Genomic DNA, 113,307 nt, shown 5'->3' with positions numbered 1-113,307 from the left:
CTAGATCATGTGTTTGGCTACACCGTTTTCAATGACGGGTCCGTCCGTGATTATCAGCGCAAGACCCACCAATGGACCCCCGGCAAAAACTTCGATCAGACCGGTGCGATCGGCCCTTATGTTGTGACGGCCGATGATCTGCCCGAAGGGGCTGCGGGCCTCAAAATCGAAAGCCGTGTCGGAACCGAGATTTTGCAAAGCTCGAACACCGGCAATATGATTTGGAGCGTGGCGCAGGCGATTGCGATCGTGTCCGAATTCACCACGCTGCAAGCCGGTGACATGATCGCGATGGGCACACCTCCGGGTGTTGGTCACGCGAAAAAGCCAAATCCGCGTTGGTTGGTGCCGGGCGAAGTCGTCGAAGTCGAGATCGAGCAGATCGGCATTTGCGCAAGCCCGATTGCGGATGAGGTCACTGCATGACGCAAGCGCAAGATCCACGCGCGGCAGCACAGGCAGAGGTGCGCGCGTTGCGCGCCCTCAAGCCGCGTCTCGATGATGCGTCGATTGACGTCATCTTGCGCAAAGCCAGATCGCATTACGCTTGGACGGATCGCCCCGTGAGCGATGATCTGCTGCGCGAAATCTACGAGATCACCATCTCGGGGCCAACCAGCATGAACACCTGCCCCGCGCGGATCGTGTTCGTGCGCAGCCTTGAGGCGAAGCAGCGGCTGGCTAAGTCGTTGAAGGATAAGAATGTCGATAAGATGATGTCGGCGCCGGTCACGGCAATCATTGCCTATGATCCGGCATTTTGGACCAAGCTTCCGTTCTTGTTCCCGCATGAGGATCGTCGCCCCTTGTTTGAGGGCAAGGCCGAGCATTGCGAAAGCACTGCGATGCGAAACTCTAGCCTGCAAGGCGCCTATTTTATGATTGCGGTGCGATCGCTGGGCTTGGACGTGGGCGCGATGTCAGGATTTTCGAACGAGATTGTCGATGCGGAGTTCTTCGCGGGAACAGGCCTGAAATCGAATTTCCTTTGTAATTTCGGCTACGCAGACGAGGCCGCCTTGTTTGGCAAGCTACCTCGTTTCGCCTTCGAGGAGGTTTGCTCGATCATCTGAAATCGTTCCGATCTTGTTCGAGGAGGGGCAAATCGGGGCGCAACGCGCGGGACAGGTTTCACACCCGCATAACAGGAGGGAGGATGTTATGAATCCGATTTACCGGATGACGGCTGCGTCATTGGCAATTGGCCTAGGGGTCGGTTTGCCGCTGCACGCGCAAGAGGTGATCACCGCCAATGTAATCGACGGGTATCCAGCGCGATCGATGTGGGTGCAGGAATTCACCGATTTCTTCATTCCCGAGGTCGACAAGCGCCTTGCGGAAACGGGCAATTACAAAATGGATTGGCGCGAAAGCTACGGCGGCACGGTTGTGAAACCGGGCGGTGTGCTCGAAGGGATCGAGCTTGGCTTGGGTGACATCGGGATCGTCACGACGATTTTCCATTCCTCGAAACTGCCGAGTCAAGCGATCGCGGCGGTGACGCCGTTTGTGTCGGGGGATGCGCGGATCGTGTCGCAGGCGGTCGACGATATCGCGCAGGAGTTTCCATCGGTGAAGGCCGAATTCGAGGCGCAAAACCAAGTTTACCTCACGACGGGCGTGGTTTTGGATACCTACCAGCTTTTCTCGAAAAACCAGATCTCGCAGCTCTCGCAACTTGAAGGCGCCAAGATTGCGGGTGCGGGCATGAACCTGCGCTATGTCGAAGGGATTCCCGGCGCGGCGGGCGTTCGCGGCGGTCTGACCGATTTCTACAACATGGTTCAAACCGGCCTTGTTGAGCATGCGATGCTTTGGCCAGAAGCTGCGGCGACGTTCAAAATGGCGGAAGTGGCGCCGTTTATGCTCGACGCTGATCTGGGCGCGGTGAATACCAAGGCCGTGACGGCAAACAAGGATTATTGGGCGAAATTGCCCGATGAGGTGAAAACCGCAATCAGCGAAGTCGCCGTGGCCTACCGCGATCACCTTGCTGAAATCGCGATGGATCGCGCCGCCGAAAGTCTTGAGGCTTACCGCACAGCAGGCGGCACGATCACCGAGATGGATACCGCACAACGCACCGCATGGGCCGCGTCGATGCCCGATATTGCTGCGGAATGGGCGAAGGGTCTCGATGATGCGGGCGCGCCCGGTTCGGAGATGCTGAAATCCTATCTCGGTAAGCTGGAGGCCGCAGGCGCAACCCCCTTGCGTGACTGGGCCGCAGGGGCGGGGAATTGAGCGCAAACCACCCCGCAACGCAATCATCGGGCCCCGCACGGGCCCGATGGTTACACGGCGCCTTGACCGTCGCGGTCAAACGCGTTGCGGTATTGGCAAATGTGACGGGAACATTGATGGTTCTCGCCCTCGTGTTGATCGTCAACTACGACATGCTCGCGCGGAGCCTGTTCAACAAACCCTTGAATGGCGCCATCGAGCTTGTGCAATTCACGATGGTTCTGATCGTGTTCTTACAACTCCCCGATGTGATCCGCGCGGGCCGCTTGACGCGGTCGGATGGGTTTCTTGGCCTGTTGGAAACGATCAGCCCGCTTGCCGGCGATATCTTGCGCCGGTTGATCGATCTTTTGTCTTTGGCGGTGATGGTTCTGATTGCGAAGGCCTCTTATCCGGCCTTTGTCGAGATGTGGCATAGCCAGGATTACTTCGGAATTCCGGGGGTGTTCACCGCGCCTTGGTGGCCGATCAAACTCACGGTTCTGGCCAGCGCGATGCTGTGCTCGGCGATCTTCGGCCTTTGGGTGATCGCCCCGCGCCTGCGCAACCAGTTTGAAAGGATTGAACACGCATGACCCCGCTTGAACTTGGTGGCGTGACGGTCGGTGCGATCGTCATTCTGATTTATCTGGGCGTCTATATTCCAATCGCGCTGACGGCGGTGTCCTTCGTCGCGATTTGGCTGATGCGCGACAATTTCGACCTCGCGCTCAACCTGCTGAAAATCGCCGTCTCTGAGAGCGCGATGGAATACACCTTCGCCACCGTGCCTTTGTTCAGCTTCATGGGGCTCGTCGTCTCGAAGGCGGGGCTGGGAACGGATATCTACGCGGTGATGAGCAACGCGTTTCGCAACGTGCGCGGCGGGATCGGTATGGCAACCGTCGGCGCGAATGCGGGCTTCGCCGCCGTGACCGGCAGTTCAATCGCCTCTGCCTCGGTCTTTGCCAAAGTCGCCGTGCCGGAGATGATGAAATATGATTACAACCCGCGCTTTGCCGTGGGGGTTGTGGCAGGATCGTCCGTTTTGGGCATGATCATCCCGCCCTCTGCGATGCTGATCATCTATTCCTTCGTCGCGGAACAATCGGTGGGGGAGATGTTTATCGCGGGCGTTGTGCCGGGGCTGTTGCTCGCGGTGGCCTATATCGTCGCGATTTTCCTGATGGGGCGGTTCACGCCGAAATTCGTCGGTGGACGCCCGGCTGAGGATTACGTCGCCATGCCTTGGGCCGAGGTCGCCTCGCGCACGCTCCCGATGGTTTTGCTGATCGCGACAGTGATCGGCGGGATTTACCTTGGCTGGATGACTCCTGTGGAGGCGGGCGCGGCGGGATCGCTCCTCGGGCTGGTGATTGCGGTTGTGCGGCGCTCCATCTCGTGGCGCGGCCTTTGGGAAACCTTGATCGAGACGGGGCATATCACGGCCGCGATTTTGTTCTTGATCACCGCCGCCTCGATTTATAGCCGGATGCTGGGTCTCGCGGGGCTACCCAATGAGTTGGAAAAGCTCCTGACGGCGAGCGATTTTGGCTTCGTGCAGATCATGGTCTTCTACGTGATCTTGATGCTGTTCTTGGGCACGATCCTCGACACATCCTCAATCATCTTGATCGTTGTGCCGTTGTTCCTGCCGTTGATCGAACCGATGGGGCTATCGCTTGTCTGGTTCGGGATTGTCACGGTGATCGGCGCGGAGATCGGGCTGCTGACACCGCCGCTCGGGATCTCGTGCTTCGTTATCAAAGCCACGCTGGATGATCCGCGGATCACGCTCAAGGATGTGTTCCTCGGCGCGCTTCCCTTCGCGGGGGTGATGCTGATCGTGCTGGTCGCGATCATTGCCTTCCCCTCCTTGACCCTTGCCCTGATCAACTAGGTCACACTTAGCTAGGAAACCTTATGAGAGATGTAACCCCTGACACTATCAGCGATGTCTTCGCGAGCTATTTTTCCGACGAAACTGATCCCCGCTTCAAAGAGGTCATGGCGGCGCTCTCGCGTCACATGCATGCGTTTGTGCGTGAAGTGGGGCTGACGCATGACGAATGGCGTAAGGGTCTCGAGGCGATGGAATGGGCGGGCCGGATTACCACGCCGGAGCGCAACGAGTTCGTGCTTTTGTCGGATGTGATGGGCCTGTCGTCGCTGGTCGATATGATCAATTCGCGCGAGGGCGCCACGAGTTCCAGCGTGCTCGGCCCGTTCCATGTATCGGACGCGCCGCCGATGGCCTTGCGGGCAGATCTGAAGGGCGACTTTGAAGGCGAGGTCGTTTTGGTTCAAGGACATGTCCGTGATCTGGAGGGCAATGCGATTGCGCATGCCCAGCTCGACATCTGGCAGACCGCGCCAAACGGCCTGTATTCCAGTCAGGACCCCGATCAGGATATCATGTCGTTCCACGGTTTGATGACGGCGGATGAGAACGGGTATTACGCGTTCACCACCGTTCGCCCCGTGAGCTATACCGTCCCGACCGACGGGCCGGTGGGCGATATCTTGAACGCGGCAGGGCGGCATCCTTGGCGTCCGTCGCACCTGCATTTCATCATCAAGGCTGATGGGTACCGCGATCTGGTGACGGAAGTCTTCCCCGATGACGATCCCTATCTGGATCAAGATACCGTCTTTGGTGTGCGCCGCGATCTGGTAATGCGCTACAGCCCCCAGCCCGCCGGCACTTTCCCCGATGGGTTTGCCCTGTCAGGGACGGTCGATGGACCGTGGGCCAAGGTTGATTTCGATTTCAAACTGGCAACGAAGTAAACCGCGACACAGACGATGATGGGCTCCCGAAGGCATCTTCGGGGGCTTAAACAGTGAGCTACCCCCTAAAATTAGGACACTGACGTAAGCTGCGATTTGTTGTCTGTTGATCTTCAACACGAAGGAGATCGACGATGTCGAAACGGAAGCAACATCATCCAGAATTCAAAGCCAAGGTAGCGTTGGAAGCGCTGAAGGGCGAAGAGACGGTCAGCGAGCTGGCCAGTCGGTTCGGCGTGCATCCCACGATGATCCATCAATGGAAACGTGCTCTGCTTGAAGGTGCGTCTGGCGTATTTGAGCGTGGCGGCCGGAAGGCACCGGAAGTCGATGAAGAGCAGGTCAAAGACCTGCACGCCAAGATTGGGGAGTTGGCCGTCGCCAACGATTTTTTGGCAAGAAAGCTCAAACCCTGGACCGACAAATGAGGTGCAAGATGGTTGAGCCCAATCTGCCTGGGCTGTCTGTTGGGAAGCAATGCGCGTTGCTGTCGATCTCTCGATCCTCGTTCTATTATGAGCCGAAAGGCGAAAGTGAAATGAACCTCGACCTGATGCGGCTGATTGATAAGCAGTTCCTGGAAACCCCGTTTTACGGCGTGCGCCAGATGACTTGGCACCTGCGAAATGAGGATCACGTCGTAAACGAGAAACGGATCAGACGCATTATGCGGCTGATGGGCCTCATGCCCATCTATCAGAAGCCGAACACCAGCAAGGCGGCAAAGGGGCACAAGATTTATCCTTACCTGCTGCGTGGGTTGCGGGTAAATCGGCCCAACCAAGTCTGGTGCGCCGACATTACCTATCTGCCAATGCGGCGCGGATTCTTGTATCTTGTGGCAATCATGGACTGGCACACACGCAAGGTGCTGGCTTGGCGCATCTCAAACACGCTGGAGGCAGAGTTTTGCGTCGATGCGTTGAACGAAGCGATCCACAAGTTCGGCCCGCCTGAGATTATGAATACCGACCAAGGCTCACAGTTCACATCGTTTGCATGGACAGACCGACTGAGCCGCTCAAATGTCCGCATTTCAATGGATGGCAAGGGCCGCTTCCTTGACAACATCTTCGTCGAACGACTGTGGCGGTCCCTGAAGTATGAATGCGTCTACCCGCATGCTTGGGAAACCGGATCGGAGGCGAAAGCAGGCATCAGAAAATGGATCGAGTTCTACAATCACAAGCGACCGCATTCCTCGCTTGGCGGCAGGCCACCTGCCGTGGTCTATTGGCAGAGAATTAAAACAACCAACCCCGATCAGCAGGTGCAAAGAGTAGCTTAATTTACGCCAGATCCTGTCCAACAAATGGGGAGTAGCTCAGTCCGCCTAGCTCCCCTCTGAGCTTAAAGCTCGCCGCTCCTTGATAGCAAATTCTAGCAAAGTAGTCCTCGCCTAACTGGCTAAACTTGCCTTCACAGCTTTCACACAGAAGTTCTTGTTTGAGTTGTTTCGAGGTTCTGACCGCTGTACCTCGCGTGTGATCAAAGAGGATCAGAGCACTTTCAAATGGTTCATCAGCCTTTCCACAAGCTTTATACATGCTTTGTGGCATGATGTGGCTGTTTTTTAGATCCCGCTCTCGCGAACAAAGCGCGCAATTTTTTGGCATGAAAAACTTCATGAACATTTGATTGGCTTTGCGGGAGCTCAACTCCTCAGATTCCAATACGGACATTAGCTGCGGCGCAGAAATTTGGTCAATAAGGACTCAAACCTGCCACTCGCCGCGCTTGCGCTGTGTCGTGCAAAGGGTAGGGGCTCAATCGGGCCCCTTTTTATGCGATACCTCGGGCGGTGGGCGTGCGGGTTATTCCGATGGCACCAGACCGGTATCTTGCAAGAAAGTGCCGGTTTGTTGGTAATGATCCAAAAGGCGCTTGGATGCGAGGTCGGTATCGCGCGCAATTGTGGCGTCCAGAATGCCTTGGTGTTCGCGGCTGACATCGCGGCGCTTGTAGTTTAGCGACCGCCCCGCAAGATAACGATACCGCACGTTGAGATCGTAAAGCTGGCTGCAATAGCGTTGCAAAATGGGCGAGTCGCATTTGCCCAGCAACGTCATGTGGAATGTCTTGTGAAGATCCTCGAACAGCGCGCCGTCGCTCGGATTGGCGCGGGTCAGGCGATGATGCACCAGCACGAGCTTCTCCTCCCAATCCTGATCCGCATTCGCGATACTCTGGCGCAAGGCCATATCTTCGAGCGCACAGCGCAGCGTCAAAATCTCGGTGAAATTCGCCTGCGAGACCGGCGCCGAACGGAAACCCCGTTGGTCGATCCGTTCCACCAATTGATCGGATGTCAGCAAGCTCAATGCTTCGCGAATGGGCGAGGCGCCCGTTTGCAAAATATCTTTGAGGCTTTCGATCTTCAGCTTCTCACCCGGAGGCAATTCGGCGGTCACGATCATCCGACGGATGGCATTATAGGCCATCTGCGTCGCAGAGGTGATTTGCGACGAGAGGTCGAGCCGTGCAGATGTTGAAACGCGATCGGTCATACTCTCTCCTTAACGTCCGGCGGGGGGAAATCAATGGCCCTTGATGCTCCACCCCGCCGACCCTTCCAAAGAAGGGATAGGTTATGCATCCCCGCGCGCGGGAATACCGGTGCGCTTGTCGCCGACCGCATCGCGCGTGGTGACACCGTCGTTGAGAACGAACATGATGATGCAGCTTTCCGTCCCGCGGTTTTGCCATGCGTGATTGGTGCCGCGTTGGATCACGATATCGCCGGTTTTCAGATGCACATCATCGGCCTCGTCATCCATCAGCATCCAGATCTCGCCCTTCACGACCATCGCGTAATCCACGCTATCGGTGCGGTGCATGAACGGGTGGCGCGCGCCCTCGACAATATTCGCCCCGGCCCCCATCTCCGCAAACGCGGCAGGGCCGTCGAGCTTGGCCATCACTTCGGGATCTTCCGGCTCGAACTCGACACAGCGAAACACCGAGCCGCCCTTCGGGGGATGGAGCGTGAACTGCCCTGTGCAAGTTTCTGTCGCGCCGTCATATTCGGCGGGGGTGCCATCCGACAGCCAGAAATTGGTCAGCCGCACGCCCGGCCGGTTTGGCCGTTCCAGATATTGCGTCGCGGTTTGATCGCTCTCGATGATTGCTTTGCCGGTGGCATCGTGGCCTGTGACCACACGTCGGAATTCTTTTGCCATGGGATGTCCTTTTATCAAACTTCAGAGGGCCGCAGATGCGCGCCGTTTTTCGGAAAGTGCCCAAAGGGCGACGAGTGCCACACAGCCCAAGATTGCGCTGGTGATATCTTGGAACAACAAGAGCACGCCCGCGATGGCCGCAATCCCGCGTTCAAGGGGGGAGATTGGCGCACGGATGGCGCCGACAACGGCGATCGAAATGGCCACCACGCCGAGGAAGCCGGTGATGACCGCCTCGATATTCTCGAACATCGTGCCGTGCAAAAGAAGCCCCGGCCCGAAGCAAAACGCGAAGGGCAACAGGAAGCTGGGCGCGGCATAGGCGGCGGCGGTCCATCCGCTTTTGGAGATATCGGCCTTGGCTATACCCCCCGCCACATACGCGGCCAATGCGACCGGCGGCGTGATTGTCGACATGCAGCCAAAGTAGAACACGAAGAAATGCGCAGTCAGCATCGGCACGCCCATTTTCACCAGCGCCGGCGCAACCACCGTCGCGAGGATCAGATAGGCCGCCGTTGTGGGAAGCCCCATGCCAAGAATGATCGAGACAAACATCGTCAGGATCAGCGCGATCAACAGGCTGCCGCCCGACCCCATATCGATGAGCACAGCGATTTTGGAGCCAAGCCCCGTCATGCCGAGAACGCCCGCGATGATCCCCGCTGCCGCACAGGCCGCCGAAATTGTCACAACGCCATTCGCCCCGTCGACGACCGCCCCGCCGATTTGGCGCAGCAGATCCGTATCAATATGGCGCCGCCATAGCGGGACGCAGATAATCAATGCCGCCATCGACCACATCGACGCCTTGAACGGGGAATAGCCCACCAGCATCATCCCGATCAGCAATCCGAACGCGACAATAAACGGGCCACCGTCCCAAAGCACCCGCCTTGTGGAGCGCATATCCGTGCTTGGCGCGGAGCTGGGTTCGATTTTGCTGCGCACGGCGCGCAGATGCACGACGACGAAAGCGGTTGCGAAGAACAAAAGCGCAGGAATGAGGCCCGTCGCCATGATCTCGGTATAGTTTACCCCCACGACCTCGGCCATGATGAAGGCGGCCGCGCCCATCACTGGCGGCATGATCTGCCCGCCGGTGGAGGCCACAGCCTCAATCGCCGCGGCTTGGTGCGGTTTGTAGCCCTCGCGTTTCATCAAAGGGATCGTCAGCGTGCCCGTCACCGCGACATTGCCCGCAGCCGAGCCGGACACCATGCCGATCAACGCCGAAAACAGCACCGCCGATTTCGCACTCGCCGCGCGCATCCCGCGCGTCAGCCGGAAGGAGATCTCGAAGAAGAACTCCCCCGCGCCGAGTCGCGATAAAAGCGCGCCGAAAATCGTAAATACGATAATATAGGTCGCCGCGACGCCGATCGGGATGCCGTAAATCCCTTGCGTGTCGGTTGTCAGGAAGGTCACGACACGCTGGAAGCTATAGCCGCGCGAATTCAGGATGCCCGGCAGATAGGGGCTGATGAACGGATAGATGAAAAACACCATCGTAATCGCCGCCAAGATCGCGCCAACTCCGCGCCGCGCCGCCTCAAAAACCAAGGCGACGATGACGATGCCGGCGTAGTAATCTTGCGTGATCGTCATCCCGCCGCTGAACGCGATGGTTTTCCACCGTGACAGCAACCAGATACTGGCCAGTGTTCCTGCGATGATCAGCGCCACATCAAACGCCCGTGCGAGGCGGTTGTTTGCGAGCGTGGCCGAAATCGGCGTGCGCGCGAATAACAACGCCAGCGCCAGCATAATATGGGTCAGACGCATCTCCATCGTCGAGATCGACAGGATGCCCGAGACGACGAGCAGGTGATACGCGCCGAAGGCAAAGGCAACGCCAGTCAGAAGCGTCGCGAGAGACGGGAATTTGAGGGGTGTGGTCATGGGATACATTTCGCTTGTGGCGCGCTTGGCACGCATGGACGAGACGGTAGATGGAAGCGCGACAGGCCAAGCGGGGCCCGTCGCGCGTTGGCTCTTGTGTTACTGTGCGAAGTAGCTTGCCGCGCCCTCATGCAGATCAATCGCCAGACTGCCCGAACGCGATTTATCAATCTGCGCCGCATTGGCATTTTCCGCGATGAATTCGTCGAGATGGTCGTAGACCGAGGTCGCGATCTTGTTGACCACGGCCGCATCCATATCACCGCGCACGACGAGCATATTGGTCACACCAATCAAGGTCGCGCCGGTCTCTGTGCCGTAAACATCGGCCTCGATGTCGAAGGTCGAATAGGCGGGATTATCCTTGAGGATCAATGCGAGCTTATCGTCTTCGAATTCGACCATCCGCAAATCGCCCGAGGCCGCAGCCTGCATCACCGCCGCCGCCGGATACCCCGACAACGCCAGAGCGGCATCGACCGTGCCATCGGCAAGTTGGCTGAACCCGTCGCCATAGCTCAGGAAGCTCGGGGTGATATCGTCCAACGTCATGTCATATTCGGGCATGATATTGTTCAAGAACCCCAATGTGCCACCGCCAGCAGGACCAACCGCAACACGCTTGCCGCGCAGGTCACCAAAGGTTTGAATATCCGATCCCGCCATCACGACCATATGCAGCACGCTGGGGTGCAACGGGCCGAGGGCCTTGAGATCCATCGCATTGCCTTCATAGGCACCACGCCCCGCAACAGCATCGGCGGCGATATCGGCGCTGGTGATGCCGATGTCGATCTCACCATCCGCAACAAGGCGCGGATTCTGGATCGAGCCTTGCGTCACCACGGGCACCATCGTGAACGCGCCTTCGGCATAGGTGTTCACAAGGTTCGACATGCTTTGCCCCATCGGGAAAAACGCGCCGCCAAGGCTCGCAGTCCCCACGCGCAACTCTTGTGCGGCAGCCGGAATGGACAGAGCCGCGATCATGGCCGCGATCGCACCTGTTTTCGTCAAAATGTTCATTTGTATATCCTCCCTGCCGTCACGTTATCACCGATATTTTTTTGATCAAACTAAAAATATCGTTTTTTTAACAGAGAGGGAGAAAGCATCGATCGTTGCGCCGCCCCTGCATGAGGCCGATCCGTATCGGATCGCCTATGTCAGGCCTGCCTTGAGATACTCCAGAAACTTCGATTGCAGCGCGATGTGATAGGACCCGCGCGTTTGCAGCGCCGCGATCCGAACGGGCGGGAAGATGTCGGAGACATCGCGCCCCACCAAAGGGGCGTCGCGCTGCGCATCGAACGTCGGCGTGGCAACCACCGCAACCCCCAAGCCAAGTTCCGCATAGGCTTTCATCACATCCGGATTGCTCGTGGTCAGCGCCGCATTCGTCGCGATGCCGTATTTATCAAATGTGTCTTGCAACGAAATCGTCGGCGTCTCGAACGCAATAATCGGCTCGGTTGCGATGGTTTCTAACGTCAGGTCACGGCCATCAAACAGCGGGCAATCAGGCAGACCGATGAGAGACCGCGGCCATTGCGTCAAAGGCGTCATCGTGAAATCGGCCGTCGGCAGCTTGCCGATGGGCACAATGGCCAAATCACACATCCCGTGGCGCAGGGATTCGACCGCCTTATCCGTTTCCTCGACTTGAATGTGGAGCTGCACCTGTCGATGCATCTGGCGAAACTTTTTCACTGTCGGGGCAAGGAGATAGCGCGCCAAAGTCGGCGTGGTGACGAGCGACAGGCTCTCGCGTTCGAAGGCGCCGGCCTCTTGGCCGATTTTCTCGATGCTGTTGTGATCGCTGATAATCCGCTCGGCATGCTGCATGATCTTCTCGCCCTCCTGTGTGAGGCCGGTCAGGCGCTTTCCAGATCGCGTAAAGACCTTCGCCGCGAAAATATCCTCAAACGATTTCAAATGCTTGCTGACTACCGATTGGGATGTATTCAAGCGCCGCGCCGCTTTGGAGACATGAAAACCACATCGTGCAACTTCGACGATGGCCTGGATTTGCACGATGGAATAGCGCATCAAAAGTCCTTTTCGGAATATAGTATGCCTATCATATGTTTGTTTCGTCATGTTTCATTTGCAAGTGTTTTCCACACAGACCGTTTTCCCCAACCTGAAGAAAGGCCGCAGTATGGGCACCGACCAAAGCCTCTGGGCCACGAATAACCCGACCGGACGCACTGGCCTGATTGGCATCGACAAGCTGGGCGATGCGATCCGTTTCTTTGATCCCGAGACCCTCGCCGAACAAAAATCCATCCCGCATAAAAACCACCACGAGGTCGCGATTTCGCCCGACCACCGCTTCGCCTATGCCTCCGAATTCGGCAAGTTCGCGGCGGGAAAGTTCATCGAATCCGGCACGCATATCTCCGTGCTCGATCTCGCGAGCCAGTCGATTATCCACCGGATCGACACCGGCGCGTTTAAAGGGCCCCATGCGATGCGCTTCGACCAAGCGGGGCAGCTTTGGGTGATCTTTGAGGAAACGGGCGAGCTCGGCGTGATTGATTGCGAGACGCGGGCGCTGACCGAGACCTTCGAGATCGGCGCGCAAGACGGACGCCCGCCCTTCATCGAAATTCTGCCCGATGGCAGCAAGCTTTACGTTTCATGCAAGCTCGGCGATCTGATCGTATTCGATCTGGTGAAACGCGAGGTTTGCGCGCGTATTAAAGTGCCAAAGGGCACTGAAGGCATCGCGATCAGCCCGTCGGGGGATAGGTTGATCGCGGCCGAAAATACACGGCAAGACCTTTTGGTGATCGATACCGCGACGGATCAGATCATCGAGACCGTACCACTCAAAGGTGCGGTGTTGAGCAACCCCAAGACGAGTCGCCTGATACGCCTGCGCTATTCGCCCGATGGAAAATATCTGGTGAGCACAAATTATGCATCTGGCGTAATGCATATTCACGACGGGCAAAACATCGGCGATCACAGCATGATCGCGATTGCGAAAGGGCCGCAAGGCATTGCGTTCACACAAGACGGACGCCATGCCTTAATCGCGAACCATGATTGTGGTTTGCTGACACGCATTGATCTGGCGTCGGGGAGGGCGCTGGAATGTGTTGTGGCAGGAAAGGGAATTGAGGCGCTAACGTTTTACTGACCGCATTGGCGCATGCGCCACTATCAAGACATTCCATGGGGAGGAGAGACCATGACATTTTGCAAAGGGATCAGCCGCGCGCTGATCGCATCGGGGGCGGTCCTATCTGCCGCGATGGCGGCTTTGCCCGCACAGGCACAAGACTATCCGCAAAAGGCGATCACGATCATCGCGCCCACGGGGCCGGGGAGCTTGGTTGATATCCTTGCGCGGCTCGTGGGTGACGGCCTCACCGAACAGTGGGGCCAGCAGGTTATCGTGAAGAATGTCGGCGGGGCGGGGGGCGCGATTGGCGTCGATCAAGTCGCGGATGCCGATGCGGATGGCTATACACTGGGTTTTGTGCCGGCGAATTTAACGGTTCTGCCCTATCTCTACGATATCGATTACGACGTTGCGCAGGATCTTGCGCCGATCATCCGTGTCGCAGGCGCGTCGATGGTGCATTACGTCAGCAAGGAGACCGGCCTGACGACCGAAGCCGAGTTCATTGACTACGCCCGTGCCAATCCGGGTGCGTTGACCTTCGCAACGGCGGGCGAGGCGAGTTCGGCCAATCTCGCGGCGCAGCTATTCCAGACCAAAACCGGCGTCGAGATGACGGCGATCCCGTATGAAAAATTAAATCTGGGCGTGTTGGACGTTGTCGCGGGGCGTGTGTCGACGGTGTTCGTATCTGCGGGGCAGGGCATGCAATTCGTCAAGGACGATCAGCTTGTTGCTTTGGGCGTCACGGGCCTTACGCCAAATCCCGGCGCGCCTGAGTTGCAGCCGATTGCCGATCTGGGGGTCGACGGGTTTGAGTTTAACTCGTGGTTCGGGTTGATCGCGCCAAAGGACACCCCGCGCGAGATTATCGATCTGTTGCACGACGAGGTTTTGCGGCAATCGCAAACGCCCGCTTTCCAAGACGCGTTGGCCAAAGCCGGATTGGAGCCGATCATCGGTTCGCCGGAGGATTTCGCGGCGGTGATTGCGGCGGAACTCCGCGATTGGTCGACGATTTTAGCACGGTGATCTGAGGAGCGTCGGGCAGGTGTCGGGGCGAGCAGCCATGCCACCGGCCCGACGCCCGACCGTGTCGCACGGATATCGAACTTTACGGGAGGCAGGTGTATGAAACACCTCAACGATAAGGACGTAGCCTCGGGGCTGATGTTCACGATCATCGGGCTTGCGGGGCTCGTTCTGGCGGTGGGGTTTGATATCGGCACTGCTGCCCGTCCCGGCCCCGGCTTCTTTCCGGTCTTGCTCGCGGGATTGCTTGTCGTGATCGGCCTTGCGGTCTTGGCGAAGGGGGTGCGCAGCCCTGTCGAGCATTACGCGCGGATCATTTGGCGCCCGTTTTTTGCCATCACGGCCGCCGTCGCGAGTTTCGCACTGTTGATTGAGGGCTTTGGCCTGATCCCTGCGGTTCTCATCGCGGCCCTCATCGCGAGCTTCGCGAAGGCGGGATTCGGGCTGCGAGAGCGCCTTTTGACTGCCGCCGCCCTCGCGATTTTCAGCGCAATCTTGTTCATCGGTTTGCTCGGGCTGCCGATTGAGCTTTTGACATATTAGGGGCCCTGAAATGGATCTGATTTCGCATCTCGGCCTCGGGTTTGCCACGGTGATGACCGCGCAAAACCTGATGTATTCCTTCTTCGGCGTCCTGCTTGGCACGTTGATCGGCGTCTTGCCCGGTCTTGGGCCCTTGGTGGCGATTGCGGTTTTGCTGCCATTCACATTCGCGCTCGATCCGGTTTCCTCGATGATCATGCTCGCAGGGATTTTCTATGGCGCGCAATACGGCGGCTCCACCACGGCGATTTTGATCAACCTGCCGGGGGAGGCCTCCTCGATCGTCACCACGCTGGACGGGCATCAAATGGCCAAGCAAGGCCTCGCAGGGAAGGCCTTGGCCACGGCGGCGATTGCGTCTTTCTTCGCGGGTTGTGTTGCGACGGTGGTGATCGGGCTTTTCGCCCCGCCCTTGGCGAAACTGGCGTTTCAATTCGGCCCTGCGGAATATTTCTCGCTGATGGTATGCGGGTTGATCGTCTCAGTCGTGCTTGCCAGCGGATCATTGTTGAAGGCGCTCGCGATGATGGTGCTGGGCCTGTTGCTGGGCATCATCGGCACGGACGGCCAAACCGGTTTGCAACGTTTTACCTTCGGGATCAACGAGCTGTCCGACGGACTCAGCGTCGCCGCGATTGCGATGGGGTTGTTCGGGCTGGGCGAGATCATGCGCAACTTGGAAACCACGAAACATGGCGTGCTCGAGGTATCGAAAGTCACAAGCTTGATGCCCACGCGCGCGGATATGAAGGCGATCTTTGCGCCGATGGTGCGCGGCACATTCTTGGGGTCTTTCTTGGGCGTCTTGCCCGGCGGCGGTGCGTTGCTGGCGTCGTTTTCCGCCTACGCATTGGAGAAGAAGATCTCCTCCGCGCCTGAAACCTTTGGCAAGGGCGCTATTGCGGGCGTCGCCGCGCCCGAGGCGGCCAATAATGCGGGCGCACAAACATCCTTCATCCCGATGCTGACATTGGGCATTCCCTCCAATCCCGTCATGGCCCTGATGATCAGCGCACTGATCATCCAAGGGATCGAACCCGGCCCCGCGGTGATCACCAATCACCCCGAGCTGTTCTGGGGCATTATCGCCTCGATGTGGGTGGGAAACCTGATGCTCTTGGTGCTGAACCTGCCTTTGGTCGGCCTTTGGGTGAAGCTTGTCTCAATCCCGTATAAATACCTATTCCCGATCGTCATCATCTTCGCCTGTATCGGCGTCTACAGCATGGGCAACAGCACGGTTGCCGTTCTGACGATGGCCGGTTTCGGGATGTTTGGCTATATTCTGAAAAAGCTGGAATGCGAGCCTGCGCCGATGATTTTGGGCTTCATCCTCGGGCCAATGATGGAAGGCCATATGCAGCGCGCGTTATTGATTGCGCGCGGCGATGCGCTGGTCTTCTTGCGTGAACCGATCAGCGCGGGGCTCTTGGGTCTTGCGGCGGTTGCGCTTGCGCTGGTTGTTTTCCCGTCTTTCAGAAAAACCCGAAAAATAGCGATGGTTGAGGACGATTGATCCCTCGCTTTTGTGCCACACCACCACTCAAGGAACCTGCAATGCGTAATGTCACGACTGATAACATCACGGATGTCTTTAAAGGCTATATGGGCGAAGGAATGGACCCAAGGATGCGCGAGCTGATGGGCGCACTTGTGCAGCATATCCATGATTTCGCGCGCGAGACCAAGCTCACCCATGACGAGTGGCGCGCGGGCATCGCGTTTTTGGAGGGATGCGCGGCGATTGAATCGCCAGATCGCCACGAGTTTGTTCTCGCATCCGATGTGCTCGGCCTGTCGTCGCTCATTGATATGTTGCACTCCGATCCGAAGGCGACCTCATCCTCGGTTCTGGGGCCGTTCCATGTGTCCGGCGCGCCGCCCTTGGCGGTTGGCGGAGATATGAAACGCGATTTCGGCGGGCCGCTTTTGATGGTCGAAGGGGTGGTACGCGATACCGATGGCAACCCGATCCCCAATGCCGAGATCGACATCTGGCAAACCGCGCCGAACGGGCTTTATGCCAGTCAGGACGACGATCAGGATATGTTTTCCTTCCACGGGCTGATGACACTGGGGGAGGATGGGCGTTACGCCTTCACCACCGCGCGCCCCGCCGAATATACCGTGCCCTCCGACGGGCCGGTCGGCGCGATTTTGCGGGCCTGCGGGCGGCATCCGTGGCGCCCGTCGCATTTGCATTACATCGTCAAAGCGGAGGGCTACAAAACCCTTGTGACGGAAATCTTCCCGCAAGATGACCCCTATCTCGATCAAGACACCGTCTTTGGCGTGCGCGAGGATCTGGTGATGACCTATGTTGAAAAACCGGCCGAGGCCTTCCCGCAAGGGATGGCCATCTCGGGTCAGGTGCATGACTCGTTCCTACATGTGGCCTTCGACGTGATCCTCGCCCGCGTCTGAGCCCTCGCCATCATCGCACGCCGCACTATATGCAAGCCGCGCGGGGACATTCCCGGCGCGGCTTGAATGGTGTGATCTTTGGCAGTGCGGGATGGCGGAAGATGAAAAAGTCAGAACTTTCACAAAAGATATGTGCGGTGTGTCAGCGCCCGTTTTCGTGGCGCAAAAAATGGGAAAAAGTCTGGGAGGATGTGAAGTATTGCTCCGACAAATGCCGGGGCCAAAGGCAGGCTTCCAAGGCGAAAGGTGGCGGCGATGCGGTTTGATCCCTCGCGCAGCGTCGGCTTGGCGCGGCTTGCTGACTTTGCACCGCGGTCAGGCACCCTGTATCGCGACGGCCGAAATTACGACCTGTCCTCCGCGCGGTCGGTTGTTTCGCAGCTGTCTCCGTGGCTGCGTCACCGCGTGATTGGCGAATGGGAAGTCCTCGCGGCGGTGACAAGTAGGTTGCCCGCGACGGAGACGATACCCTACCTGCAAGAAATCTTCTGGCGCGGCTATTTCAAAGGATTTTTGGAACAACACCCGAGCATCTGGCAAAGGTATCTTTCCGATCTGGCGCAAGCGCGAGAGGCGCTCCCCGCCGAGTACACGCAAGCCATCAGCGGGCGCACGGGCATCGCGTGTTTTGACCATTGGTCACGGGAACTGGCCGAGACAGGCTATTTGCACAATCACGCGCGGATGTGGTTCGCGTCGATCTGGATATTTACGCTGCGCCTGCCGTGGCACCTTGGCGCGGCGCATTTTCTGGATCGCTTGGTTGATGCCGACCCGGCCTCCAACACGTTGAGCTGGCGATGGGTTGCGGGGCTGCATACCAAGGGCAAACACTATCTCGCGACATTCGATAACATCGCCCGCTTCACCGACGGGCGGTTTGATCCCAAGGGTCAGCTTAACGAGACCGCAGCGCCTTTGACCGAGAGCGTTGATCATGCGTTTGTGCCCCTCGCACCGCGCGATATGGCCGCGCCGCGCGGGGCGTTGCGCCTGATCACCGAGGAGGATTGCCATCTTGATGGATTTGCGGGCGCATGCGGGGCGGTCGGGGTCGTCTCGCCAGATGCGACAGATTTTGCCAAAGGCGCCGTGTCTGCCTGCGCGGCGCAATATGGCGGCGCGACGCTCGTCGGGCATGATTGGAGCGGCGCGATCATGGCCGCCGCGCAAAGGTTGGGCACGCGTGCGGTCGTCACAATGGCGCCACCTGTGGGGTTTGTGCGTGACGGTTTGGACGCCGCACGCCCCGCGCTAGACCGTCACGGGGTCACCCTCATCGAGATGCGGCGCCCCTATGATGACCTTGTCTGGCCCCATGCGAGCAAGGGCTTTTTCAAGGTCAAAAAGCAGATCCCTGATCTGTTGGCCGCCCTCTTGCCACGGGTGTAAATCCGCGCGGGTGCGATACGGGTCCGCGCCAAATCTCTCACACGTCAAAATAATTCAAAAATCAGGCGTGCCGCGCGACGGAACCCCGATGTTCGTGCGTAGCACCCCTATGTCAGAACGACATCAGCCTATTTTTTAACACGGTGCTCAATGAATTTGCGTTTTGAATTCGCAAACTGCCTTCGCCCGAACGAGTTGCAGCGCCTCAAATGCGCCGTCCAGTGCGGCATGTCGCATCAATGCATCGGGATGGAGGCGCAAGCCCTCCTCAAATTGGGCCTCGCCGACATGACATCGACAGGCTTCGCCTTGTCAGAGTTGGGGCATGACGTGCTGCGCGCTGTGTCCAGCGCGACCTCTTTGATCCCGAATTTAAAGGGCGGATCGCAAGACTAGCGGCCAGAGCTGAGGGCCGCTCCCCTTATTCTCGGTGTGAAAAGCAATGATCTGCGGCCTAGATCAACGCCTTTCGCACCCAAGCCGATACCCATTCCGAGACAACAACCGTGCCAAGGATGACGATGAGGATCATGGTGACCTGCGGCCATGCCAGAACGTTGAGCGACGATTGCAGTTTCAGGCCAAGGCCGCCCGCTCCGACGAGGCCCAAGATCGCGCTCTCGCGGATGTTGATATCCCAGCGAAAGACGGTGATCCCCCAAAACGCGGGCAAGATCTGCGGCACGATCCCGTAATGCAGCACCTGCGCGAGGCTCGCGCCTGTTGCGGCGACGGCCTCGATCTGGCGGATGTCTGTCTCCTCGATCGCCTCGTATAGCAACTTGCCGATAAACCCGATCGATCTCAGGCCGATCGCGATAATCCCCGCAAGCAGGCCCGGCCCAAGGATCGCCACCAGTAACAGCGCCCAGATCAACGAGTTGATCGACCGCGATGCAACGATGATGAACAGCGCCACCGGACGCAAAATGCGCACCGCAGGCGAGGTGTTGCGCGCCGCCATAAACGCCACCGGAACCGCCAGAATGACACCGAGGATTGTCCCGAGCGTGGCCATGTTCAACGTATCCCACAAGGGAATCAGCAGCTCCGGCAGGTAGGATAGGCGCGGCGGAAACATCCTGTCACCGATATCGGCCGCCTGCCGCGGCGCATCCCAGATGAACATCCAGATCGTGTTGGTCGTCATCACCTGCCAGCAATAGATGAACAGGGCAACAAGGCACAGCCAGCCAAACCACAGCGCCAGCCGCGCGCGCGGCGAGCGGAACTCCCATGTCTGAGGGAAAGGGGTCATTGCAAGAACTTCCGCAGATAAGAGGAGGAATATTCGGCCACCATAACGATGGCGATAATGATCAACAGGATTGCGCCGGCGCTATCGTATTCGTAGCGGTCGATGGCGGTGTTGAGCGTGCCGCCGATCCCGCCTGCGCCGACGATACCGATGACGGCGCTTTCGCGGAAGTTGATATCCAACCGGTAGAGCGACAGACCGATCAGCCGCGGCATCACCTGAGGCTGGATCGCGTAATGCACGAGTTGCAACCAACTTGCCCCCGTCGCGCGGATCGCCTCGGCCTGTGCTTCGTCGATATCTTCAATGTCTTCGGCCAGCAGTTTCGAGATGAACCCGATGGTGGCGAAAGACAATGTCAGGAACCCCGCAAACGGGCCAAAGCCGAACATCGCCACGAGGAAGATCGCGATGATCACCTCTTGCAACGCGCGGCTCACGGCGATGATGCTGCGGCAGATGTAATAGACCCATGCAGGGGCCAGATTGCGCGCCGCCCCAATGCCGATGGGAATCGAGATCGCCACACCGACAACGGTCGAGGTCAAGGTGATGGTCAGGCTTTCGATCAACCCGTTCGAGATATCCTTCCAGCGCGACGAAAAATCCGGTTGCAAGAACCCTTGGACGAAGCGCATTCCGCGCTCATAGCCCTCAATGATGCGCGACCAGTTCAGATCCACGCTGCCAAGCCCGATCATCAGATAGGCCAAAACGGCCAAGGTGATCGCCATGCGCCAGCGCGGGTTGGTCACGATTTGTGGGGGGCGGCGCCACGTGGTGGGATAGCTGCTCATGCGACAATCGCCGCCAAACGCGCGGAGACTTCCGCCTCGACCGTGCGCTCCGCCTCGCCGTCCTTGCGCATGGCCGTCCAGTCTTCGGCGCCATAAATCGTTGTCAAAACCGAATCCGTCAGCTTTTCAGGCGGCCCGTCGAACACAACACGCCCTGCGCGCAATCCGATGATGCGCTGCATGAATTGCTGCGCCAAGGGCACGTCATGAATGTTAACGATCGCAGGCAGGCCCCGTTCGTCGCAGATCTCGATCAATAGGCGCATGATCTGGCGGCTCGTCTTGGGATCAAGGCTCGCGGTGGGTTCATCCACCAAAAGCAACTCGGGCTCCTGACTGAGCGCGCGCGCGATGCCGACCCTTTGCCGCTGACCGCCCGACAGCGCATCGGCGCGCTTGTCGGCATGTTGCAAAAGCCCGACACGGTCGAGCAACCGGTAGGCGCGCTCAATATCCGCCGCAGGAAACTTGCGCGTAAAGCTTTGCAAAAACGACACATATCCAAGCCGCCCCGAGAGCACGTTTTCCATCACCGTCAAACGTTCAACCAGCGCGTATTCCTGAAAAATCATCCCGATCTTACGGCGCTGCTGCCGCAAGGCGCGGGGGGGCAACCCTGTCAATTCGGCACCCGAAAGCAAGATCTGGCCGCTCGTGGGTTCCACCAACCGGTTGATACACCGGATCAACGTCGATTTTCCGGCCCCTGATGGACCAATCAAACCAATAACCTGCCCTTTCGGGACCTCAAGGGAGACCTCGGCCAGTGCCTTGTCACCTGTGCGGTAGGTTTTGGTCAGGTGAGTGAGTTTCAACATCGAACAGCCCTTCGAGCAAAAGCGAATGCGGGCGCACATCATCGCCCGCATTCAAAGATGAGTGGCAGAGATTACTGGCAGGCGTAGGAAACGCCGGTTGCTTCGTCGATCTGACGGATCACGGCCCAGTTTTCCTTGAACGAGATCGGGATGAACTGCTCTTCGCCGGATTTGTTGAACTCCGCCGCCAGAGTTGTGCCTTCCCAGTTGAAGCTGAAGAACCCGTCTTTGATCTTCTCTTGCAACTCTGGGGTCAGGTTATGCGCAACGCCGTAGCCCGTCGTTGGGAAGGTTTCGGATTTATAGATCGACACAACCTGATCGGCCTTGATGACATCGCGGTCAATCATCCGGTACATCACCGAATTTGCGATCGCGGCGGCAGGGTAATCCTTATTCGCCACACCAAGGATCGAGTTATCGTGTTTGCCCGAGAAGACCGGCTCGAAATCGGTGCCAGCTTTCAGCCCGTAAACGGATTCCAACAGGGCCGAAGGCGCTTTGAAGCCGGAGTTCGACGTCTCCGACGTGAAGGCCAATTTCGAGTTTTTCAGGTCTTCAACCGCCTCGATGCCAGATCCGGGATGGGTGATGATTTCCATCTCATAGCCAAAGCTTCCGTCTTTCGCCGCCATCATCGCGAACGGGCGGAACCCGCCGCATGCAACCGCGAGCGGGTTCGAACCGGTGTTGAAACCCGAGATATGCAAACGGCCGGCGCGCATCGCCTCGATTTGGGCGGCGTTGCTATCGATCGGGTAGAACTGAACTTTCTTGCCGGTCACGGTTTCCATGTGGGTGATGAAATCGGTCCAGGCCTCGGCATAAACGGCGGGATCTTCCACGGGCGTATAGGCGAAGACGAGGGTATCGGGATCAACGAGCTCTGCCGGATCCGTTGGAATATCTGCGATCATATCCCCGTCCGTGTCCTGATAGCGGGAATCGAGCGCGAACTCGGCAAAAGCCGGGCCAGCGACAAGGGTGATAGCGGTTGCAGCAAGCAGTTGGCGCAGGGACATGGCGGTCTCCAAAGGTTAAGGATCATACCGCGTCCGGATACTGACGCGGTATGACAGATACACGACACCCACATAACTATTTCATGAAATGCGGAAATATGCCGCGTTGCGCTGCCTGATCCGTGGGGAGTGCCACCAAAACGGGAGATACGCGGTCTAACGCGGCTTGATGTCGAGGGTCTTCATCGCGAAATGCTTGTTGCCGCCATCATAGGGCGGGAAATGGCTGAGATCCGCGCGCATGTCTTGCATGACGGGCGAGGATGTTGCGGCGTTGAGCGCATCAATATCGTCGAACACAACCTTGTTGCGCTGCATGTAATGGACGCGGCGCCACGGCAAACTGCTGCACCAATCAAGGCGCGATGCCACCTCGACGCCGCGGATTTCAGGGAAGCGACGCATGACGGGAATATGACCCGCGAGATAATGTTGATGCCACCTATTCATATCCTGTGCGGGGCCGGGGTAATGCACGAGATAGCTGCAATAGGAGGTCTGCGAAGGTGGCGGCGGCAATCCGTGGGAAAAGTCGCGGTTGAGCATGGCTTGTTCAGTAACGCTCGCGTTTCGCAGACTAGGCAATGTCGCAGGATCAGTGAGAAACTGGAGAGACCCGTTCGATGAAATGGCGGCCTCCAGCGCGGTGATACTTGCATAATACAACTGAATTTGGAGCTGAGGCGCGGGGCCATCTTTATGATAAACGCCCTCCGAAAGCCACGGCGTGTAAACTCTGCCGCAGGTCAAGTCGGGGGTTTGGGCGAGACGCGCCGCGAGGCGGGCAAGCTCCGGTTCCGTCACGCAGGTGTCGGGGTGTGTCGTGTCATGGAACGTGGCAAACCAAGTCAGTTGCATAGGGGCGACCTCTTTGTCGGGATGCCGGGCCGCCAGATGGTCGCCCCGGGAGATAGGAACATAACCGTGCGCCGCAGTCGGGCTTAACTCTCCAACTCCACGCCATCATCCCACCAGCCCTCATCGATTTCGGGGCGGGGGATCGCTGCGAGAAGCGATCTTGTGATCTCGGAGCTCGGGTTATCAAAGACCTCCGCCACCGCCCCGTGATCGACGATTTCACCGTGGTGCAGAACCACAACATGATCGCATAAATGCCGAACGACGGAGAGATCATGGCTGATAAACGCCAATGTTAGACCCATATCGCGGGCCAAACTCGCCAGTAGCGCGAGCACTTGGGCCTGACTGGACACATCAAGACCCGATACGATCTCATCCGCGAGAATAAAGCGCGGACGCAGCGCGATCGCCCGTGCAATGCCGACGCGTTGGCGTTGCCCCCCCGAAAGCTGATGGGGGTAGCGATCCGCGAAAGCCTCCGGCAGCCCCACTTTTTTCAACGCCGCAATCGCCGTGTCGCGCGTCGCGTTGGTGCCGTACCGCTTCAACGGCTGGGCGATGATTTGCCAAACTTTATGGCGCGGATTGAGCGACGACATCGGATCTTGGAAAATCATTTGCAGATCGCGGCGCAGCGGGCGCAGCGCGGGTTCGTCCAGCGCGCCAATCTCTTGGCCGTCGAAAATGACCGCGCCGGAATCGGGCGTGAGCAGGCGCACAAGCACGCGGCCCAAACTGGATTTCCCCGATCCGCTCTCCCCCACAATTCCGGTGATTTTTCCCTCTGGGAAGTCCAACGTAAGCCCCTTGAGAACCTCGACCCGGGGCGCGGGGCCAAACAAGGGTTTGGCATCACGGTCCGGAAAGGACAGCCGCAGATCACGGATCGAAAAGAGCGCGGTTTGAGGGGCGACAGTCATCGCGTGATCCTTCCAAATCGGGTGGACTGCCGAGCGAAATCGGCATCGGCCTGCGCAGTCTCGGCCCACAGCGCGTCAATCAACGCAGGCGGCACGGGTTGGAACGGGTTTTGCGTCACATGAGGCGTGGGCGTCGCGGCGATCAGCGCGCGCGTATAGGGGTGCGCGGCGGCGTTAAAAATCGTGCGTGTCGGGGCATCCTCCAACACACGGCCCGCGAATAACACGGTGACCTCCTGACTGATTTTCGCCACCACCCCCATATCATGCGTGACGAACAAAACGGCCGTTCCGGTTTCGCTTTGCAACGCACGGATCAGGCGCAAGATTTGCTTTTGCACCGTCACATCGAGCGCAGTGGTGGGTTCATCCGCGACGATCAATCGCGGCGAAGGGGCGAAGGCGGCTGCGATCAAAATGCGTTGACGCATGCCGCCCGAAAGCTCGTGCGGATAGCTGGTCATCACCCGTTCGGGCGCGCGAATATGAACGCGCTCCAGCAATGCGCGCGCGCGCGCAAGGGCGCGTGGCTGGCTCCAACCGTGAATGCGGATCAAGGGATCGATGATCTGCGGCCCGATTTTGCGCACAGGGTTGAGCGCAGTCAGAGGATCTTGCGGGATCAAAGCGGAAATCTGCGCCACTGTTTCCCGCCGTTTTTTGAGAGACAGCGACCCAAGATCAACCCCGTTGAGCAAAATCTCACCGCTCGCCATGCCGATATTGGGCGGCAAAATGCCCAAGACCGCTTTGCCGATCATCGACTTTCCCGCGCCGCTTTCCCCGACAAGCGCCCGCACCTCGCCGGCCTTCAGCGTCAAAGACACATCGCGCAGCAACCGAACACCGTTCGGCAGACGCAGATTGAGATTGCGGATTTCGAGAGTGTTTTGCGCCGGATCGTTGGGCGTCGGAGTCATCATTGCAGCACCGGATCAAATTGTTTTTTAAGGCCCTCGCCAAGCGTTGAGAAGCTCAACACCGTCAGGAAAAGCGCGATCAGCGGAAACAGCAGAACCCACCACGCGAAATGGATCGCGCCGCGGCCCTCCGCGATCATTGATCCCCACGTTGGATCATCCGACGAGATCGACAGGTTTACGAAGGATAGGATCGCCTCGACAATCACGGCGATCCCCATTTCCAACGTCAAAAGGGCGATGATCGCAGGCATCACGTTGGGGAGGATCTCTCCGATCAACGTCGCGAACCGGCCAGCGCCGCCGATGCGCGCGCTATCGACGTAGTCCATCTGCGCCTGCACCATCGTTTCGGCGCGGATGACGCGGGCGAAGCGCGTCCAGTCGATCAGGGCAATCGCCGCGATCACAGACCAGAGTCCGGTGCCCATTACTGCAACCAACAACACAGCAAACAGCACCGGCGGAAAGGCCATCCAGATATCCACCAACCGCGAGATGACGCGATCCCACCACCCCCCGAAATACCCTGCAAGCATCCCCAACGCCGCGCCAAATAGACATGCCGCGCTCGCCGCGACGATGCTGACAAACAGCGCGATGCGTGCGCCGTAAATCATCCGCGAAAGCACATCACAGCCAAGGCTATCAGTGCCGAGCCAAAATCCGGGCTCGGTGCCTGCGAGGAAAAACGGTGGCAGGCGTTCAAGCATGAGATCTTGCGCAAGGGGATCATGCGGCGCGAGCCAAGGCGCGCCGATGGCGGCACCGATAATCACACCCACCCATACGAGGGGCAGCCAAAGGCGCAGATTGACACGACGATATGCGCGCGGGGGGGAACGGGTGGCATCAACCATGTCGCAACCTCGGGTTTAAAAGCGTGTAGGACACATCAACGGCGAGATTGATAAGGGTAAACAGCGCCGCAAACAGCAAGACGATGCCTTGGATGAGGGGCAAATCACGGTTGATCACCGCGTCAATCGCCATGTTTCCAAGGCCCTCAAAAGCAAAGAGCCGTTCGACAATCACCGTCCCGCCGATCAGGAAAGTGAACTGCACGCCGACCAACGCGATGGTGGGAAGCGCCGCATTGCGCAGCGCCTCGCGCAGGATCACCGATGTCTCCGAAAAGCCCCGCACGCGCGCGAGCGTCGTGTAATCTTGTCGCAGCACTTCCTTGAGGTTCTGTTTCAGGAGCTGCGCAATCATCGCAGCCAGCGGCAGCGCGAGAGACATGGCAGGCATCAACATATGCGACAAAGTCGAGCTAACGACATCAAAACGGCCCCGCAACAAGCCCTCCATCACGAAGAAATTCGTTGTAAAATCGATATCAAGCCGCGGATCGACCCGCCCCGAAATCGACAGCACCGGCCAGAGCACACCAAAGAGCAGCACGAAGATCAGGCCCCATAAGAAATCAGGAATTGAGAGGATCGCGCCGCTCGTCATATCGATCGACACTTCGGTTCCCGTGCCGCGAAAGCGCGCGCCAAAGACCGCCGCCGCGCCGCCAAGTGTCAACGCGATCAGCAGGGCCATCGTCGAGAGTTCCAATGTCGCAGGGAGGCGCGCGAGAACAAGACCAAGCACCGGTTGGCGTAACGTGATCGAGGTGCCAAAATCGCCCTGAACAACGCCGCTTACCCAAATCCAAAATTGCGCGGGCAAGCTTTTGTCAAACCCGTAAAGCGCCGTGAGCGCGTCAATATCTGCCTGTGTTGCGCCGGGCGGAAGCATCATCGAAATCGGATTTCCCGGCGCCACGCGCACGAGGGTAAAGACGACAATAGCCACGCCGAAAAACGTCACTGCGGTGGTCAGAAGGCGGATGAAAACAGCTTTGAATAGCATGGCGCCTCAATTGGCAGGGGCCTGACTTAAATCGCGTCGCGCTCAAGTCAGGCCGTTCCAGACCCGAGCAACCTCGGGTCTATTTACAAGCAGTGCATTACGCTTTCGCGATGGCCTGCGGCAAAAGATCGCCCGACGTATAGGGCGTCACGGACAGCGCCGCGTTGAACACGATCGGCATCACATATTGCAAAATAGGGATCACATATCCCTCCTCAGCGATGTAACGAGACACGTCCCGATAGCCTTGCAGACGCTTTTCTTCATCCGCTTCAACGAAAAGCGGCCCGATTTTCTCAACCAAATCGGGGCTATCCCACACCGCATGCGGCGATGGCCCGAACATCGCAAAGCCGGTGGAGGTCGACGGATCACCAATCGAGTTGCCCCAATTGTAGAACGCAGCAGGCGCGAGTTGATCGGTGGCGCGCAGTTCGTAATGCTTCGCGATCTCGTAAACTTCAATCTCCGCCTCAATCCCGACCTTGCGCCACATTCCGACAATCGCCTGAATCATCTCGTAATCTTTGGGCTTAAACCCGCGCGTGGTCTGGATCGTGAATTTCACAGGATTGTCGGTCGAAAAGCCCGATGCTGCCAATAATTCTTTCGATTTCTCAGGATCATAATCGACCGTAATGCTCTCGTCATAGGCGGCATATCCGGGCACTTCGAGGGTCGAGAGCGCCACGCCATATCCGCGCAAAAGGCGATCAATAATCAGTTGTTTATCGATCGCATGATGCGCCGCAAGACGGACGTTTTTATCCAGCATCGCATCAATATCATTGAGGAAAATCATCCCGATATCGGTCACAGGTATCGCCGCGCCCGATAGGCCATCCAAGGCGATGAGCCGGTCATATTCCTCATAGGGAATATTGGTCGTGACATCGGCATTCCCCGATTCCACTTCCGCCACGCGAGACGCAGCATCGGTCGAGAACTTGATGGTGACGCTATCGAATGCCGGCGCATCGCCCCAATATTCGGGGAACGCTTTGAGGCGCACGTAGCTGCCCTGCTCAAACGCATCGACCATGTAAGGGCCAGTGCCAATCGGCGCTTTTTCGAACCCTTCAGCCCCAACACTTTCATAGTAGTTTTTCGGCAAGACAAAAGCCGTCAAGAACGCCATCCATTTGAACAAGGCCGGTTCAAAATCAAGCACATCGGCGGTGATAACCGCGCCGTCCACTGTGAAATTCCCGATCTTCGACCAGACGAATTGCATCGGATTTCCGGTGTCCGGGGCGGCGGCGCGCGTCAAAGACCAGACCACATCTTCCGGTGTAAACGGATCGCCGTTATGCCATGTCACGCCCTCGCGGACGGTCATCGTGATCTTGGTTTGATCGTCGTTGAACCCCCATTCGGTCAGCAGGCCGGGCGCAAACGTCAGATCGGGCGCCTGCGCGATATAGCGATCAAAAACGGCGAGGTAGATCGATTGCAACGCAGGGTTCACCGCCGCGGGGCCGGTGGTCGGATCCCAGCTTTGCACCGGAAGGTTATACGCAATCGTCAGGCTCTCCGTCCCTTGGGCGGACAGGGGCATACCTGAGGCGATTAACGCGCCTAGCGCCACTGATCCCCCCATGAAGCCGCGCCGTGAAACGTCGATTTTTACTGTCATGTGTTGAACTCCTGTTGGAAAGGAACGGCTTTTTTAAGCTCTATTTCTTTCCTTAGTCTGCTCAACTTTCATTTATATTTAAAGTAAAATCGACAGCGGCAGAGCAGTTTTAATCGCGCGCGCGTCCAAACGGGCTATTTCACGCGCTGTGCTGCGAAAAAGCCCGATGCCGCGCCTGTGCCAGCGCCAGGCCAACATGCCGCGCCGATCAGTGACAGCCCCGCAATCGGCGTGCTGCCATCCGCATATCCACGCAGCGGGCGGAAGAAGAAGTTCTGATCCAAATGATGGGAGCCGCAAAGTTGATCGCCCCCGACGAGATTCGGATTCCCCGCCTCGAGATCGCGCGGCGAGACAACCGTGCGCGAAACGATATGCTGGCGAAGGTCCGGCGCATGTTCCGCGATCAAATCCAAAGCGCGATCGGCCATCAGCTCTTTTACAATTTCCCAATCTTTGCTGGTGATAACTCCCTTCGCATCCCCGACAATCTCCGCCGGAACAACGCGCACCTGCACCCAAAGTGTATGATGCCCTTCGGGTGCGCGGGTCGGGTCGAACAAGGTCGGCTGGCCCACAACCAATAACGGCGTTTCGGGCAGCAAGCCTGCCACCGCTTGCGCATAGGCGCGGGCGCCTGTGTTGATCGATCGTCCGATATGAACATAGGCGAAGCGGCCAAGATCGCCCGCCATCCACGGAACCGGCGCGTTCAACGCAAGATGAATCATCATCGTGCCGGGCGCATGGCGGAAGCCCTCCAGCCCCTTATCAAAGCGCGGCGCGTCGGTTTTGCCAATCAACCGCAACAGATGCTTGGGCGCAAGGCACGCAAGAATATTTGATGCTTCAACTATCTGGCCGTTCACAATCACTCCGGTGACAGACCTGTCTCGATGCAAGATCTGCGTCACCTCGCAATTGCATTCCACCGTGCCGCCATGCGATTCTATCATCGCGATCAGGGCGGTCACCGCCGCATCCGCCCCACCCTTGCCGATGACCATCCCCATCGCCTGAGCGCCCATCGCTTCCAGATAGGGGAAGATGGCCCCGCCCGCGATATCGGGCGCGAAATCCAGATGCAGACCCCAAGTGGACAGTGCGGCGCGCAAACGTGGGTCCTCGAACGTCTCATCCAGCCATGCACGCGGCGACCGGATCAAAAAGCGCGCGATATCGAGAGTGGCGCCGATGCCAAGCGCGCACCATGTCCGCCACAGGAATTTTGCCAAAGGCCAAGGGCGCATCGGCGTGCCTAGCAACCCGCCGACCACTGCGGCACGGGTTGGGAAATCGGTCATCAAATCCCGCCAAACCTGTTTGTCGGCGTCTGATCGGAACGTTGCGAGTGTCTCCTCCACATCCGTGCTCACGCCGAGATAGTCGCCCGGTTCCAAAGCTTGCGCAAAAGGACGGCTGATCGGCACGAATTCCATCCCGTGCTTTGCCATCTCCGCACCATGCTTGGCCATAAACGCGGAGCCTGCGAACATAGACAGGTTCATCGCCGCAACGTCATGCCGATAGCCCGGCAAGGTCAATTCCTCGGTCCGCACGGCCCCGCCTGCGCGTGGCCCTCGCTCCAATACCCGAACCTTCTTCCCCCGCGCGGCAAGATCAGCGGCCGCAACAAGCCCGTTAATTCCGGCGCCGATGATAACAATGGGCTGGCTCATCTTATTTCCCCGCGAAGCTCTGGATCGTCGCGAGCGCGCCGGTGAGCGATTTGCCCTCGACATCATCCAATGCGGCTGTCCGCAATCGGCGCATCCAATCCGCGGCATCTGACCGCCCCTTGAGCAGATCAAGCGCCCCCATCACCCGCGCGAATTTCGACAGGCCGCGCGAATGGGTATCCGAATAGCCTTTGATCAATCGGTAATTCGCAAGCAACTCCGCCGCGAGCGCCGGATCGGATTTTGCCTCCGCGAGGACGGTCGTAAACCATGCGTCGACATGGGCCATTTCTTGATCGTGGCGCAGGAGCTTGCGGCGGATCGGACGCAAGGACGACACCGCCCACAACATCAAAAAGCCGCGCAGGCTATCGGTGCGAATACGCCGACCCTTGTCAAAATGCTTGGTGTAAAACGCCTTCAGCCGATCGCTTTTTTGCACCCGTTGACCAATTGCGCGGGGCAAGGTGGTGGTGAATTCTTCAAATCTAGGATGGAAATATTCCGTCAACATCAGAACTTGGCCATCCTTCACGATGACCTCGTCGCGAACCCGCTGAAGTCGCGTGGCGCGGGTTTTAATATCCGCAACGCGCAGCAAATCATCGTAACACAGCGCCCGCGCGCAGTATTTTGCGCCACTGATCGTCAACGCATAAGGATCGCAATCCATCGCGGCGAGCGTCTCGACCATATCCAGATAGTCAGAGCCGTAATCGACGTCTTGATAATCCACGACCTTTTTCAACCCCAGCGCAGTCATATCCTGCGCGGCGGACGGCAGGGCGGCAACGCGCGCCTCCAGCTTGGCCCATTTCGGCTTGAGCGCGTCGGGGACATGCAAAACGCGCATCACTGGCGCAGGCGCGCTCGGGGCGGCGGGGGCCGGTTTGGTCCCATCGGCAATGTCATACGCGTCATTAAACGCGCGCAGGCTCGCCTCAACGCCGCGCCCCGATTTGCGGATGATGTCCTCATAGCTCTCGCGCGGGAAGGGCAGGGCGCCCGACCCCGCAAGCGCGCCAAGCAAAGATGACGAAATCACCGACCCCGCGTTTTTCGCAACAGTTTCCATATCAAACGCCACGACTTGGTCGGCGGCGATCCCCATCGCGGCGATGACATCCGCCTCCTCGGCACGGCCATCCCCGGGGGCGATTTTCTCAGAAATCGCGGCGATACGATGCGTGGATGTGATCAGCGTCGTGCGCCCCGGCGTGACAAACCCCCGCATGATCGCGCGCCCGCCTTCCATCAATTCCGAGGCGACGAGAATATCGACATCGCCAATCGACGGAGACAACGAAAACACCGGCGCACGGCCCGTATCGCGGCACATCTCGACATAATAAATCGTCGCACCGGTCCGCTGCGCGACCCCCGCAACCGAGGTAGATTGCGCGCGGTAGCCGTTGGCTTCGGCCACAGCGACGATCCAATTGGTCAGAACGCCGCCGCCTTGGCCGCCCACCGCAAGCGCCGCAAGCGTGATGATTTTCTCTCCGTCAGGGCCGGGGGACCGGCGGGCGATGATCGGATTGGATTGAATGGTCATTGGGCGATCCTCAGGCAAAAGCTACGCGTTTGGCGTCGCGGCGGCTTTGCAGCCAAGAGATAAGTTTTGCGCTACGCGATGCGCGGCGTTTCTCGGAATTGCTTGGGTTAGACACGATTTCAGCTTGGAAAAACGATGGGCACAGCACAGCCGCATCGGCCACCTCTCCACAGTTTCCGCACCCGACGCAGCTTTGATCAATCGCGGCCACCGGATCATCGCGCAGCGGATCGCCCGTATCTTTCACCGACAACGAAGGACAGCCCGAGAGGCGCATACACGCGTGATCGCCCGTGCAAATATCCTCATCCACGCCAAACCGTGGTCGCACAACCCGCGCCCCGTCCTTCGCCGCTTTCGCCAGCATCGGCTTTTCACGGCGCTGTTTGTTGAGCATGCATTCCGATGACGCGACGATGACTTTGGGGCCCTCCGCCTCGGTGGTCAGCGCCTCTTTCAACGTATCGCGCATTTTGGTGACGTCGTAGGTGCGGTCGATTTGACGGATCCATGTGACGCCCATGCCTTTACAGGCATCGACAATCGAATTTTTGGTTTGTTTGCTTTTGTTGGTCGCCCGCGAGGACAGGTTGTCTTGTCCGCCAGTCGCCGCCGAGTAGAAATTATCGACGATTATGATGACGTTATCGGATTTATTGAATACCGCATTGCCGATCGAGGAGGTCAGGCCGTTGTGCCAGAACCCGCCATCCCCCACGAATGAGATCGAGCGTCGCCCCCTTTTATTCTCGTTGTGAAACGCGGCGGCGGAGGCGGGGCCAAGCCCGTAGCCCATCGTCGTTGCCCCCAAATCAAACGGCGGCATGATCGAGAACAAATGGCATCCGATGTCGGAGGAAATGTGATGCTCGCCCAGTTCCTCCTCGACCAGTTTCGTCGCCGCAAAAATCGGGCGCTCGGGGCAGCCGGTGCAAAATCCGGGCGGGCGAGCCGGTAGCGATTTCGACAAATCCGGGATCGCCAAAGGTGCTTCATTCTGCGCAATTTTGGTGACGGGCAACATATCGGGCGCATGTTCGGATAAGAATGCGCCGATCCCATCGACCATCACCTGGCCCGTATATTCGCCGCCCATGGGCAGTTTGCCTTTCCCCTCCAGCTTCACCGTCGCGCCGGATTTATAGAGCATATGCGCGATTTGTTGTTCGATGTAGTTGGGGTGGCCTTCCTCGACGATCAGCACGGCCTGTTTGCCCGCGCAGAAATCCAGAATTTGGCGATCGACCAGCGGGTAGATGCAGTTGAGGGTGAGGATGTCGAGTTCCGTATCCCCGTAAAGATCGGCAAGCCCGAGCCGATTCAACGCGCGGATCACGGTATTATACGTGCCGCCTTGGATGATCAGCCCGATCTTGTCGCTCTGCGTGCCCATCCGCTCGTTCAGGCCATGCTCGATGATATAATTCTGCGCGGCAGGCAGGCGTTTGGTCAGCTTTTCTTGCTCATGAAGATAGGTCGCGGGGGGCAATACGATCCGGTCGAGCTTGCGCGCAGGGGTTTCCAGCGCGTCGGAAACCGTCATCGGCGGGCGCTTGTTATCACAGGCGTCGAAACTGCCGTGCACATGGCACGACCGGATACCAACTTGCAGCATAACAGGCGTGTTAGACACTTCTGACAGGGCGAAACCATCCCCCACCGCTTTCACAATTGCGGGCAGGTTCGGGCGCGGGTCGAGCATCCAGACCTGCGACTTCATCGCAAAAGCATAGGTGCGCTCTTGCATGATCGATGAGCCTTCGCCGTAATCTTCGCCAACGATGATCAGCGCGCCGCCCGTGACCCCCCCGGAAGCCAGATTGGACAAGGCATCGGAGGCCACATTGGTGCCCACCACCGATTTATACGTGACCGCCCCGCGAATGGGATAATGCACCGACGCGGCCAGCATCGCGGTTGCCGTGGCCTCCGAGGCAGAGGCCTCGAAATGGACGCCGAGATCGCCCAAAATCTCCTGCGCATCCGACAAAACATCCATCAAATGCGAAATGGGCGAGCCTTGATACCCCCCGACATATCCGACGCCGTTTTCCAACAGCGCCTTGGTGATCGCCAAAATCCCCTCGCCAGTGAATGTCTCACCCGCCCCTTGCTTGAGTTTTTGGACTTCTTTGGCGAATGATCTCTCAGCCATGGGATTTTCCTCATTCTAAAGTGTCGCAAACTGACGCCAAGCGGGCCTGCGTTAAGTGGGCTTGGGGTCAGAAATCGTGATGACGAATGTCGTAAAAAATCCGCAACAACATCTGTGTCAGGACGGCTTGCTCGTCAGGGTCGAGCGCCGAGAGCATGGTATCGCGCATCCCCAGCATCGTCGGCCACGCGGCCAGATATGCGCTATGCCCCGCGTCAGTCAGCCGGATCAGACGCACGCGGCTATCGCCGTCGCGGGCCTCGCGCACCACCAAGCCTGCGGCTTCCATAGTGTCTAACGTGCGCGATAGGGTCGATTGCTTGATGACGGTGAGCACAGATAATTCGTTGATGGTGCACGGGCCGCTTTCGGTTAAAACCACGAGCGCGCGCATTTGGGCCACCGATACGCCCGCCTCCTTCAGGCCGGCTTCGACGCCCTTGTTATACCGCGCCATGATCCGGTTCATCAGATAAGGCGCGAATGCCTCAAGCTCTTCAGCGCGGTCGATCATGCGCCGAGTTCCTTTGCCGTGAGATACCCCGATCCGCCCGAAAGGCCCGGCCCTGGGTGCGTCGATGCGCCGATGTGATAGAGGTTTTCAATACCCGTGCCGTGGCGAACGGTGTCGGCAAAGGGCCGCCAAAGGAAAAACTGGTTTAAGGAGCACGCGCCACCGTAGGGATCGCCGCCGACGAGATTCATATTATAGCCTTCCAAATCCGCAGGCGAAATTGCGCGGCGCGTGACGATGCTGTCCGCGAACTGCTCTATGTGGGTCGCCAAAATGGCCTCGATCCGGTCGGCGTAAGCTTCGCGCAGCGCCTCAGTCCAACGGCCATCCGCTGGCGCCTCGATCTCGCCCCGCGCATCCCCTTTGATGTGGCGCGGCGCCTCGGGCATTTGCAGCCAAAGCACCGATTGCCCGTCCGGCGCGCGCGACGGGTCCGCCGCGCAGGGTTGCCCAACGCAGATCGTGGGAACATCGGGCAACATCCCGCGCTCCGCCTCGTTTCCCGCCTTCGACACACCATCGAGCCCCGGCGTGAGGTGCAACAGCTGAACCGTTTCCAAGCCTGCGGTCTTCCACCTCACAGGACCGTTGAGCAGGTAGTGAAGCTGGAAATTTCCCTTGCCGTATTGATACTTACGCAAGTCGTCCGATTTCGCCGGCGTTGGCGCAAGGCGGTTGTAAAGCTGATCGGGCGTGACAGATGCGAGCAGTTTACTCGCATAGATCTCCTCACCACTGCCCAAGCGCAGGCCGGTAGCCTTGCCCGCGGAGACAGTGATCTCGACCACCTCGGAGGAGGTGCGCACCGCGCCGCCATGATCTTCGATGATCGCGACCAGACCCCGCACGAAATTTGCGCTGCCGCCTTTGACGATCGGCGCGCCTGCGGCCTCCAAAGCGAAGCCGATGATCTGGCCCATTTGGCCCGAAAAGGCGGCCTCCGGCCCAAGGCCCGCGTGCAGACACCACGGCGCCCAAAGGGCGCGGGTCAGGTCACTGTCAAAGGAGGTTTCCAGCCAACCGCGCATGGATTGCAACGCGCCGCCCATCGTCGCGGCCAAGCCGCGCGGTTTGCGACGCCAACCCTCTTTCGCCAACACTTTCGCCGTAGATTTGGACCAAGGATCGCCCCCCATCAGCCCGAAGATAAGCTCTGCATCGCCGCCAAACGCATCGAGATCGGCGGCAAGCTGTGTCCCATCGCCAGCACTTGCGGCATTGAACGCAGCCGTATTCGCCGCGCGGTCCGTTTTATAGACCAACGCCCGCCCATCGGGCAAAACAACGCCCGTGGGTGTATCGGTTGCACAAAACTCGACGCCATGACGCGCGAGATCCGCGCCAAGCGCCGCATGCGCCGCGCCCGTCACCCAAAGGACAAAGGTTGTGGCGAGGGGATCATACGTGACCCCCTCGGCCAAATGCTCCGAGCGCATACACCCCCCCGCAACCGGCTCCCGCTCAAAAACAACGACCCGCTTGCCCGATTTCGCAAGCATTGCGCCCGCGACAAGGGCGTTGATGCCGCTGCCAATGATGGCGATATCGGTGGATGTCATGGCGCGCTCCTCGGTCAGGCGGGGATCAAAGCGAGCGCCCGGATCGGGGAGCCGGTGCCTTTGACAATCTTGAGCGGCGCGGTGACGAGGATCGCCCCCTTAGGCGGCAGCTGATCCAGATTGGTCAGCGATGCGAGCCCGTAGCGATTGTGTTTGTGGAGCAAATTATGCGCCGGAAACGGGATTTCGAACCCCGCCGCCGCACCTGCATCCGTGCCGATACATTGCGTGCCCCAACCGAGCGCCTTTTTCTCCTCCATCAAATACACGATGGCTTCCGCAGATGGCCCGGGAGTGTGCGGACCGGTTTCGTCGGCGTTGAGATATTTGCCCTCATCGTCGTTGAACTGATCCCAATCGGTGCGCATCAAAACCCATTCGCCCTCGTTGATCTCGCCGTGCTCGGCCTCCCATGCTTTCAAATGCTCAACCGTCAGCAAGAAATCGGAATCCGCCGCAGCTTCTTTCGAGCAATCGATGACATTGGCAGGCGCGACGAATTTCTGAGGATCAATCGTATCCACCGATCCATCGGCGTAATCTTTGCCGGTGATCCAATGATGCGGCGCGTCATAATGGGTGCCCGAATGCTCGCCGAGTTTGAGCCAGTTCCACGCCCACCACGGGCCGCGATCACCGTAGGCGGAAATCTTGTGAATTTCGACTTTCGGCGTGTCGTCGGCCAAGTCCGGCGGCAGTTTCAAAAGGGGTGTGTCAGGTCCGAGAGGTGCGGTGCAATCGACAACTTTGATCGAGCCGTCGAGCAGGCCGGATGCGACATTTGCGAGGGTGTCTTTGGTGGTCATTTGAGGCTCCCAGTGGTGTTCGTTTTCGTGTTCTTATTAGGAGCTATGCAAATGCATATATTTTATTTCTTCAAGTCCAAAGTTTATTTTGGCGCAAGAATACCGCTGAGGTAGATTGCCCCGTCGCGCATTGGGGCGATGTTTGGCGGCGCGGAACGGCCTAAAAACGTTGCATTATCTGTCGTTCAGAGGCCTTTCCCGGTATTGCAGAGGATCGGTTTGACGATGCTGGTCTTTTGGCACCACGCACAAATAATACGCGAAATATGGACCTTACGCGGGGTTTCGCCGTGAAACTCAAAGACTCACCTGCCTTAAAATTGTGAGTCGCCGGATCAATATTTCCACCGCGCTCCTGCATTGCCATTGCGCTTTTGGCACAGATCGCGGCGCGCGATGGGGGCGCGCGCGCGTGACGGAAGCGATCTCGCGCAAAGAATTTATTGAAGCTTAAAGTATCATATGCAACTATGCGGTAACGGCGCGCGGCGCGAACCGGTGCCCCGCGCACACGCCAAACACAGTCCATTGAGGAGGAAACGAGCATGACAGATAAAATCGTCCCCGTTGTCACCCGCTCCAACGAGCTTGATGATGGCACGACCCAATCGGGTGAATGTGTCCGCAAATCCGGCGTCAGCCCGCAACACACCCCCGCGACCAAGATCTGGTTCGGGCGGGTCAGCAACGAGCCGGGCCACCGCTCGCCGCCGCATCATCACGATGAATGTGAGACGGGGGGCTATGTTCTCAAAGGCCATGGCAGGATCTATTTTGGCGAAAATTACCAAGAGTTCCTCGATATGTATGAGGGCGATTTCGTCTTCGTGCCGCCCTTCATGCCGCATGTCGAGGTGAATATGAGCACGACGGAGGAGCTGGTCTGGCTGACCTGCCGTACGCCCGACAATCTCGTGACCAACCTTCCCGATGTGCCCGACGAGACCCTCGTCGGCTATCGTCGCGCGTAACGGAGAGGACATTCTATGAAGCTACTTCGTTACGGCCCGCACGGTGCGGAGCGCCCCGCGATGCTCGATCATGACGGCAATCTGAGAGATGTCTCGGCGCTTATTCCCGATATCAACGGCGCGAGCCTGTCGCCCGAAAGCCTCGCGAAGCTTGCAGCGCTTGATCCCACCACGCTACCGCGCATCTCGGGCACGCCGCGCATCGGTTCGGCGATTGCGCGGCCGGGGAAATTCATCTGCGTCGGTCTGAACTATGCGGATCACGCCCGTGAAACCGGCAAAGAACCCCCCGCCGAGCCCGTGCTGTTTGCCAAGGCCAGCTCGGCAATTTGTGGGCCCAATGATGAGGTCGAAATTCCGCGCGGATCGGATCGCACCGATTGGGAGGTAGAGCTAGGCATCGTTATCGGATCGCGTGCGAAATATGTCAGCGAGGCGGATGCGCTCGATTATGTCGCGGGCTATGCGCTGGTGAATGACGTCTCCGAGCGGCGCTTTCAATCGGAGCGTGGCGGCCAATGGACGAAGGGCAAAAGCCACGACACGTTCGGCCCCGTCGGCCCGTGGATGGTCACGAAAGACGAGATTGCCGATGTGCAAAACCTCGATCTGTGGCTCGATGTGGATGGCGAACGCCGACAGACCGGCAACACGCGCACGATGATTTTCGGCGTGGCGCATTTGGTGCACTACATTTCGCAGTTCATGACGTTGGACGCGGGCGATATTATCGCGACAGGCACGCCGCCGGGCGTTGGTCTGGGCATGAAGCCCCCGACTTTCTTGCGCGCGGGCCAGGTGGTCACATTGGGCGCGACGGGCTTGGGCGAACAGCGTCAACGCATGGTGCAAGCATGACTGATTTTACGAAAGCGGCGCGGGCGCTCACCGATTTAAGCGGTAAGACGGCGATTGTAACGGGGGCGGCGCGCGGCCAAGGCGCGATTGAGGCGGAGATGCTGGCGACGGCTGGCGCTTCAGTTTTGCTGTGCGATGTGCTGGAAGATGACGGCATCGCATTGGCGGCGCGGCTGACGGGGCAGGGGCTGGATGTGCGGTTCCGCGCATTGGACGTCACCTGCGAGGCGGCATGGCAAGCTGCCCTCGACGCGGTGCGCGACTGGACTGGCCGCCTTGATATCCTCGTCAATAATGCCGGCATCATCAATCGCAAGATCATTCGCGACATGTCCGTCGAGGAGTGGCGCAAGGTGATGGATGTGAACGCCACCGGCGCGTTCATCGGCATCAAACTGGCCGCACCAATGATCGCGGAAACGGGCGGCGGCAGCATCGTGAACATCTCGTCCAACAGTGCGTTTTCCGGTCATTACGATCCGGCCTACACCTCCTCGAAATGGGCTCTGCGGGGCCTTACACGCACGGCCGCGATGGAATTCGCGCAAGACAATGTGCGGGTCAATGCGATCTGTCCGGGATTGATCGTGACAGATCTCAATCGCGGATCACCACATCTCGCGCCGATGATCGGGATGACACCGATGGGCCGTTCGGGCGAGGCCGATGAGGTTGCGCAGCTTGTTTTGTTCCTCGCCTCGGACGGATCCGGATTTATCACCGGCGAGGATTTTGTGATCGACGGCGGCTTCACCGCAGGCGCCGGGTATCGGCGTGTCGCGAAAGAAACCGGATTGCTTTAATCATCCGCCCCTTCCACCCACTGCGTCGCGTCGGTGTGGGGGGGGGTTAATTCTTGTGGCGAATATCAAGCATGATCGAGATACCTCGCGCGGCATCTTGTTCGGAGACTTCGGCAAACATTTCGTCGATCCAAGCCAAATGCTCATCGGTCATCGTTGTCATCAGATCACGGCCCTTATCGGTGATCTGCACCAAAAAAGCGCGGCGATCTGTTTCCAGATTTTCGCGCGCGACGAGCCCTTCGGACACCAGCCGATCCACAACACCCGTCACATTGCCATTTGACACAACCAGATGCTGGGACAATTCGCTCATCTTCATGCCTTTGGGCTCGGCATGGAGCGCGGCCAAAACATCAAAACGGGGCAGGGTGGTATCATACCCCGAACGCAATTTCTCGCGCAGGGACCCCTCGACATAGCGCACCGCTTTTAGCATTTGCAGCCAAAGGCGCAGACGCTGGCGCGCGAGGTGCTTGTCTTCGATGAGATGGGGCGCGGGCGTCGTCATGATCAAGGAATCCAGTCAAACAGGTTAACTGCTTCAAGTATCAATATTTACAGGCGGCGGTAAAGCCTAAACACGCAGCGTCTGCGTCTGCTTGACTGGCACCGGACAGTCCTGGATTTGTTGATTTTACGCGAATTATGGCAGTTTTCGCGGCTTTCCCTGCGGATCAACGGCGACAAGTAGCACATCCGCGCTCAAGATACGTGTGCAAGCGGCCTCAGGTTCGGCCCAAGCGGAAAGAAACAGGTTAAAGGAACTTCCCCCGCGGCGCGTCAATTCAGCATGGATCACGAATTCGAGTCCTGCCGCCAGCGGGGCATGAAATGTCATCTCTTTGATCGCAAGGATCAAAGCGTCACCGCCTGAAACACGTCGACCGGCAAGCCCCGCCGCAATATCGATTTGGCCCATCAGCCACGCGCCCGTCACCGCGCCGCGCGGGGTCACCGCGTCAAAGGGCGAGGCCGTGATGAGAACGGGGGGTGTTTGGGGGCGCGGCTTGGGATTATCCGGCATGGGGGATGACGGCTGTTGCCTCGATTTCGATTTTGGCTTCGTCCTCCATCAACGCAACGACCTGAACAACCGCCATAGTCGGGAAATGCCGACCGATCACATCACGGTAAGCCGCCCCGAAACCGCGCAAATTATCAAGATATTCGCGTTTATCGGTGATGTACCACGTCAACCGCGTGAGATGCTCGGGCCGCGCGCCCGCCTCGTTCAGCACAGCGACGATGTTTTCGAGCGTCTGACGGAACTGTCCGACCATGTCGGAATGTTCCCATTTTTGCTCTGCGTTCCAACCGACGAGGCCGCCTGTGAACACGAAGCGGCCCTCGGTGAGGATGCCGTTGGAATAACCCTTCGCTGGCGCCCAACCATCGGGCTGCAAGAAGGTATGCGGGGAGAGAGCGGTCATAATAAAGCTTTCTTCTCAGTATTTTAGGAGGAATGCGCGGAGGCCGCCGCAAGATAGGTTTGCATTTTGGCACGCGGCGCATCGGGCCAGGGGGCAGCTTTGCCGGTATCGAGGTTGATATAGACGACCGTTGCAATGCATGAAAATCGATGTTCGCGGCCGCAGTAACATTCGATCAAAAGCTTCGCGGAGGACCGGCCAAGCTGATCAATCGTCAGCGAAAATTCCAGAACATCGGCCAATCGTGACGGCGCATGAAAACGCGCGGAAATTTCGCCAAGCGGCGTCCCGTGGCGATGTTCGCGCATCATTTCGGCCCAGCCATAGCCGACATCATCCGCCAAAAATCGTTCGGTCACGGCGGAAATCATCTCGAAATAGCGCGGATAAAACACGATGCCCGCCGGATCACAGTGGTTGAATTCAACCGGCCGGACCAATTTAAAAACCTGCGTCACACCTCGCCCCCCGAGACCGAGATTGCTTGGCCGGTGATCATGTCCGATCCCGTGCCACACAGCCAAAGCACCGCCTGCGCGACGTCTTCGGGCGGCACAAGGCGCCGCACCGGGATGCTTGCGACCAGTGACGCCCGCGCCTCGTCCTCAGAACGGCCGGTTTTCTCGACGATATTGGCGATGGAACGTTCCGTCATCTCGGTATCAAGAAAGCTCGGGCAAATCGCGTTCGCGGTGATCCCTTTGCGCGCCAATTCCAGCGCGACGGATTTTACCATCCCGATCACGCCGTGCTTCGCGGCCGCATAGGGCGCGACATAGGGATAGCCTTTGATACCCGCCGTTGAGGCAATCGCAATCAACCGCCCCCACGGCTTTTTCTGCATCGCCCGCGCCCCTTCGCGCAAGGTGAGGAACGTGCCGGTGAGATTCACCGACATCATCCGGTCGAACGCATCCAATTCGGTTTTGACGAAAGGCGCGCTTTCCGATGCGCCCGCATTTGCGATGACAATATCGGGCGCCGCATTTGCGATCGCCGTGCTGATTGCGGCTTCATCGGTGATATCGGCCTGAACGCAGCCGATCGCGCGATGCTCCGCCGCCACATCTTGCAATGGCCCCAAACGGCGACCGCAAATCGTCACCTGCGCGCCCGCCTGCGCAAGATGCAAGGCAATCACCGCGCCGACGCCCGATCCGCCGCCGGTGACGAAGGCCGATTTCCCGCTGAGCGGGCCTATCACGGCGCCCCCGCTCATGTGGCCATCGCCTTCGCGCGTTCGGCCAATTGGTTGGCTTGGCGGCGACCGCCCTCATAGGGCGCTGGCCATTCCTGTTCGGTATCCCCCAACTCCACCGCCGCATGCAGCGTCCAATACGGGTCCGTCAGGTGGGGCCGCGCGAGCAGCACCAAATCAGCGCGCCCCGCCATCAAGATGGAATTCACATGATCTGGCTCGTAAATATTGCCTGCGACCAAGGTCGGCGCGCCGATCTCGTTGCGCACACGGTCCGAGAAGGGAACTTGGAACATCCGGCCGTAGACCGGTTGCTCGGCCTTATCGGTTTGCCCCGACGAGACATTGATCGCATCGGCGCCTGCGTCCTTGAACATTTGCGCGATATCGACTGCCTCCTGCGGGGTTACGCCCGCATCGCCCATCCAGTCATGCGCCGAAATCCGAACAGACATCGGCTTGCTATCGGGCCATGCCGCCCGCATCGCGTGGAAAATTTCCAACGGGAAGCGCATACGATTTTCCAACGATCCGCCGTAGTCATCGCTGCGGGTGTTTGTCACCGGCGAGATGAACGAGGCCAAAAGATACCCGTGCGCGGCGTGCATCTCAATCATGTCGAAGCCCGCCTCCTGCGCGGATGTCACGGCATCCACAAATTGGGATTTCACCAAATCCATATCGGCACGGTCCATCGCTTTGGGCGTCACATTCCCCTCCATCAACGGAATTGCGGAGGCCGAGAGTAGATCCCAATTACCCTCTTTCAAAGGCTTATCAATGCCCTCCCACGCCAGCCGCGTGGAGCCTTTTCGCCCCGCATGCCCAATTTGCGCGCACAGCTTCGCCTTTGTTTCTCCGTGCACAAATTCCGCCAGACGCCGCCATGCGGGCACCTGCGCGGGTGTGATGCAGGGGCAACCCGGTGTGATCCGGCCTTGCTTGGAAACGCAAAGCATCTCGGTAAACACCAGCCCCGCGCCTCCCTTCGCGCGCTCGGCATAATGCACGAAATGCCAATCCGTCGGCATCCCGTCTTGCGCCTTATATTGCGCCATTGGCGAGACGACGACACGGTTTTCCAACGTCATATCGCGCAGCGTGAAGGGCGCGAACATCGGGCTGCGGGTGGAGGTTTTGCCGGCTTGTTTTTGGAACCAAGCCTCCGCCGCGCCCAACCATTCGGGATCGCGCAAGCGCAGGTTTTCGTGGCTGATCCGCTGTGAACGGGTCAGCAAGGAATAGGTGAATTGCGTGAGATCAAGCGTGAGATAGCGCTCCACTTCTTCAAACCATTCGGTCGAGTTGCGCGCGGCGGAGGTAACACGAAGCACCTGCAATTTACGCTCCTCTTGATAGGTTTGCAGCGCATCTTGCAGGGCCTTTCCGGTGTTCAACTGATCCGCCAACGCGATCGCGCTTTCCATCCCCAACTTGGTGCCCGATCCGATCGAGAAATGCGCGGTTGCCGATGAATCCCCCAGCAAAACGATGTTGTCATGATACCAGTTTTCACAAGTCACCCGCGGGAATTGGATCCATGCCGATCCACGAATGTGGTTTGCATTGGTCATCAACGGATGACCGCCGAGGTGTTTTGCGAAGATTTTTTCGCACAAGGCGATACTTGCCTTTTGATCCAGCTTATCAAAGCCGAAGGCCTTGAACGTCTCCGGCCCACATTCAACGATGAAGGTCGCGGTATCGTCATCAAATTGATAGGCGTGCGCCCAGATCCAACCGTGCTCGGTCTCTTCAAAGATGAAGGTGAAGGCATCATCGAATTTCTGATGCGTGCCGAGCCAAACGAAATGGTTGCGGCGCATGTCGATCTCGGGCTGGAAGTGATCCGCGAACAGGCGCCGCGCCCCCGAATTCAACCCGTCCGCCGCGACGACGAGATCGTGACTATCCTTCAGCTCCTTGATTTTCTCATCACTCAGATTGGTTTCAAACGCGAGCGTGACACCCAAGGCGCGGGCGCGTTCTTGCAACAAAAGCAGAAGATTCTTGCGGCCAATCCCACAAAAACCATGACCGCTAGAGGTCATCGCCTCATCGCCACGAACGGTTTTCACATCATCCCAATAGGCGAAATTATCACGGATCATCTTTTCGCTGATCGGATCATTGTCGCCAAAATTCGACATCGTTTCATCCGACAGCACAACGCCCCATCCAAAGGTATCGTCAAATCGGTTGCGCTCATACACTGTCACATCATGCGAGGGATCGCGCAGTTTCATCGAGATCGCAAAATAGAGGCCGGCTGGACCGCCGCCGAGAATCGCTACTTTCATTGCTCTATCCTTTATTGATCTGCGGACCTGTCCGCGCGCTTAATTACTTTAAATATAAAGTTAGTTTGGCTTCCCACCCCTGTCAACGCCAATCACGCAACTGCGCATCCGAAGATCCCCGCACGCGCCATGCCCGCTGCAAACGCGCGACTATGTATGCCTCACTGTACGAATGGCCATCGATATTCCCCAAAAAAATGCAAGACATACGGGCAATGGGCGCATTGGCGCGGTATTGTGGAGGGCGCGCACAGAAAATGTGCCATTTGACAACCCGATCCATTTTAAACATAAATTATGTAACCGCCCGCCCGTTGTGGCGCGCCGGCCCTCTGGCCACGGATGGCCTCCTGTGCAAAAGGAATTTGATATGCCCTTCAAAATCTCCAAACCGATGCGCTTCGGTGATTGCGATCTAACTGGTATCGCGTATCACCCAGCCTATCTCTCAATGCTGGTTGATGTGAATGAGGCGATGTTCGCCTCCTTTGGCGTGACATGGAAAGAGTTGATGTTCGAACGTCACCTCGGCCTGCCGAGCGTCAAGATGACGATCGAATTCAAGAAACCTGCGATGTATGGCGATATGCTGGATTTCAACGTGCATGTGCGCAAAATCGGCAAATCATCGCTGGATTTGTTCACGGTCGTGAAAGTCGGGGAAGATGTGATCTGGACGATTGAGCAGTTAATCGTGATGACATCGACGAAGGATCACAAATCGCATCCCTGGCCGGACGATTGCCGCGCAGGGCTGATGCAGTATCTGCATCCCGAGCTTACCAAGGAATAGCGCGGGCGGCTCAATGCGGGGCCGCTCGCAAGCGGCCTCAATGCCCGAAAATCTGGCTCAAAAACAGTTTGGTCCGGTCGTGTTGCGGGGCATCGAAGAACGCTTCCGGCGTGTTTTCTTCGACGATCAGCCCCTTATCCATGAAGATAACACGGTCCGCGACCTGCCGCGCGAACCCCATCTCATGCGTGACGCAGATCATCGTCATCCCATCCTCGGCAAGCGCAATCATCGTATCGAGAACCTCCTTGATCGTTTCAGGGTCAAGGGCCGATGTCGGCTCGTCAAACAGCATCGCGCGCGGCTTCATGCACAACGATCGCGCAATCGCGACGCGTTGCTGTTGCCCGCCCGAAAGTTGATCGGGATATTTCGTAGCCTGATCCGCAATCCGGACTTTCTCCAAGAAATGCAGAGCGATCTCCTCTGCCTCGCGGCGCGATGTGCCACGGACCGACATGGGCGCAAGGATGCAGTTCTCCAAAATGCTCATATGGGGAAAGAGGTTGAATTGCTGGAAACACATGCCGACTTCGGAGCGAACCTTGCTGATGTTTTTCACATCCGCGGTCAGCTCTATGCCGTCGACAATGATTTGCCCCTCCTGATGCGTTTCCAACCGGTTGATGCAGCGGATGAGGGTGGATTTTCCTGATCCGGACGGGCCGGCGATGACGATCCGTTCGCCTTGCTTGACGGTCAGATCAATGCCGCGCAGGACATGGAAATTGCCATACCATTTTTGCAATCCAACGATTTGGATTGCGGCGGCCTCTTGCGAGAGATCCTTCATATGCGAGGTCCTTCAAGGGTTGGAGTGTGCGGATCGAACGCGCAGGTAGCTATCCTCACCCGCAAGGACGAAGCGCAGAATAAGCAGCTCCGCCTCCGCGCCTTTGCGGCTGCGGAACGCGGTGAGCATTTGACGGTGGAACGCGACCAAAATGTGATGCGAGGCGGAATCGCGGAGAGTGGCAAGCCGAACGGCCTGAATTTGCGCCATATAGCGCAGGATCGTATCGCGCAGCTCGAGATTGGGAATCGCCATGATCCAGGTGCGGCGCAGCTGTTCGGATGCATTGAACAACAGCTCGACATCCCCCGACTCGATCGTGCTCTCAGATAAGGCGACGGCCTGCTCCATCGTCGCCAGATCTTCATCGGTGAGCGCATAGGTCGCAAGGGCGGCGGCGCGGGGCTCTAACAGGCGGCGAATTTCGAAGATATCAAGGATCTGGCGATGCGACAGCTCTGGCAAAGTGAAACCGCGCGTCGAGCTTGCCAGATACCCCTCATGCGCGAGCCGCATAAGCGCATCACGCACCGGCATACGCGAGACATTAAACTCCGCCGCAATCGCCGTATCCACAAGCCGGTCGTCGCCTTGCAACTCGCCGCGCTGAATACGGCCAAGGTATTCGTTGTAGATCACATCTTTCATGTGGCGCTTCGGCATATGCGGCATGAGACCCTCATTATCGTATGCGGATGATTGCATTGAAAATAAGCATTTCCGAGTAAAACATACAATAATAAATTTTAAGCATAAAGAAAATGTTTGAATTAGTATACGAATCAAGGCTACGACTTGGCTAAGCGGCACATCTTGGAAAAAGCGCCGCACCCAATTCCAACAGACGGGAAGTACATTATGACACTCAAAACACGCGTCATGTCCGGCATCGCTGCAACCGCGATGACTGCCCTCCTTGGTTTCGCCGCGCATGCGGAGGGAACACTGAACATCGGCTCCTATCCGGCCAACCCACCTTGGGAATTCAAAAACGAGGCCGGTGAGTTCGAGGGGTTCGAAGTCGATATCATCAACGAAATCGCCGCGCGCCTTGATAAGACGGCCGAGATCAGCGGCCTTGATTTTCGCGCGCTGTTCGTCGCCACGGCATCGGGCCGGATGGATGCCGTGATTTCATCGCTGACAATCACGGATGAGCGTCTGGAGGCACAATCCTTCACCCAGCCGTATTTCTCCGGTGCGCTCGGCGTTGGCACGAAGGACGGCGCACAGATCGCCTCCCTTGATGATCTGGCCGGTAAAAAGATTGGCTCGATCGCGACCTCCTTCCCCGAGGGATGGCTGCAAGAGCGCGAGGCGGAATTGGGCTATGCCTCCTACGCAAGCTACGACGGCACGGCGAACATGCTGACCGATCTGCGCAATGGCCGGATCGATGCAGCCGTCAACGACATCGTCAGCCTGCGCTACGCATTCACCCAACCGCAAATGAGCGGCCTGCAGGTGTCCATCGAGGTTCCGACGGGCGATAAATTTGCCATCATGATGCCGAAAGACTCCGATAACCTGATGCCGTTCAACGATGCGATTTCCGCGATGAAAACCGACGGCACGATGGCGACCATTTTTGAAAAATGGTTCGGCGTCGCCCCCGAAGCAGACAGCCTGACCGTGACACCGCTTCCGGTTCCGACATCGGCGGAATGATACAGCCGGGGCGGATGTCCCGATCCGCCCCACGCCCACATCGGACGCAGACGCGCTGAGAACAGCAGGACGTAACATGGAAATTTTTGATATCTTCTTCAACCTTGACGTCATGCGGCGATCGTTCCCGATCTTGATGCGGGGGCTCGTAAACACCCTGCTTTTGGGCAGTGCGGCGACGATCTTCGGCGGACTTCTCGGCGTTTTGATCTGCCTCGTGCGGCTCTACGGGCCCAAACCTTTCCGGCTTTTGGCCATCATGTTCACCGATGTGATGCGCGCGATTCCGGTGCTGGTGGTGCTGATCCTTGTCTATTACGCCCTGCCGTTTGCGGGGATCGTCTTCTCGGCCTTCGTTGCCGCCACGATTGCGCTGTCGCTTGTGCTCGCGGCCTATACGGCCGAGGTGGTGCGCGCCGGAATCGAGGCCGTGCCCAAAGGCCAGTTCGAAGCCTCCCAAGCGCTTGGCCTTTCGTTCTTCACGATGATGCGCAAGGTGATTTTGCCGCAAGCGTTTCGCATGATGATCCCACCTCTGGCCTCCTATGTTGTGTCGATCATGAAAGACACATCGCTGGCGTCCGTGGTGACGATGGGGGATTTGCTGAAACAAGCGACCGACGCACAGGCGCTTTTCGCGAACCCCACGCCCTTGTTGCTCGCCGCCCTGATCTACATCGCGTTTCTTTGGCCGATGGTGCGTTTCACGGGCTGGCTCGAACAGCATTACAAGCGCGGCTATCGCTAGGCCGCGCCAAAATTGACGCGTCAGCGTCCCACACTATTTACGGAGACACCTATGTCAGCATCTTCTGGCGACGCATATCTATTGTATCATTCGATCGGCCATTACCCTGAGAAAGACGCCGATCTCGCGCGCGAGCTTACGGCATTTTCCAAGAATTGGTCGGCCTTCGATGACGGGCAATGGGGGGATGTCCTGCCAAAGCGACAGCGCTTTATCGATTTATGGGCGGAGCTTATCCGGGCGCCCAAGGGCACGTTGACCACCGCCGAAAACGTAACCGCCGCGATGATGTCGTTGATTGGGTCGCTGCCCGATAACAGGCTTCGCGGCAAAAAAGTGCTGGTCGCCGAGGATGGCTTCCCCTCGATTCACTTCTTGCTGTCCGGGTTGGCGGATCGCTACGGTTTCGCGCTGCAAACTGTGCCTTTGCGGCAGGGCGCGCATTGGGTGGAGGAAGACGATCTCATCGCGGAATGGGATGAAAACGTCGCGCTGGCATTGCTGACATGGATCAGCTCGACGACATCGCACAAGAATGATTTGCCGCGCCTTGTTGCCCATGGCCGCGCCATGGGAAGTTTGATCGGCGTCGATATCACTCAAGGCGCGGGCCTCTTGCCCTATGATGTCAGCGCACCGCAGGTTGATTTCGTGATCTCGACAAGCTTGAAATGGCTGTGCGGCGTACCGGGCGCGGGCATTCTATATGTCGATGAAAAGCTGATCCCAATCTGCGAACCAGATCTTCGCGGCTGGTTCTCGCAAGACAATCCGTTCTCATGGGCTTTGGACAAATTCGCCTTTGCGCCCGATGCGCGGCGGTTTGACAACGGCACCCCCTCGACGCTGTCCGCGATTGCGAGCTTGCCTGCGCTGGAATGGCGGATGCGGCAGAATGATGCCACGTTCGTTGCCCATAATCGAAGATTGTGCGGGCAGCTTTGCGAGGGATTGGATGCGATGGGGCTGGCGTTAGCGACGCCGCGCGACGCGGATCGGCGCGGCGGAAGTTTGATGGTCTCGCTGCCCGACGCCACACCCGCTGCGGATGTCGTGGCCAAGCTGCGTGCGCAAAACATCTTCATGGATTGCCGCAGCCAGACACTGCGGATGTCCCCGGGGCCCATCACGACGGAGGCAGGCGTGGCGCGAACCTTGCAAGCGCTTTCCGAGCTGATTGCCTAACCCTTGGGCCGCTCCCCGATATGGTCCCCCCCTACGAGAAAAGGCGGGGACTATCGGGGAGCGGATCAAACGCCCGCGCCGCTACCCGCGCGGCGCATGGAAGCGGTCGCGCGTTGTGCAATAGGCCCCGCCGCCAACACGGCCCACCGCATCCAGAATATCTTGATCGACGCGCCCCGCCTCGGTCAAAGCGTCCTCCCGCAGGAAGAACCCATCAATAGTTCCCAAGATGACATCGCGCGCAGGGCCCAGATCAATCGTCGAATGGAGGCGACACTCCATTGCGACAGGCGCGGAGACAATGCGTGGCACGTTGACCGTTTTCCCCGCGCAAGTTTGCAACCCCATCGCAGCCAGCTCGTCGATTTCGGGGGGTAAAGGTGCCCCGCACCCGTCCATTTGCGCGGCCAAAGCTGTATCCGCGATGTGAACTGTGAACATTCCCGTTTCAAGAAGATTGCGCGCCGTGTCCTTGCGCGTCCCGTCAGCGCGCGCCTCAATCCCGATCGCCAACGTGGCGGGATCATGGCTGAGAAGGCCAAAAAACGAAAACGGCGCCGCATTCGCAATACCGTCAGCGCTCATCGTGGTGACGAAAGCAATCGGGCGCGGGGTCACGGCATTTGCCATGAGGCCATACCGATCCGCAGGGCTGAGCGCGGCAAAGTCGAAGAATTTATGATCCATGAGCAATCCTGTTTTATGGGCGCGAAGTGGTGTCTCAACGTGGAACGCCCCGCGCGCGGCGCAACCGGTAACGGGGGCCATGCGACGGGGGCCGCACATACATCAGATTCATTCGGACTATCTCCATAATGAATTTGATTTATGAAATAGTTTTAGCCCTTATAGTTATATCAACAAAGGGGATGCAGCTATGAACACGCCAGCACATGATGATTTCAACGGCATTACTGACCATACTGACGAGGTCGTCGATTTCTCCAAGCTTACCGAAACTTTAGAATTCAAGCAATTACTAGATGCAATCTCCGACCGGCGGGCCGAGTTCGAAGAACGGCGTCACGTGCCGCGCGATATCATCGCGTTGATGAAAAAGGCCCGCATCTTCCGGTCTGCGACGCCCACCCGTTTTGGCGGCGATGCCTTGGCCCCGCACCACTTTTTGAAAATGGTGGATAAAATCGCGACCGTCGACGGGTCTGCGGCATGGGTCTCGGCCTTTGGCTCCGCCAACACCTATACGGCCGCGTTGCCCGTTGAGGCGCAGGAAGTGATGTATGCAAACGGCCCCGATCAGGTCTTCGCAGGGGGGCTGCATCCGGTCCAGAAAGCGCGGCGCGTCGAGGGCGGCTGGATCGTGTCGGGACGTTGGAAATTTGCCTCCGGCTGCATGGGGGCCGATTGGATCGGCGTCGGCATCGAGGGCGCACCGCAGGGCGGCGAAACAGGCGCGCCACCCACGGTGATGATGGCGGTGGCGCCCGCGCAAGAGGTGGACATCATCGAATGCTGGGATGTATCGGGGATGCAAGGCACCGGCAGCCACGACACCACTGTGACCGATAAATTCTATTCCGATGCTTGGGTTTGCGAGCGCGGCGCGCCTGGCTTGTGCGATGATCCGCTCTATCGCTATCCGGCGATGGCGTATCAGGCGCAGGTTCATGCGGCGTGCAATCTCGGTTTGGCGCGGGCGGCGATCGATCAGGCGAAATCCGTATCCGGCGCGGCCAAGCTGATGGCGGGACATTCGCGCCTATGCGACCGTGGCTATTTTCTCACGGGGTTGGCCGAGTGCGAGGCAAACCTGCGCGGCGCGCGCGCCTTCTTTTATGAAGCCGCCGAGGAGGCGTGGGATCATCTCCTGAAAGGGGATCCCGTGCCGCTTGAGGTCAATAACCTTTTGCGGTTGAGCGCGACGAACGCGGCCAAACAAGGCGCGCAGATTGTGCAGAAATGCTATACGATTGCGGGGATGGGCGTCATCGCCAAAGCCAATCCGATGCAGCGCTACCTGCGCGACTGTATGGTCGTCACGCAGCATGCGGCGATCACGGATATGACGATTGAAAACGCAGGGCGGGTTCTTGCGGGTTTGGATGCCCCGCGCGGATACCCGTAACCCGCGGATGTCAGGAGCGCCATGCCCAGCTTGCAACGCGGAAGCCCCCCAATGAGTGACGCCGAATGAGCACCCCCCAATGAGCCCCCCAGAGTTGGCGCGTTTCGATCTAAACCTGATCAAGGTCTTCCTCGCGATTTGGGAGGCCGGCAATTTGACGACCGCAGGCGAGCGGCTCGGCCTGACGCAACCGGCCGTGAGCCACGCGCTGCGGCGGTTGCGGGATCAGTTTTCCGATCCGTTGTTCCAGCGGGTTGGAAATCAGATGGTCCCCACCAAAACGGCGATCCGCTTGCAAGGATCATTCCACAAGGCGCTCTCGCTGCTCGATCAGACGATGCAAGAAAGCCGCGTCTTCACGCCGGAAACAACGACACGGCGGTTCAAAATTGCGATGACGGATACGGGCGAATTTTTCTCGATGCCGGCTATTTTGTCGGCGGTGGAGAAGGCGGCGCCGTTCGCAAGCATCAACTCTGTTCGGGTTGATCCGGTGGATATGCCCGCGTCCCTGCGCAGCGGGCTGGTCGATCTGGCGATCGCTTACCTGCCCGGCGTCGATACGTCGCGCTGTGACGGGCGGGTCCTGATCGAAGATCGGATGGTGTGTTTGATGCGCGCCGGACATCCCGCGCTTGCGGGTGAATGGACTGAAAGCAGTTTCGCGGCGCTGTCATTCGTTGATGTAAGCCACGCCGCCACCGGCTATCAGTTGGCGCGAACGGCCTTGGCAAAGCGCGGCCATAGCCTGAATGCTCGGGCCACATTGGATCATTTTACGGTCGTGCCCGAGGTGGTGCGGCAAACCGATTTTGTGGCGATCTTCCCCCAGTCAATCTTCCTGCGCTTGCAAGAACGCGGTGGCTTTGAGGCGCGCGATCTGCCGTTCAATGTCCCATCGTTTGAGGTGAAACTCTGGAACCATGCAAGCTTCGCCGCCGATCCGGCGCTGATCTGGCTCCGGACTTTGATCTATGAGGTGCTGGCGGCGCGCTGAGCCCTGCGTCAATCAAGCGGCGCGGCGGCGGCATCGCTGGCTTGGGTGAGAAACAACGCATCTGACCCCTCAATCACGAAGGACAATCGCGCCATCCATCGTTTGCTGGCGGCGCGATCCGCGGTGAAGATGCCAACCGGCACCTGCGCCGCCTCCGCCGCGCTCACAAGGCGTTCGATCAAGGCCTCGACAGGCGCGATGCTGCCATGGGCAGCCGCATCGACACCGAGATCCCCCGGCCCGATAAACACCAAATCGATGCCCTCCACCGCGAGAATATCCTCGACATTGGCCACCGCACGGAGAGTTTCCAATTGCACCGCGACGAGCGTCTCCTCGCGGGCGCGGGAAATCATCCCGCCGATATCGCGCAAATAGGAGGCCGCGCGGGCCGGCCCTGCGCCACGGGCGCCGTGCGGCGGAAACCGCGCGGCACGCACAACGGCGGCCGCCTCCTCCGCGGTCGAGACATGCGGAACAAGCACGCCGCACGCGCCCGCATCCAGCGCGGCTGTGATATTTTGCGCCAACACCCCGCGCACCCGAACAAGGGCCGGCACCTGCGCGAGATCTGCGGCGCGCAGCATATCCGTCAGAACCCCGTCGGAAATTGGGCTGTGCTCGGTATCAATACAGATGAAATCGGGCTTTGCCCCTGCGACGATATCCACCGCCATCGGGGCGGGGATCGCGATAAAGGGCCCCCGCAAGGGCGTTTTGGATCGCACAGCCGCGCGTAAGGACGTCATGTCATGCCTCTCCCATTAGACCCTTCGCCAGATATGGCTCAATGCCGCACCGCGCATATTCACATCAATGACGGGATGAACGTGGCAAGCGATGGGAAGATAATCACCAGCCCGATCAACACGAACACACACGCAATATAGGGCAATGCGGCCTTTGCAACCTCGGGCAGGGTCGTTCCCGGCGGGCTAACCCCGTGCATCACAAACAGCAGGAGACCGAACGGCGGCGTGGTAAACGACACCTCAAGCATCAACAGCATGATGAGGCCCCACCAAATCATATCAAACCCCAAAGAGTTCGCCAGCGGCACGAACAACGGCAGGGTGATTAGCATCATCGATACTTGATCCATGAACATCCCGAGCACCAGAAGGATCAGCGCCATAATTAACAACGTCTCCGTCGGCCCCATCTCGAGCGAGGTCGCCCACCGAACCAACCCCGAGGATGCGCCCGAGAACGCCAGCAATTGCGCGAAGGTCGATGAGGCCGTGATCAGCAAAAACGTCATCCCCGTCACCCGCGCCGTATCCGCGATCGCCGTTGTGACGGCCCTCATATCCAAGGCCTTAAACAGAAGCGCCAAAATCACGACGGCCACAATCCCCAGCGCGCCGCTCTCTGTCGGCGTTGCAAATCCGGCGAGGATCGAGCCAACCACGGCGAAAATAATCGCGACCATCGGCAAAATATCACGGCAGAAGATTTTGATCCGCTGAGCCGCGGGCAGTATTTCGCACTCATAAGACGGGGCGGCCTCCGGGTCCAATCTCGCTTGGACATAGATCAGGATCGCGTAAAGAATTGCGAGGATCAGCCCCGGCAAAAGCCCCGCAACCAACAAGCCCCCGATATCAATCCGCGCCAGCGATCCAAACAAAACCGCAAGCGTCGACGGCGGGATAATCACCGCAAGGCCGCCCGAGCCAAGGATCGGCCCGATCGACATATGCTTCTTATAGCCCCGCTTCGTCATTTCGGGCACCATGAGCGAGCCCAGCATTCCCGTATTGGCCAAGGATGATCCCGAAAGCGCGGCAAACACCGTGCCCGATGTCAGGGTCAGATACGACAGGCGGGCAGGGAGCCGCCCGATCAAAACATCGATCCCGTCCAGCACGCGTCGCGCAAGGCCGGAATGGAAAAAGAGCGACCCCATCACCAAAAACAACGGAACCGGCGCCAAGGAGTAGTTCGCAACGGCCGTCGTGGCGTTGGAAATCATCTGATCGATGCCGTTCGGGCCGCCCATAAACAAATAGACGCCCACGACATTGATCATGAAAAAGCCGAGCGCGACCGGCAGGCCGATCCCCATCGAGAAGATCAAGCCGCCGACCAGAATTGCGATAGAAATGGTCCAATCCATCATGTCGATTTTCCTTACAGTCCTGCATGCGCTTCGGGGGGCGCTCCGTAAAAGCTTTCACCCCGCGCGAGGAACGCGAGGAATTGTGCCCCGCCAAACCCGAAGCCGAGAGGCATGGAGAAAAACAGCATCCACATCGGCGCGTCGAAGCTGCGCACCTCATACGAGCCATCCATCAACACCTTGAAAAAGGATTTTCCGCTGTGCCACGCCAGATAAAAGCAGATCACAGCCGCAAGAATTTGCAGCACCGTTTCCCACGTTTTGCGCACAGGTTTCGACAGATAAGACAGCACGACCTCGACGCAAACATGGCCGCGCGTCATCACGAGATAGGGAAGGCAAAGGAAGGTGACGTGCAGCATCGCGTATTCAACCGAGTTCACCGCCCAAATCGCCATTGTCCATCCAAGGTTGCGCGAGAAAACGTCATAGGTCACCGTAAGGACGATCATCACGATCAACAGGCAGGCAGCGCGGAATAAAAGCACGGACGCGGCATCCAAAAGCCGGAGCGCAGAAGACATTTGATGTCCTTTCAAAACGGGGCAAAGGACGGCAGGTCTCACCCTGCCGCCGAGGCGCTCAGAGGTCTTTAAAGAAAACCGCTTTCAGCGCGTCATGCATGGTCGGATCGCGCTCTTGCAGGCGTTTCCATGCGATGTCATAGGCCGTTTCAAGGAACAACTTCCGCTGATCGCCCGTCAACTCGATGTTCTCGATCCCGCCATCGGCCAGAATTTTGCTCTCGCTCTCATTCTCCGCGACATTCGCATCATAGGATGATTTTTCGTGATCGATCGCGGCCTGATTGACAATCTCTTTCGCCTCATCAGACAAGGCGTTCCAGCTATCGAGGTTCATGGAGATTAGAACATCTGTTTGGAAGAACCCGGGATTAATACGATATTTCAGGAACTTATCCCAACCAAAATCGCGCACGCCCGTGACGGGATAGGCTGTGCCCTGAACAACGCCGCGCTCCAAAGAGGTGTAAACATCGCTCGCGTTTTGCACGACACTGGTGGCGCCCAACTCCTCCAGAAACGCGCGGAACAGGGGCGACGAGCGCAGACGGATGCCCGTCAGATCGAGCTGCCCCGCCTCATCGATGCCGGGCTTTTGGTTGGTCCATAAGAAGAAACTGCCGCCGCCGTCGACATGCGCCAAAACCTTGGCGTTGCCTTTGGCCGCGAAGGCCTCATTCACCAGATCAATGCCGCCCGCCGCGCGCAATTCCATCGGATCGAGGTTGGAGCCGGCGAAGGCCTCCCCCTCCGGCACGACGTTTAGATAAAGGCCCGCGGGGAGCAAGAACATATCCACGATGCCGTTTTTCTGCGCTTCGCCCATCCGCTCCGTCGGGACGGTTTCGGGGCCACCGATCACCTGAATTTGCACAATGCCCGCGCCGCGCTCGTTCACCAGATCCACGAAGCCTTGGAAGTTTTGGGCAAATGAAACCTGCGCGGGGGTAAAGGTGACGGCACGAATGACGTCTTCGGCCTGCGCCGCGGTGGCGGATAGCCCCAGCAAAGCGGCGGCGGCGGCGGTCTTTAGTAAACTATACTTAATCATCGGTCTCTCTCTCTGTTGGGGGAAAAAGCCCGTCGTTGATCCGACTTTTTTGGGCCAATTGAGATTGTGGGGAGGCTGCGGGTTATGGCGGCGATTGTTCATGCGCGCGCTCGAACAATACCAATGCCGCATGAACGAAATCGCGCATTGCATGGTGCGCCGCAGGGGCATCCCGCGCGAGGAAGGCATCAGACAACCTCGCCACACCCGCGCGCGCAATACGACGCCCGTCTTTCGAATGCAGTGTCGCGGCGCGCACCAGATGCACCTGCATGTGGAATCGATGGAGGGCGTCTGCGAGGCGCAGGTTTTGAATGCGACTTGTCCAAAACCTGCGATAGGCGACATTGGCCGCCGCAAAGCTGCTCGGGCAATCCGCGCCCTGAATATCGGCATGCAGGCGCCGCAGCTCTGCGTCATCCGCCGGAACGGCGCGTTGCACCACGCCGGCAAATGCGACCGGATCAAGCGCTTTGCGGATCTCGAATATATCGCGAATATCCTCGATAGCGGGCGCGACAACATTGTATCCCGTGGGCAGGGCACTCACCGCGAGCCCGTCATTTTCAAGCCTTGCCAGCGCCTGCCGAACCGGCGTGCGTGAGACGTTCAGATCGCGCGCGATAACCGCTTCGATCAGACGGTCGCCGCATTGCCATCGATGGCTAAATAGGTCTGACAGGAGACTGTGGTAAACAACATGGGCGAGTGGACCAGTCTTATCTGACACAAGCATAGGGCCCTCCTCGCCTTGGTGCGATTCACGGTATACCTTTAACCCTAAAGTAATTTTTTAGCCTATCAACCGTAAAGTTCTTACGCCCTTCGACCCGCGCAGCCGTTTCTTATAATTTTTATGTTTGATGACAGTTAGTTACAATCGATAATCTTTCGGCTTCCGACAGGCCAGTTTTTGAGGGCCTCGCCTATAATTTAATCATATAGCTATTTTATATGTGTTTCCGAGAACGGCTTCGCCCCACGAAGGGCGTCAAACCGCCCATCCGAAACCCGTTGCCGAGGCCAATATTGGAGTGCCCCCACTGAAGTGGTCCACCAACTGGGATAGTATAATCCCATTTCAGGAGGACCAGAGATGGCTGGAAAGAGAGACAAGCCCGAAGAGATCGTGCTGAAGCTGCGGCAGGTTGAAGTGTTGCAAGGACAAGGCATGGGGATTGCAGAGGCGGTGCGCCAGATCGGCGTGACGCAGCAGACCTATTACCGCTGGCGCAAGCAGTATGGCGGTATGAGTCGGGATCAGCTCAAACGGCTGAAAGAGTTGGAGACCGAGAATACCCGGCTGAGGCGCGCCGTATCAGATCTGACGCTGGACAAGATGATCCTGACCGAGGCCGCCCGGGGAACCGAAGGTCCGCGTCAGCGAAACTTCTAAGCCCTTCCCGCCGTCGTCGATGTATCGACCATGTGCGGCAGACTCTCAGCGTATCAGAGCGCCGAGTTTGCCGCACCTTGGGACAGCATCGTTCGACCCAGCGCAAGGTGCCCATCGGTCTGCCCGACGAAGAACGGCTGACCGAGGACATCATCGCGCTGGCGCGAGAGTTCGGACGCTATGGGTATCGCATGATCACTGGAATGCTGAACAACAGCGGCTGGCATGTGAACCATAAAAGGGTCGAACGGATCTGGCGGCGGGAGGGGCTGAAAGTCCCGCAAAAACAACCTAAGAAGTGTCGGCTTTGGCTGAATGACGGTTCTTGCGTGCGGCTGCGGCCGGAGCGTCCGAACCATGTCTGGTCCTACGACTTCGTCCAAGACCGAACCCATGACGGGCGGATCTTCCGCACGCTAAATATCATCGATGCGCTGCCTGGCAGGCTTTTGCGCAGCAAATGCCGAGAGGGAGTTCACGAAGGAGGCCCTCGCGATCCGCGTGAAACGAAAGCTGAATTCTACAGACGTGGTCGACGCATTGACCGACCTGTTCATTCTCCGCGGACCGCCGGAATACATAAGGTCCGACAATGGCGCCGAATTTATCGCCAAGAAGGTGAGGGCATGGATCGGAGCTGTAGGCGCGAAAACCGCCTTCATCGCGCCGGGTTCACCATGGGAAAACGGCTATTGCGAGAGCTTCAACGCACGGTTCCGGGACGAACTTTTGAACGGCGAGGTCTTCACAACATTGCGCGAGGCCCAGGTCCTGATCGAGAGATGGCGTCGTCACTACAACACCGTCAGACCTCACAGCGCCTTAGGGTACCGTCCACCAGCGCCCAAAAGCATCGTCCCGATAGACCAGAGGCCGACCATGCACTAACATTCAAACTGGACCACTCGGTGGGGGCAGACCACATCGATCATCGGGATCGTGAGCTGGCAATGGCTTCCCTTCGCGACGTTGATCCTTCTAACGGCGATCCAGAGCCTCGATAGCGAACAGCTCGAAGCCGCCGAAATGGATGGCGCCTCTCCTGTCGCGCGCTTCTTCTACATCAAGCTTCCTCATCTTAGCCGCGCGATCACGGTCGTCATCCTCATCCAGACTATCTTCCTGCTTTCGGTCTTTGCGGAAATCCTGGTGACGACGAATGGTGGCCCGGGCACAGCCAGCACCAACCTGCCATATCTCGTCTACGCCAAAAGCTTGTTGTCGTTCGACGTGGGCGCGGGGTCTGCGGGGGGCGTTATCGCGATCATCCTGGCCAATATCGTTGCGATCTTCTTGATGCGCGCGATCGGCAAAAACCTCGACAATTAACCCCAGCTTCGGAGACACCTGATGGCCCGCGCAATCTCATCACGCAGCAGATTAGGATACAGCGCCCTTGCTTGGGGGCTAGGGATGCTGATCTTCTTCCCGATCCTTTGGACATTCCTGACCAGCTTCAAATCCGAAGCCCAAGCAATTGCAGATCCGCCCATTTTCCTCAACTTCCAATGGACGTTGGAGAACTATGTCGCGGTGCAAGAGCGTTCGGATTACTTCAAACACTTCTATAACTCGGTAGTGATTGCGGGTGGTTCGACCTTGCTCGGTCTGATCATTGCGGTTCCGGCGGCTTGGGCTATGGCCTTCGTGCCGGGCAAGCGCACCAAGGATATCTTGATGTGGATGCTCTCCACAAAGATGATGCCACCCGTGGGCGTTTTGATTCCGATCTACCTCATCTTCCGCTCGACGGGGCTGTTGGACACGCTGACGGGTCTGGTGATCGTCATGACGTTGATCAACCTGCCGATCATCGTCTGGATGCTCTACACCTACTTCCGCGAAATTCCGGGCGAGATCTTGGAAGCCGCGCGGATGGACGGGGCGTCTTTGCGGGCCGAAATCCTCTACGTGCTTACGCCAATGGCCGTTCCGGGGATCGCCTCGACAATGTTGCTCAATGTGATTTTGGCGTGGAACGAGGCGTTTTGGACACTCAATCTCGTGGCGTCGAAAGCCGCCCCATTAACCGCGTTTATCGCCAGCTATTCCAGCCCGGAAGGTCTGTTCTACGCCAAGCTGAGCGCGGCATCGATCATGGCAATTGCACCAATCCTAATCATGGGCTGGTTCAGCCAAAAACAACTTGTCCGCGGTCTTACCTTCGGCGCAGTGAAATAAGGAACTAACCAATGGGCAAGATTACACTCGATAAGGTGACGAAACGGTTTGGCGATGTGGAGGTCATTCCACCGCTGGACCTTACGATTGACGAAGGCGAGTTTGTCGTTTTCGTCGGGCCATCAGGCTGTGGCAAATCAACACTTTTGCGGCTCATCGCTGGGCTCGAGGATGTCTCGGGCGGCCAGATCCGGATCAACGGCGAGGACGCGACCCTGACGCCGCCCGCCAAGCGCGGTCTGGCGATGGTGTTCCAATCCTACGCGCTTTATCCGCATATGTCGGTGCGCAAAAACATCGCCTTCCCGTTGCGGATGGCGGACATGGATCAGGCCGAACAGGATCGCCGGATCGATAACGCCGCGAAGATCCTGAACCTCACCGATTATATCGACCGTCGCCCGGGTCAGCTTTCGGGCGGGCAGCGTCAGCGGGTTGCGATTGGCCGCGCGATTGTGCGCGAACCGGTCGCGTTCTTGTTCGACGAGCCGCTTTCCAACCTTGATGCTGCGCTGCGGGTCGGGATGCACCACGAGATCACAGAGCTGCACGCTCGGCTCAAGACCACGATGATCTACGTCACCCATGACCAAGTCGAAGCCATGACGATGGCCGATAAGATTGTCGTGCTACGGGCAGGGAATATCGAACAAGTTGGCAGCCCGCTCGAACTCTACCGCGCGCCGTGCAATCTTTTTGTCGCGGGGTTCATCGGCTCACCGAAGATGAACTTGTTGACGGGCGAGGTCGCAAAGCTTCATGACGCGACAACCATCGGCATCCGTCCCGAGCACATCGCAGTCTCCACGACGGAGGGCATGTGGAAAGGCCGCGTCGGCGTCACCGAGCATCTGGGATCGGACACATTCCTTTACGTGCATGACACCGGCCTTGCCGAGGATATCACCGTGCGTGTTTCCGGCGAGGTCGATGTGAAATACGGCGACACGATCTACCTGACACCGGACACACACCAGCTGCACCGGTTTGATCAGGCCGGCCGTCGGATTTCGAACTAACTCTCAAACTCTGGCATGAAGCGGGGCGCGAACGCATGCCCCGCATTCTTCCCCTCTCTGGATGACATATCTGAAAGCTCTCATTTTCCCCCGTAAAGACGAAGCCGTTATCGACACGCTGCCCGATCCGAAAGCGGGCGCGGGCGAGGTCGTCGTCGCCGTGAAAGCCAGCGGGATCTGCGGCACCGATATTGAGGTGATGCACGGCGCATATGGCGCATCTGCCTTTCCGCTCGTGCCGGGCCATGAGTTTTCCGGCGAAGTGATCGCGGTTGGGGCAGGGGTGGACACACTCACCGTCGGCACGCGGGTCGTGATCGATCCCAACATCCATTGCGGCGAATGTGATCCTTGCGGGCGCGGGCTTTTCAATCTGTGCGACAAGCTTGGCGCCTACGGCGTATCCACGCACGGCGGTTTTGCGGAGCAATGCGTTGTGCGCGCGGAAGCCGCGATCCCGATTGGTGATCTCGATTTTGCGACGGCGGCCCTGTGCGAGCCTTTGGGATGCGTGCTCAACGGGATTGAGGCGATCGGGATTGAGGGCGTGCGTACGGCGTTGGTATTCGGCGCGGGGCCGATTGGCTTGCTGATGGGGCTGGCGCTGAAAGCAGGCGGAGTCGGCGACGTGACCATGGTGGATATCACGCCGTCGCGTCTCGAACTCGCCCGCAGCTTTGGCCTCGGCGGCATCGAGTCGCGTGAGGCCGCGCTTGCGGACAAGCATCAAGCCGTCGATCTTGTCGTCGATTGCACAGGTGTGGCGGCCGTTGCGGCAACCTTGACGACCTATGCCATCAATGGCGGCAAAGTGCTGTATTTCGGCGTGTGCTCCCCCGATGCACGCATTGAAATCAGCCCGTTTGAAGTGTTCCGCCGCCAATTGACCTTGGCCGGTGCGCATTCCCTCAACCACAATATCCCGCAGGCGTTGGCGATCATTCAAAATGATCCGGCGACCTTCGCGCGGCTGATCTCGGATCGTGTCACACTTGAGGAGATCCCGTCTTATCTCGAAGGCGAGAAGCGCGGCGGGCTGAAGGTTCAGGCCCTGTTTTACTAAAATTACGTTGTAACGCGACAACCACCGCCAACTGACCCGAGATACCGCATCAGATTTTGCAGTATCTCGGGTTTCTTTATTCGGCCTAGGCCGATCTCGTCTCGCGCGCCTAGATGGTGTCAATCGGATGCCGTCGACTTTGCGTGCCGATTAAAGGCTAATAACCAAGATTATGTAATACTTGTATCAGTCAGGGTTTCGGCACGCTTTTAACTCAATCGCCTCATGAGAGCGCTCTCGAACGGTGGACCCTTATTTCGCCGCCATCAGATCGGCCAACATTGCCAGCGTATGATTGGACATCGGCAGATCAACCGGATTGCCCGTCGCCGCAGACACATCCGCCGCGAGGTAGCTTTCCATCACCATCCGCGCGTGTTCCGGCGCAACCATCGGTTCGCGATCCAGCAACACGGCCTCAAGGAAATGCAACGTCTCCGGCCCCATCTGGCCCGCATACATATGATCCACGTGTTCGCCCGGCATCGTGGACATCGGGAACTGCGTTCCGTTTTCCATGGTATTGAGCCAGTTATCGCGCGAGGTATCATCCAAAACCAAAGACCCTTCGGTTCCGGTAATCTCGATCCATGTCGCACAATAATTGGGATAGCTCGGCGGCAGATTCCACCCGCCGCCAATCACAACCAACGTGCCATCATCCATATTCACCGTGTTCCACATACAGTCATAAGATCCGTTCAGATCCTTCATGTAACCATAGGCGCCTTGCGAATAGACTTTCACCGGTTTTGCCGGACCCAAAAGCCAGTAAACAAAATCGAGATCGTGGGTCGACTCCATTGCCGCTGGCGAGAGTTTGACGCGCCCTGCGATCCGCGCGCCAAGGCTGCGTGACAAATGACGGCTGACCATCACATTCACGATCTTCCCGAGTTTCCCCTCCTGAATCGCTTTGCGGGCATAGGCCACCTTTGGATTAAACCGTTGGGAATACCCGATTGTAAACTTCACGCCACGCTCATGCGCGATGGCAATCAAATCATCGGCTTGCGCAAGTTCCATCGCGATCGGCTTTTCAAGCAGCACGTGCTTGCCCGCTTTCAGGCAATCGCGCGCGATGGGATAATGCGTCGGCTCCGGCGTCGTCGAGATATAGACAACCTCAATCGCGGGGTTGCGGACGATATCTTGATAATCCGCCGTCGCCGTGGCGGGATTGGTCAAAGCTTTCATCTCCGCAAGGCGCTCGGGCTTGATTTCACAAATATGCAGCTTGTCGACGAGCGCCGATTTCGCAAGCGACTCCGCCCGCATACCACCGCACCAACCTGTGCCGATTACGGCCACTTCCACCTGTCTCATCTTCTCTCCCAACTTCCTGAAGTCTTGATCGATTGCCGCGCGATCTGCTCGCGCCGTCATAATTGGCGCCGCCGTAACAGCGGCGCCCTTTGGTCACTGTGAGGTCAGCTCCGTCACCAGCGCCTTGTATTCAACATCCTGCTCCTCACGCAGAGCCTGATATTCAGGGCCGGTCATGTAGTGAACGTCCTCCCCGATCCGCTCCATCAAGGTGGTGAATTCGGGATCTTGTGCGATTTGCGCGAAGACATCCGACAGCTTGTCCAACACGTCTTGCGGTGTACCTGCAGGGGCCAGAACGAAGCGGTGCATGAAGCCGATGTCGCCGGGCACGCCAATCTCGGCGAAGGTCGGCACGTCCTCATAGAGGCGCGTCTCACCCGCAGAGGCCAGCACGCGGATTTTGCCGCCCTCCAGCAATTCGCCAATCGACGACGGGAACGCGAGGCTCAAATCTGAATCGCCCGACAACAGGGCCTGCATCGCTGGCCCGCCCCCTTGATAAGGGACCAGATTCATCTCGAACCCGAGCTTTTTCATCACTTGCGCAGCAGGGACGAAGAACGCGCCCCAATTGCCTGAATGCCCGAGGCGTAGCTTGCCCGGTTCGGCCTTCGCGGCGGCGACGAGATCCTCAAACGTCTGGTATGGGCTATCGGCGCGCACAATGAACGACGCCGGCGCATAGTTGATGCGCGCAACAGGCACGAAATCCTTGAGCGGCTCATAGGGGACGGATTCCACGTATTGCTGCAACGTGTCGATGTAGTTCAAGCTGAACAAAAGTGTGTAGCCATCAGCGCGCGAACGGGCGACCTCTTGCGTTCCTTTTTGACCGCCAGCACCCGGTGTCAGGCGGACGATCATCGGCTGGCCAAGGTATTTCGGCGCGATCGTGGTGATGATCCGCGCATTCAGATCATGCGATCCACCCGCGGCCAGTGGAATAACCAATGTGACGGGCTTTTCCGGAAACTCGGCCTGTGCGGCAGACGGCGCGACAAGTGTCATCCCCGCGGTAGCAACGGCCATGCAGGCCAGTTTTGTGATAGATTTCAACATCTTTTCTCTCTCCCTAAATGATGTTTTGATTTTGGTTGGCGCGACACTCTGCGCGCCAACGGCGCTCATGTTGTGGCAATGGGTTTGCGATAGAGGCGACGCCACATGATGAACCCGAGGACCGGCGTCAGCAGTAGCAAGATCAGCGCGCCGGGGCGTTCGGAGATGAAGAACCCGATCGGATCTCCGTTCGACATCGCAGCCGTCTGGCCGAAGGCATATTCCATCGATGGCCCAAGGATGAAGCCCATCACCATTGGCATAACGTCATACCGCCCTGCCTTCGCGAGAATTCCGAACAGGCCAAAGCCAACAAGGAACAACAGATCGACGGGATCGGAACGATAGACATAGGTTCCGGCAAAGGAGAACATCAGCACGATCGGCACGAGAACGGATGTTTTCACCGTAACCAGACGTGAGAAGAACGGGATCGACAGATAGCCAATGCCAAGGAACAAAATATTGCCGATGACCATCGCGATCAGGATAGCAAAGACGGTTGCGCCTTGTTCCTCGAACAATTGCGGGCCAGGGCGAAGCCCTTGGGCCACGAAAGCGCCCAGCAAGATCGCCGTCACATTATCGCCCGGAATCCCGAGCGTCAGCAAAGGCACCATCGTCGGGCCATTGACCGCGTTATTCGCCGCCTCTGCCGCCGCAACACCTTCCAATTCGCCCTCTCCGAAGGTTTCGGGATGCGAGGACGCATTCTTGGCGGCCGAATAGCCCAGCACCGCGGCAACGATCTGCCCAAGGCCCGGAACCATGCCAATCACCGTGCCGATGATGGTTGAGCGGCAAATCGTGCGGAAACAGCGGCGGAATTCCGAAAACCGGAGCCGCTCGCCCATGATCGCGGCAAGCTGGCGGCCTTGTTCGTTGCGCATCACCACCGAGGCAACTTCCGGCAGGGCAAAGACACCGATCAGCATCGGCAAAAGTGGAATGCCCGAGCGCAGATCAAACATCCCGAAGGTGAACCGCTCCACGCCGCCCAAAGGATCCGTGCCGACAAACGAAAGCCAGAGGCCAAGCATCATCATAATGACGCTTTTCAACGGATTTGCGCCCGAAGTCGCCGCGATCACGATCAAGCTCATCAACAAAACGGCGAACAGTTCAGGCGGGCCGAATTGCATCACCATATAGGCGATTGGGAAGATCATCATCATGGTGAGGATGTCGCTCGACGTATCGCCAAATACCGACGAGAACAGCGCCATATCCAAGGCTTTGCGCGATTTGCCTTGTTGGGTCAGTTTGTAGCCATCGGTCGTTGTGGCCACCGAGGCCCCAGTGCCCGGCATGGAGATCAAGATCGCCGGAACGCTGCCGCCGAAGATGCCGCCCTTATAGATGCCCAGCAGGAAGGGAATCCCCACCACCGGATCAAGAAAGAACGACACCGGTAGTAAAATCGCCATCGCCATGAGGGTGGTAAAACCGGGCAGCGCGCCAACAAGCATCCCCGAAAACAGCCCGACGCACATCATCGCCATCGTATCAAGGCGCATCGCCATAGCGAAGCCTTGCGTGAAATATTCAATCATTCTGGTCTCCCGTTCGCAGTCAATGCGGATAGGTCAAAGGGAAAATAGGCGGGCGTAGAGCATCTCGATCGCGCCCAGTTCGGGCAGCGCTACCAAAAGCAGCTTCGTTGCTGTCAGGTACAAAATGACCGGTCCGACCAGCGCCAGCGCCGCGATGCCCAGAGCCGAGCGCGATCCCATTTGCAGCGAGATCAGAGTGATCGTGATCGCGGAGGAAATCAAAAATCCGCAGGGCGCCATCGTCAGCGCGTAAAGCGCCATGATCCCGAACAAGACCCCCCCTCGGACCCATTCTTCCTTCGTGAGGGACTCGCTATCGGGTGCAACCGCGCCCACCCGCAAAACCATCAGCGCCGCGATGCACAATACCACCGCAACACCCAAAACGATGCTGGGGAAAAGCGCGGGCGAAACAGTCGCCAGCGACCGGCCGAACAGTGCTTTGGGCTCTGCAATCATGGACCCCATGAAGATGAGCGAGAGCGCCGCCCCCGCCAAAAAGGCCATCGTCAGACGGGCTTCCGTGGATCGCAGCACATGCTTTTGTGGCGCGCCTCGCCCCGACGTCTCCCCCAACTCGACCTCCCTTCCAAGAGGCCGCGCCTTATTGTCTTCCCCTCTGACCGGCGCAGCAGACGACACCATGCGTTGCGCCCCGGCACTTTCTTGAACCACCATCTTTCTCTCCTCCCCTATTAGCTTTTGTCTCATGCCGATCACGCGGTTGATGCGCGCGATCATGTCTCTAGCGTGTCGCGACCATCCCCCCGCTGCGCAGCATCGCGACAGATGACGACCACTCTCCCGTAGAGATCGCCAAAGCCGCCCAAATCAGCACCGGTAAAACCGCGAATGTCAGCAGCGTCGATGCCACAACCGCGCCGGCAACTTGCTGGGGTTTATGCCCGAACCGTTCCGCGAACACGTAGCTGACGATCGCGGTTGGCATTGTCGCCAGCAAGAATGCAGTCCCCGCCGCAACCCCTTCCAATCCAAGGCCCCAGATCACGATGACGGCTGATAAAAGCCCCAAAGCCAACCGACCTCCCGCAATCATCAACGCCGGGCGCAGATCCGCGATTTGCAGCTTTGCCAAAGAGGCGCCCAACAATATGAGCATCGAAGGGATCATCATCCCGCTGAGCATCTTTGTCGTCACTTGCACGATTTCGGGAACCTGAACACCCGTCCATGTCACACCCAAGACGGCAATCACCGCATAGATCAATGGCTGACGCAAGATCTCCGTCAGTTTCACACTTCCCGCATAGATCGACATGCCGACCGAATTTTGGATCAACGCAACCGCGAAGAAATACGCAACGCCGAATTGCAGACCTTGCGGCCCGAAGGCCAATGTCACCAACGGCAACCCCATATTTCCGGAATTTGGCAACATCAGTGTGGGCAGAAAGCTCCGAACCGAGCCGCCGACCAACACCAATCCCGCCGCCCCGATCACCCCCGCAATCACGACACACAGCACAGCCGCGCTCGCCATCGTGCGAATGACATCGCCCTCAACATGCAACGACGTGAGCGTGTTGAAAATCAAGGCGGGCGTCGCGACCGTGATGACCAAAGTGCTCAAAGACCGCGTTTCGATCCCGACCTTCGAGCGCCCCAGCAAATAACCGATCAGCGTAATGATCGCGATTGGCCCGAGTATGTTGATGGTTTGCATCAACATATTTCGCTACTCACGATCAATCGCGGGTGATCTAAACCAATCCACATGAACCCGCGCCTTAGACCGGCTCACCATTCAAGATCCAGTGTTCAACCACCTCCGTCCCGGATTCCTGAAGCATCTTGGAGACGGCGCAATAGTCGCGCAAAGTCTCTTTAACCTTCACCGCACCGTCTCGCGGACCCTCATAATCCGCCTTGATGGTCAGCGTAACCGACGGGAACGGCACATCGATCGGATGGATCAGACGTGTCCCATGGCTATCCATCGTCACCGAAATATCGATATCCATCGCCGTGAAGGTGACATCATTGGCCGCCGCTAGTTTGTTGGAAATAACATGTGTGCAACCGGCCAACCCCATGAAAACATATTCAACCGGCATCGGACCTTCATCCGTGCCGCCGCGCTGGGTCGGCTCATCAATAATCACGGATTTTCCGCGTGCTTCGGCAACCGATTGGGTGCTGGTGTTGTGGCGTCCATTCACGCTGAACTTCCAAATCGGTTTTTCTTTTACTGCGGACATAATTGTTCCCTTTTCGCTGGTTTTTTCGAGCTTTGACGAGAGGAACACACGCATGTTTTCAAGACACCGGCCCTGAGGCCTCGGGTCTGTTTAACAAAAACGCCAACTCCTCCCCAGGAAAGCGCCTTCAACTCGAAAAACATGCAGAGATTAAACCAGCATGGGAAACGGTCTTTTCAAATGGAACCCTTCAACAAAACTGATACCATCCTCGATAGGGCCCATCAGTTTCTCTGACGGGTCGCATCACTTTACATTGTTTGTTCGCCGCCTAAAGCCATCGATAGGCTTGCCTATGCGCAAACACGCCGACCTGTGATCACTTGGATCAAAAGTGGGGCGATTTGCCAACCAAAGATGTCAGCAAAAGCACACGGAGCGTTTCATGACCGAAGATAATCCTATTTTTACCGTCGCCATCGCGGGGTTTGGCTGGTGGGGGAAGCATATCGCGACTCGGCTGCAGGGCCATCCTTGGCTGCGGGTGGCGGGGATTGTGGAACCTGCGACGGCAAATCACGGCGCGATTGCGGCGATGGGATTAACGGCATGGTCCGATTTTGATGCGCCCCTCGCGATGAGCGACGTGGATGCGGTCATTCTCACGACGCCCAATCCTTTGCATGAGGCGCAGATCGCGCAGGTCGCCGCGGCGGGCAAACACGTCTTTTGCGAAAAGCCTCTCGGGTTGACGGCCGATAGCGCGCGTCGGTCGGTGGCGGCCTGCGAGCGGGCCTCCGTGCAATTGGGCATTGGCCATGAGCGTCGATTCGAGCCGGCGATGCTCGCCCTTCGCGACGCGATGAATGCGGGCGAGCTTGGCACGATCATGCATGCAGAGGCCGCGTTCAGCCATGATAAGCTGATCAATGTTCCGGCGAATGACTGGCGGACCCTTAAAAAGGTCAGCCCCGCCGCAGGGATGACGGCCATGGGGATCCATTTGAGCGATCTGTTGATCTCGTTCTTCGGCCCGATTGAACGGCTGCATGCGTTTACCGCGAACCGCTCATTGGGGTGGGAGACCGGCGATGTCGTCACCGTGCAAATGAAGTTCGAGGCGGGCATGACAGCGACCTTCAACGCGGTTTTGCACACGCCCCATTTCATCCGTATGCATGTGTTTGGCACGACGAAATGGATCGAAGTGCTCAATGACAGCCACCCCGATACGCCCGATGGCATCGTCAGGATGTTGACCGCGGAAACGGGTAAACCTGTCGCACAAACCGATTATAACTGGGAAGATGCCGTGACGGCCAATCTCGAAGCCTTCGCGAAGGCCGCACAGGGCAAGGCACCCTACCCGTTCACCAATGCCGAAATGATCCACAACATCCAAGTTCTCGAGGCAATCGCCCTCTCCGCGGAAACGGGTGAATCGGTGCGGCTCGCAGATATCTAGCGCACACTCGCCGCGCAGGGGAAAAATCCTGCGCGGCGAAACTTGTGTATGGCGTCTAGTGCGCCTCAAGCTTCAAGAAGTCGGTGATGGCGACCTCAAAATCGGACGGGCGGTCGACGTTCAAAATATGCTTCGCCTCCGGCACAATCGTAAATTCCGAGCCGGGGCAAGCCTGCGCCATTGCGCGCATGACCTCAGGCGGCGCGGCGGCATCTTGGGCGCCAGCAACGAATAAAACCGGCACAGTCATCGCGCCTAGGTGTTGCAAATAGTCCAAACCGATCAACGCATGCGCCCCGCCGCGATAGCCTTCATCGGTGGTTTGCAAAAAACCGTCTCGCAAGGCGGCCTCATATTCCGGATGCAGACCCCGCTGATGGTCGCCCAGCCACATGCCAGCGGTCGCGTTCCAGACGGCCTCGATGCCCCCTTCGGCCAGGATTCCCATCCGGTTGTGCCAGTTTTGCACAAATCCCTCCGGCGCATCGGCCCGCGCGGCGCAACACACGGCGCGCGTGATCCGATCCGGACTGCGCAGCGCCATTCCCAGCGCCGTCATACCGCCCATCGAGACGCCCATCACGCTCGCGGTTTTCGCATCGTACCGATCCAAAACCCCGATAGCATCGGCGACCAGCTCATCGAACGTATAAGGTGATGGCGGCGTCGGGCTTTTACCATGGCCCCGCGCATCAAACCTGATCACGCGGTAATGCGCCTCCAGCAGCGGCATTTGCAGATCCCACATCGCCTGCGTCGCGCCAAAGCTATTCATCAAAAGCAAAGCGGGCGCATCTTCGCGGCCGGAAACGGTGGAATAAAGGGTCGGAGCTGTCATGCGGTGTATCGCTTTCTGAACTTTGGGCGCCTGTGCGCGAAAAGAGTGGATGGCGGATGCGGTATCTGGGCAGATCGCAGTCTGATCCGGTGGCGCCGAGGCTCTCAAGCGCCATCCCCTATACTCGACCGCCACATCGCGGAGACAAAACGGCCTCCTTATCAGGACGATAGAGGAAGGCGTGCAAAGGCATGAAATAATATCTCGTCAAGACAGCCATCACGAAACCTGATGGGGTCTGCCGTCAAATTTTGCTGATCGGGTCGATCTCCAACGCGAAATTCAGCTCCTCTTGCAAGATATCGGCAAAGGCCTGCGCGGCCGCGCTGAGGGGGCGTTTGCGCGTTTCAATCCGCATATAATCCACCATGAGCGGCGGCTCTGCCAAGGGGATGACGCGGCGTTTCGAGCCGTCGAGATCGGGCAGACACAAGATGCCCGGCAAGATCGTCACCCAATCCGAATTCGCAACGATGTCCAATGTGCCATGCATCGTGTCGAGTTCGAGGAGTTCCGCAATTTCAATGCCGTTGACAGACAAATAGGTCTCGATCCGGTTGCGCCGCGCATTTCCCGCGCCCGGCAAGACAATCCGCAGCGGCGACATTTTAGAGAGGACGACCCCCTGCTCGTTCACGACCACCGGATGATCTGCATTGCACACCAAGCATTCGCGATCTTCGCCCATGCGCCGCGACGTCAAAACTTCGTTCAACTCGAAGGAGGCGGGAACGACCGCAAAATCAAGCCGCCCCTCGATCACCTCATTGGCCAGAGTGCCCGAATAGGCCTCGGAAATCGAGAGCCGCACTTCGGGATATTCTCTCGCAAAGCGCAGCAAGACAGGCGCGAGAACGGCCCGCGTGAATGTCGGCATCAGGCCCACATAAATATGCCCGACGATCGATTTGGACAGGGCCTGCAACCGTTCTTCCGCGTGACGCGCGGCGGCCAAAACCTTGACCGCTTCCAGATAGAATGCGCGGCCGACCTCCGTCGGCGTCACGCCCGAGGAGCTGCGGGTAAAGAGAGCGACATCGTAGCGCTTTTCAATCTGACTGACATGCATCGAGAGGCCCGATTGCGTCGCATTGGCCTTTTCAGCCGCCGCCGAAAAGGAGCCTTGCTCGTAAACCGCTGTAAAGTAACGCAATTGTTGCAGCTTCATCATGGCCATCCGTTTTTATGCTGGAAAACATCCGATATTATTTATGGTCGTGCGGCCCGGATCTCCGATAGGTCTTCAGGTGAAATATCGAAGGAGCACGAGATGAATGCAACATCGCATCGAGGTGACCTCGCGAGCACGCCTCACACTAGTCACATCCCCGATCACGGCACAATCCCGTGGGCCCCGCAAAGCATTAGGCGGCATTTGAAAACGGAGATGCGCAAATGATCCCGCTTCCCCGCTTGATGGTCGCGCCGAACGGGGCGCGGCGCGGTAAATCCGATCATCCGGCCATACCCGTGACCGATGCCGAAATGATCGCCACTGCGCGGGCGTGTTATCTCGCCGGTGCGGACGGCATCCACCTGCACATCCGCGATGAGGCGGGGGCGCATCTGTTGGATGCGGGCCGCTACCGTGCCCTGTTGGACGCGTTGGAAGACGAGGTTCCGCAGATGTATTTGCAGGTAACATCAGAAACCGCAGGCCGCTATTCGGGTCAGGAGCAACGCGCCATGATGCGGCGCCTTGGGGCGTCGAATGTATCGGTGGGTTTGCGAGAGATGGTGCGCACGCCAGAAGACTGGCCCGAGGCGCGCGATTTCTATCATTGGGCGCAGACAGCCGGCGTCAATATTCAACATATCCTCTACTCGCCTGACGACGTGGCGACATTCATTCAAGCGTGTCATGCGGGTGATATTCCTAACGGGCCGTATTCGTTGCTGTTTGTTCAGGGAACTTACGCGAATGGCGCGAAAGATGCGGTTCCGTTTGAGGCGTATCTGGCGCCGCTGACGCAGGCCGGTGATATCGCGTTTGAATGGATGGCCTGTGCGTTCGGACAGCACGAGACGGATAGCTTGGTGCGTGCCGCGCATTTGGGCGGTAAAACGCGGGTCGGTTTCGAAAATTCGCTCTGGCATCGCGATGGGCGCCTCGCCAAGGATAACGCGGAACGTGTCGCAGAAGTGGATGCGGCGATCCGCGCCTGAGCGTGCCTGACATGTTTCAAGGGGCCAGAGATGGCCCCTTTTTCCTAAACAGGGTGCGCGATCAGCCTTTGATCAAGGCGCGCAAGACATCCGTGAATGTGTCGATTTGCGCGGCGTCGAATGTGTCAAACGTCTCTGCCGCATGCGCCTCTGCGACGGCCCAGCATTGCGTGGCCTTAAGGCGGCCTGCCTCGCTCAAGGCGTATCCTTGCGCATCGCCCGATACGAAGCCACGGTCGGTCAAATTTCCCAACGCGGCCTGCGCTTCGGTGATGGGGGCATGAAGATACTCCACCATCGCCTCAGGCGTAAGCTTCGCAATATCGTTCAACACCAAAAGGATACGCGCCTCGATGAGGCTAAGTCCAAGCGTTTCGAGCTTGGGCTGATAGCGCTCTTGGTAGGCGCGCACCGCCCGTAACATCAAGAAGAACGCATGGTTGCCCATCCTGCCCGTCTCCGCCTCTCCGGCCCGGTCTTGCCCGGCCTTCGCGAATGTCTCGGGATGATTGAACAGCATCGCGTATGATCCGCGGTGGAAACATAAAGGCGCGCGGCCGAAATCATCAAACGCGATCACGCGTCCGACGAAAATCCAATGATCTCCCCCGTCAAGCTTGCTGAAGGTCTCGCATTGGAACCTCCCCGCGCAATTGTCGAAAATAGGCGCGCCGCCCAAGCCTTCCGCCCACGGAACGGTTGCGAATTTATCATCCTGCTGGCGGGCGAAATGGTTCGACATCTCCATCTGGTCAGAGGCCAGAATATTCACCGCAAAATGTGTCGCCGCCTCGAACACGGCGCAACTGCGCGCCTCTTTCATGCTGCTCCATAAAATCAGCGGCGGGTCCATCGACAAAGAGTTAAAGCTGCTCGCGGTGACACCAACCGGTGTTCCGTCGGGCGCACGCGCGGTGATGATCGTCACGCCGGTTGCGAAATTGCCAAGCGCGCGCCGAAACGCCTTTGGATCAATGGTTGAGTGTTGTGTCATCTGGTTCATTCTCAAACTCCTCCCTCGGGCGCGGGCATGCCGACCGTGACATGCCCGCGCGACATTACGCAGCCACCGCAGTGGGTTCGGCTTTTGTCGCCTCGGTCAGGATGGGGAGGACCTTTTCTCCCATCAAAATCATCCCCTTACGACCCAGATCGTAATCGGCCCAATCATGGCCGGCATAGACCAGATGCTTGAACGGGCCCGTCACTTCGCGCAGCGCAAGGATTTGATCCGCGACCGAGCTCGGGTCGCCGTGAATGACGAGGCGATCCATCACATAGTCCAGGGTCACATCGTCATCGGGCATATTCTGATCCTCCTTAAAGAGGTTGAGGCGCCCGCCCGCGCGCATCTTTGTGAGAAGCTGCGAGTAATACAAAACATACGGGCTGCCCGGATCGCGCGCATAGGCGCGGGCGGTCTCCATATCGTCTGCAACGCAAATGTTCTTGGCCACGCGCCAATCGGCGTAGTCGGGCACGATGCCGCCTTTCAGGCATCCCTCGACATATTTCGGCCAATGGGTTGCGGCCCATTTTGGCAAAAGAAAGTTGCCGGAAATTGGCTGCCAACCGCGTTCGGCCATGGCGCTGACACCTTTCGAGAAAGGCGCAACGGCGGTGCCGACAATTGGCGGATGCGGCGCTTGGAAGGGTTTGAGAATGTCGCCCTGCCCGATTTCGGGCATCATCGTGCGCTGTGTGGAGACCTCCCAGAACTGGCCTTTCAGATTGTAAGGCGCCTGCCCCGCCCAGATATCGAGAACCATATTAATGCTCTCGATGAACATCGCATTGCGATCTTTGTCGATTGAGCCGAACGCCTCCGCATCCGACATCAGCCCCCCCGGCGAGACGCCGAAATTCAGGCGGCCTTCCAGCATGTGATCAAGCATCGCAACCTCGGCCGCGATGCGGGCCGGATGGGAGTTGGGCATGTTGACCGTGCCCGTTCCCAAACGGATCGTCTTGGTCTCATACGCCAAGCTTGCCAAGAAAGCGACGCAGGAGGTGATGATCTCTGCGCGATCAGTCGTGTGTTCGCCGCAGTAAGCCTCGGAAAATCCCAGCTTATCCGCGAGGATAAAAGCTTCACGATCTTCTGCGAGACTTTTCGCGTAGGGCTTGCCGAGCGGATGGATTGGCATAGTGAAAAACGATAGCTTCATGAAGATCTCCCTTGGTTGAAACCACTGTGAAGCAACCGAGGCAGTGGAAAAATCGAGAATTTCTGATGTTTTCCATCGCGTTTTTTGATGGCACAGCGAATGCACCCACCCCCTATCGCCTGTCCACGGATCACCAGCGACCGCCGCTTGCAGGGGGCGCGACGTTGTTGGACCGGTCGGGGATGATCCGAGGGGCCTATGCGGCGGGCACGGAACCATGCGGCGCAGGGCGCGTTGAGTAGGGGAACCATTATGGAAAGGGCACCTGACATGCCAAAGACATTGACACCTGCCACCGAATTCCCCGCAATCAAGATCAAGACGCTGAACGATGGCGAGGTCACGATCCGTGAGGCCGATGCCGCCAAGGGCGATTGGAAATTGATCGTGGTTTACCGCGGAAAACATTGCCCCATCTGCAAAACCTACCTGACCGAACTGAACGGAATGCTCGATGATTTCGCCGCGATTGATGTGGACGTCATCGCCCTCTCGGCGGATCCGTTGGAGAAGGCAAAGGCTTCTGCCAGCGATATCGGCTATCAGGGCGTGATCGGCTACGACTTGAGCACGGATCAAATGGCGCAGCTTGGTCTGTATATTTCTGATCCGCGCAGCCCTGAAGAAACCGATCGCCCTTTCGCAGAGCCGGCGACCTTTGTCGTTCGCAAGGACGGCACGTTGCAAATCGTGGATGTCTCAAACGCGCCATTCTCGCGGCCTGCGTTGAAAGGGTTGCTCGATGGGCTGACCTTCATCCGCAAGAAAGATTATCCCGTGCGCGGCACACACGCCGCGTAACGCGCTGTGGCGTAGGTTTTGACTCGGGCTGTGCGCTTATAATTTGCGCGCGGCCCACATCGCCAAGGATCCCCCCGCCAAGATAACGGCGGCCAAGATCAGCGGCGCTGAATAACTGCCGGTGATGGTCATCAATCGGGCGGTGACAATGGGTGCGAGAATTTGCCCCGCTCCGTAAAGGAGGGTCATGCGCGCCATCGCCGTTCCCTCGCCACCGCGCATCTTTAGCCCGGCAAGCATCAGCGACAGCGATACGATAACGACGAACGTCCCCCCGAACAGGATCGCACAGAGATAGCTGACGATCAGGCCGCCATGGGCGATAAACCCGATCAGCGCGATGATCTGGCACATCATGCAGACCATAAGAACCGGCATCGGCCCGAACCGACGTGACGCAACCGAACCGAGCATCGCCCCGCAGGCATTCGCAATCCCGAGGATCAACCAGACTGTCGCGGCCGCCGATTGCGATTGGCCGCCCGATGTTAGAATATCGACGCAGAAGGTCGCGCCGACGGAATAGCCCCAGCCTGCCGCCAAATACCCAGCCCCGAAAACCCAGAACCAGCGCAGAGCCGTGTTTGATCGCGCCACCGACTGCGCCACCGACTGTCCCGCAGTCTGGTCCGTGAGCGGATCGCCCCTTGGCCTTGCGGGCGGGGCTGATCCCGTGGATGCTCGGGGCGCGGGCGACGGGGTCAGAAACCACGCAATCGGCAACAAGGTCAGCGCTGCCCCCGCGAAAACCTGCCATTGCAGCGCCCAATCCGCCCCCGTCCCGAGCATCAACGGTATAAGCCCCGCCAGCGCGATGCCCACGCCCAACCCCATGAAATGCGGCCCCAGATCGGGCACCCGTTCCGTGCGCCGCAACCAGCCAAGGATGAATTCCGCCGCGAGGAGCATCCCGCCAACGCCGCTCACCCCTCCAAGAAATCGGGAAATCGCCCAGATCCAGACGCTCTGCGTCATGCCCATCATCGCTGTGCTCACCACGGCAAGGATCAGGCACAGACGGAAGATCGACAAGCGCAGCGCGGGCGATTTGATGATCGCAAGCGTCAACGTGCCCAGCAGATACCCCGCGTATATCATCGCCCCGAGCACCCCCGCCGCCTGCGGGGTCAAACCCGCCTGCGCCTGCATGACCGGCAGCAGCGGCGTATAAGCAAAGCGCGCGACCCCGATCGTCAGAAGTTGCGCGGCTATCCCGCCGCAGAAAACGGCGTAGGGGAACGGCAGGCGCATGGGGTCTCTCCTGACAAGGAACAATCTCTATCGGTAGGAGGTTTCTCCGACCGCCTCAATGACGGAAATCAGCGCCGCGCCGATCCGCAATGAGGCGGTTTGGATGCATAAAAATCGTGCGGAGCGTCGCTGTATGCAACCGTATACTATCGACCTTTTGTCGCGTCTCGGCTATGACAGGGCAAACCTCGTCTCAAGGAGCCACCAATGACCGATATCATTTACACCAAAGTGGACGAAGCGCCGGAACTGGCTTCGGCTTCCTTCCTTCCGATTATCCAAAAATTTGCAGCCGCCGCAGGCGTGTCTGTTGGCACCAAAGATATCAGCCTTGCTGGCCGTATCCTTGCGACCTTCCCCGATCACCTCGATGCCGCACAGCGCCAATCGGACGATCTGGCGGAGCTGGGCGAATTGGTGAAAACGGCCGATGCCAATGTCATCAAACTTCCGAACATCTCGGCCTCGGTGCCGCAGCTGGTTGCCGCAATCAAGGAATTGCAATCGAAGGGCTACGCCCTGCCCGATTACCCGGAGGCGCCGCAAACCGACGCGGAAAAAGCCGTGCGCGCGAAATATGACGCGATCAAAGGCTCGGCTGTGAACCCCGTCCTGCGTGAGGGCAATTCGGATCGCCGTGCGGCGAAAGCGGTGAAAAGCTTCGCGCAAAAGAACCCGCACCGGATGGGCGATTGGTCGGCGGACAGCAAAACCCATGTCTCCTCAATGTCGGGCAATGATTTCTTCTCGAATGAAACCTCGGCCACTTTGGCAAAGGATGCGACCGCGAAGATCGTTTTGGTCACCGATGCCGGCGAAACGGTTCTGAAAGACGGGCTGAAATATCCCGCAGGCACGGTCGTCGATGCGACCTTCCTCTCCGTCGCCGCGTTGCAGGAGTTCCTGACCGCCGAGATCGAGAAAACCAAAGCGCAAGGCACGCTGTTTTCGTTGCACATGAAGGCAACGATGATGAAAGTGTCCGATCCGATCATCTTCGGCCATGCGGTGAAAGCGTTCCTCGCGCCGGTGTTCGAGAAGCACGGCGATGCGATGCGCGATCTGGGCGTGAACCCGAATTCCGGCCTTGGCGATTTGCTCGCACGGGTGAAGGGCAATGCGGAAATCATGGCGGATATTGACGCCTGCATGGCCGCGCGCCCGCCGATGTATATGGTGGATTCCGACAAGGGCATCACCAATTTGCACGTCTCGTCCGATGTGATTATCGACGCGTCGATGCCCGCGTTGATCCGCGCTGGCGGCAAAGGTTGGGGCCCGGACGGCAAGGAATCCGACACCAATTGCGTGATCCCGGATAATTCCTACGCGCCGGTTTACGATGAGACGATCAAGTTCTTCAAAGAGAACGGCAAGCTCAATCCCGCCACCGCAGGCACCGTGCAAAACGTTGGCCTGATGGCGCAAAAGGCCGAGGAATACGGCTCGCATCCGACCACTTTCGAGATCCCGCAGGCGGGTGTCGTGAAGATGATCCTCGATGATGGCACCGTGTTGCATGAGCATAAGGTTGAGGCCAACGACATCTGGCGTTCGGCATCGGCCCGCAAAGCCCCGATTGAGGATTGGGTCAACCTTGCGATCGATCGTCAACGTGCGGAAGGCTGCCGCGCGATCTTCTGGCTGGATGCCGCCCGCGCGCATGATGCCGAGCTGATCGCCTATGTGAAACCGATTTTGGAAGCCAAAGGCGTGGCCGATAAATTCGAGATCATGGCTCCCCGCGAAGCGACGCGCGCCTCGTTCGAGACGATCACCAAAGGCGAAAACACCATCGCGATCACCGGCAACGTCCTGCGCGATTACCTCACCGATCTGTTCCCGATTTTGGAACTCGCGACCTCCGCGAAGATGCTGTCGATCGTGAAACTGATGAACGGTGGCGGGCTGTTTGAAACCGGTGCCGGTGGCTCCGCGCCCAAGCATGTTCAGCAGTTGATGGAAGAAAACCACCTGCGTTGGGATAGCCTTGGCGAATTCTGCGCCTTGGGCGAAAGCCTGACCTTCCTTGCCGATACCAAAGGCAATGAAAAGGCGCGCGTGCTGGGCAAGGCCGTGGATACCGCAACGCAAGGCATTCTGGATCACGACCGGTCGCCCTCGCGTAAAGTCGGCCAGCCGGACAACCGCGACAGCCACTACTGGTTCGCGCGCTACTGGGCCGAGGCCCTTGCCGCGCAAACCGAGGATGCCGAACTGGCCGAGCATTTCACACCGGTTGCGGAAGCATTGACCTTGGGTGAGGATAAAATTCTCGCCGAGATCAAAGCCGTTCAAGGCAAGGCTGCGGATTTGGGCGGATATTACCGCACAGATGCGGCGAAAACCGCGGCCGTGATGCGCCCGTCGGCCACGCTGAACGCGATTATCGGCTAAACTCAGCCGCTCAAGATATGAGGCCACGCATCCAATCCGGTGCGTGGCCTTTTTCATAAGCTGCCCTTGCCGCCCATTGATCTTGGGGGGGAATGGTGCCACAAAATCCGCGTCGGTTTCTTTCGAGAATGAAAAGGGAATCCGGTCCAGCTTTGGCTGGTAATCGGAACTGCCCCCGCAACTGTAGGCGAGGAGCGTGCCTCGAACACCACTGGGATCTTCTCGGGAAGGTGGGGCGCGCGTTGATCCGTTAGTCAGGAGACCTGCCGACCTAATGTAACCACGACCGGACGGGGTGTTTCGGGGCGGGAAATCAGCGTGGAGTTCCACGAAATTTCACGTCACGGCCCCGTCACACGGCAATCTGACGGGACGGACCAGATGACCAAACCACTTTCGCGCGCGCTCATCGCGGGCATTTTCGCCTGCGCTTGGGGCCATCACGCCTCCGCGCAAGAGACGCGCTATCCCCTGACGCTGAGCAATTGCGGCACGCAGATCACCTTTGATGCGGCCCCGCAAAGCACCGTCGCGGTTGGGCAAGCCGCCACGGAAATCCTCTATCTCTTGGGGCTCGCGCCGAAAGTTTCTGGCACCTCCGTTTGGTTCAGCGCCGTTATGCCGCGTTTTGCACAGGTGGACGCCACGATCCCGCGCCTGGCCGATAACGACCCGAGCTTCGAGAGCGTCGTCGCCCAAAAGCCTGATCTCGTCGTCGCGCAATATGAATGGCATGTCGGCCCGACGGGAAGCGTCGCGACGCGCGAGATGTTCCACGATCTCGGGATTGGATCGTATATCCTACCTGCGGATTGCGACGCGAAAGATAATTCTACGGGCGGCGACGGTTTGCGCGTCGGCGCGTTCGACACCGGATCAGTTTACAAAGGCATCCGCGAGCTTGCGCAGATCTTCAACGTGCCCGCCGATGGCGATGCCTTGATCGCAGAGCTGAAAGACACGGAAGCGAAGGCGATTGCGCGCGCGCAGGCCCTTGATCTGCCCGATGATCTGTCGGCGGTTTTCTGGTTCTCCTCGGCGGATACGCAGGTTGATCCGTTCGTCGCAGGGCAGCTCGGCGCGCCAGGATATATGATGGATGCGCTCGGCATCACCAATATCGTGCAATCGGATGAGGAATGGCCGACCGTTGGGTGGGAAACCATCGCAAAGAGTGACCCCGATGTGATTGTCATCGCGAAGATGGATCGTCGTCGCCATGCCGCCGATGATGTCGCGCAAAAACTGGCCTTCTTGCGCAGTGATCCTGTTGCCAGCCAGATGAAAGCCGTGATTGAGGGGCGGATCATCGAGATGGACGCCCACGCGATGGATGCCACGGTGCGGTCGATTTACGCGCTGGATGATCTGTCCTCGGCCCTCGCCGCGATGGATTTGCGGTGAGAACAGCCGCCGCCTTCTTGCCACATCAGGGCGCGCGCCCTTTGGTGATGCCTCTCGCGATGATGGCGGCGGTGTGCGGCGCGGTGCTGATCGGCACCGCCATCGGGGAGACGTCTTTGCCGCTGCGCACGGTGATCCAGACCTTGGCAAACCACCTGCTGGGCGCGGAATTCACCGTAGACCGGATCGATGCGGGCATCATCTGGAGCTACCGCCTCCCGCGTGCGCTCGTCGCGGCGGGTTGCGGCGCGGGGCTTGCGCTGACGGGGGTCGTTTTACAGGCGTTGCTGCGCAATCCGCTGGCCGATCCGTATCTGATGGGCCTCTCGGCGGGGGCGTCGACCGGAGCAGTTCTGATCAGCGTCGCAGGGGTTGGCGCGACGGGCTTCGGGCTATCAGCCTTCGGCGTCTCGTCGGACATGATCACCATGTCGGCTGGCGCGTTGATCGGCGCGCTCCTCGCCTTTGGCTGCGTTGTTGCCCTCGCCCATGCCGTCGGCAGCGGCGGATCAGGCGGATTGACGGGCGGCGGTCGCGGCACGCAAGCCGCCGCCGCAATTATCCTCGCGGGCATCGCCAGCTCGCAATTGTTCCACGCCTTAACCGCCTTCATCATCGCGCGCTCGGCCAATGCCGAACAGGCGCGCGGCATCTTGTTTTGGCTCATGGGGAACCTGTCGGGCATCCGGTGGGAGGATGTCGCGCCCTGCCTGATCGTGACCGTGATTGGTTCGGCGCTGTGCCTGTGGCATCGCCGCGCGCTGGATGCGTTCACCTTCGGGGCCGATAGCGCCGCCGCTTTGGGGATCAATGTGCGCGCGGTGCGCGGCGTGTTGATCACCACCACCGCTGTGATGATTGGTGTTTTGGTGTCGAAAGTCGGCTCGATCGGGTTCGTCGGCCTCGTGATCCCGCATGCGATGCGCTTTTTGGTCGGCACACGGCATGATCGGCTCGTGCCAGCTTCGGCCTTTGCGGGCGCGGTGTTCTTGATTGCGGCGGATGTGATCTCGCGCATCTTGATACCCGGGCAAGTCCTGCCGATTGGCGTCATCACAGCACTTGTCGGCGCACCCGCCTTCGCTTTGATCCTCATTCGCGGCGCCCGCCGATGAGTTTGAGCGCACAAAACATCGGCGCGCGCCTGCACCGCACCGACATCATCCGCGATGTTTCGCTTGGTCTCAATGAGGGCGAGCTTTTCGGCCTGATCGGGCCGAACGGATCGGGGAAGACCACGTTGATGCGTTGCCTCGCGGGGCTGCATAAACCCAGCACGGGCACGGTGCGCCTGCGCGGCACGCCGCTTGACAAAATCCCTGCGCGCGAGCGTGCGCAGCTGATCGCCTTCGTTGAGCAACAGGCGGATACGACCGACCGGTTAACCGTGACACAAGCGGTCGGTTTGGGGCGCACACCTTTCCTGTCGCCGCTGCGCGGATGGGGCGCTCAGGACGAAGCGGCCGTGCAATCCGCGCTGGAGGCTGTCGAGATGACGGGCCTGCGCCACCGCTTGTGGCACACCCTTTCGGGCGGCGAACGCCAACGGGTGCATATCGCCCGCGCCCTCGCCCAGACGCCCGAAATTCTGGTATTGGACGAGCCGACGAACCATCTCGATATCCGGCATCAATTGGGGCTGATTGCGCTGGTTCAGAGCCTGAACATCACCCGCATGATCGCCCTGCATGACCTCAATCAGGCAATGATCTGTGATCGAATCGGCGTTATGCAGGCTGGCAATTTGGTGGCAGTTGGCGCACCTTGCGAGGTGTTGAACGAGGCGTGTCTCCGCGATGTTTTTGGCGTCGCGGCAATGCGCGTGCCCGCGCCGGATGCGTCAGGCGGCATGCGGCTACATTTCTCGCACGCGCTGTGACGCGCGTTGCCACCGTCAGGAGACCCTATGACAGAGCCGCTTTTCCCGCCCCGACCGCCCGTGATGATCGCCACCGACCACGGCGACTACCCGATCCACCGGATTTTCTGCGTGGGCCGGAATTACGCGGATCACGCCGCCGAAATGGGGCATGAGGTCGACCGCGAGGCGCCGTTCTATTTCATGAAAGATGCCTCAAGCCTTGCGCCTGATGGCCCCCTGCCCTTTCCGCCTGGCACGCAAGATTTGCATCATGAGGTCGAACTTATCGCCGCCCTCGACGCGGATCTTTTCAACGCGGATACCGCGCAGGCCGCGCGGGCGGTTTGGGGCTACGGCGTTGGCTTGGATATGACGCGGCGCGATTTGCAAGCGCAAGCGAAGGACAAACGCCGGTCTTGGGATCTGGGCAAAAACTTCGAGAATTCCGCCATTCTCGCGCCGCTGACCGATGCGGCAACCTTCGGGGACATCGGCACGCAGGCGATCACGCTCGCGGTAAATGGCGAGATGCGCCAAACCTCCGACCTCTCCAAAATGATCTGGTCCGTGCCCGAAGTTATCGCGTATCTGTCGCGGTATTATCACCTTACCGCAGGCGATATCATCATGACCGGAACGCCTGCGGGTGTTGGGCCCGTGATTGCGGGCGACGTTATGACGGCGCAAATCGACGGGCTGGCGCCGTTGGAGGCGCGGTATCTCGCGTAAGCGGGCCGGATCTTGCGTTCGGGAGGCGACGAAAAAGATGGCCTCGCCCTGCGCGATATGGTTTTGCAAAGGGGCGCGGTAATTGCGGCGCGACCTGATCGGACAGCGCAGGGCAAAAGATGAAATATTTAAAAACTCTCGGCATTGATGCCTACATGATTTTACTCTTGGTGACGGTGGCTTTCGGGGTCGTGCTCCCCGCCAGCGGCGCACCCGCAGAGATCTTGGGCTATGTTACCTATTGGGCGGTGTCGCTGCTGTTCTTTCTCTATGGCACCAAGCTCAGCCCCGCCGCCGTGCGCGACGGTTTCATGAATCTGCGCTTACAGGGGCTGGTGCTCGGCGCGACATTCGTCCTGTTTCCGGTGATCGGGCTGATATTTGCTGGCGTTTTCGGCTCCATTCTGGGCTCGGCGCTCAGCTTGGGCTTGTTGTTCCTCGCGGTGCTTCCCTCAACGGTGCAATCCTCCATCGCCTTCACCTCGATCGCGAAGGGGAATGTGCCCGCGGCGATCTGCGCGGCGTCTGTATCCAATTTGATCGGGGTGTTCCTGACCCCTGCGCTGGTCGCGCTTTTGCTGCATCAAGATGGTGGCGCGGTGCGGTTGGATGCCGTGATCAAGATTGGCGTGCAGATCCTGTTGCCCTTCGTTTTAGGACAGCTGCTGCGCGGCCTCATCGGCCCGTTTATCGCCCGCCACAGCATCGTGACGAAAGCCGTCGATCGCGGATCAATCCTGCTGATCGTCTATTCCGCCTTCAGCGCGAGCACGGTCGCCGGGCTGTGGAATGATATTTCAACGGCAAGCCTTGCGAGCTTGATCGCGATCACCTTGCTCTTTCTGGCCGTTATTATGGGCGCGGTCTCGCTTTTTGGGCGGCTTTTCGCCCTCCCGGCCGCAGATCGCCTCGCGCTGTTTTTCTGCGGGTCGACCAAAAGCTTGGCCAGCGGATTGCCGATTGCGGCCGCGATTTTCCCCGCCGATCAAATCGGCGCAATCGTCTTACCCGTCATGATCTACCACATGGCGCAATTGCTGGTCTCGGCCTATGTCGCGCAGCGCTCCGCCTGAGCTTCGGACAGAGGCCCCGCGTTTTGCCCCTTGGCAAACTGGGCGGCCTCAAATTGCGATAGAAACACCTTGCCCGAAAGTTCGGACAGGAAATGTGCCTTCATCAAGCGATCCATCACCGGCCCTTTGACCTCCGACAAGTGCAGCCGCACATCCATCTCATGCAGGCGCGCATTGATCATTTCCAAGGACTCAAGCGCGCTCAGATCAATGTCGTTCATCGCGGAACAGAGCAAAATCACGTGTCGCACGGCCTTGTCGCGCGCGACGCGATCATAAATCTTGTCCTCCAAATAGCGCGCATTCGCGAAGTAGAGGCTTTCGTCCAGACGCAGGGTGACGACATGGGGATCGGTAATCACCTCATGGCGCAGGATGTTGCGGAAATGCTCTGTGCCGGGGACGCGGCCGACTTCGGCCACATGGGGTTTCGAGCTTTTGTAAAGATGCAGCAGGATTGACAGGCCAACGCCTGCCGACACGCCCGCCTCAACCCCCGCCAAAAGCGTGATGATAATTGTCGCGAGCACGGCGGCGAAATCCGCCTTGGAGAATTGCCAGCTGCGTTTGAGGATCGAGAAATCGACGAGGCTAAGAACCGCCACGATGATGGTCGCGGCGAGGGTCGCCGTTGGCAGGAAATAGATCAAAGGCGTCAGGACAAGCGCCGCAATCGCCAGACCGATTGCGGTGAACGCCCCCGCCGCCGGAGTTTCGGCGCCCGCATCGAAATTCACCACCGACCGCGAAAACCCGCCCGTCACCGGAAAGCCGCCCGTCAGCGCCGCGCCGATATTGGCCGCCCCGAGGCCGATCAACTCCTGATCGGGATCAATCCTTTGTCGTTTTTTCGCGGCCAAAGTTTGCGCCACGGAGACGGATTCCACAAACCCGATGAGCGAGATCAAAAACGCGGGTACCAGCAACTGCATGATCAGATCGGGCGACACAGATGGCATCGTGAACGGCGGCAGGCTTTGAGGCACCGCCCCCACGATCTTAACGCCCCGCTCCGCCAGATCAAACGCCCAAGCCAGATAGGTCGTCGCGAACACCACCACAACCGGACCAAGCTTGACCAGCACATCCGCCAGCGTCCCGCGCAGGCCGAGCCGATGGAGCAGCGGCTTTAACCCTTTACGCACCCAAAACAAAAACGCCGTGGCGCCAAGCCCGATCGCGAGCGTAATCGGATTGGTCTGCGGCACGTGGCGCAGCAGATCAACGATCAGCTCGACCAAACTATGCCCGTCCGCCGAAACACCGAGAATATGTTTGATCTGGCTTGCCGCGATCAGAATGCCTGATGCGGTGATGAAGCCCGCAATCACCGGATGCGATAGGAAATTGGCAACAAAACCGAGGCGGAACACCCCCATCGCCACCAAGATAATCCCCGATAGGCCCGCCAGCGACAGCGCCGCCACAGCATAACCCATCGTGCCTTGCGCGGCGATATTGCTCAGCGCCGCCGCCGTCATCAACGAGACGACGGCAACCGGCCCCACCGCCAAAGCGCGGCTGGTCCCGAAGACGGCATAGAGCATGATCGGAACGATCGACGCGTAAAGCCCTGCCTCGGGTGGTAACCCCGCAAGCAAGGCATAGGCCAGTGATTGCGGGATCAGCATAATCGTCACGATAATCGCGGCGATGACATCATTGGTCAAAGCGGCGCGGTTATACGCCCGACCCCACGTCAGGATGGGAAGGTAGCGTGCGAAAGATCGGTTCATTCAAGTCTCGCTGTACTGTGCGACATTGTGTGGGCGAGAGAGGCGTTACAGCCCGTTGACCGGAACTTTAAGCATCGGCCGGCCATCCTTATCGCGCGGCACCTCGCCCGCCCGCATGTTCACTTGCAAGGAGGGCAGGATAAGTTTTGGCATCGCGAGCGTCGCATCGCGCTCGGTGCGGAACTTGATGAAATCCTCGCGCGATGTGCCGCCGCCGACGTGAATATTTTCGGCTTTTTGCGCGGCCACGGTCGTTTCCCACTCAACCTGACGGCCGTTGGGCCCATAATCGTGACACATGAACAGGCGCATCTCGTCGGGCAGCGACAAAACCTTCTGGATACTATCGTAAAGCTGGCCAGCATCCCCGCCCGGGAAATCCGCGCGCGCCGAACCACCGTCGGGCATGAACAATGTATCGCCCGCGAAGGCGGCATCGCCAATCACATGCACCATACACGCAGGCGTATGACCCGGGGTGAACATGGCAAAGCCCTGCATCCCGCCAATCATATAGGTCTCGCCATCCTTAAACAGCGCGTCGAACTGCGATCCGTCGCGTTGGAATTCCGTGCCTTCGTTGAACACTTTGCCAAATGTTTCCTGCACGACCATGATCTTTTCCCCGACGCCAATCTTGCCGCCGAGACGCTCTTGCAGGTAGGGCGCCGCGCTCAGGTGATCGGCGTGAACATGGGTTTCGATAATCCAATCCAACGTCAGACCGCGCTGTTCAACCTCCGCAATCAAAGCATCCGCATGATCGTAGGTGATGCGCCCCGAAGCATAATCGATGTCCATCACGCTATCGATAATCGCGCAATGCTGGCTGTTCGGGTCCTTCACCAGATAGGTTATTGTATTGGTCGCCGCGTCGAAATGCGCGGAGACTTCAGGTTTCACAGTCATATTAACAGGGTAGTCCATCTCAAATCTCCTTTCGATCATAGGGGCTTGGCAGTCGCAGGGGCCGCCTCACGCCGCCGAACGGCGCGACATCATGGCTTGCGCCCATTTTGCGGCCAAAATCCCCGCGATCAGCGCCGCAGCGAAAATCAGGACGGGCGTCTCGCCCGTGCCCAAAGCGGGTAGCGCACCCCCCGGGCAAAAGCCCGCGATGCCCCAGCCGATGCCGAACACGGCAGATCCCGCGATGAGCGGCAGATCGATATCCTTGCGGGTCGGCAGTTGGAAACCGCGCCCGAACACGGGCGCCGGACGTTTAAGTACAGTGCGATAGCCAAAGAACGTGACCACCACCGCGCCGCCCATCACGAAGATGAGGCTCGGGTCCCACGTCCCCGCGACATCGAAAAAGTTCAGAACTTTGGCCGGGTTTGCCATTCCGGAAATCGAGATGCCGATCCCGAAGACAAGGCCGATGAGGTAAAGTGCAACAAGCCGCATCGCTCAAGCTCCCAATACATGGCGCATCACGTAGACCGTGATGAACGTGGTGATCATGAACGTCAGCGTCGCGATGATGGACCGCGTCGAAAGCCGCGCCATGCCGCAGACGCCGTGACCCGATGTGCAACCCGATCCGTAAGTGACGCCAACCCCGACCAGCGCACCGCCGATGACGAGCATCGCGGTTGAACTTGGCACCTGCACCGCAGGCATCTCGCCGGTGACGAGCTTGACCGCGATCGGCCCAGAGATCATTCCCGCCAGAACCACCGCACGCCAAAGCCAATCCGCGCGGTCGGTTGGCCGCAATACCCCTGCGAGAATGCCCGTCGCGCCCATCACGCGCCCAACGGTCGCCATCAAGAGCACCGCCGCGATGCCGATGAGCACCCCGCCGCCGAGCGATTGAAACGGTGTAAAGGTTGTTTCGATCATAGTTTGCACGTCCGGATTCCGAGGATGCGGTAAAGCGGGCAGAAGCGCATCGCGGAGGTCGCGATCAGCACGAGGCCGACAATCACAGACACCGCCGTGGCCGCGCCCGATGCGAAGAGTGCCATGCCGCTGACGAAGGGCAGCGCGATGAGAACCAAGCCGATGAGGATGCGCAGGGCGCGATCAAGATTTCCGACATTCGCAGTCATGATGAGTCTCCTTCTGAGTTGCCCCAAAAGTAACGCGTATCGCGCGGCGGTTCTGTAACTTTGTCACCAAGCCTGCATTTTTACGAAACGCAGATCATGCGCCTTGATGCGCAAGCTGGTCCAACGCCTCCCGCGCGAGCAATGTCACCTGACCGCGCGATTGGGCGATCCAGCCGCGGCGCTGGAACTCTTGTAGCTGGCGCGAGATCACTTCGCGCGCGGTGCCCAACTCAACCGCTAGATTTTGATGCGTTGTCGCGATCTCGTCGGAGCCATTCGACAGAGCAAGCAACCGATCCGCCAGCCGCACATCAAGCCGTTGAAAGGCGACCTCGTCGATGATCAGGAACAAATCGGTGATGCGTTTGGAAAACGCCGCGAAGACGAAGCTGCGAAACGCTTTGGAACGCGCAACGAGATCGTCAAACACCTCCCGCGGGACGGCCGCCGCGACGACCTCGGATTCGGAAATTCCTTCGGCGGCGTAATCCTCATACGCGAGAAGGCAAGCCGTTGTTAAAACACAGCTTTCTCCCGCATGGATGCGATAGAGAACAATCGAATGCCCCGTCTCGGAGACTTGTTGGACCCGCACCGATCCGTGCAAGAGAAACAGCATGTTCTCAGGCGATTTGCCCGGCCCGAAGATTGTGGCTCCACTCGGCACCGTCAGGATTTTGCTCCGCGACAGCAAGAGCTCCTTGACCTCGGAATCAAGCCGCGAAAGGCCGGCAAAGCGATCAACCCACGCAGCGTCTCCCCCCGTGGGCGAGGGCGATACAGGCGGGGTGGCGGGATCGTGTGAGGGCATCGGCTTTCTTTCAGGGCGGCGCGCCCCGCCGTTAGGTGTATCCTTGGCCCCTGCCCCGTCAAGCCGTTAACGCCCTCGCGCCGTCGCAAAGCGCTTGCCTTTGCGGCTTCTCGCCAACGCGGCTTTCGGATCAGATCGAGGCGTTTCTATTTTGTGCCAATCATCGTAGACTGAGAAAAAACGATATGAGGAGAGCATGATGCGCCAATCGACCTTGAAAGCAGCGCCGCGACGGGGCGCCGTCGCGCTGCTCGGCGCTTTGATGATCTGCGCGTCCATTGCGCCGGCCTTCGCCAAAGACACATGGCGCGGACGCTATGAGGTCTACGGCGTGGAGGGCGAGGATATGCTGAAGATGCGCGCGGGGCCGGGCACAGGATATGTGGTCATCGTCGGCCTGCCAAATGGCACGGAAGTGCGCGTCGACAAATGCGAGCAGATCGGCGCGACGCGGTGGTGCAGCATCTCGTTAGAACGCGCGCGCGGCCTGAAAGGCTACGTGTCATGGGCTTACTTGCGCGAGCTTTAAGCAAGCCGCGCAAGAGATCGGCCAGAGAGGTGCGCTTTGATGATCAGCCCGTCATCCCCAGCCGCGCGGCAACATCCCCCCGCACGGTATCGGTCAGCGATTTCGCCCGCGTCTCCGACCCTGATTGGGCGTAGATACGAAATTCGGGCGCGTTGCCAGACGGACGCAAGTGGACGACATCGCCCTGCTCAAAATCTACGCGCAATCCATCGGTCAGATCGACGCGCGAGATGACGCCGTAGGGGGCGAAAAATGCGGCACGTGCATCCGCATCCTCAATCAATTGCGACAAAAACACCCCCGCCTTCTCGCGATCGATCTCTTGCAGACGGTCGGCGGCGGTGAAACACGCCGGCAAATCCGCGACCAATTCGGCCATTGAACGCCCCGCTTGCCGCGCGGCATAGAGCGGCGCGATGATCGGCAACATGCAATCGCGCGTGGGCAGGGCAGATAGCGGGCCATTGATCTGGGCATCAAAGCCGAGAAGGAACCCGCCATTGGCCTCAAACCCGATGCAACGGGCGGCAGGATCTGTCGCCTTCTCCATTTCCGCAATCACGAAGGGCGACCCGATCCGCGTTAAAACCACAGTCTCGAATTCGGGGCACCGGCGCACCATGTCATTGGACGAGACCGGCGTGACCACAGTTTTCGCCGCCAGAACGCGGGCGGTAAGCACGCCCAGCACATCGCCCGCGATCACTTTGCCTGTCGCATCCGTCAGCAAGGGGCGATCTGCGTCGCCATCCGTCGACGCGACGCCGTCGAGCTGATGCTCCGCGCACCACGCGACCAACATCGCACGCGTCTGCGCATCGACGGCCTCCGTATCAACGGGGATGAACACATCCGAATGCCCCAAGGATACGACCTGCGCGCCCAAGCCCCGAAGAACACGCTCCATCGTGTCACGTGCGACGGACGAGTGGCGATAGACGCCAATCCGCAGACCGGTCAGCGCCCCGGCCCCGAACCCCTCGATATATCGTTGGACATATAGCGGCTCTGCCTCGGCGAGCGCGGTGCGCGTGCCCGCAACGCCCCCCCCGCGGCGCGTGCCTGCGCGATAGGCGGCGGTGATGGCAAGCTCGTCCGCTTTGGAAATCTCGCCCTCCGGCACATAGAATTTGAGGCCGTTGCGGTCGGCGGGGATATGGCTCCCCGTAACCATGATCGCGGCTGCCCCTGCCCCCATCGACGCCAACGCCAACGCAGGCGTGCCGATCGCGCCACAATCGACGACATCAACGCCCGCCCCTTGTGCCGCGCGGCAAATTACATCGGCAATCTCCGGCGAAGACGGGCGCAAATCGCGCGCCACAAACAACCGGTCGCATGTCGGGCGGGTTGCCAAAAACGCCTGAACATACTGCGTGACGAGATCATCCGTCAGCTCGGTGACAAGGCCGCGCAGACCGCTGGTGCCGAAGGAGGGGGCCATGGGAAAACCTTTCCGGTAAGTCTCTTAAAAGCTGTTCTGGTGTAACACTATTCGCGGCACTTCACATAATTATGTAACAGCGCCGCGAAAAAAGCTGTTCGCGATCATATCTCTTTCGCAGGCCCCAACAACGCCTCAATCGCGAGTAACGCCTGTTCGGCCACGTCCGCATCAACGGGGGACCCTTTCAGGCGGATCGACCAGCCCTGCGCATCTTTCACGGTCTGCGCGGTGATCCCATTGGCAAGCGTGACCTCCCTGCCCTCCCCCGTCGGGGTTTTCGGGCGCCCGCCACGGCTCGGCGCGGGAACGGAGGGCGTCAGCGCCTTGATCGCCGCCTCGATCAACTGTGCCTCTTGCTCGGCGGTCTCGGGGGTTTGCTGGGCCAAGGCGTCGCGCAAGGCGGCCTCATTGCCCTCGCGCAGTGCGGCGGCGAGTTTAAGACCGTCGCGTTCTTTAAGCTGTTCGGGGAAGGTCAGCATATCCCCCAGCTCCTCGAAAATCAGCGCAAAGGAACGGATTTTGGACCGCTTCGCCTTGGAGGCGACGGGGAACAAACCATTGACGGCGGCCTCGGTGGTGGCGAATGCGCCTTGCTGACTTGCGATGACGGCGATCCGGCCGCGCTCAAAATGGCTCAGCGCCGCGCGGATTTCGTTTTCCTCGACCATCGCGGCAAAAGTGCCGCCCATCTCCGCCGGCTCTCGAACCAAAGCCTTGATAGTATTGAACTTATCGGAACTATCCCCCTGCCCGTTCAAGGCTTGGGTCGCGCGGTAACGCCGATACCCCGACAAAAGCCCATAGCGATAGCCCTTGGGATGATCCCGCAAGATGAAAACCTCGACCGGCAGGCGCAAGCCATTCGCCGCGATCGATGATTGTAGCTCCTCCATCTCGGCGGGGTTGAGCGCGACACGGTCACGCACCAGCGCATCGGCGTCGATCTCGCTAAGCGGGATCTCCGCGATCACCAGCCCCTTGCTCTGTGCTCCGCGCATCCGCTCTGCATCGGCGCGGTCTCTCGCGGCCTCGGCGCGGGCCTCATGAGGGCGCGGATCATAGCCGCTGGCCGCTTCGGCCGCGACTTGCGCGATGGGGGCTATGGTCGGGGCACGCGCTGCGGTTTCGCTGCGAAACTCCTCCTCATAGCGGTTGAGATCATCCGCGGAGGGCGCCTCCAGCTTTCTACGTTTTGCCATTCGTTAGCCCTCCTCTTTCGATGCGTTCATCATTTGCAAATCGCGCCACCACGTCCCCAAGATCACCTCTTTGACCTCGGCCCATGTGCGATCAAACGTCTCGCGGCCGCGCACATAAGTGTCGCGGTTAAAATCGCGGTAATCCGTCTCGTAGATGCCAGAGACTTGCTCGCCGGCCTGCCCGACCATTGCCGTCACTTCCTGCCGGTAGGTGGTCATGAAATCGCCGAAATAAGCTTGCACGACATTCGCGAGATCGGTTTGCTGGGCGGCATCAAAACGTGTGATCAACGCGCGCACGGCATCCCATTCAAACCGCATCTCCGGCAGGCCATCCGCCCGGCGAATCCGGTTCTCGCCCTCCTCGATCGAGGAGAATGTCGAATAGATCATATCGAAGAACCGGCCGGTGGAATCAAATTCCAGGAAGCTCGCGCCCAAAGGCACCAGCAAGATATCCGCCGCGGCAAGGGCGTTGATTGTCAGATAGCCAAGCGCGGGCGGGGTATCGAGGAAGATCATATCGTAATCTTCGAGCAAGCCGCCGTCATTCAACGCATTCGACAACGAATCCCAAAGCGCCCACGACTTCAACTGCATCCGCCAGACGGGAACTTGGAACTCCGCCCAGTAAAGATTGAGTTGCGCCCCGATGAGATCAATATTGGGCCAGTGGGTTTTCTGAACAAGGTTTCGCGGCGAAACCTCCAGCGCCTCCGTTAAGGTTTCGTCAAACGGGAACAATGGCTGACCCGCCGCCGCACGCACCTTGTTCTCCGCCTGGAGGTTCAATGCGTAATCGCGCGCCATCAGCGGAAAGACGGTCTCCCATTCATCCGCTACGGTGCCGCCAAGAATCGAGGTCATTGACCCTTGGCTATCAAGGTCGATCACCAAAACCTTGTAGCCATCCAGCGCCGCAGACATCGCCAGATGCGCAGCAGTCGACGTCTTGCCGACACCGCCTTTGAAGTTTGCCACCGCAACGACCTTCGCAGGCAGACCCTCGGGCCGCCAAGCGCGGTACTCGCGATCTTTCGCGCCTTCCTCTGCAAAATGATCCCGCAATCGCAAGATATCCTCCAAGGTAAACCACTTGGAGCCCCCCTCGCCTTCGCCTTGCGGCAGATCCTCATGCGCTTTGAGAACACGGCGTAGATGCGCAGGGTTGACGGGGATCAAATATTTGCAGACTTCCCAAGTGGAAAATTTGCGCAGCCGCTTCTTACCGTCGGGCGCATACCCCCGCTTTGCGAGATCGTCACGTCCGCGAGCAACAAAGGCGGCGGCTTTGGCAAAGCGCGCCGTGTTGATCGGTTCGGCCAATGTCTTGGCAGCGGCTGCGGGATCGATGTTGAAATATGGCGGGAGATCCGCTTTGTTCAACGAGCTTGGTTTACCTGTCATGATACCTCTGCATGTACGCCGTTTCGCGCGATGTTGTGAGTTTTATCGCACATCGCTCCCCGCTTGTGAATCATCTTGTCAGATAACCGCTCAATTTGAGAAAACAGCGGCGGATGTTTAAGTTTATTTATGAGAATTTAGAATCTTTCGGTCGATAATATACGTTATATTTCAGCGACATAAGTTCTCTTAGGTACCCGTTATCAGGCTGAGAGGTGACCGGCTACGGGTCCAAAGGTACCTGAATTCGGGATTGAAGGTATCGATTCGCAGGGCAGGGGGGCTGTGTCTGTCCCGTAGACACTGTTTGCTGCGCTTTAGGGTCTATTTCCAACGAATCGGGTTTCATGGATTCGGGAGAGCGGGATCCGCCATCCTGCAAACGGGTCCCTTAAGGTGGCGCGCGGGGGCTTAGGTACCTGTTTACGGGTGGGGCATATAGGTGCCAAATGAACCGTTGATCGTGGATACCTCATCGCGGATACTGGCACCAGTTGAGGGGGCGGCGAGTCGCAGCGCGCGTGCTTGCGTGAGGCCACACCCATCCAGACCCCGCAGAGGGTTAGCAGAGCAGGCAAGGATATTTGATGGACGAGATCCCGAGAGATCAGCTGACCGGTTCGCTGCGTCGTGGCGCGGTTAAGAAGAATGTCGCGGCGATTCATGTGTCAGGCAAACTCACATTGTTGCAACGCAAACTCTCCAATGTGCTGCTGCTCAACGCCTATGACACGCTCACGAGTCAGGCCGTGCACCAGATCGACGCGCGCACTTTAACGATGATGATTGGCTATAACTCAAACGATATGGATACGCTGAAACAGTCTCTACGCGGGCTCGCAGAGACTGTTGCGGAATGGGATATGCTAGATGCGGATGGGCGACAGGAGTGGGGGGTCTCGTCGCTGTTGAGCTATGCGAAGCTGAAGGGCGGTGTGTGTGAATACGCCTATTCGCCGGCTTTGGCAGAAAAGTTGAACGATCCGAAGGTTTTTGCGCTGATCAACCTCAATATACAACGCCGCTTCACCAGCGGTCACGCTTTGGCGCTGTACGAGAATTGCTATCGTTTCGTTCGGACCGGCTCGACGGGGTGGTGGTCTCTCGATCTGTTTCGGCGGCTGATGGGCGTCGCAGACAGTCCCTATTACGAGGTTTTCAAGCATCTCAACGCCAAGGTGATCAAGCCTGCGGTGGCAGAGGTGAACAAGACATCGAACATCGTCGTGACGCCTGAGACCCGTAAGATGGGCCGGACCGTGACCGATATCCGCTTCAAGATTGCCGAAAACCCCCAGCTCTCGATCCTTGATCTGGACGATGGCGAGGGGCTGCGCAGCTCGGCTGTTTATGCGCGGCTTATCGCCTTGGGGGTCAGCGATCGGCTTGCGCGGCAATGGGTGAAAGAACACGGCGAGGATTACGTGCGCGGTCAGCTTGATTACGTCGCGGGGCAGGGCGGCGTGAAGAACGCGGTTGGGTATTTGACGGCGGCGTTGAAAGAGGGCTTTGGCAAGGATGAGGAGGTTTCGCCGCGAAACCCCGCCGCGTTGCGAAGCACCGCGCCCGTCAGTGAACGTGGCAAGCAGCTGGCAAAGGTGCGCGACCTTGCCGCGAGCCGCAGCCCAACCCAGCGCGACGCCGACAAACGTCTGTTCATGTCAAAACTGGAGGGCGCCGCGCGCGATGATTTTGAACGTCACGGCTGGATGTCCGCTTTAAACGCCAAGGCGATTCAAGCGTTTTGGGATGATCTGGTGCCAGGCGCGTTTGAGGATACCGCAGGCTAAAGGGTGGTATGGGCGGCCGTCGGTCGACACGGCCGCCCATCGTTTTAACGCACGCAGCGAACGAGGTTATCAGGCCGGTCGATATCGCAAGCGTTGATCGAACACGTGTCTTCCTCGGTCAGGGCCTGCCCCGTCAACGTCTTGATGGAGGAGCGTTGCGCCCCGGCGCCGTGCCAATCGGTATACTCCGTCTGGTCACCCGATTTGCTGAGTGCGCGACCAAAGACGATCACATTCGCATGGCTTTTGATGTCGCCAAAGGTTGTGCTGGTCCAGAAATCGAGCGTCTCGGAGTCTTGCGTAGTGCCGAAAATCGGATCAATCGCGGGAATGCTGGTGCGGTCGTAATCGACGATGCTTTGCAGCGCTTTGCTATCGGGCAGGTGCCAATCCCCGTGGCCGCCCAAATCCAGCGCCTCGCAATAGGCCATGGCATCGGCCCATTCGCGGCGCGTCCCGTCATCGGATTGCTGCCACATGAGGCCGGTCGCCGTATCCGTCACCGTGCCATCACCATTATCGGTAAATTCGTTCACGCCGTAAACGCCCGCATCCCCCGCCACGCAGCGCAGGAAGTTGCCCGGCGCTTTGCCGTCGCCGGTGGGCAGGCCGCTCGTCGCGGACGGGGCGCCCGTGTAGAAATCGAGGCCCGTGCCGTAGGATTTGATATGCCCGTCTGCAAAGTTAAAGCCGAACGCGCCTTGATTGCGGCCGTTGATGACGGGGCCTTTCACATGCAAGGTGCTGCTCCAATATTGACCTGCGAAAATCATTGGTCCGTCAGGGTACGCGAAATCGAAAGCCTCGGTACCAAGATAGGGGCGGGGCTCGCCCTCCTCCGGCCGTAGCAACTCGCCGCGGAAATCTGCCAAGGAATACAATTCTTTGATCGACGGCATCCGCCAGTCCGTGCGTCCGCCGAGATCGAGGGTCTCGCAGGCCGCCAACGCATCGGCATATTGCAGGCGGTCGCTGGTCGGCGTTTTTTGCCACAGGAGGCCCGTCACATTGTCGGTCACGGTGCTGTCGCCGTTGTCGGTATAATCGGCAGGGGTGCGGATGTCTTGCGCGTCTTGGCCATACAGCGCATGGCCCGCCGCAGGGCAGTTGATCACATCGCCCATAAGATCAAAGCAACGATCCTGCATCGTATCGACGAGCGGATATGTCAGGTCTTGCGCGGCGCCCGACTGCGCACCGAGGAGCAGCGCAGCGAGGAGAGTTAGCTTGGTCATTTTATCTTACTCAATTATTTGAACATTACGGGGCTTCCCGCCTTGCTAAGCCGCCGAGCGCCGTGTCGCATTGTTTCAGATCAAATCCCGAACGAGGGCCTGCTGCATATGGCGATGAGGGTAGGCGCGCGCTCGCGGACCTCATCGGCGGCCTTCATCGTACGGCGCCTTTATACGCCGGTCCGGCGTGTTTCCGTCGATGCTTTTGGGCCTGCGGCGGAAAAACCCGCATCGGCACGTTGGATCGTAACCGAGCGATTGACCCGCGTTCGGATTTGCGCGTTAACACGTCCTGTTCGCTTGCGCAGGCCTGCGCGGGGCGGACTGGCAGCAATGAAGAGGGTTGGTCGAATGATGAACGTGAACGCAATTCTGCGCCGCATGGAGAGCTTTCTCGCGGCATGTCTGGTGTTGTGTCTCCTGACATATCCCGCCGCCGCGCATCAAACCGAGCCAGCCGTGATAACCGTCTCTGTTGAGGCGGAACAGGTTGAAATTTCGGTGCGTGACGCACTCGAACCGATCCTCGCGATCTCCGTGGTCAATCCCCGATCCGCTGTTGATGCGGATGCGGTGAACGCGCTCTATGCAACCCTGCGCGCGAAATCGCCGGCGGAATTGGAGGCGGCGGTGCGCGCAGATTGGGCCGCGATTGCGGATAAACTTAAGATTTACGCGGGCGATACACGGCTTGATCTCACTTTGGGCGCGATCGCGGTGCCCGAGGTCGGAGACCCGCAGCAGCTCAGGATCAGCAGTTTCACACTCACAGCGCCGTTGCCCGCCGATGATACCCCCGTTGTTTTCTCGTGGCGGGCGGATTTCGGGCCTGTGAGCCTGCAGCAAACAGACAGCGCCGACGAGAGTTTCACCGAATTGCTGCAAGGCGGGCAGGTCAGCCAACCGATGCAACGCACCGGCCCCACGCGAGAGCCGGCGGCAAAGCTATTCGCGCGGTTCGTTGTCTCGGGGTTCGAGCATATCGTGCCAAAGGGCATGGATCACATCCTGTTCGTCCTTGGTCTTTTCCTATTCTCGTTGCGTCTCAAGCCGATCCTCGCGCAAGTGACCGCCTTCACGTTGGCCCATAGCATCACATTGGCTCTGGCGAGTCTGAAAATCGTGACCCTCCCCGCGAGCGTGGTTGAGCCGCTGATCGCGATTTCGATCGTCTACGTGGCGGTTGAGAACATCGTCTTTGGCCAGAGGGGCACCGTTTCGCCCGCGCGGATTGCGGTCGTGTTTGCGTTCGGGTTGCTGCACGGTTTGGGGTTCGCCTCGGTGCTCAGCGATGTCGGGCTGCCGTCGGGCCAGTTTGTGATCGGCTTGCTCGGTTTCAACGTCGGCGTAGAATTGGGCCAGCTGTTCGTGATCCTGATTGCGGCTTGCGTGCTTGGTTTGCCGTTTGGCAACAAACCTCTGTATCGGCGCTTTATCGTCATCCCGTGCTCAACCGTGATCGCTTTGGTCGGCTTATGGTGGGCGATTGAACGCGTCTTCCTGTAGCGGCGTCGCGCGATTTCGGGTGGATTGGCGCGCGGCCTTGTTCAACATCCGCGCAATGTCGGGCGCGGCTAACAAAGATCTATGGCCCCGAATCGCCTCGGGGCGATAGCGCACGGCTTGAAAGCGCGCTGCGTTGTGGCGTGAGACTTTACATCCTCGGTTTGGCGCGGGCCAATCGCGCCAAAATGGTGTATATTTATCACATCTAATCAACCCGCAGCAATGACCGCGCGCGCGCCCAACGGAGGCGCGGAAACGCGAGGCATGAGCGCCTAGTGGTGGGATTCAGGGCTGGATTTGGGCCTGATCTTGCACAATGGCGCAGGCCGCCCGCCATTTGGCGCACTTGCGGAAACAGTCGTTTTAAATAAGCGCGCATGAATAATCAGGGGGTATTTTCATATTAGACATTCATACAACTATGAGTAATTGAAGGATTCTTCTGATGCTCGTTGACAGGATGTGAATGTTCACTTCTAATTAACGAATATTAATAAGTGGCGACTTTCCTCATCAGGGTGTTGCTAATGGGTTTGTCGAAATTTTGAATTAAAATGTGCAGGCGTTAATATATCCGGATTTGAGATTAATTGACGCTGACCCCTCTGTAAAAGCCCGTTTCAGGGCGACCTTGACGAGTTACGGGAGCAATTGCTCCGAAGTTTCCCCTCTCTCCGCACTGCGGAAAACTTCGAAACACGTATCAAAGGTAGTTTATCATGAGCGTCGAACTCACCGGAACAAATAGCTTTTATGCTTTTAACGGCTCGGTCGCATCTTTGCAGGCTGGCGGTTTACTCTCGACCAGTCTTTTGAACTCGGGCTCCACGGGGCAAACTGGCACGCTGACGGATAATGACGGCCAGATTGGCCCGAATGAATCAACGCCGACGACATTCTCTTTGGGATCGGGCGCGCCGCAAGAGATCACCTATCTCGGATCCGGGACGGTATCGTTGATCGGGCTCGCAGGGCTCGAGGTTTTCCCGCGCAGTGTCATGGCGTTTTCGGTTGGTGATCCCGCGCAGATCTACCTCTATGCGCCCAACGGTTTACCGCCGCTCTCCGGCGTTTCGATCAACTTCAATATCGATGCGACTGCGACCTACACGCTCCCGACGACCGGTCCGGATGGTGAGGTAAACGGCCTCGACGGCGCCGAGACGATGACGGTTGGCTACAGCGATCTGCAAGGCGACGTGATAACGAATAATGCCGATACGATCTTTGGAAACGGCGGCAATGATTTCATCGGCGCGGGCGGCGGGAATGACGTCGTTGACGGCGGCTTGGGCAATGACACGATCAACGGCCAGGATGGCAACGATACGATCAGTGGCGGTGAGGGCGACGATTCTATCGTGGGCGCAAACGGTGCGGATTCCCTGCTGGGCGGCGATGGCAACGATATCATGGGCGGCGACGCGGGCAATGATACGCTGATCGGCGGCGCGGGGAATGATAGCCTCTATGGCAACGCCGATAACGACAGCGTGAGCGGCGGCGACGGCAATGACATCGTCAGCGGTGGATCGGGCAATGACGTTCTGTCGGGCGGCGCGGGCAACGATATCATGGGCGGCGAGCTTGGCACCGATGTGATCGATGGCGGCGAGGGCACGGACACCTATTACTCCGTGATTTCGACGCCGATCACCGCCTCGATCGACGATAGCGGAAACGGCACAGTGACCGCGACAGGCAGTTCCGATACGGTCACCTCTGTGGAGCGCTACATCGCCACGGAAACCGCCACGGGCGTCGATTCCATCACTCTGACCACGGCTGTGAACCTATCCGACATCACAGGCATCGATGACGGCACGGAAGACGGCCAGACCGCAGGCACGTTCACCACCGCGAATGGCACGGTGATTGCCTTTGGCCCGTCCGAGACGCTGAGCTATGATGATATCATCAACAATCTCGATACCGGCGTTTACGGCAGCGGCACGTTCAATATCACGAGCGGCGACGAGACAGGTCAGGTTGGTAATATCTCGTTCCAGAATTTCGAGAATGTGACTTTCTCGGTTGTCTGCTTTGCGCGCGGCACCAAGATCGCAACGCGCAAAGGCGAGGTCCCGATTGAGGATCTGAAGGCGGGCGATTACGTGATGACGATGGATAACGGGTTCAAACCGCTCGTTTGGATCGGCGGTCGCAAACTCGATTTGATCGATCTGACGCAGCATCCCAAACTGCGCCCGATCCGCATCTCTGCCGGGGCGTTGGGCGGTGATTTGCCCGTCCGTGATTTGATCGTCTCGCCACAGCACCGCGTTCTTGTGCGGTCGGTTGTTGCGCATCGGATGTTTGGCGAGCGTGAAATTCTGGTGCCTGCGGTTAAGCTTCTGGGGCTGGACGGAATTGATGTGGTGGAGGACGCGCAGGAGGTCGAATATTTCCACATGCTGTTCGACCAGCATGAGATCGTGTTCTCGAACGGCGCCGCAACCGAGAGCTTGTTCACAGGGCCGGAGGCGATGAAATCCATCGCGCCCGAGGCACGTGCCGAAATCAATGCGCTGTTCCCCGAGATCATGGAGCCCGATTTCGTGCCGGTTCCTGCGCGGTATATTCCGCAAAAGGGGAAGCAGATGCGCAAATTCGCCGATCGCCTGCAAAGCAACCGTAAGGTCCTGTTCGAGGTTTAAGGGCGGGACGCGGGGGTTCCCGCGTCCGCTTACCGCCTGCGCCTAGCGCGCGCGCTCCATCAACGCGACCAGATCCGCGGCATTTAACGCCACCGGATTGGCCTTCATCGACGAGGATGTCGCCGCCGAGTCCGCGGCGGCGGCACGGTCCCGCTCGGTTATGCCCAAAGCATCCAGCCCCGCCAACCCCGCGCCGCGCGACCAATCGGCCAACGTGTCGAAGGCCTGCTCTGGTGCGCCGCCCAAAGCCTGTGCGATCCATCCGCGCACATCCCTCATCCGCGCGCAAAGCCGCGTATCGGCGGGGTCGATCTTTGCCGCGTTCAAGGTCAACCCATGTGGCAAGAGCGCGCCGCAAATCGCGCCATGCGCGGCATTTGACAGCCCACCAAGCGGCCCTGCGAGGCCGTGGATCACACCAAGCCCCGCATTCGCCAAGGCCATTCCGCCGCTGACGCTGACCCATGCCATATCGTCGCGCGCGGCCTGCATCTGCGCCTGCGTCCCACCCGTCATAAGCGTTTTGAGCGCCGCGAGCCCCAACGGGATCGCATCACGGCAGAGCGCGTCCGTCATTCGGTTCGCGCGGGTGCTGAGGTAAGGCTCGATCACTTGGGTAATAGCATCCAGCCCCGACGCCAAGGTGATCGCCGCCGGGCAATCATCCGTCAATGAGGGGTCAATAATCGCGAGCCCGGGCAGCATCGCCAGATCGCGCAGGCTCACCTTACGCCGCGCGGCGGGCACCGAAATCACCGCGTTGCGTGTCACCTCGGCGCCCGTCCCCGATGTGGTTGGCAGGGCGGCGAAGGGCAGGGGGGATGATCGAGCGGCAGGCCAAGCCCGACGACCTCAAGATGATCAAGTGCGGGACGGGTGGCGGGGATCAGCGCCGCGATGGCCTTGCCCGTATCTATCGCCGCGCCGCCGCCAAGCGCGATGACGGCGCCGACATCAGCTTGGCGCGCGCGGGTCACGGCATCGGTGATCATGTCGAGATCGGGTTCGCGCAGCGCCGCGAAGATCGTCACCGTGCAGCCCGCGCCTGTCAGCGCGCCGCGCAGCCAGTCCGCGCGGGCGCTATTGGCGCCGGTGACCAACAATACGCGCGGCGCCAGCGCGGCAAGCTCGGCCACGCAATCGCGGGCAATGCCCCGCCCGAACCGGATCTGCCCCGCAGTTGCGAATGTAAAATGTGTCATGATATCCCCCCTCGCTGCGCGTCGGCAGGTGGGCCATGACGCGCGTTCCTGCGTTGTTATCAAACCTGCGCGCTGCGAGAGCAAGGCCTTTGGCCAGCCTATAAAAACGCCGGCCCGCCAACCGCGGGGAGGATGCGGGGCGGGCCGGACGCGCAGGCGTTTGCCGTCTGTCGCTTACGCGAGATCAGTCGGCAGCAGCGCTGCGGGGAGGTTCTGGTAGCACACGGGCCGCAAGAAGCGGCGGATCGAGAGCGTGCCGACCGAGGTCGCACCAAAGTTGGTGCTGGCGGGGTAGGGGCCGCCGTGAACCATCGTATCGGACACTTCGACGCCCGTCGGGAAGCCGTTTGCCAACACACGGCCGGCCATCTTTTCCAACACAGGCAACAAGGCCCGCGCGAGATCGATATCGGCATCGTCCATTTGCAACGTCGCCGTCAGCTGGCCGGTGAAGCTTTGCGCAATCTCGATCATCTGCGCTTCGTCCTGAACGCGGATCACGAGGCCGAGCGGGCCGAAGACTTCCTCCGCGAGGTCGTGATCGGCGATCCAGTCTGTGGCGGAAACCTCAAACAGGTAAGGTGCCGCCGAGCGACCGTCACACGATGTCTCGACAAGGGCTTTGACGCCTTTGCCTGCCGCAACACGCTTTGCGCCGTCGCGGAAGGACGCCGCCATGCCATCTGTCAGCATGGTTTGTGCCGCGCTGGTTTTCAGGGCCTCAGCCGCCGCCGACACGAAGGCATCCGCATCTGGTCCGTCGATCACAACCGCGATGCCGGGGTTGGTGCAGAACTGGCCTGCGCCCATGGTCAAGCTGCCTGCCCAACCGCCACCGATTTGCGCGCCGCGCTCATTCGCCGCTGCGGGCAAAACGAACATCGGGTTGACGCTGCCCAATTCGCCGAAGAACGGGATCGGCTCGGGGCGCTGTGCGCATAGGTTATAGAGCGCGCGACCGCCGCCCAAGCTGCCGGTGAACCCGACGGCTTTGATGCGCGCGTCCTTGACGAGCGCCTCGCCAACATCGCGTTTGCCGCCTTGAACGAGGCTGAAGATGCGTTGATCCATGCCCAACTCGGTGAGCGCGGCAACGATTGCGTCGCCCACGACTTCGCCGGTGCCCGGATGGGCGCTGTGGCCTTTGACAACGACAGGGCAACCCGCCGCAAGCGCCGCCGCCGTATCGCCGCCCGCCACCGAAAACGCGAGCGGGAAGTTCGATGCGCCGAACACGGCAACAGGGCCGATCGGGCGTTGCATCATGCGCAAATCGGGGCGCGGGGCAGGCTGGCGATCAGGAAGCGCCGCATCATAACGACGATCCAGATAATCGCCGTTGCGGATATGGGCCGCGAACAGACGCAATTGGCCTGTTGTGCGCCCACGCTCGCCTTGCAAACGCGCCGCCGGCAGGCCGGTTTCCGCGCTGCCGATTTCGGTGATCGCATCGCCGCGTGCGTCGATTTGATCCGCGATGGTTTCCAGCAACAAAGCCCGCTGTTCACGCGTTGTTGCGGCAAACGCAGGGAAGACGGCATCCGCCGCCGCACATGCCTGATCGACGAGGGCGGGCGTGCCGACGGAATAGTCGAACGCCGCGCCGGTCGCGGGGGAGGAGGTAAAGGTTGCGTCGGTTTTGATCCGTTCACCTGCGATCAGGTGCGCGCCATGGGGAGTATGGGGCATGTTTTAGCGTCCTGTCCGTTCACGCCAAGCGGCGTATTTCGTCAAGTTTTCCTCATCCGTCGCGGGATAGAGGCCGATGATGGCTGCGCCACCATTCACTTGCTCCAGTACGAAATCTTCAAACGATTCCATGCCGGTGCATTCATCTGCAATTTCATCCGCGAGATGCGCGGGGATCACCATCACGCCGTCGCCATCGCCCAGCATCACATCGCCCGGGAACACAGGCGCGTCGCCGCACGAGATCGGCACGTTGATGTCAATCGCCTCATGCAATGTCAGGTTCGTCGGCGCGGAAGAACATGCGAAATAGGCTGGCATGTCCAATTCGCCAATCCCGACCGCATCGCGCACGCCGCCGTCCGACACAACGCCCGCCGCACCGCGCAGCGCAAGGCGCGTGATCAGGATCGAGCCTGCGGTCGCCGCGCGGCTGTCTTTGCGCGCATCCATCACCAACACGTGGCCCGCGGGGCAGGTCTCGATCGCGACCCGCTGCTTGTGATCCCGCTCGCGGAAGATGGTGATCGGGTTGCGATCTTCACGTGCCGCGATGTAGCGCAGGGTGAATGCCTGCCCGACCATGGTGACGGGCTTGCGCTCAACCGGTTTTACGCCTTGCACGAATTGGTTGCGCAGGCCGCGTTTGTAGAGCGCCGTTGCAACGGACGCGGTGGAGACTTTCTTCAGCTTTTCGCGCGTCTCGTCAGACAGGATGTAATCAGTCATGTTTTCTTTCCTCGGTGTGGCGTTCAAGCCTGAAGGGTTTTGGTTTTGGCGCGGTGGCGGCGCACCGCCCCCCAGATCGACAAGGCCCAGATCGCGAAGACGCAGACCCCGAGCGTTGCCGCGATCGGGCGCTCAAAGAAGGCGCTCAGATCGCCGCCGGATTTGATCATCGACGTCATGAACATGCGTTCGAACATCGGCCCGAGAACGAGCCCCAGAATGATCGGCGCAACGGGGAAGCCGTTGTCCTCCATGATCCAGCCCAAGATGCCGATGGCAAACATGATCACGATGCCAAAGACGGAGTTGGTCATCGCAAACGCGCCAACGATGCAAAGGCTCATGACGATCGGCAGCAAGACACGTGCCGGCACGCGCAGAACTTGACGCGCGGCCTTCACCGCGGCCCAACCCAGCGGCACCATCATCAGCGTCGTCAGGATAAAGATCATGAACACCGCGTAGATCAGCTGCGGATTCTGGATGAACACGGTCGGGCCGGGGTTCATGCCCTTCATATAGAGCACGCCAATCACGATCGCGGTGACGCTATCGCCCGGAATCCCGAACACCAGCGCCGGTATCCATGCGCCGCCGACGGCTGCGTTATTGGCGGCCGACGCATCGACGAGGCCTTCGACATGGCCTGTGCCATATTTTTCGGGGGATTTGGAGAAGCGCTTGGAAACAGCATAGGCCATCCACGCCGCGATATCCGCGCCAGCGCCCGGCAACGCGCCGATGATCGTGCCCATCAGCGATCCGCGAATGATATTTTTAGGGTGTTTACGGATAATCCCGCCAACGTCTTTGAACAAAGGCCCGTCATTGCGCGGCATCACGGCCGCCTCGGTATTGCGGTTAAGTTTGATTACGCCGCGCATGACCTCAGCCAGAGCGAAAAGACCGATCATCGCAGGGATAAATTCGACGCCCGCCAAAAGATCGACCTGACCAAGGGTGAACCGTGGCACGCCGGTTGTGGGATCGAGCCCAACCGTTGCAAGCGCCAGACCAATGAGCAGCGCAATCCCCGCCTTGAGCGGATCGCTGGATGCCACGAAAATCGCGCAGGACAAGCCAAGAAGCGCCAGCCAGAAATATTCGTAGGACGTGAAGCGAAGCGCGAATTCCGCCAGCATGGGCGCCGCCGCGATCAGAACGCCAACCCCCACCAAACCACCGATGCACGAGACCAAGAGATTTGTGCCAAGGGCCTCATTCAGCTTGCCTTTCAAGGAGAGCTGATAGCTATCCTCAACATAGGCGGCCGAGGCAGGCGTGCCCGGAATGCGCAGCAAAGCGCCGGGAATATCGCCCGCGAAAATCGCCATACCACTTGCCGAAACAATCGCCGCGAGCGCAGGGATCGGATCCATAAAGAACGTCAGCGGCACCAAAAGCGCAGTCGCCATCGTTGCGGTCAGGCCGGGCATCGCGCCGACGAACATGCCGAACGCACCAGCCAGCAGCGCGGTGAGAATGACCTCGGGGCTAAGAACAAGCGCAAGTGCCTGAAGAAGAACATCAAAACCCATTTAAAGCACTCCGTCCAATAGGCCGCGCGGCAAAGGCACGCGGAGCAGGCCGACGAACAACCACCAGCACGCAAAGCTCGTCGCGATGGCAAGCACGACCGCAACCCAAGGGCGCAGGCGCAGCACGAGGAACAAAACCGTCAAGCCAACGATCGAGACGGGGATAAAACCGAGCTTCGTCGACAAAAGGATTTGGGCGAGCACATTGCCCAAAACCGCGATCAGCGCCGGAAGGCCGCCCTCGCGCAAATCTTGGGTCCATGCGAAGATGGGGGTGTGATCCTCACCGATCTCCGCGCGATTGAGCCGCCGTGTTTGCACATCCCGAATGACGAGCAAAACGCCGCCGATCATGAACGCAGACGCGATCAGCTCGGGCAGGAAGGCCGCCCCGTAAGGCTGTCCGGCGAAGGACGGAAACTGGGACGCCTGCCAGAACATGGCCGCCCCAAGTAGCGCGAAAAATATACCCAAAAGGGCATCGGTGATCTTCATAATCCCCCCTTAATCCGGAAAAAGGGCGGATGCGGCCCAAACCGCACCCGCCCCGTGTGCCGTGCTTAGCCCTGGATCAGGCCAGCGGCCGACATCGTTTCGGCCATTTGCGCGTCGGCCTTCGTCATCATCTCGCCATGCGCTGCCGCATCGAGATAGACGAGGTTGAAGCCGCGACCGTTCATGAATTCAACGAATTCCGGATCTGCTGCGACTTCTGCGACGGCGGCGGCCAGTTTCTCGGCCACGTCCTGCGGGAGGTCTTTCGGCCCGCAAACGCCGCGCCATGTCGCCAGCTGGAACTCGCCGCCGCCCGCTTCTGCGAGGGTCGGAACATCCGGATGGCTTGCGGCGCGCTCTGTGCCCATCAGGCCCACGTTGACCGCGCGGCCCGCATCCACCATCGCCTTGGTTTCGCCGAGCGAGACCGTGACGATATCGATACCGCCAGCGATAAGATCCTGCATCGCAGGCGCAGAGCCTTCGGACGGCACCCAAGTCACATGGTTGCCATCAAGGCCGAGGGCCTTCATCCAACCGACGAGCGCGAGGTGCCAGATGCCGCCTTGCGACGTGCCGGACGCTTTGAACGTGCCTGGCTCGGACGCTTTGATCGCCGCGGTGAGGCTCGCGAGGTCTTTATATTCGCTGTTCGAGGAGATCGTAACCGCAGGGCTATCCGCATTCACAAGACCCAGTGGCGTGTAATCTTCCGAGGTCAGCTCGGTCAGGCCGAGGTGATGCATCATTGCGATCTCAACCGTCACGAGGCCAAGCGTGTAGCCGTCGTTCGGAGCCGTCGCGATGGCCGAGTGGCCGATGACGCCAGCGCCGCCGGTGCGGTTTACAACGTTGATCGGTTGGCCGAGGCGGCGCTCCAACAGGGCCGAAACCATGCGTGCGCAAGCATCCGTGCCGCCGCCAGCGCCCCAAGGCACAAGCATTGTGAGCGGGCGCGACGGGTAATCCGCGGCCCATGCCGCCGCCGGAACGAGGCTCGCAGCGGATGCAGCAGCCGCGCTTTTCAGGATGCCGCGGCGGGTGAATTTAGTGAAATCAGTCATAGTTTCCTCCCAGAAAATTGTGCCCTCAGGGGCGTTCACGCCGTCGGACGGGTCAATGCCAATCCGCAAACGCTCAGTGATGTTCCGCGCGCCTCCCTCCGCGAAGGGCGTGGTAAACCGGTGTGATTTGGTCGAGCTTGCGTCCAATTCGTAATAATTTGTAATATGCGATCTTCAACAAGTCAATATTTGTAAATATCAATCAAAACAAGTTATAAGCAGATCAACGCATGTGAGGAGAACATGATGCAACCATTAAAGATTGCTGTCGCGGGCGCAGGCGCGATCAGCGAATTCCACCTGAAGGGCTGGCAGGCGCAAGAGGCCGTTACGATTGCGGCGATTTGCGATCCTGACCGCGCGAAGGCGCAAGAACAGGCGGACCGATTCGGAATCGCGGAAGTCTTTACCGATATGGCCGAGATGCTCGACGCCGTGCGCCCGGATGCGGTGGATATCATTACGCCTGTCGGCAGCCATGCGCCGTTGGTGCGCCAAGCCGCCGATCGCGGCGTGCATGTGATGTGCCAAAAGCCGATGACGCCGACGGTTGCCGAGGCCGAAAGTCTGATCGCGGATGTGGGCGAGCGCGTGCGCTTCATGATCCACGAGAACTACCGTTTCCGCCCGCATTACGCCGAGCTGGGCAAGCGCGTGCGCGCGGGCGAGGTGGGCGAGGTGCGCCACGCGCGGATGACGGTGCGCGCATCGGCCGTGCTTGATTACCCTGGTAAGGTGCCGTTTTTGCTCAACCGCCAACCCTATCTAGCGAATTTCAAACGGCTTGTGGTGTTCGAAGTGCTGATTCACCATCTCGACGCGCTGCGCTCGATCTTGGGCGAGATGACGGTCGTGAACGCCGCTTTGGATCGGATGAATCCTGATCTCGCGGGCGAAGATGTCGCCCTGATCCAACTGCGCACCGCCTCGGGGGCATTGGTGCAGATTGATGCGAATATCGCCGCGCCCGGTCATCCGCCTTTGCCGGCCGATCGGTTGGAGCTGATGGGCAAGGCCGATACGTTGATCTATGATCGTGACCGCATTACCCTGCTGTCGAAGCCCGATGATGTGTCGATGCATGATCTGGCCGCGAATTATCAGGCCTGCTTCACGGGGGCGGTCACCGATTTCGTCCACGGTTTGCGCAGCGGCGATCGGTTCCAAACGGATCGTCTGGACAATCTGGAGACGCTGCGGCTTATGGAATTGATCTATCGCGCGGCTGGCGTGGAGATCTGATGCCTTGGAACCGGTCTCCGCTTGTCTGGTAGGGCTGCGTATGGTTTGAGTGAAGGAGACTGGTTTGAGTGATACCCCGCGCCCGTCATTGGCAGATCAGGTCTATGATCAGCTTTTGTCGAAAATTCTCGACGAGGAATATCCGGTGCATAGCCGGCTTCCCGCCGAGGATGTTCTGGCGCAGGGGTGTGGCGTTTCGCGGCCTATCGTTCGGGCGGCTTTGGCGCGGCTGCGGGATGACGGGATTATCCAATCGCGGCGCGGGTCCGGCAGCTATGTCTTGCGCCGCCCCGATCGCCATGTGGTCACGTTTGTGCCACTCGAATCCATCTCGGATGTGCAGCGATGCTACGAGTTTCGCATCGATGTGGAGGGGGCGGCGGCGGCTTGGGCGGCGCGGCGGCGCGACGAAGAAGATCTCGCCGCGATGGAGCACGCCTACCGCATGATGGAGGAAACCTATCAGCAAAACGCGGCTGCGGTGGAAACCGATCAGATGCTGCATCTCGCGATTGCGCGGGCCGCGAAAAATCCGTTTTTCTCGTCGGTGCTGGAATCTTTGGGGCAGCAAATCGCCTTCGGGATGAAGCTATCGCGGTCGCTGACCTTGCTGGATGTGCCCGTACGGCAAGATCTCGTTTTGGCGGAGCACCGTGCCATTTTGGATGCGATCCGGTTGAAACAACCCGATGCCGCGCAGGCCGCGATGCGCCAGCATATCGCGGCGGCGAAAGACAGGATGTTTGTGGGCGGGAATTGACACGCGGCGCGAGATCGGAAGATCCGCGCCGCGCTTTTTTATCCCGCAGGTTTGAAGCCTTGCAAGACGCCGCGCGTGGCGGCGACTAAGGGCTCATGCGTTTCTTTTAGGATGCTCACGCGGTCGAACCGGTCGGGATCGGCATTCACCGCCGCGCGGAGCGCCGCGCCAAACGCCATCCGCAGCTCGGTTCCGATGTTGAATTTACACACGGACGACCCTGTCGCCAGCAATCTGCGCTGCGCCAAAGGCACGCCGGACCCGCCATGGATCACCAGCGGCACCGTGGTCACCGCCTCAATCGCGCCGATGCGATCAAGGTCCAAGCCGCCCTCTTTATCTTGCTGCAAATGCACATTGCCGACCGAAATCGCCATCGCATCCACGCCCGTCTCGGCGGCGAATTTTGCAGCCTCCGCCGGATCCGTGCCGGCGGAATTTTCGCCGCCCGCATAGCCAACAAAGCCGATCTCGCCTTCGCAAGATGCCCCCGCCGCATGGGCCATCTCCGCGATTTTGGCTGTCTCCTCAATGTTTTGCGCCAAAGGTTTGCGCGATCCGTCAAACATGATCGAGGTGAACCCCGCATCCAGCGCCGCGCGGCAATCCTCGAACGTGTAGCCATGATCCAAATGCGCGACGACTGGCACCGAGGCGTTCTCCGCCAGATAGCGGAACATCTTGCCCAAGATCGGCAAAGGCGTATGCGCGCGGCAGCTTGGCCCCGCCTGCAAAATCACCGGACAGCCCTCGGCCTCCGCCGCCGCAACATAGGCGCGCATGTCCTCCCAGCCCAAAGTGACCAATCCGGCCACGGCATACTGGCCCTTCAGCGCAGGTTGCAGCACCTGTTCCAGTGTGACCAAACTCATTTGAACTTCGCCACCATGTCTTTGATCCCCGGGATCGTCTCGACCTGATAGGCGTGGGTCGGTTGGAAATATTGCACCAAGCTGCGCTGCGACAGCCCGCTCAAAATGGTGAAATAATACATCTCATAACCGGGCAAAACCGCGCAGGGGTGATAACCTTTGTCGAGGCAAATCGTCGAGCGATCCATGATGTGATAGGCATCCCCCGGCTTGTTATCCTCGCGCTGCAACATCTGCACGCCGGAGCCGTGATTGGGGCGGAAGCGGAAATTATACGTCTCGTCGTGGCGGGTTTCCAACGGCAGGCGATCGGTGTCATGCTTATGCGACGGGAAACCGGACCAACCGCCCTGACCCACGGTGAACAGCTCCGACACCAGCAACCGGCCGACCTTGCCGTGGTATTTCGTGCCCAAGATATGCTTGATCTTGCGGTGGGTTTTGGTGTCGTCGGACCCGTATTGCACCTTGTCCAGCTCCGCCTCGCGGATCTCGAACGGATCGAGCACTTTGTCATAGCGGCCACCGGCTACGAAAGTCTCGGTATCGGTGACGGCGATGATCTTCACTTTGGCGCCAACGGGGGCGTACACGCCTTCCGGCTCGCCATCCCAAACATCAACGCCGCGATTGCCGATGGTCGCGAAGGTGAGGCCTTCAATCTCGACATCGACAGTGCCCGTGGCGGGCACGATGCAGGTCTCATAGCCGGGCACCTGATACTCAAAGGCTTGCCCCGCTTTCAACATGACGATGTTGAAATAATTGAGCGGGACCGTCGGATCATCAATGTCGACGATGGGTTTGTTTTGGTTGTCATGTGGGGCGATATGCATCTGATTTCCTTACGTTATTTCAGTGGGGCCAGCATGGGTGGCCAAGAATTTTTCAAGATCGACAGGGTAGGGCATCGCGGGCGCGCAACCGGGTTTGGCCACCACAATCGCCGCACAAGCAGAGCCGCGCAGCACGGCGGATTTCAGATCATGGCCCGATGCCAGCGAGGACAGCATCCCCGCCATAAAACTATCGCCCGCGCCGGTGGGTTTGAGGGCGTCGACGCGGTAGATTCCGGTTTTGATCTCGCCCTCTTTGGTGATCGTGATCGCGCCGTTTTCGCCCATTTTGTAGACGACAATCGTCGCGGTTGTGGCGGCCAGATCGCGGGCTTTTTGCAAGCCGTGCTCGATTCCGCCGGCCATAAACCCAAATTCCTCATCATTGCCGACGATCACATCCGACAGGGCCGCGGCCTGTGACAGAACCTCCTCCGCCACCTGCGCCGAGGGCCAGGAATAGGGGCGGTAATCCACATCGAAAATCACCGGCAATCCGGCGGCGCGCGCAAGACGGAAGGCCTCAAATGACGCCGCCCGTGATGGCTCCGCCGCGAACACTGTCCCCGCCGCGATCAGCGCGCCAAAGCCTGCATACTCAACGGCTTGCACGTCCTCCATCGCCATCTCGAAATCCGCCGCGCGGTTGCGGTAGATCACCGATTGATGGCCTTTGATCCGGCTTTCATAGAGCGCCAATGAGTTGCGCGCCTCGCCGCCCTCATCGCGCACATAGCGCGCGTCCACGCCGTAATGGGCCAATTTATTGCGGCAAAACCGGCCCACCGCATCGGCCGAGACGCGCGTCACAAGCGAGGCCTCGGCCCCCAGTTTCACCAATCCCGCCGCGATATTGGCCGACGATCCGCCCATATCGGCGGTAAAACTGGCCGCATCTTCGACCGCCACGCCGACATCGGGGAACAAGTCCATCCCGACGCGGCCCACGACGACGAACCGGTTTTTGCGAATTTGCGCAATCACATCCGCCATCACACGCCCTTCCGCTGCTTGACGCGGCTCGCCTCGATCTCGGCGTGTTTCGCGGCAACATTGGCGTTCTCGGTGACATGCGGCGTGCCGACTTCCCACCAAGTATGGCCCTGTTTCGTCCAGCCCTCATAGGCATCGACCTTCATCACGATGACGGATGTCCGATCCGCCGCCTTCGCGCGTTTGAACGCCTCGCCAAATTCGGCGGGATTGGTGACGGTTTCCGCCAGCGCCCCCATCGATGCGGCATGGGCCTCAAAATCAACCGCGAAGGGCGCGGGGATCGTCGGGCAATCCTCGATCAGATTGTTGAAGCTCTCATTGCCGGTGTTGTTTTGCAGCTTGTTAATCACCGCAAAGCCGCCGTTATCGAGCACGCAAATGATCAACTTGCGCTGTGAGAGAACCGACGAATACACATCCGAATTCATCAAAAGATACGATCCGTCGCCGGTGAACACCACGGTGTCGCGGTCGGGTTCGCGTTCAAACTGGGCGATCCGCGCGCCCCAACCGCCGGCGATCTCGTAGCCCATGCAGGAGAAGCCGAATTCGATATCGACGGTGCCGATCTCTTTGGTCTGCCAATGCGCGGCCACTTCGGCGGGCAATCCACCGGCGGCGGCGACAACGCGGTCCCGCGGATCGCACAGATCGTTAACCACGCGAATGGCCTGCGCATAGCAATTGGGGCCGTTGGACGGCGCGGTGATTTTATCGGTATAGGCGACCCATTTTGCGCGCTCGGCCTGCGCAAAATCGAGCCAGTCTTTGGGCGCGGTATAGGCGCCAAGCGCAGATTCCAGCGCCAAAAGTCCCAGCTTCGCATCGCCAACAATCGGCGTGGAAAGGTGCTTGGCCGCATCATGGCGCGCGACATTCAGGCCGATAATCTTGGCGTCCTTGGCAAAGGCGGTCCATGATCCGGTGGTGAAATCCTGCAACCGCGTGCCGACGGCCAAAATCACATCGGCCTTCTCGGCAATCGCATTCGCACTGTCAGACCCCGTCACACCAACCGGCCCGATATTGAGCGGATGCCCCTGTTTGAGGTTCGCGCGCCCTGCGATGGTTTCCACGACAGGGATGCCATGCG

The 113,307-nt window shown here is 59.0% G+C and carries 111 protein-coding genes, 2 pseudogenes and 1 riboswitch (1 of these 114 only partly in view); of the genes and pseudogenes, 45 read left to right on the top strand and 68 right to left on the bottom strand.

Annotated elements, in window-relative coordinates:
* The 7 genes from SJY32_RS16205 to SJY32_RS16175 form a co-directional block, all read left to right on the top strand.
* Nucleotides 1–426, top strand: the end of a protein-coding gene (locus SJY32_RS16205) for a fumarylacetoacetate hydrolase family protein (RefSeq protein ID WP_376878147.1). The gene continues 444 nt to the left of window position 1, outside the view; 426 of the gene's 870 nt are visible here — the last part of the coding sequence; the start codon falls outside the window, past its left edge; it ends in the stop codon at nt 424–426.
* Nucleotides 423–1,073 (top strand): malonic semialdehyde reductase, encoded by a 651-nt coding sequence (locus tag SJY32_RS16200; RefSeq protein ID WP_376878144.1) that lies wholly within the window; start codon nt 423–425, stop codon nt 1,071–1,073. Before SJY32_RS16205 ends, SJY32_RS16200 begins: the two co-directional genes overlap by 4 nt.
* Nucleotides 1,074–1,161: 88 nt before the next feature.
* On the top strand, nt 1,162–2,244 hold the full coding sequence (locus tag SJY32_RS16195; protein WP_376878141.1) for a C4-dicarboxylate TRAP transporter substrate-binding protein: 1,083 nt from the start codon (nt 1,162–1,164) through the stop codon (nt 2,242–2,244).
* Entirely contained in the window at nt 2,241–2,819 is a 579-nt protein-coding gene (locus SJY32_RS16190) for a TRAP transporter small permease subunit (protein WP_376878138.1), read from the top strand. The genes SJY32_RS16195 and SJY32_RS16190 overlap by 4 nt, the downstream gene beginning before the upstream one ends.
* Nucleotides 2,816–4,123, top strand: coding sequence for a TRAP transporter large permease (locus SJY32_RS16185; protein WP_376878135.1), 1,308 nt, complete (start codon nt 2,816–2,818; stop codon nt 4,121–4,123). Before SJY32_RS16190 ends, SJY32_RS16185 begins: the two co-directional genes overlap by 4 nt.
* Before the next feature lie 23 nt (nt 4,124–4,146).
* Complete coding sequence (locus SJY32_RS16180) at nt 4,147–5,013, top strand: dioxygenase (protein ID WP_376878132.1); 867 nt, start codon at nt 4,147–4,149, stop codon at nt 5,011–5,013.
* A gap of 134 nt (nt 5,014–5,147) precedes the next feature.
* A protein-coding gene (locus SJY32_RS16175) for an IS3 family transposase (RefSeq protein WP_376870199.1) occupies nt 5,148–6,301 on the top strand; the annotation gives its coding sequence in 2 pieces (ribosomal slippage) (nt 5,148–5,415 and nt 5,415–6,301; 1,155 coding nt in all).
* Nucleotide 6,302: 1 nt separating this feature from the next.
* Here the strand turns inward: SJY32_RS16175 and SJY32_RS16170 are convergent.
* From SJY32_RS16170 to SJY32_RS16145, 6 genes are all read right to left on the bottom strand, one after another.
* Nucleotides 6,303–6,647, bottom strand: a complete 345-nt coding sequence (locus SJY32_RS16170) for a hypothetical protein (protein ID WP_376878129.1) — start codon at nt 6,645–6,647, stop codon at nt 6,303–6,305.
* Between the two features lie 180 nt (nt 6,648–6,827).
* Nucleotides 6,828–7,520, bottom strand: a complete 693-nt coding sequence (locus SJY32_RS16165; protein WP_376878126.1) for a GntR family transcriptional regulator — start codon at nt 7,518–7,520, stop codon at nt 6,828–6,830.
* A gap of 81 nt (nt 7,521–7,601) precedes the next feature.
* Nucleotides 7,602–8,192: a cupin domain-containing protein gene (locus SJY32_RS16160; protein ID WP_376878123.1), complete on the bottom strand. Its 591-nt coding sequence runs from the start codon at nt 8,190–8,192 to the stop codon at nt 7,602–7,604.
* A 21-nt stretch (nt 8,193–8,213) separates the two neighbouring features.
* Complete coding sequence (locus SJY32_RS16155; RefSeq protein WP_376878120.1) at nt 8,214–10,094, bottom strand: TRAP transporter permease; 1,881 nt, start codon at nt 10,092–10,094, stop codon at nt 8,214–8,216.
* Nucleotides 10,095–10,193: 99 nt separating this feature from the next.
* Nucleotides 10,194–11,120 (bottom strand): TAXI family TRAP transporter solute-binding subunit, encoded by a 927-nt coding sequence (locus tag SJY32_RS16150; RefSeq protein WP_376878117.1) that lies wholly within the window; start codon nt 11,118–11,120, stop codon nt 10,194–10,196.
* Nucleotides 11,121–11,255: 135 nt separating this feature from the next.
* Complete coding sequence (locus SJY32_RS16145; RefSeq protein WP_376878114.1) at nt 11,256–12,143, bottom strand: LysR substrate-binding domain-containing protein; 888 nt, start codon at nt 12,141–12,143, stop codon at nt 11,256–11,258.
* 112 nt (nt 12,144–12,255) lie between these two features.
* Between SJY32_RS16145 and SJY32_RS16140 the strand changes: the two genes are divergently transcribed.
* The 8 genes from SJY32_RS16140 (at nt 12,256) to SJY32_RS16105 (ending at nt 19,014) form a co-directional block, all read left to right on the top strand.
* Nucleotides 12,256–13,242, top strand: coding sequence for a YncE family protein (locus SJY32_RS16140; RefSeq protein WP_376878111.1), 987 nt, complete (start codon nt 12,256–12,258; stop codon nt 13,240–13,242).
* A gap of 51 nt (nt 13,243–13,293) precedes the next feature.
* On the top strand, nt 13,294–14,259 hold the full coding sequence (locus SJY32_RS16135; protein WP_376878108.1) for a Bug family tripartite tricarboxylate transporter substrate binding protein: 966 nt from the start codon (nt 13,294–13,296) through the stop codon (nt 14,257–14,259).
* Between the two features lie 99 nt (nt 14,260–14,358).
* Nucleotides 14,359–14,802, top strand: coding sequence for a tripartite tricarboxylate transporter TctB family protein (locus tag SJY32_RS16130; protein WP_376878106.1), 444 nt, complete (start codon nt 14,359–14,361; stop codon nt 14,800–14,802).
* Nucleotides 14,803–14,812: 10 nt separating this feature from the next.
* Complete coding sequence (locus tag SJY32_RS16125; RefSeq protein ID WP_376878103.1) at nt 14,813–16,318, top strand: tripartite tricarboxylate transporter permease; 1,506 nt, start codon at nt 14,813–14,815, stop codon at nt 16,316–16,318.
* A 41-nt stretch (nt 16,319–16,359) separates the two neighbouring features.
* Entirely contained in the window at nt 16,360–17,226 is an 867-nt protein-coding gene (locus SJY32_RS16120; protein ID WP_376878100.1) for a dioxygenase, read from the top strand.
* Nucleotides 17,227–17,255: 29 nt separating this feature from the next.
* A complete protein-coding gene (locus tag SJY32_RS16115; protein WP_376878097.1) occupies nt 17,256–17,492 on the top strand; it encodes a DUF2256 domain-containing protein in 237 nt (78 codons plus the stop codon).
* Nucleotides 17,482–18,618 carry an FAD-binding domain-containing protein gene (locus tag SJY32_RS16110; protein WP_376878094.1) on the top strand — a complete coding sequence of 379 codons (1,137 nt, stop codon included), beginning with the start codon at nt 17,482–17,484 and terminating at the stop codon, nt 18,616–18,618. Before SJY32_RS16115 ends, SJY32_RS16110 begins: the two co-directional genes overlap by 11 nt.
* Before the next feature lie 150 nt (nt 18,619–18,768).
* Nucleotides 18,769–19,014, top strand: coding sequence for a hypothetical protein (locus SJY32_RS16105; RefSeq protein ID WP_376878091.1), 246 nt, complete (start codon nt 18,769–18,771; stop codon nt 19,012–19,014).
* Between the two features lie 58 nt (nt 19,015–19,072).
* Here the strand turns inward: SJY32_RS16105 and phnE (SJY32_RS16100) are convergent, their stop codons facing one another.
* From phnE (SJY32_RS16100) to SJY32_RS16025, 16 genes are all read right to left on the bottom strand, one after another.
* Complete coding sequence (phnE, locus tag SJY32_RS16100; RefSeq protein ID WP_376878088.1) at nt 19,073–19,876, bottom strand: phosphonate ABC transporter, permease protein PhnE; 804 nt, start codon at nt 19,874–19,876, stop codon at nt 19,073–19,075.
* Complete coding sequence (gene phnE / locus SJY32_RS16095) at nt 19,873–20,673, bottom strand: phosphonate ABC transporter, permease protein PhnE (RefSeq protein ID WP_376878085.1); 801 nt, start codon at nt 20,671–20,673, stop codon at nt 19,873–19,875. Before phnE (SJY32_RS16095) ends, phnE (SJY32_RS16100) begins: the two co-directional genes overlap by 4 nt.
* The gene (gene phnC, locus SJY32_RS16090; RefSeq protein WP_376878082.1) at nt 20,670–21,491 is read right to left on the bottom strand and encodes a phosphonate ABC transporter ATP-binding protein; all 822 of its coding nucleotides are present in this window, start codon (nt 21,489–21,491) and stop codon (nt 20,670–20,672) included. The genes phnE (SJY32_RS16095) and phnC overlap by 4 nt, the downstream gene beginning before the upstream one ends.
* A gap of 71 nt (nt 21,492–21,562) precedes the next feature.
* Nucleotides 21,563–22,513 carry a phosphate/phosphite/phosphonate ABC transporter substrate-binding protein gene (gene phnD / locus SJY32_RS16085; protein WP_376878079.1) on the bottom strand — a complete coding sequence of 317 codons (951 nt, stop codon included), beginning with the start codon at nt 22,511–22,513 and terminating at the stop codon, nt 21,563–21,565.
* Between the two features lie 156 nt (nt 22,514–22,669).
* Complete coding sequence (locus SJY32_RS16080; RefSeq protein WP_376878076.1) at nt 22,670–23,371, bottom strand: hypothetical protein; 702 nt, start codon at nt 23,369–23,371, stop codon at nt 22,670–22,672.
* Nucleotides 23,372–23,454: 83 nt separating this feature from the next.
* Nucleotides 23,455–24,294 (bottom strand): ABC transporter ATP-binding protein, encoded by an 840-nt coding sequence (locus SJY32_RS16075; RefSeq protein WP_376878073.1) that lies wholly within the window; start codon nt 24,292–24,294, stop codon nt 23,455–23,457.
* A complete protein-coding gene (locus SJY32_RS16070; RefSeq protein WP_376878070.1) occupies nt 24,291–25,217 on the bottom strand; it encodes an ABC transporter ATP-binding protein in 927 nt (308 codons plus the stop codon). The genes SJY32_RS16075 and SJY32_RS16070 overlap by 4 nt, the downstream gene beginning before the upstream one ends.
* On the bottom strand, nt 25,214–26,074 hold the full coding sequence (locus tag SJY32_RS16065; RefSeq protein WP_376878067.1) for an ABC transporter permease: 861 nt from the start codon (nt 26,072–26,074) through the stop codon (nt 25,214–25,216). Before SJY32_RS16065 ends, SJY32_RS16070 begins: the two co-directional genes overlap by 4 nt.
* A complete protein-coding gene (locus SJY32_RS16060; protein ID WP_376878064.1) occupies nt 26,067–27,074 on the bottom strand; it encodes an ABC transporter permease in 1,008 nt (335 codons plus the stop codon). Before SJY32_RS16060 ends, SJY32_RS16065 begins: the two co-directional genes overlap by 8 nt.
* Nucleotides 27,075–27,171: 97 nt before the next feature.
* Nucleotides 27,172–28,710: an ABC transporter substrate-binding protein gene (locus SJY32_RS16055; protein ID WP_376878061.1), complete on the bottom strand. Its 1,539-nt coding sequence runs from the start codon at nt 28,708–28,710 to the stop codon at nt 27,172–27,174.
* A gap of 134 nt (nt 28,711–28,844) precedes the next feature.
* Entirely contained in the window at nt 28,845–30,389 is a 1,545-nt protein-coding gene (locus SJY32_RS16050; RefSeq protein ID WP_376878058.1) for a phytoene desaturase family protein, read from the bottom strand.
* 1 nt (nt 30,390) lies between these two features.
* Nucleotides 30,391–31,944 carry an indolepyruvate oxidoreductase subunit beta family protein gene (locus tag SJY32_RS16045; protein WP_376878055.1) on the bottom strand — a complete coding sequence of 518 codons (1,554 nt, stop codon included), beginning with the start codon at nt 31,942–31,944 and terminating at the stop codon, nt 30,391–30,393.
* A 10-nt stretch (nt 31,945–31,954) separates the two neighbouring features.
* Nucleotides 31,955–34,099: a thiamine pyrophosphate-dependent enzyme gene (locus tag SJY32_RS16040; protein WP_376878052.1), complete on the bottom strand. Its 2,145-nt coding sequence runs from the start codon at nt 34,097–34,099 to the stop codon at nt 31,955–31,957.
* Nucleotides 34,100–34,166: 67 nt separating this feature from the next.
* Nucleotides 34,167–34,613, bottom strand: a complete 447-nt coding sequence (locus tag SJY32_RS16035; protein ID WP_376878049.1) for a MarR family winged helix-turn-helix transcriptional regulator — start codon at nt 34,611–34,613, stop codon at nt 34,167–34,169.
* Nucleotides 34,610–36,172 carry a phytoene desaturase family protein gene (locus SJY32_RS16030; RefSeq protein WP_376878046.1) on the bottom strand — a complete coding sequence of 521 codons (1,563 nt, stop codon included), beginning with the start codon at nt 36,170–36,172 and terminating at the stop codon, nt 34,610–34,612. The genes SJY32_RS16035 and SJY32_RS16030 overlap by 4 nt, the downstream gene beginning before the upstream one ends.
* Before the next feature lie 14 nt (nt 36,173–36,186).
* Complete coding sequence (locus SJY32_RS16025) at nt 36,187–36,978, bottom strand: cyclase family protein (protein ID WP_376878043.1); 792 nt, start codon at nt 36,976–36,978, stop codon at nt 36,187–36,189.
* Nucleotides 36,979–37,523: 545 nt separating this feature from the next.
* Between SJY32_RS16025 and SJY32_RS16020 the strand changes: the two genes are divergently transcribed.
* The 3 genes from SJY32_RS16020 to SJY32_RS16010 are packed head-to-tail and all read left to right on the top strand — an operon-like array spanning nt 37,524 to nt 39,610.
* Nucleotides 37,524–37,949, top strand: a complete 426-nt coding sequence (locus SJY32_RS16020) for a cupin domain-containing protein (protein ID WP_376878040.1) — start codon at nt 37,524–37,526, stop codon at nt 37,947–37,949.
* Nucleotides 37,950–37,964: 15 nt separating this feature from the next.
* On the top strand, nt 37,965–38,807 hold the full coding sequence (locus SJY32_RS16015) for a fumarylacetoacetate hydrolase family protein (RefSeq protein ID WP_376878037.1): 843 nt from the start codon (nt 37,965–37,967) through the stop codon (nt 38,805–38,807).
* Nucleotides 38,804–39,610 carry an SDR family NAD(P)-dependent oxidoreductase gene (locus SJY32_RS16010; protein ID WP_376878034.1) on the top strand — a complete coding sequence of 269 codons (807 nt, stop codon included), beginning with the start codon at nt 38,804–38,806 and terminating at the stop codon, nt 39,608–39,610. The genes SJY32_RS16015 and SJY32_RS16010 overlap by 4 nt, the downstream gene beginning before the upstream one ends.
* 46 nt (nt 39,611–39,656) lie before the next feature.
* Here the strand turns inward: SJY32_RS16010 and SJY32_RS16005 are convergent, their stop codons facing one another.
* The 6 genes from SJY32_RS16005 to SJY32_RS15980 form a co-directional block, all read right to left on the bottom strand.
* Nucleotides 39,657–40,121, bottom strand: a complete 465-nt coding sequence (locus SJY32_RS16005) for a MarR family winged helix-turn-helix transcriptional regulator (RefSeq protein WP_376878031.1) — start codon at nt 40,119–40,121, stop codon at nt 39,657–39,659.
* Between the two features lie 135 nt (nt 40,122–40,256).
* The gene (locus SJY32_RS16000; RefSeq protein WP_376878028.1) at nt 40,257–40,637 is read right to left on the bottom strand and encodes a hotdog domain-containing protein; all 381 of its coding nucleotides are present in this window, start codon (nt 40,635–40,637) and stop codon (nt 40,257–40,259) included.
* Nucleotides 40,627–41,043 carry a RidA family protein gene (locus SJY32_RS15995; protein ID WP_376878025.1) on the bottom strand — a complete coding sequence of 139 codons (417 nt, stop codon included), beginning with the start codon at nt 41,041–41,043 and terminating at the stop codon, nt 40,627–40,629. Before SJY32_RS15995 ends, SJY32_RS16000 begins: the two co-directional genes overlap by 11 nt.
* A gap of 23 nt (nt 41,044–41,066) precedes the next feature.
* Nucleotides 41,067–41,501, bottom strand: coding sequence for an acyl-CoA thioesterase (locus SJY32_RS15990; RefSeq protein WP_376878022.1), 435 nt, complete (start codon nt 41,499–41,501; stop codon nt 41,067–41,069).
* Complete coding sequence (locus tag SJY32_RS15985; protein WP_376878020.1) at nt 41,498–42,262, bottom strand: SDR family NAD(P)-dependent oxidoreductase; 765 nt, start codon at nt 42,260–42,262, stop codon at nt 41,498–41,500. Before SJY32_RS15985 ends, SJY32_RS15990 begins: the two co-directional genes overlap by 4 nt.
* Nucleotides 42,259–44,541 (bottom strand): bifunctional salicylyl-CoA 5-hydroxylase/oxidoreductase, encoded by a 2,283-nt coding sequence (locus SJY32_RS15980; RefSeq protein WP_376878018.1) that lies wholly within the window; start codon nt 44,539–44,541, stop codon nt 42,259–42,261. The genes SJY32_RS15985 and SJY32_RS15980 overlap by 4 nt, the downstream gene beginning before the upstream one ends.
* A gap of 370 nt (nt 44,542–44,911) precedes the next feature.
* On the opposite strand from SJY32_RS15980, the gene SJY32_RS15975 reads away from it, so the two are divergent.
* The gene (locus SJY32_RS15975; protein ID WP_376878015.1) at nt 44,912–45,334 is read left to right on the top strand and encodes an acyl-CoA thioesterase; all 423 of its coding nucleotides are present in this window, start codon (nt 44,912–44,914) and stop codon (nt 45,332–45,334) included.
* A 37-nt stretch (nt 45,335–45,371) separates the two neighbouring features.
* Here the strand turns inward: SJY32_RS15975 and SJY32_RS15970 are convergent, their stop codons facing one another.
* Nucleotides 45,372–46,127, bottom strand: a complete 756-nt coding sequence (locus tag SJY32_RS15970) for an amino acid ABC transporter ATP-binding protein (RefSeq protein ID WP_376878012.1) — start codon at nt 46,125–46,127, stop codon at nt 45,372–45,374.
* A 12-nt stretch (nt 46,128–46,139) separates the two neighbouring features.
* Complete coding sequence (locus tag SJY32_RS15965) at nt 46,140–46,799, bottom strand: GntR family transcriptional regulator (RefSeq protein WP_376878009.1); 660 nt, start codon at nt 46,797–46,799, stop codon at nt 46,140–46,142.
* A 186-nt stretch (nt 46,800–46,985) separates the two neighbouring features.
* On the opposite strand from SJY32_RS15965, the gene SJY32_RS15960 reads away from it, so the two are divergent.
* From SJY32_RS15960 to SJY32_RS15950, 3 genes are all read left to right on the top strand, one after another.
* The gene (locus SJY32_RS15960) at nt 46,986–47,795 is read left to right on the top strand and encodes an ABC transporter substrate-binding protein (RefSeq protein WP_376878006.1); all 810 of its coding nucleotides are present in this window, start codon (nt 46,986–46,988) and stop codon (nt 47,793–47,795) included.
* Between the two features lie 76 nt (nt 47,796–47,871).
* Complete coding sequence (locus SJY32_RS15955; RefSeq protein WP_376878003.1) at nt 47,872–48,543, top strand: amino acid ABC transporter permease; 672 nt, start codon at nt 47,872–47,874, stop codon at nt 48,541–48,543.
* Nucleotides 48,544–48,594: 51 nt separating this feature from the next.
* Complete coding sequence (locus SJY32_RS15950; protein WP_376878000.1) at nt 48,595–49,728, top strand: aminotransferase class V-fold PLP-dependent enzyme; 1,134 nt, start codon at nt 48,595–48,597, stop codon at nt 49,726–49,728.
* An 81-nt stretch (nt 49,729–49,809) separates the two neighbouring features.
* On the opposite strand, the gene SJY32_RS15945 is transcribed toward SJY32_RS15950, so the two are convergent.
* On the bottom strand, nt 49,810–50,415 hold the full coding sequence (locus tag SJY32_RS15945; RefSeq protein WP_376877997.1) for a flavin reductase family protein: 606 nt from the start codon (nt 50,413–50,415) through the stop codon (nt 49,810–49,812).
* 190 nt (nt 50,416–50,605) lie between these two features.
* On the opposite strand from SJY32_RS15945, the gene SJY32_RS15940 reads away from it, so the two are divergent.
* On the top strand, nt 50,606–51,814 hold the full coding sequence (locus tag SJY32_RS15940; protein WP_376877994.1) for an acyl-CoA dehydrogenase family protein: 1,209 nt from the start codon (nt 50,606–50,608) through the stop codon (nt 51,812–51,814).
* A 79-nt stretch (nt 51,815–51,893) separates the two neighbouring features.
* Nucleotides 51,894–52,811, top strand: coding sequence for a LysR family transcriptional regulator (locus SJY32_RS15935; protein WP_376877991.1), 918 nt, complete (start codon nt 51,894–51,896; stop codon nt 52,809–52,811).
* Between the two features lie 8 nt (nt 52,812–52,819).
* On the opposite strand, the gene SJY32_RS15930 is transcribed toward SJY32_RS15935, so the two are convergent.
* The 5 genes from SJY32_RS15930 to SJY32_RS15910 all read right to left on the bottom strand — a co-directional run bounded on the left by SJY32_RS15930 (nt 52,820) and on the right by SJY32_RS15910 (nt 57,244).
* A complete protein-coding gene (locus tag SJY32_RS15930) occupies nt 52,820–53,560 on the bottom strand; it encodes an HpcH/HpaI aldolase/citrate lyase family protein (RefSeq protein ID WP_376877988.1) in 741 nt (246 codons plus the stop codon).
* A gap of 59 nt (nt 53,561–53,619) precedes the next feature.
* Nucleotides 53,620–54,933 (bottom strand): TRAP transporter large permease subunit, encoded by a 1,314-nt coding sequence (locus tag SJY32_RS15925; protein ID WP_376877985.1) that lies wholly within the window; start codon nt 54,931–54,933, stop codon nt 53,620–53,622.
* Between the two features lie 11 nt (nt 54,934–54,944).
* On the bottom strand, nt 54,945–55,457 hold the full coding sequence (locus SJY32_RS15920) for a TRAP transporter small permease (protein WP_376877982.1): 513 nt from the start codon (nt 55,455–55,457) through the stop codon (nt 54,945–54,947).
* Between the two features lie 58 nt (nt 55,458–55,515).
* Entirely contained in the window at nt 55,516–56,508 is a 993-nt protein-coding gene (gene dctP, locus SJY32_RS15915) for a TRAP transporter substrate-binding protein DctP (RefSeq protein ID WP_376877979.1), read from the bottom strand.
* Nucleotides 56,509–56,590: 82 nt separating this feature from the next.
* Entirely contained in the window at nt 56,591–57,244 is a 654-nt protein-coding gene (locus tag SJY32_RS15910) for a GntR family transcriptional regulator (RefSeq protein WP_376877976.1), read from the bottom strand.
* A gap of 360 nt (nt 57,245–57,604) precedes the next feature.
* On the opposite strand from SJY32_RS15910, the pseudogene SJY32_RS15905 reads away from it, so the two are divergent.
* From SJY32_RS15905 to SJY32_RS15885, 5 genes and pseudogenes are all read left to right on the top strand, one after another.
* A pseudogene (locus tag SJY32_RS15905) lies at nt 57,605–58,792 on the top strand (IS3 family transposase).
* A gap of 36 nt (nt 58,793–58,828) precedes the next feature.
* Nucleotides 58,829–59,233: pseudogene (locus SJY32_RS15900) on the top strand (carbohydrate ABC transporter permease); the annotation flags it as partial.
* 21 nt (nt 59,234–59,254) lie between these two features.
* Nucleotides 59,255–60,085 (top strand): carbohydrate ABC transporter permease, encoded by an 831-nt coding sequence (locus SJY32_RS15895; RefSeq protein ID WP_376877973.1) that lies wholly within the window; start codon nt 59,255–59,257, stop codon nt 60,083–60,085.
* Nucleotides 60,086–60,096: 11 nt separating this feature from the next.
* The gene (locus SJY32_RS15890) at nt 60,097–61,104 is read left to right on the top strand and encodes an ABC transporter ATP-binding protein (RefSeq protein ID WP_376877970.1); all 1,008 of its coding nucleotides are present in this window, start codon (nt 60,097–60,099) and stop codon (nt 61,102–61,104) included.
* Nucleotides 61,105–61,165: 61 nt separating this feature from the next.
* Nucleotides 61,166–62,167: an alcohol dehydrogenase catalytic domain-containing protein gene (locus tag SJY32_RS15885; protein WP_376877967.1), complete on the top strand. Its 1,002-nt coding sequence runs from the start codon at nt 61,166–61,168 to the stop codon at nt 62,165–62,167.
* Nucleotides 62,168–62,419: 252 nt separating this feature from the next.
* Here the strand turns inward: SJY32_RS15885 and SJY32_RS15880 are convergent, their stop codons facing one another.
* The 6 genes from SJY32_RS15880 to SJY32_RS15855 form a co-directional block, all read right to left on the bottom strand.
* Complete coding sequence (locus tag SJY32_RS15880) at nt 62,420–63,493, bottom strand: Gfo/Idh/MocA family protein (protein WP_376877964.1); 1,074 nt, start codon at nt 63,491–63,493, stop codon at nt 62,420–62,422.
* Between the two features lie 93 nt (nt 63,494–63,586).
* Nucleotides 63,587–64,555 (bottom strand): Bug family tripartite tricarboxylate transporter substrate binding protein, encoded by a 969-nt coding sequence (locus SJY32_RS15875; RefSeq protein ID WP_376877961.1) that lies wholly within the window; start codon nt 64,553–64,555, stop codon nt 63,587–63,589.
* A 65-nt stretch (nt 64,556–64,620) separates the two neighbouring features.
* Nucleotides 64,621–66,108 carry a tripartite tricarboxylate transporter permease gene (locus tag SJY32_RS15870; protein ID WP_376877958.1) on the bottom strand — a complete coding sequence of 496 codons (1,488 nt, stop codon included), beginning with the start codon at nt 66,106–66,108 and terminating at the stop codon, nt 64,621–64,623.
* Nucleotides 66,109–66,141: 33 nt separating this feature from the next.
* Entirely contained in the window at nt 66,142–66,786 is a 645-nt protein-coding gene (locus SJY32_RS15865; protein ID WP_376877955.1) for a tripartite tricarboxylate transporter TctB family protein, read from the bottom strand.
* A 67-nt stretch (nt 66,787–66,853) separates the two neighbouring features.
* Entirely contained in the window at nt 66,854–67,798 is a 945-nt protein-coding gene (locus SJY32_RS15860) for an AEC family transporter (RefSeq protein WP_376877952.1), read from the bottom strand.
* A 58-nt stretch (nt 67,799–67,856) separates the two neighbouring features.
* Nucleotides 67,857–68,327: an OsmC family protein gene (locus tag SJY32_RS15855; RefSeq protein WP_376877949.1), complete on the bottom strand. Its 471-nt coding sequence runs from the start codon at nt 68,325–68,327 to the stop codon at nt 67,857–67,859.
* A 385-nt stretch (nt 68,328–68,712) separates the two neighbouring features.
* On the opposite strand from SJY32_RS15855, the gene SJY32_RS15850 reads away from it, so the two are divergent.
* A complete protein-coding gene (locus SJY32_RS15850) occupies nt 68,713–69,732 on the top strand; it encodes a Gfo/Idh/MocA family protein (protein ID WP_376877946.1) in 1,020 nt (339 codons plus the stop codon).
* A gap of 55 nt (nt 69,733–69,787) precedes the next feature.
* Here the strand turns inward: SJY32_RS15850 and SJY32_RS15845 are convergent, their stop codons facing one another.
* Both SJY32_RS15845 and SJY32_RS15840 read right to left on the bottom strand, forming a co-directional pair.
* Complete coding sequence (locus SJY32_RS15845; RefSeq protein WP_376877943.1) at nt 69,788–70,570, bottom strand: alpha/beta fold hydrolase; 783 nt, start codon at nt 70,568–70,570, stop codon at nt 69,788–69,790.
* A gap of 244 nt (nt 70,571–70,814) precedes the next feature.
* On the bottom strand, nt 70,815–71,741 hold the full coding sequence (locus tag SJY32_RS15840) for a LysR family transcriptional regulator (protein WP_376877940.1): 927 nt from the start codon (nt 71,739–71,741) through the stop codon (nt 70,815–70,817).
* A 224-nt stretch (nt 71,742–71,965) separates the two neighbouring features.
* On the opposite strand from SJY32_RS15840, the gene SJY32_RS15835 reads away from it, so the two are divergent.
* Nucleotides 71,966–72,736, top strand: a complete 771-nt coding sequence (locus SJY32_RS15835; RefSeq protein WP_376877937.1) for a 3-keto-5-aminohexanoate cleavage protein — start codon at nt 71,966–71,968, stop codon at nt 72,734–72,736.
* A gap of 61 nt (nt 72,737–72,797) precedes the next feature.
* Here SJY32_RS15835 and SJY32_RS15830 read toward each other — a convergent pair whose 3' ends face one another.
* Together SJY32_RS15830 and SJY32_RS15825 are read right to left on the bottom strand one after the other, a co-directional pair.
* Nucleotides 72,798–73,739 (bottom strand): p-hydroxyphenylacetate 3-hydroxylase reductase component, encoded by a 942-nt coding sequence (locus tag SJY32_RS15830; RefSeq protein ID WP_376877934.1) that lies wholly within the window; start codon nt 73,737–73,739, stop codon nt 72,798–72,800.
* Nucleotides 73,740–73,794: 55 nt separating this feature from the next.
* The gene (locus SJY32_RS15825; protein ID WP_376877931.1) at nt 73,795–74,904 is read right to left on the bottom strand and encodes an LLM class flavin-dependent oxidoreductase; all 1,110 of its coding nucleotides are present in this window, start codon (nt 74,902–74,904) and stop codon (nt 73,795–73,797) included.
* A 65-nt stretch (nt 74,905–74,969) separates the two neighbouring features.
* Here SJY32_RS15825 and SJY32_RS15820 point away from each other — a divergent pair, with 65 nt between their 5' ends.
* Nucleotides 74,970–75,146: a hypothetical protein gene (locus SJY32_RS15820; RefSeq protein ID WP_376877928.1), complete on the top strand. Its 177-nt coding sequence runs from the start codon at nt 74,970–74,972 to the stop codon at nt 75,144–75,146.
* 28 nt (nt 75,147–75,174) lie between these two features.
* Nucleotides 75,175–75,705 (top strand): peroxiredoxin-like family protein, encoded by a 531-nt coding sequence (locus tag SJY32_RS15815; RefSeq protein ID WP_376877925.1) that lies wholly within the window; start codon nt 75,175–75,177, stop codon nt 75,703–75,705.
* A 36-nt stretch (nt 75,706–75,741) separates the two neighbouring features.
* Here the strand turns inward: SJY32_RS15815 and SJY32_RS15810 are convergent, their stop codons facing one another.
* Nucleotides 75,742–76,956 carry a YbfB/YjiJ family MFS transporter gene (locus SJY32_RS15810; protein WP_376877922.1) on the bottom strand — a complete coding sequence of 405 codons (1,215 nt, stop codon included), beginning with the start codon at nt 76,954–76,956 and terminating at the stop codon, nt 75,742–75,744.
* 207 nt (nt 76,957–77,163) lie between these two features.
* Here SJY32_RS15810 and SJY32_RS15805 point away from each other — a divergent pair, with 207 nt between their 5' ends.
* From SJY32_RS15805 to SJY32_RS15780, 6 genes are all read left to right on the top strand, one after another.
* Complete coding sequence (locus SJY32_RS15805; protein ID WP_376877919.1) at nt 77,164–79,353, top strand: NADP-dependent isocitrate dehydrogenase; 2,190 nt, start codon at nt 77,164–77,166, stop codon at nt 79,351–79,353.
* Between the two features lie 96 nt (nt 79,354–79,449).
* Nucleotides 79,450–79,639, top strand: a riboswitch (cobalamin riboswitch).
* A gap of 95 nt (nt 79,640–79,734) precedes the next feature.
* Complete coding sequence (locus SJY32_RS15800) at nt 79,735–80,757, top strand: ABC transporter substrate-binding protein (protein ID WP_376877916.1); 1,023 nt, start codon at nt 79,735–79,737, stop codon at nt 80,755–80,757.
* Nucleotides 80,754–81,872 (top strand): FecCD family ABC transporter permease, encoded by a 1,119-nt coding sequence (locus SJY32_RS15795; RefSeq protein ID WP_376877913.1) that lies wholly within the window; start codon nt 80,754–80,756, stop codon nt 81,870–81,872. The genes SJY32_RS15800 and SJY32_RS15795 overlap by 4 nt, the downstream gene beginning before the upstream one ends.
* On the top strand, nt 81,869–82,636 hold the full coding sequence (locus tag SJY32_RS15790; protein ID WP_376877910.1) for an ABC transporter ATP-binding protein: 768 nt from the start codon (nt 81,869–81,871) through the stop codon (nt 82,634–82,636). The genes SJY32_RS15795 and SJY32_RS15790 overlap by 4 nt, the downstream gene beginning before the upstream one ends.
* A 27-nt stretch (nt 82,637–82,663) precedes the next feature.
* Nucleotides 82,664–83,347, top strand: a complete 684-nt coding sequence (locus SJY32_RS15785) for a fumarylacetoacetate hydrolase family protein (RefSeq protein WP_376877907.1) — start codon at nt 82,664–82,666, stop codon at nt 83,345–83,347.
* Between the two features lie 119 nt (nt 83,348–83,466).
* Nucleotides 83,467–84,420: a bile acid:sodium symporter family protein gene (locus tag SJY32_RS15780; protein WP_376877904.1), complete on the top strand. Its 954-nt coding sequence runs from the start codon at nt 83,467–83,469 to the stop codon at nt 84,418–84,420.
* On the opposite strand, the gene SJY32_RS15775 is transcribed toward SJY32_RS15780, so the two are convergent.
* The 6 genes from SJY32_RS15775 to SJY32_RS15750 form a co-directional block, all read right to left on the bottom strand.
* Nucleotides 84,396–86,156, bottom strand: a complete 1,761-nt coding sequence (locus tag SJY32_RS15775) for a SulP family inorganic anion transporter (protein WP_376877901.1) — start codon at nt 86,154–86,156, stop codon at nt 84,396–84,398. The genes SJY32_RS15780 and SJY32_RS15775 overlap by 25 nt on opposite strands.
* A 45-nt stretch (nt 86,157–86,201) precedes the next feature.
* Nucleotides 86,202–87,083, bottom strand: a complete 882-nt coding sequence (locus tag SJY32_RS15770; protein ID WP_376877898.1) for an MBL fold metallo-hydrolase — start codon at nt 87,081–87,083, stop codon at nt 86,202–86,204.
* A gap of 48 nt (nt 87,084–87,131) precedes the next feature.
* Nucleotides 87,132–87,563 (bottom strand): DUF6691 family protein, encoded by a 432-nt coding sequence (locus tag SJY32_RS15765; protein ID WP_376877895.1) that lies wholly within the window; start codon nt 87,561–87,563, stop codon nt 87,132–87,134.
* A gap of 3 nt (nt 87,564–87,566) precedes the next feature.
* Entirely contained in the window at nt 87,567–88,001 is a 435-nt protein-coding gene (locus SJY32_RS15760; protein ID WP_376877892.1) for a YeeE/YedE family protein, read from the bottom strand.
* Complete coding sequence (locus SJY32_RS15755) at nt 87,998–88,210, bottom strand: DUF2892 domain-containing protein (RefSeq protein WP_376877889.1); 213 nt, start codon at nt 88,208–88,210, stop codon at nt 87,998–88,000. Before SJY32_RS15755 ends, SJY32_RS15760 begins: the two co-directional genes overlap by 4 nt.
* Before the next feature lie 94 nt (nt 88,211–88,304).
* A complete protein-coding gene (locus SJY32_RS15750) occupies nt 88,305–89,021 on the bottom strand; it encodes a Crp/Fnr family transcriptional regulator (protein WP_376877886.1) in 717 nt (238 codons plus the stop codon).
* A gap of 262 nt (nt 89,022–89,283) precedes the next feature.
* Between SJY32_RS15750 and SJY32_RS15745 the strand changes: the two genes are divergently transcribed.
* On the top strand, nt 89,284–89,550 hold the full coding sequence (locus SJY32_RS15745; protein ID WP_376878323.1) for an SH3 domain-containing protein: 267 nt from the start codon (nt 89,284–89,286) through the stop codon (nt 89,548–89,550).
* 43 nt (nt 89,551–89,593) lie between these two features.
* Here SJY32_RS15745 and SJY32_RS15740 read toward each other — a convergent pair whose 3' ends face one another.
* The 3 genes from SJY32_RS15740 to SJY32_RS15730 form a co-directional block, all read right to left on the bottom strand.
* On the bottom strand, nt 89,594–90,994 hold the full coding sequence (locus SJY32_RS15740) for a phosphomannomutase (RefSeq protein ID WP_376877883.1): 1,401 nt from the start codon (nt 90,992–90,994) through the stop codon (nt 89,594–89,596).
* 104 nt (nt 90,995–91,098) lie between these two features.
* Nucleotides 91,099–92,196 (bottom strand): ParB/RepB/Spo0J family partition protein, encoded by a 1,098-nt coding sequence (locus tag SJY32_RS15735; protein ID WP_376877880.1) that lies wholly within the window; start codon nt 92,194–92,196, stop codon nt 91,099–91,101.
* A gap of 3 nt (nt 92,197–92,199) precedes the next feature.
* Nucleotides 92,200–93,603, bottom strand: a complete 1,404-nt coding sequence (locus tag SJY32_RS15730) for an AAA family ATPase (RefSeq protein ID WP_376877877.1) — start codon at nt 93,601–93,603, stop codon at nt 92,200–92,202.
* 587 nt (nt 93,604–94,190) lie between these two features.
* Here SJY32_RS15730 and SJY32_RS15725 point away from each other — a divergent pair.
* Nucleotides 94,191–95,393: a replication initiation protein gene (locus tag SJY32_RS15725; protein ID WP_376877874.1), complete on the top strand. Its 1,203-nt coding sequence runs from the start codon at nt 94,191–94,193 to the stop codon at nt 95,391–95,393.
* Between the two features lie 44 nt (nt 95,394–95,437).
* Here the strand turns inward: SJY32_RS15725 and SJY32_RS15720 are convergent, their stop codons facing one another.
* Complete coding sequence (locus tag SJY32_RS15720; protein WP_376877871.1) at nt 95,438–96,628, bottom strand: DUF1566 domain-containing protein; 1,191 nt, start codon at nt 96,626–96,628, stop codon at nt 95,438–95,440.
* A 351-nt stretch (nt 96,629–96,979) separates the two neighbouring features.
* Here SJY32_RS15720 and SJY32_RS15715 point away from each other — a divergent pair, with 351 nt between their 5' ends.
* The gene (locus tag SJY32_RS15715; RefSeq protein ID WP_376877868.1) at nt 96,980–98,134 is read left to right on the top strand and encodes a HupE/UreJ family protein; all 1,155 of its coding nucleotides are present in this window, start codon (nt 96,980–96,982) and stop codon (nt 98,132–98,134) included.
* Nucleotides 98,135–98,853: 719 nt separating this feature from the next.
* Nucleotides 98,854–100,791: a Hint domain-containing protein gene (locus SJY32_RS15710; RefSeq protein ID WP_376877865.1), complete on the top strand. Its 1,938-nt coding sequence runs from the start codon at nt 98,854–98,856 to the stop codon at nt 100,789–100,791.
* Nucleotides 100,792–100,833: 42 nt separating this feature from the next.
* Here the strand turns inward: SJY32_RS15710 and SJY32_RS15705 are convergent, their stop codons facing one another.
* The 7 genes from SJY32_RS15705 to SJY32_RS15675 all read right to left on the bottom strand — a co-directional run bounded on the left by SJY32_RS15705 (nt 100,834) and on the right by SJY32_RS15675 (nt 107,508).
* Nucleotides 100,834–101,562 carry an iron-containing alcohol dehydrogenase gene (locus tag SJY32_RS15705; protein WP_376877862.1) on the bottom strand — a complete coding sequence of 243 codons (729 nt, stop codon included), beginning with the start codon at nt 101,560–101,562 and terminating at the stop codon, nt 100,834–100,836.
* Entirely contained in the window at nt 101,559–101,993 is a 435-nt protein-coding gene (locus SJY32_RS15700; RefSeq protein WP_376877859.1) for an iron-containing alcohol dehydrogenase, read from the bottom strand. The genes SJY32_RS15705 and SJY32_RS15700 overlap by 4 nt, the downstream gene beginning before the upstream one ends.
* A gap of 174 nt (nt 101,994–102,167) precedes the next feature.
* Nucleotides 102,168–103,682, bottom strand: a complete 1,515-nt coding sequence (locus SJY32_RS15695) for an aldehyde dehydrogenase (NADP(+)) (protein ID WP_376877856.1) — start codon at nt 103,680–103,682, stop codon at nt 102,168–102,170.
* A gap of 3 nt (nt 103,683–103,685) precedes the next feature.
* Nucleotides 103,686–104,411 (bottom strand): ribonuclease activity regulator RraA, encoded by a 726-nt coding sequence (locus SJY32_RS15690; RefSeq protein WP_376877853.1) that lies wholly within the window; start codon nt 104,409–104,411, stop codon nt 103,686–103,688.
* 23 nt (nt 104,412–104,434) lie between these two features.
* Nucleotides 104,435–105,949, bottom strand: a complete 1,515-nt coding sequence (locus tag SJY32_RS15685; RefSeq protein WP_376877850.1) for a tripartite tricarboxylate transporter permease — start codon at nt 105,947–105,949, stop codon at nt 104,435–104,437.
* Nucleotides 105,950–106,444 (bottom strand): tripartite tricarboxylate transporter TctB family protein, encoded by a 495-nt coding sequence (locus tag SJY32_RS15680; protein ID WP_376877847.1) that lies wholly within the window; start codon nt 106,442–106,444, stop codon nt 105,950–105,952. It lies immediately after the preceding gene.
* Between the two features lie 65 nt (nt 106,445–106,509).
* The gene (locus SJY32_RS15675; protein WP_376877844.1) at nt 106,510–107,508 is read right to left on the bottom strand and encodes a tripartite tricarboxylate transporter substrate binding protein; all 999 of its coding nucleotides are present in this window, start codon (nt 107,506–107,508) and stop codon (nt 106,510–106,512) included.
* Nucleotides 107,509–107,754: 246 nt separating this feature from the next.
* Between SJY32_RS15675 and SJY32_RS15670 the strand changes: the two genes are divergently transcribed.
* Together SJY32_RS15670 and SJY32_RS15665 are read left to right on the top strand one after the other, a co-directional pair.
* A complete protein-coding gene (locus tag SJY32_RS15670; RefSeq protein WP_376877841.1) occupies nt 107,755–108,750 on the top strand; it encodes a Gfo/Idh/MocA family protein in 996 nt (331 codons plus the stop codon).
* 64 nt (nt 108,751–108,814) lie between these two features.
* Nucleotides 108,815–109,510 carry a FadR/GntR family transcriptional regulator gene (locus tag SJY32_RS15665; protein ID WP_376877838.1) on the top strand — a complete coding sequence of 232 codons (696 nt, stop codon included), beginning with the start codon at nt 108,815–108,817 and terminating at the stop codon, nt 109,508–109,510.
* 38 nt (nt 109,511–109,548) lie between these two features.
* On the opposite strand, the gene SJY32_RS15660 is transcribed toward SJY32_RS15665, so the two are convergent.
* The 4 genes from SJY32_RS15660 to SJY32_RS15645 all read right to left on the bottom strand — a co-directional run.
* Nucleotides 109,549–110,382, bottom strand: coding sequence for a class II fructose-bisphosphate aldolase (locus tag SJY32_RS15660; RefSeq protein ID WP_376877835.1), 834 nt, complete (start codon nt 110,380–110,382; stop codon nt 109,549–109,551).
* The gene (locus tag SJY32_RS15655) at nt 110,379–111,218 is read right to left on the bottom strand and encodes a 5-deoxy-glucuronate isomerase (RefSeq protein ID WP_376877832.1); all 840 of its coding nucleotides are present in this window, start codon (nt 111,216–111,218) and stop codon (nt 110,379–110,381) included. Before SJY32_RS15655 ends, SJY32_RS15660 begins: the two co-directional genes overlap by 4 nt.
* 9 nt (nt 111,219–111,227) lie before the next feature.
* On the bottom strand, nt 111,228–112,211 hold the full coding sequence (gene iolC / locus SJY32_RS15650) for a 5-dehydro-2-deoxygluconokinase (RefSeq protein WP_376877829.1): 984 nt from the start codon (nt 112,209–112,211) through the stop codon (nt 111,228–111,230).
* Nucleotides 112,211–113,307 (bottom strand): thiamine pyrophosphate-dependent enzyme (locus SJY32_RS15645; protein ID WP_376877826.1); only part of this gene is annotated, 1,097 nt, incomplete at its 5' end. The genes iolC and SJY32_RS15645, both read right to left, overlap by 1 nt.

Origin of the sequence: Albirhodobacter sp. R86504 (genome assembly GCF_042466415.1) — a bacterium.
Classification (GTDB): Bacteria; Pseudomonadota; Alphaproteobacteria; order Rhodobacterales; family Rhodobacteraceae; genus Albirhodobacter.
Note: the sequence above shows the minus strand (reverse complement) of the source record. Positions and strands in the feature narration are given on the sequence as shown.

Coding starts and splice junctions, on each gene's coding strand:
- SJY32_RS15755 (WP_376877889.1), bottom strand. CDS start 88,210: ATGACTGCGAATGTCGGAAATCTTGATCGCGCCCTGCGCATCCTCATC.
- SJY32_RS15940 (WP_376877994.1), top strand. CDS start 50,606: ATGAACACGCCAGCACATGATGATTTCAACGGCATTACTGACCATACT.
- SJY32_RS15885 (WP_376877967.1), top strand. CDS start 61,166: ATGACATATCTGAAAGCTCTCATTTTCCCCCGTAAAGACGAAGCCGTT.
- SJY32_RS15750 (WP_376877886.1), bottom strand. CDS start 89,021: ATGCCCTCACACGATCCCGCCACCCCGCCTGTATCGCCCTCGCCCACG.
- SJY32_RS15880 (WP_376877964.1), bottom strand. CDS start 63,493: ATGAGACAGGTGGAAGTGGCCGTAATCGGCACAGGTTGGTGCGGTGGT.
- SJY32_RS15965 (WP_376878009.1), bottom strand. CDS start 46,799: ATGCCGCATATGCCGAAGCGCCACATGAAAGATGTGATCTACAACGAA.
- SJY32_RS16195 (WP_376878141.1), top strand. CDS start 1,162: ATGAATCCGATTTACCGGATGACGGCTGCGTCATTGGCAATTGGCCTA.
- SJY32_RS15810 (WP_376877922.1), bottom strand. CDS start 76,956: ATGCGCCTGCCGTTCCCCTACGCCGTTTTCTGCGGCGGGATAGCCGCG.
- SJY32_RS15670 (WP_376877841.1), top strand. CDS start 107,755: ATGCAACCATTAAAGATTGCTGTCGCGGGCGCAGGCGCGATCAGCGAA.
- SJY32_RS15710 (WP_376877865.1), top strand. CDS start 98,854: ATGAGCGTCGAACTCACCGGAACAAATAGCTTTTATGCTTTTAACGGC.
- SJY32_RS16145 (WP_376878114.1), bottom strand. CDS start 12,143: ATGCGCTATTCCATCGTGCAAATCCAGGCCATCGTCGAAGTTGCACGA.
- phnE (WP_376878085.1), bottom strand. CDS start 20,673: ATGAGCAGCTATCCCACCACGTGGCGCCGCCCCCCACAAATCGTGACC.
- phnE (WP_376878088.1), bottom strand. CDS start 19,876: ATGACCCCTTTCCCTCAGACATGGGAGTTCCGCTCGCCGCGCGCGCGG.
- SJY32_RS16110 (WP_376878094.1), top strand. CDS start 17,482: ATGCGGTTTGATCCCTCGCGCAGCGTCGGCTTGGCGCGGCTTGCTGAC.
- SJY32_RS15985 (WP_376878020.1), bottom strand. CDS start 42,262: ATGAGCGGGGGCGCCGTGATAGGCCCGCTCAGCGGGAAATCGGCCTTC.
- SJY32_RS15860 (WP_376877952.1), bottom strand. CDS start 67,798: ATGTTGATGCAAACCATCAACATACTCGGGCCAATCGCGATCATTACG.
- SJY32_RS15995 (WP_376878025.1), bottom strand. CDS start 41,043: ATGACCGCTCTCTCCCCGCATACCTTCTTGCAGCCCGATGGTTGGGCG.
- SJY32_RS15970 (WP_376878012.1), bottom strand. CDS start 46,127: ATGAAGGATCTCTCGCAAGAGGCCGCCGCAATCCAAATCGTTGGATTG.
- SJY32_RS16150 (WP_376878117.1), bottom strand. CDS start 11,120: ATGAACATTTTGACGAAAACAGGTGCGATCGCGGCCATGATCGCGGCT.
- SJY32_RS16140 (WP_376878111.1), top strand. CDS start 12,256: ATGGGCACCGACCAAAGCCTCTGGGCCACGAATAACCCGACCGGACGC.
- SJY32_RS15805 (WP_376877919.1), top strand. CDS start 77,164: ATGACCGATATCATTTACACCAAAGTGGACGAAGCGCCGGAACTGGCT.
- SJY32_RS15930 (WP_376877988.1), bottom strand. CDS start 53,560: ATGACGTCCTTACGCGCGGCTGTGCGATCCAAAACGCCCTTGCGGGGG.
- SJY32_RS15685 (WP_376877850.1), bottom strand. CDS start 105,949: ATGGGTTTTGATGTTCTTCTTCAGGCACTTGCGCTTGTTCTTAGCCCC.
- SJY32_RS15980 (WP_376878018.1), bottom strand. CDS start 44,541: ATGAAAGTAGCGATTCTCGGCGGCGGTCCAGCCGGCCTCTATTTTGCG.
- SJY32_RS16155 (WP_376878120.1), bottom strand. CDS start 10,094: ATGACCACACCCCTCAAATTCCCGTCTCTCGCGACGCTTCTGACTGGC.
- SJY32_RS15655 (WP_376877832.1), bottom strand. CDS start 111,218: ATGCATATCGCCCCACATGACAACCAAAACAAACCCATCGTCGACATT.
- SJY32_RS15935 (WP_376877991.1), top strand. CDS start 51,894: ATGAGCCCCCCAGAGTTGGCGCGTTTCGATCTAAACCTGATCAAGGTC.
- SJY32_RS15745 (WP_376878323.1), top strand. CDS start 89,284: ATGATCTGCGCGTCCATTGCGCCGGCCTTCGCCAAAGACACATGGCGC.
- SJY32_RS16080 (WP_376878076.1), bottom strand. CDS start 23,371: ATGCAACTGACTTGGTTTGCCACGTTCCATGACACGACACACCCCGAC.
- SJY32_RS16120 (WP_376878100.1), top strand. CDS start 16,360: ATGCGTAATGTCACGACTGATAACATCACGGATGTCTTTAAAGGCTAT.
- SJY32_RS16005 (WP_376878031.1), bottom strand. CDS start 40,121: ATGACGACGCCCGCGCCCCATCTCATCGAAGACAAGCACCTCGCGCGC.
- SJY32_RS15760 (WP_376877892.1), bottom strand. CDS start 88,001: ATGATCGAAACAACCTTTACACCGTTTCAATCGCTCGGCGGCGGGGTG.
- SJY32_RS16070 (WP_376878070.1), bottom strand. CDS start 25,217: ATGATGACTCCGACGCCCAACGATCCGGCGCAAAACACTCTCGAAATC.
- SJY32_RS16025 (WP_376878043.1), bottom strand. CDS start 36,978: ATGACCACCAAAGACACCCTCGCAAATGTCGCATCCGGCCTGCTCGAC.
- SJY32_RS15775 (WP_376877901.1), bottom strand. CDS start 86,156: ATGAACCGATCTTTCGCACGCTACCTTCCCATCCTGACGTGGGGTCGG.
- SJY32_RS16200 (WP_376878144.1), top strand. CDS start 423: ATGACGCAAGCGCAAGATCCACGCGCGGCAGCACAGGCAGAGGTGCGC.
- SJY32_RS16060 (WP_376878064.1), bottom strand. CDS start 27,074: ATGCTATTCAAAGCTGTTTTCATCCGCCTTCTGACCACCGCAGTGACG.
- SJY32_RS15660 (WP_376877835.1), bottom strand. CDS start 110,382: ATGAGTTTGGTCACACTGGAACAGGTGCTGCAACCTGCGCTGAAGGGC.
- SJY32_RS15735 (WP_376877880.1), bottom strand. CDS start 92,196: ATGGCAAAACGTAGAAAGCTGGAGGCGCCCTCCGCGGATGATCTCAAC.
- SJY32_RS16185 (WP_376878135.1), top strand. CDS start 2,816: ATGACCCCGCTTGAACTTGGTGGCGTGACGGTCGGTGCGATCGTCATT.
- SJY32_RS15690 (WP_376877853.1), bottom strand. CDS start 104,411: ATGACTGATTACATCCTGTCTGACGAGACGCGCGAAAAGCTGAAGAAA.
- SJY32_RS15855 (WP_376877949.1), bottom strand. CDS start 68,327: ATGTCCGCAGTAAAAGAAAAACCGATTTGGAAGTTCAGCGTGAATGGA.
- SJY32_RS15780 (WP_376877904.1), top strand. CDS start 83,467: ATGAAATATTTAAAAACTCTCGGCATTGATGCCTACATGATTTTACTC.
- SJY32_RS15715 (WP_376877868.1), top strand. CDS start 96,980: ATGATGAACGTGAACGCAATTCTGCGCCGCATGGAGAGCTTTCTCGCG.
- SJY32_RS16170 (WP_376878129.1), bottom strand. CDS start 6,647: ATGTTCATGAAGTTTTTCATGCCAAAAAATTGCGCGCTTTGTTCGCGA.
- SJY32_RS15815 (WP_376877925.1), top strand. CDS start 75,175: ATGCCAAAGACATTGACACCTGCCACCGAATTCCCCGCAATCAAGATC.
- SJY32_RS15825 (WP_376877931.1), bottom strand. CDS start 74,904: ATGAAGCTATCGTTTTTCACTATGCCAATCCATCCGCTCGGCAAGCCC.
- SJY32_RS15790 (WP_376877910.1), top strand. CDS start 81,869: ATGAGTTTGAGCGCACAAAACATCGGCGCGCGCCTGCACCGCACCGAC.
- SJY32_RS15830 (WP_376877934.1), bottom strand. CDS start 73,739: ATGAACCAGATGACACAACACTCAACCATTGATCCAAAGGCGTTTCGG.
- SJY32_RS16125 (WP_376878103.1), top strand. CDS start 14,813: ATGGATCTGATTTCGCATCTCGGCCTCGGGTTTGCCACGGTGATGACC.
- SJY32_RS15680 (WP_376877847.1), bottom strand. CDS start 106,444: ATGAAGATCACCGATGCCCTTTTGGGTATATTTTTCGCGCTACTTGGG.
- SJY32_RS15975 (WP_376878015.1), top strand. CDS start 44,912: ATGCCCTTCAAAATCTCCAAACCGATGCGCTTCGGTGATTGCGATCTA.
- SJY32_RS15920 (WP_376877982.1), bottom strand. CDS start 55,457: ATGTCTTCTGCGCTCCGGCTTTTGGATGCCGCGTCCGTGCTTTTATTC.
- SJY32_RS15960 (WP_376878006.1), top strand. CDS start 46,986: ATGACACTCAAAACACGCGTCATGTCCGGCATCGCTGCAACCGCGATG.
- SJY32_RS15875 (WP_376877961.1), bottom strand. CDS start 64,555: ATGTTGAAATCTATCACAAAACTGGCCTGCATGGCCGTTGCTACCGCG.
- SJY32_RS15770 (WP_376877898.1), bottom strand. CDS start 87,083: ATGGACTACCCTGTTAATATGACTGTGAAACCTGAAGTCTCCGCGCAT.
- SJY32_RS15695 (WP_376877856.1), bottom strand. CDS start 103,682: ATGCCCCATACTCCCCATGGCGCGCACCTGATCGCAGGTGAACGGATC.
- SJY32_RS16015 (WP_376878037.1), top strand. CDS start 37,965: ATGAAGCTACTTCGTTACGGCCCGCACGGTGCGGAGCGCCCCGCGATG.
- SJY32_RS16020 (WP_376878040.1), top strand. CDS start 37,524: ATGACAGATAAAATCGTCCCCGTTGTCACCCGCTCCAACGAGCTTGAT.
- SJY32_RS16130 (WP_376878106.1), top strand. CDS start 14,359: ATGAAACACCTCAACGATAAGGACGTAGCCTCGGGGCTGATGTTCACG.
- iolC (WP_376877829.1), bottom strand. CDS start 112,211: ATGGCGGATGTGATTGCGCAAATTCGCAAAAACCGGTTCGTCGTCGTG.
- SJY32_RS15845 (WP_376877943.1), bottom strand. CDS start 70,570: ATGACAGCTCCGACCCTTTATTCCACCGTTTCCGGCCGCGAAGATGCG.
- SJY32_RS15870 (WP_376877958.1), bottom strand. CDS start 66,108: ATGATTGAATATTTCACGCAAGGCTTCGCTATGGCGATGCGCCTTGAT.
- SJY32_RS15725 (WP_376877874.1), top strand. CDS start 94,191: ATGGACGAGATCCCGAGAGATCAGCTGACCGGTTCGCTGCGTCGTGGC.
- SJY32_RS15895 (WP_376877973.1), top strand. CDS start 59,255: ATGGCCCGCGCAATCTCATCACGCAGCAGATTAGGATACAGCGCCCTT.
- SJY32_RS16030 (WP_376878046.1), bottom strand. CDS start 36,172: ATGACATCCACCGATATCGCCATCATTGGCAGCGGCATCAACGCCCTT.
- SJY32_RS15740 (WP_376877883.1), bottom strand. CDS start 90,994: ATGGCCCCCTCCTTCGGCACCAGCGGTCTGCGCGGCCTTGTCACCGAG.
- SJY32_RS15700 (WP_376877859.1), bottom strand. CDS start 101,993: ATGACACATTTTACATTCGCAACTGCGGGGCAGATCCGGTTCGGGCGG.
- dctP (WP_376877979.1), bottom strand. CDS start 56,508: ATGATTAAGTATAGTTTACTAAAGACCGCCGCCGCCGCCGCTTTGCTG.
- SJY32_RS15675 (WP_376877844.1), bottom strand. CDS start 107,508: ATGACTGATTTCACTAAATTCACCCGCCGCGGCATCCTGAAAAGCGCG.
- SJY32_RS15865 (WP_376877955.1), bottom strand. CDS start 66,786: ATGGTGGTTCAAGAAAGTGCCGGGGCGCAACGCATGGTGTCGTCTGCT.
- SJY32_RS16035 (WP_376878049.1), bottom strand. CDS start 34,613: ATGATCGACCGCGCTGAAGAGCTTGAGGCATTCGCGCCTTATCTGATG.
- phnD (WP_376878079.1), bottom strand. CDS start 22,513: ATGTCCCTGCGCCAACTGCTTGCTGCAACCGCTATCACCCTTGTCGCT.
- SJY32_RS16075 (WP_376878073.1), bottom strand. CDS start 24,294: ATGACTGTCGCCCCTCAAACCGCGCTCTTTTCGATCCGTGATCTGCGG.
- SJY32_RS16000 (WP_376878028.1), bottom strand. CDS start 40,637: ATGCCGGATAATCCCAAGCCGCGCCCCCAAACACCCCCCGTTCTCATC.
- SJY32_RS16065 (WP_376878067.1), bottom strand. CDS start 26,074: ATGGTTGATGCCACCCGTTCCCCCCCGCGCGCATATCGTCGTGTCAAT.
- SJY32_RS15955 (WP_376878003.1), top strand. CDS start 47,872: ATGGAAATTTTTGATATCTTCTTCAACCTTGACGTCATGCGGCGATCG.
- SJY32_RS15820 (WP_376877928.1), top strand. CDS start 74,970: ATGTTTTCCATCGCGTTTTTTGATGGCACAGCGAATGCACCCACCCCC.
- phnC (WP_376878082.1), bottom strand. CDS start 21,491: ATGTTGAAACTCACTCACCTGACCAAAACCTACCGCACAGGTGACAAG.
- SJY32_RS16135 (WP_376878108.1), top strand. CDS start 13,294: ATGACATTTTGCAAAGGGATCAGCCGCGCGCTGATCGCATCGGGGGCG.
- SJY32_RS15730 (WP_376877877.1), bottom strand. CDS start 93,603: ATGACAGGTAAACCAAGCTCGTTGAACAAAGCGGATCTCCCGCCATAT.
- SJY32_RS15800 (WP_376877916.1), top strand. CDS start 79,735: ATGACCAAACCACTTTCGCGCGCGCTCATCGCGGGCATTTTCGCCTGC.
- SJY32_RS16050 (WP_376878058.1), bottom strand. CDS start 30,389: ATGAGCCAGCCCATTGTTATCATCGGCGCCGGAATTAACGGGCTTGTT.
- SJY32_RS16165 (WP_376878126.1), bottom strand. CDS start 7,520: ATGACCGATCGCGTTTCAACATCTGCACGGCTCGACCTCTCGTCGCAA.
- SJY32_RS16105 (WP_376878091.1), top strand. CDS start 18,769: ATGAATTTGCGTTTTGAATTCGCAAACTGCCTTCGCCCGAACGAGTTG.
- SJY32_RS15890 (WP_376877970.1), top strand. CDS start 60,097: ATGGGCAAGATTACACTCGATAAGGTGACGAAACGGTTTGGCGATGTG.
- SJY32_RS16010 (WP_376878034.1), top strand. CDS start 38,804: ATGACTGATTTTACGAAAGCGGCGCGGGCGCTCACCGATTTAAGCGGT.
- SJY32_RS15850 (WP_376877946.1), top strand. CDS start 68,713: ATGACCGAAGATAATCCTATTTTTACCGTCGCCATCGCGGGGTTTGGC.
- SJY32_RS15925 (WP_376877985.1), bottom strand. CDS start 54,933: ATGATGGATTGGACCATTTCTATCGCAATTCTGGTCGGCGGCTTGATC.
- SJY32_RS15840 (WP_376877940.1), bottom strand. CDS start 71,741: ATGATGAAGCTGCAACAATTGCGTTACTTTACAGCGGTTTACGAGCAA.
- SJY32_RS16045 (WP_376878055.1), bottom strand. CDS start 31,944: ATGACCATTCAATCCAATCCGATCATCGCCCGCCGGTCCCCCGGCCCT.
- SJY32_RS16180 (WP_376878132.1), top strand. CDS start 4,147: ATGAGAGATGTAACCCCTGACACTATCAGCGATGTCTTCGCGAGCTAT.
- SJY32_RS16055 (WP_376878061.1), bottom strand. CDS start 28,710: ATGACAGTAAAAATCGACGTTTCACGGCGCGGCTTCATGGGGGGATCA.
- SJY32_RS15945 (WP_376877997.1), bottom strand. CDS start 50,415: ATGGATCATAAATTCTTCGACTTTGCCGCGCTCAGCCCTGCGGATCGG.
- SJY32_RS15950 (WP_376878000.1), top strand. CDS start 48,595: ATGTCAGCATCTTCTGGCGACGCATATCTATTGTATCATTCGATCGGC.
- SJY32_RS16115 (WP_376878097.1), top strand. CDS start 17,256: ATGCAAGCCGCGCGGGGACATTCCCGGCGCGGCTTGAATGGTGTGATC.
- SJY32_RS15910 (WP_376877976.1), bottom strand. CDS start 57,244: ATGCTTGTGTCAGATAAGACTGGTCCACTCGCCCATGTTGTTTACCAC.
- SJY32_RS16160 (WP_376878123.1), bottom strand. CDS start 8,192: ATGGCAAAAGAATTCCGACGTGTGGTCACAGGCCACGATGCCACCGGC.
- SJY32_RS15720 (WP_376877871.1), bottom strand. CDS start 96,628: ATGACCAAGCTAACTCTCCTCGCTGCGCTGCTCCTCGGTGCGCAGTCG.
- SJY32_RS15765 (WP_376877895.1), bottom strand. CDS start 87,563: ATGCGGCTTGTTGCACTTTACCTCATCGGCCTTGTCTTCGGGATCGGC.
- SJY32_RS15785 (WP_376877907.1), top strand. CDS start 82,664: ATGACAGAGCCGCTTTTCCCGCCCCGACCGCCCGTGATGATCGCCACC.
- SJY32_RS16040 (WP_376878052.1), bottom strand. CDS start 34,099: ATGGCTGAGAGATCATTCGCCAAAGAAGTCCAAAAACTCAAGCAAGGG.
- SJY32_RS15835 (WP_376877937.1), top strand. CDS start 71,966: ATGATCCCGCTTCCCCGCTTGATGGTCGCGCCGAACGGGGCGCGGCGC.